The sequence below is a fragment of the Rhodoferax sp. P2_H8_2 genome, from assembly GCF_056403235.1.
In genome coordinates this window covers 1-110,449 of record NZ_JBFUFW010000001.1, presented here as the reverse complement: position 1 = coordinate 110,449, position 110,449 = coordinate 1, and the positions used below count along the sequence as shown (strand labels likewise).

At 60.7% G+C, this 110,449-nt stretch carries 113 protein-coding genes and 1 pseudogene (1 of these 114 cut by a window edge); 42 read left to right on the top strand and 72 right to left on the bottom strand.

Annotation, left to right across the window (positions count from 1 at the left end):
• On the bottom strand, window positions 1-573 hold the 5' portion of the coding sequence (locus tag AC1DV6_RS00570; RefSeq protein WP_477974252.1) for an NADP-dependent oxidoreductase. 468 nt of this gene lie to the left of the window's left edge; the window shows 573 of its 1,041 coding nt (coding positions 1-573); it begins with the start codon at window positions 571-573; its stop codon lies off the left edge, out of view.
• 127 nt (window positions 574-700) lie between these two features.
• Here AC1DV6_RS00570 and AC1DV6_RS00565 point away from each other — a divergent pair, with 127 nt between their 5' ends.
• Entirely contained in the window at window positions 701-1,924 is a 1,224-nt protein-coding gene (locus AC1DV6_RS00565) for a saccharopine dehydrogenase family protein (RefSeq protein ID WP_477974251.1), read from the top strand.
• 9 nt (window positions 1,925-1,933) lie between these two features.
• Here the strand turns inward: AC1DV6_RS00565 and AC1DV6_RS00560 are convergent, their stop codons facing one another.
• From AC1DV6_RS00560 to AC1DV6_RS00550, 3 genes are all read right to left on the bottom strand, one after another.
• On the bottom strand, window positions 1,934-2,482 hold the full coding sequence (locus AC1DV6_RS00560; RefSeq protein WP_477974250.1) for a DUF1003 domain-containing protein: 549 nt from the start codon (window positions 2,480-2,482) through the stop codon (window positions 1,934-1,936).
• 52 nt (window positions 2,483-2,534) lie between these two features.
• A complete protein-coding gene (locus tag AC1DV6_RS00555; protein WP_477974249.1) occupies window positions 2,535-3,818 on the bottom strand; it encodes an NAD(P)/FAD-dependent oxidoreductase in 1,284 nt (427 codons plus the stop codon).
• Between the two features lie 91 nt (window positions 3,819-3,909).
• The gene (locus AC1DV6_RS00550; RefSeq protein WP_477974248.1) at window positions 3,910-4,341 is read right to left on the bottom strand and encodes a hemerythrin domain-containing protein; all 432 of its coding nucleotides are present in this window, start codon (window positions 4,339-4,341) and stop codon (window positions 3,910-3,912) included.
• A 107-nt stretch (window positions 4,342-4,448) separates the two neighbouring features.
• On the opposite strand from AC1DV6_RS00550, the gene AC1DV6_RS00545 reads away from it, so the two are divergent.
• Window positions 4,449-5,186 carry a 2OG-Fe dioxygenase family protein gene (locus AC1DV6_RS00545; RefSeq protein WP_477974247.1) on the top strand — a complete coding sequence of 246 codons (738 nt, stop codon included), beginning with the start codon at window positions 4,449-4,451 and terminating at the stop codon, window positions 5,184-5,186.
• Here the strand turns inward: AC1DV6_RS00545 and AC1DV6_RS00540 are convergent.
• The 5 genes from AC1DV6_RS00540 to AC1DV6_RS00520 form a co-directional block, all read right to left on the bottom strand.
• The gene (locus AC1DV6_RS00540; protein ID WP_477974246.1) at window positions 5,152-6,381 is read right to left on the bottom strand and encodes an NAD(P)H-dependent flavin oxidoreductase; all 1,230 of its coding nucleotides are present in this window, start codon (window positions 6,379-6,381) and stop codon (window positions 5,152-5,154) included. The two genes, AC1DV6_RS00545 and AC1DV6_RS00540, sit on opposite strands and share 35 nt — an antisense overlap.
• Window positions 6,382-6,509: 128 nt before the next feature.
• Entirely contained in the window at window positions 6,510-7,262 is a 753-nt protein-coding gene (locus AC1DV6_RS00535; RefSeq protein ID WP_477974245.1) for an SDR family NAD(P)-dependent oxidoreductase, read from the bottom strand.
• 63 nt (window positions 7,263-7,325) lie between these two features.
• On the bottom strand, window positions 7,326-8,906 hold the full coding sequence (locus AC1DV6_RS00530; RefSeq protein WP_477974244.1) for a gamma-glutamyltransferase family protein: 1,581 nt from the start codon (window positions 8,904-8,906) through the stop codon (window positions 7,326-7,328).
• Complete coding sequence (gene recJ, locus AC1DV6_RS00525) at window positions 8,903-10,612, bottom strand: single-stranded-DNA-specific exonuclease RecJ (protein WP_477974243.1); 1,710 nt, start codon at window positions 10,610-10,612, stop codon at window positions 8,903-8,905. The genes AC1DV6_RS00530 and recJ overlap by 4 nt, the downstream gene beginning before the upstream one ends.
• Window positions 10,600-11,568 carry a hypothetical protein gene (locus AC1DV6_RS00520; RefSeq protein WP_477974242.1) on the bottom strand — a complete coding sequence of 323 codons (969 nt, stop codon included), beginning with the start codon at window positions 11,566-11,568 and terminating at the stop codon, window positions 10,600-10,602. The genes recJ and AC1DV6_RS00520 overlap by 13 nt, the downstream gene beginning before the upstream one ends.
• Window positions 11,569-11,625: 57 nt before the next feature.
• Here AC1DV6_RS00520 and AC1DV6_RS00515 point away from each other — a divergent pair, with 57 nt between their 5' ends.
• From AC1DV6_RS00515 to AC1DV6_RS00435, 17 genes are all read left to right on the top strand, one after another.
• Entirely contained in the window at window positions 11,626-12,885 is a 1,260-nt protein-coding gene (locus AC1DV6_RS00515; RefSeq protein ID WP_477974241.1) for a lipoprotein-releasing ABC transporter permease subunit, read from the top strand.
• Window positions 12,878-13,660, top strand: coding sequence for a lipoprotein-releasing ABC transporter ATP-binding protein LolD (lolD, locus tag AC1DV6_RS00510; protein ID WP_477974240.1), 783 nt, complete (start codon window positions 12,878-12,880; stop codon window positions 13,658-13,660). Before AC1DV6_RS00515 ends, lolD begins: the two co-directional genes overlap by 8 nt.
• 6 nt (window positions 13,661-13,666) lie before the next feature.
• Entirely contained in the window at window positions 13,667-14,515 is an 849-nt protein-coding gene (locus AC1DV6_RS00505; RefSeq protein ID WP_477974239.1) for a TatD family hydrolase, read from the top strand.
• A gap of 55 nt (window positions 14,516-14,570) precedes the next feature.
• Window positions 14,571-15,308, top strand: a complete 738-nt coding sequence (locus AC1DV6_RS00500; RefSeq protein WP_477974238.1) for a substrate-binding periplasmic protein — start codon at window positions 14,571-14,573, stop codon at window positions 15,306-15,308.
• Window positions 15,309-15,344: 36 nt separating this feature from the next.
• A complete protein-coding gene (locus AC1DV6_RS00495) occupies window positions 15,345-16,103 on the top strand; it encodes a class I SAM-dependent methyltransferase (RefSeq protein ID WP_477974237.1) in 759 nt (252 codons plus the stop codon).
• Entirely contained in the window at window positions 16,100-17,881 is a 1,782-nt protein-coding gene (gene tfpB, locus AC1DV6_RS00490; protein WP_477974236.1) for a type IV pilus assembly ATPase TfpB, read from the top strand. The genes AC1DV6_RS00495 and tfpB overlap by 4 nt, the downstream gene beginning before the upstream one ends.
• Before the next feature lie 21 nt (window positions 17,882-17,902).
• Window positions 17,903-18,904, top strand: coding sequence for a Bug family tripartite tricarboxylate transporter substrate binding protein (locus tag AC1DV6_RS00485; protein ID WP_477974235.1), 1,002 nt, complete (start codon window positions 17,903-17,905; stop codon window positions 18,902-18,904).
• A gap of 158 nt (window positions 18,905-19,062) precedes the next feature.
• Window positions 19,063-19,563 carry a tripartite tricarboxylate transporter TctB family protein gene (locus tag AC1DV6_RS00480; RefSeq protein WP_477974234.1) on the top strand — a complete coding sequence of 167 codons (501 nt, stop codon included), beginning with the start codon at window positions 19,063-19,065 and terminating at the stop codon, window positions 19,561-19,563.
• Window positions 19,564-19,573: 10 nt separating this feature from the next.
• On the top strand, window positions 19,574-21,085 hold the full coding sequence (locus AC1DV6_RS00475) for a tripartite tricarboxylate transporter permease (protein WP_477974233.1): 1,512 nt from the start codon (window positions 19,574-19,576) through the stop codon (window positions 21,083-21,085).
• 150 nt (window positions 21,086-21,235) lie between these two features.
• Window positions 21,236-21,799 carry an alkyl hydroperoxide reductase subunit C gene (ahpC, locus tag AC1DV6_RS00470; RefSeq protein WP_477974232.1) on the top strand — a complete coding sequence of 188 codons (564 nt, stop codon included), beginning with the start codon at window positions 21,236-21,238 and terminating at the stop codon, window positions 21,797-21,799.
• A 167-nt stretch (window positions 21,800-21,966) separates the two neighbouring features.
• Window positions 21,967-23,541, top strand: a complete 1,575-nt coding sequence (ahpF, locus tag AC1DV6_RS00465) for an alkyl hydroperoxide reductase subunit F (RefSeq protein ID WP_477974231.1) — start codon at window positions 21,967-21,969, stop codon at window positions 23,539-23,541.
• Window positions 23,542-23,977: 436 nt separating this feature from the next.
• The gene (locus tag AC1DV6_RS00460; RefSeq protein ID WP_477974230.1) at window positions 23,978-24,292 is read left to right on the top strand and encodes a hypothetical protein; all 315 of its coding nucleotides are present in this window, start codon (window positions 23,978-23,980) and stop codon (window positions 24,290-24,292) included.
• Window positions 24,293-24,385: 93 nt separating this feature from the next.
• The gene (locus tag AC1DV6_RS00455; RefSeq protein ID WP_477974229.1) at window positions 24,386-24,775 is read left to right on the top strand and encodes an ankyrin repeat domain-containing protein; all 390 of its coding nucleotides are present in this window, start codon (window positions 24,386-24,388) and stop codon (window positions 24,773-24,775) included.
• A 126-nt stretch (window positions 24,776-24,901) separates the two neighbouring features.
• Window positions 24,902-25,261 (top strand): hypothetical protein, encoded by a 360-nt coding sequence (locus AC1DV6_RS00450; protein WP_477974228.1) that lies wholly within the window; start codon window positions 24,902-24,904, stop codon window positions 25,259-25,261.
• Window positions 25,262-25,401: 140 nt separating this feature from the next.
• On the top strand, window positions 25,402-25,632 hold the full coding sequence (locus tag AC1DV6_RS00445; RefSeq protein WP_477974227.1) for a hypothetical protein: 231 nt from the start codon (window positions 25,402-25,404) through the stop codon (window positions 25,630-25,632).
• Between the two features lie 142 nt (window positions 25,633-25,774).
• A complete protein-coding gene (locus tag AC1DV6_RS00440; RefSeq protein ID WP_477974226.1) occupies window positions 25,775-26,086 on the top strand; it encodes a hypothetical protein in 312 nt (103 codons plus the stop codon).
• 69 nt (window positions 26,087-26,155) lie between these two features.
• The gene (locus AC1DV6_RS00435; RefSeq protein WP_477974225.1) at window positions 26,156-26,539 is read left to right on the top strand and encodes a hypothetical protein; all 384 of its coding nucleotides are present in this window, start codon (window positions 26,156-26,158) and stop codon (window positions 26,537-26,539) included.
• 215 nt (window positions 26,540-26,754) lie between these two features.
• Here the strand turns inward: AC1DV6_RS00435 and AC1DV6_RS00430 are convergent, their stop codons facing one another.
• A complete protein-coding gene (locus AC1DV6_RS00430; RefSeq protein ID WP_477974224.1) occupies window positions 26,755-27,609 on the bottom strand; it encodes an NUDIX hydrolase in 855 nt (284 codons plus the stop codon).
• A 117-nt stretch (window positions 27,610-27,726) separates the two neighbouring features.
• On the opposite strand from AC1DV6_RS00430, the gene AC1DV6_RS00425 reads away from it, so the two are divergent.
• Window positions 27,727-28,644, top strand: a complete 918-nt coding sequence (locus AC1DV6_RS00425; RefSeq protein WP_477974223.1) for an SDR family NAD(P)-dependent oxidoreductase — start codon at window positions 27,727-27,729, stop codon at window positions 28,642-28,644.
• A 15-nt stretch (window positions 28,645-28,659) separates the two neighbouring features.
• Here AC1DV6_RS00425 and AC1DV6_RS00420 read toward each other — a convergent pair whose 3' ends face one another.
• Entirely contained in the window at window positions 28,660-29,880 is a 1,221-nt protein-coding gene (locus tag AC1DV6_RS00420; protein ID WP_477974222.1) for a GGDEF domain-containing protein, read from the bottom strand.
• Between the two features lie 123 nt (window positions 29,881-30,003).
• Between AC1DV6_RS00420 and gshA the strand changes: the two genes are divergently transcribed.
• Entirely contained in the window at window positions 30,004-31,539 is a 1,536-nt protein-coding gene (gene gshA, locus AC1DV6_RS00415) for a glutamate--cysteine ligase (RefSeq protein WP_477974221.1), read from the top strand.
• A gap of 93 nt (window positions 31,540-31,632) precedes the next feature.
• On the opposite strand, the gene AC1DV6_RS00410 is transcribed toward gshA, so the two are convergent.
• The 5 genes from AC1DV6_RS00410 to AC1DV6_RS00390 form a co-directional block, all read right to left on the bottom strand.
• On the bottom strand, window positions 31,633-32,175 hold the full coding sequence (locus AC1DV6_RS00410) for a hypothetical protein (RefSeq protein ID WP_477974220.1): 543 nt from the start codon (window positions 32,173-32,175) through the stop codon (window positions 31,633-31,635).
• 115 nt (window positions 32,176-32,290) lie between these two features.
• On the bottom strand, window positions 32,291-34,018 hold the full coding sequence (locus AC1DV6_RS00405; RefSeq protein ID WP_477974219.1) for a putative bifunctional diguanylate cyclase/phosphodiesterase: 1,728 nt from the start codon (window positions 34,016-34,018) through the stop codon (window positions 32,291-32,293).
• Window positions 34,019-34,405 (bottom strand): response regulator, encoded by a 387-nt coding sequence (locus AC1DV6_RS00400; protein WP_477974218.1) that lies wholly within the window; start codon window positions 34,403-34,405, stop codon window positions 34,019-34,021.
• A 2-nt stretch (window positions 34,406-34,407) separates the two neighbouring features.
• On the bottom strand, window positions 34,408-37,035 hold the full coding sequence (locus tag AC1DV6_RS00395) for a PAS domain S-box protein (RefSeq protein WP_477974217.1): 2,628 nt from the start codon (window positions 37,033-37,035) through the stop codon (window positions 34,408-34,410).
• 12 nt (window positions 37,036-37,047) lie between these two features.
• Window positions 37,048-37,464: a response regulator gene (locus AC1DV6_RS00390; RefSeq protein ID WP_477974216.1), complete on the bottom strand. Its 417-nt coding sequence runs from the start codon at window positions 37,462-37,464 to the stop codon at window positions 37,048-37,050.
• Between the two features lie 110 nt (window positions 37,465-37,574).
• Between AC1DV6_RS00390 and ylqF the strand changes: the two genes are divergently transcribed.
• The 4 genes from ylqF to AC1DV6_RS00370 all read left to right on the top strand — a co-directional run bounded on the left by ylqF (window position 37,575) and on the right by AC1DV6_RS00370 (window position 40,813).
• Entirely contained in the window at window positions 37,575-38,558 is a 984-nt protein-coding gene (gene ylqF / locus AC1DV6_RS00385) for a ribosome biogenesis GTPase YlqF (protein ID WP_477974215.1), read from the top strand.
• Window positions 38,559-38,619: 61 nt separating this feature from the next.
• Window positions 38,620-39,309 (top strand): SOS response-associated peptidase, encoded by a 690-nt coding sequence (locus tag AC1DV6_RS00380; RefSeq protein WP_477974214.1) that lies wholly within the window; start codon window positions 38,620-38,622, stop codon window positions 39,307-39,309.
• A gap of 41 nt (window positions 39,310-39,350) precedes the next feature.
• Window positions 39,351-40,346: a catalase family protein gene (locus AC1DV6_RS00375; RefSeq protein ID WP_477974213.1), complete on the top strand. Its 996-nt coding sequence runs from the start codon at window positions 39,351-39,353 to the stop codon at window positions 40,344-40,346.
• Between the two features lie 26 nt (window positions 40,347-40,372).
• Window positions 40,373-40,813, top strand: coding sequence for a universal stress protein (locus tag AC1DV6_RS00370; RefSeq protein ID WP_477974212.1), 441 nt, complete (start codon window positions 40,373-40,375; stop codon window positions 40,811-40,813).
• Here the strand turns inward: AC1DV6_RS00370 and AC1DV6_RS00365 are convergent.
• From AC1DV6_RS00365 to AC1DV6_RS00350, 4 genes are all read right to left on the bottom strand, one after another.
• The gene (locus AC1DV6_RS00365; RefSeq protein ID WP_477974211.1) at window positions 40,803-41,432 is read right to left on the bottom strand and encodes a DUF2087 domain-containing protein; all 630 of its coding nucleotides are present in this window, start codon (window positions 41,430-41,432) and stop codon (window positions 40,803-40,805) included. The genes AC1DV6_RS00370 and AC1DV6_RS00365 overlap by 11 nt on opposite strands.
• Before the next feature lie 171 nt (window positions 41,433-41,603).
• Window positions 41,604-42,179: a DsbC family protein gene (locus tag AC1DV6_RS00360; protein ID WP_477974210.1), complete on the bottom strand. Its 576-nt coding sequence runs from the start codon at window positions 42,177-42,179 to the stop codon at window positions 41,604-41,606.
• A gap of 9 nt (window positions 42,180-42,188) precedes the next feature.
• Window positions 42,189-44,180, bottom strand: a complete 1,992-nt coding sequence (locus AC1DV6_RS00355; RefSeq protein WP_477974209.1) for a serine/threonine protein kinase — start codon at window positions 44,178-44,180, stop codon at window positions 42,189-42,191.
• Entirely contained in the window at window positions 44,177-45,067 is an 891-nt protein-coding gene (locus AC1DV6_RS00350) for an adenylate/guanylate cyclase domain-containing protein (protein WP_477974208.1), read from the bottom strand. Before AC1DV6_RS00350 ends, AC1DV6_RS00355 begins: the two co-directional genes overlap by 4 nt.
• 168 nt (window positions 45,068-45,235) lie before the next feature.
• Between AC1DV6_RS00350 and AC1DV6_RS00345 the strand changes: the two genes are divergently transcribed.
• The 4 genes from AC1DV6_RS00345 to AC1DV6_RS00330 all read left to right on the top strand — a co-directional run bounded on the left by AC1DV6_RS00345 (window position 45,236) and on the right by AC1DV6_RS00330 (window position 49,013).
• The gene (locus AC1DV6_RS00345; RefSeq protein WP_477974207.1) at window positions 45,236-46,186 is read left to right on the top strand and encodes a bifunctional helix-turn-helix transcriptional regulator/GNAT family N-acetyltransferase; all 951 of its coding nucleotides are present in this window, start codon (window positions 45,236-45,238) and stop codon (window positions 46,184-46,186) included.
• 72 nt (window positions 46,187-46,258) lie between these two features.
• The gene (locus tag AC1DV6_RS00340) at window positions 46,259-46,987 is read left to right on the top strand and encodes a queuosine precursor transporter (RefSeq protein ID WP_477974206.1); all 729 of its coding nucleotides are present in this window, start codon (window positions 46,259-46,261) and stop codon (window positions 46,985-46,987) included.
• 12 nt (window positions 46,988-46,999) lie between these two features.
• On the top strand, window positions 47,000-48,349 hold the full coding sequence (locus AC1DV6_RS00335; protein ID WP_477974205.1) for a sigma-54-dependent transcriptional regulator: 1,350 nt from the start codon (window positions 47,000-47,002) through the stop codon (window positions 48,347-48,349).
• A 208-nt stretch (window positions 48,350-48,557) separates the two neighbouring features.
• Window positions 48,558-49,013: a globin family protein gene (locus tag AC1DV6_RS00330; RefSeq protein ID WP_477974204.1), complete on the top strand. Its 456-nt coding sequence runs from the start codon at window positions 48,558-48,560 to the stop codon at window positions 49,011-49,013.
• A gap of 24 nt (window positions 49,014-49,037) precedes the next feature.
• Here AC1DV6_RS00330 and AC1DV6_RS00325 read toward each other — a convergent pair whose 3' ends face one another.
• Window positions 49,038-49,331 carry a 2Fe-2S iron-sulfur cluster-binding protein gene (locus AC1DV6_RS00325; protein WP_477974203.1) on the bottom strand — a complete coding sequence of 98 codons (294 nt, stop codon included), beginning with the start codon at window positions 49,329-49,331 and terminating at the stop codon, window positions 49,038-49,040.
• 6 nt (window positions 49,332-49,337) lie between these two features.
• On the opposite strand from AC1DV6_RS00325, the gene AC1DV6_RS00320 reads away from it, so the two are divergent.
• Window positions 49,338-50,306, top strand: a complete 969-nt coding sequence (locus AC1DV6_RS00320; protein ID WP_477974202.1) for a DUF6929 family protein — start codon at window positions 49,338-49,340, stop codon at window positions 50,304-50,306.
• Here the strand turns inward: AC1DV6_RS00320 and AC1DV6_RS00315 are convergent.
• Window positions 50,286-51,218 carry a DUF2145 domain-containing protein gene (locus AC1DV6_RS00315; RefSeq protein WP_477974201.1) on the bottom strand — a complete coding sequence of 311 codons (933 nt, stop codon included), beginning with the start codon at window positions 51,216-51,218 and terminating at the stop codon, window positions 50,286-50,288. The two genes, AC1DV6_RS00320 and AC1DV6_RS00315, sit on opposite strands and share 21 nt — an antisense overlap.
• A 1-nt stretch (window position 51,219) precedes the next feature.
• Entirely contained in the window at window positions 51,220-51,705 is a 486-nt protein-coding gene (locus tag AC1DV6_RS00310; RefSeq protein WP_477974200.1) for a hypothetical protein, read from the bottom strand.
• An 83-nt stretch (window positions 51,706-51,788) separates the two neighbouring features.
• On the opposite strand from AC1DV6_RS00310, the gene AC1DV6_RS00305 reads away from it, so the two are divergent.
• Window positions 51,789-53,132 (top strand): dicarboxylate/amino acid:cation symporter, encoded by a 1,344-nt coding sequence (locus AC1DV6_RS00305; protein ID WP_477974199.1) that lies wholly within the window; start codon window positions 51,789-51,791, stop codon window positions 53,130-53,132.
• 9 nt (window positions 53,133-53,141) lie between these two features.
• Here AC1DV6_RS00305 and AC1DV6_RS00300 read toward each other — a convergent pair whose 3' ends face one another.
• Genes AC1DV6_RS00300 through AC1DV6_RS00275 form a run of 6 tightly spaced genes read right to left on the bottom strand, consistent with a single transcriptional unit; the run spans window position 53,142 to window position 60,366 of the window.
• Window positions 53,142-55,007 (bottom strand): M3 family metallopeptidase, encoded by a 1,866-nt coding sequence (locus tag AC1DV6_RS00300; protein ID WP_477974198.1) that lies wholly within the window; start codon window positions 55,005-55,007, stop codon window positions 53,142-53,144.
• Between the two features lie 48 nt (window positions 55,008-55,055).
• On the bottom strand, window positions 55,056-55,772 hold the full coding sequence (gene cuyB / locus AC1DV6_RS00295) for a cysteate racemase (protein WP_477974197.1): 717 nt from the start codon (window positions 55,770-55,772) through the stop codon (window positions 55,056-55,058).
• Window positions 55,772-57,079 (bottom strand): dicarboxylate/amino acid:cation symporter, encoded by a 1,308-nt coding sequence (locus AC1DV6_RS00290; RefSeq protein ID WP_477974196.1) that lies wholly within the window; start codon window positions 57,077-57,079, stop codon window positions 55,772-55,774. Before AC1DV6_RS00290 ends, cuyB begins: the two co-directional genes overlap by 1 nt.
• Before the next feature lie 14 nt (window positions 57,080-57,093).
• On the bottom strand, window positions 57,094-57,912 hold the full coding sequence (locus AC1DV6_RS00285; RefSeq protein WP_477974195.1) for a substrate-binding periplasmic protein: 819 nt from the start codon (window positions 57,910-57,912) through the stop codon (window positions 57,094-57,096).
• A gap of 13 nt (window positions 57,913-57,925) precedes the next feature.
• Entirely contained in the window at window positions 57,926-60,022 is a 2,097-nt protein-coding gene (locus AC1DV6_RS00280) for an adenylate/guanylate cyclase domain-containing protein (protein WP_477974194.1), read from the bottom strand.
• A gap of 38 nt (window positions 60,023-60,060) precedes the next feature.
• Window positions 60,061-60,366: a DUF6172 family protein gene (locus tag AC1DV6_RS00275; protein WP_477974193.1), complete on the bottom strand. Its 306-nt coding sequence runs from the start codon at window positions 60,364-60,366 to the stop codon at window positions 60,061-60,063.
• A 34-nt stretch (window positions 60,367-60,400) separates the two neighbouring features.
• Here AC1DV6_RS00275 and AC1DV6_RS00270 point away from each other — a divergent pair, with 34 nt between their 5' ends.
• Window positions 60,401-61,006 carry a 3'-5' exonuclease gene (locus tag AC1DV6_RS00270; RefSeq protein ID WP_477974192.1) on the top strand — a complete coding sequence of 202 codons (606 nt, stop codon included), beginning with the start codon at window positions 60,401-60,403 and terminating at the stop codon, window positions 61,004-61,006.
• A 237-nt stretch (window positions 61,007-61,243) separates the two neighbouring features.
• Here the strand turns inward: AC1DV6_RS00270 and AC1DV6_RS00265 are convergent, their stop codons facing one another.
• The 17 genes from AC1DV6_RS00265 to AC1DV6_RS00185 form a co-directional block, all read right to left on the bottom strand.
• Window positions 61,244-62,314: an AgmX/PglI C-terminal domain-containing protein gene (locus tag AC1DV6_RS00265; protein WP_477974191.1), complete on the bottom strand. Its 1,071-nt coding sequence runs from the start codon at window positions 62,312-62,314 to the stop codon at window positions 61,244-61,246.
• Complete coding sequence (locus AC1DV6_RS00260) at window positions 62,311-62,808, bottom strand: ExbD/TolR family protein (protein WP_477974190.1); 498 nt, start codon at window positions 62,806-62,808, stop codon at window positions 62,311-62,313. Before AC1DV6_RS00260 ends, AC1DV6_RS00265 begins: the two co-directional genes overlap by 4 nt.
• Before the next feature lie 8 nt (window positions 62,809-62,816).
• On the bottom strand, window positions 62,817-63,311 hold the full coding sequence (locus tag AC1DV6_RS00255; RefSeq protein WP_477974189.1) for an ExbD/TolR family protein: 495 nt from the start codon (window positions 63,309-63,311) through the stop codon (window positions 62,817-62,819).
• Window positions 63,312-63,328: 17 nt separating this feature from the next.
• Window positions 63,329-63,997: a MotA/TolQ/ExbB proton channel family protein gene (locus tag AC1DV6_RS00250; RefSeq protein WP_477974188.1), complete on the bottom strand. Its 669-nt coding sequence runs from the start codon at window positions 63,995-63,997 to the stop codon at window positions 63,329-63,331.
• Between the two features lie 33 nt (window positions 63,998-64,030).
• Window positions 64,031-64,387, bottom strand: coding sequence for a hypothetical protein (locus tag AC1DV6_RS00245; protein WP_477974187.1), 357 nt, complete (start codon window positions 64,385-64,387; stop codon window positions 64,031-64,033).
• The gene (locus AC1DV6_RS00240) at window positions 64,384-67,449 is read right to left on the bottom strand and encodes a tetratricopeptide repeat protein (protein WP_477974186.1); all 3,066 of its coding nucleotides are present in this window, start codon (window positions 67,447-67,449) and stop codon (window positions 64,384-64,386) included. The genes AC1DV6_RS00245 and AC1DV6_RS00240 overlap by 4 nt, the downstream gene beginning before the upstream one ends.
• A complete protein-coding gene (locus AC1DV6_RS00235; RefSeq protein WP_477974185.1) occupies window positions 67,439-69,340 on the bottom strand; it encodes a tetratricopeptide repeat protein in 1,902 nt (633 codons plus the stop codon). Before AC1DV6_RS00235 ends, AC1DV6_RS00240 begins: the two co-directional genes overlap by 11 nt.
• A gap of 5 nt (window positions 69,341-69,345) precedes the next feature.
• The gene (locus AC1DV6_RS00230) at window positions 69,346-69,948 is read right to left on the bottom strand and encodes an AraC family transcriptional regulator (protein ID WP_477974184.1); all 603 of its coding nucleotides are present in this window, start codon (window positions 69,946-69,948) and stop codon (window positions 69,346-69,348) included.
• 11 nt (window positions 69,949-69,959) lie between these two features.
• Window positions 69,960-71,084, bottom strand: a complete 1,125-nt coding sequence (locus tag AC1DV6_RS00225) for a DUF3570 domain-containing protein (RefSeq protein ID WP_477974183.1) — start codon at window positions 71,082-71,084, stop codon at window positions 69,960-69,962.
• Window positions 71,071-71,298, bottom strand: coding sequence for a DUF4266 domain-containing protein (locus tag AC1DV6_RS00220; RefSeq protein WP_477974182.1), 228 nt, complete (start codon window positions 71,296-71,298; stop codon window positions 71,071-71,073). The genes AC1DV6_RS00225 and AC1DV6_RS00220 overlap by 14 nt, the downstream gene beginning before the upstream one ends.
• Window positions 71,295-71,789: a peroxiredoxin family protein gene (locus AC1DV6_RS00215; protein WP_477974181.1), complete on the bottom strand. Its 495-nt coding sequence runs from the start codon at window positions 71,787-71,789 to the stop codon at window positions 71,295-71,297. Before AC1DV6_RS00215 ends, AC1DV6_RS00220 begins: the two co-directional genes overlap by 4 nt.
• Window positions 71,790-71,800: 11 nt before the next feature.
• The gene (locus AC1DV6_RS00210) at window positions 71,801-72,439 is read right to left on the bottom strand and encodes an outer membrane beta-barrel domain-containing protein (protein WP_477974180.1); all 639 of its coding nucleotides are present in this window, start codon (window positions 72,437-72,439) and stop codon (window positions 71,801-71,803) included.
• A gap of 12 nt (window positions 72,440-72,451) precedes the next feature.
• Complete coding sequence (locus tag AC1DV6_RS00205; RefSeq protein ID WP_477974179.1) at window positions 72,452-73,210, bottom strand: SH3 domain-containing protein; 759 nt, start codon at window positions 73,208-73,210, stop codon at window positions 72,452-72,454.
• Window positions 73,207-73,806 carry a hypothetical protein gene (locus tag AC1DV6_RS00200; protein WP_477974178.1) on the bottom strand — a complete coding sequence of 200 codons (600 nt, stop codon included), beginning with the start codon at window positions 73,804-73,806 and terminating at the stop codon, window positions 73,207-73,209. Before AC1DV6_RS00200 ends, AC1DV6_RS00205 begins: the two co-directional genes overlap by 4 nt.
• A gap of 3 nt (window positions 73,807-73,809) precedes the next feature.
• Window positions 73,810-76,824, bottom strand: a complete 3,015-nt coding sequence (locus AC1DV6_RS00195; RefSeq protein ID WP_477974177.1) for an HzsA-related protein — start codon at window positions 76,822-76,824, stop codon at window positions 73,810-73,812.
• Window positions 76,821-77,813 (bottom strand): FAD:protein FMN transferase, encoded by a 993-nt coding sequence (locus AC1DV6_RS00190; protein WP_477974176.1) that lies wholly within the window; start codon window positions 77,811-77,813, stop codon window positions 76,821-76,823. Before AC1DV6_RS00190 ends, AC1DV6_RS00195 begins: the two co-directional genes overlap by 4 nt.
• Window positions 77,814-78,155: 342 nt before the next feature.
• Window positions 78,156-79,403 carry an MFS transporter gene (locus AC1DV6_RS00185; protein ID WP_477974175.1) on the bottom strand — a complete coding sequence of 416 codons (1,248 nt, stop codon included), beginning with the start codon at window positions 79,401-79,403 and terminating at the stop codon, window positions 78,156-78,158.
• Window positions 79,404-79,500: 97 nt separating this feature from the next.
• Here AC1DV6_RS00185 and AC1DV6_RS00180 point away from each other — a divergent pair, with 97 nt between their 5' ends.
• The gene (locus AC1DV6_RS00180) at window positions 79,501-80,322 is read left to right on the top strand and encodes an AraC family transcriptional regulator (RefSeq protein WP_477974174.1); all 822 of its coding nucleotides are present in this window, start codon (window positions 79,501-79,503) and stop codon (window positions 80,320-80,322) included.
• Between the two features lie 40 nt (window positions 80,323-80,362).
• Here the strand turns inward: AC1DV6_RS00180 and AC1DV6_RS00175 are convergent, their stop codons facing one another.
• The 9 genes from AC1DV6_RS00175 to AC1DV6_RS00135 all read right to left on the bottom strand — a co-directional run bounded on the left by AC1DV6_RS00175 (window position 80,363) and on the right by AC1DV6_RS00135 (window position 87,392).
• The gene (locus tag AC1DV6_RS00175; protein WP_477974173.1) at window positions 80,363-80,737 is read right to left on the bottom strand and encodes a DUF1294 domain-containing protein; all 375 of its coding nucleotides are present in this window, start codon (window positions 80,735-80,737) and stop codon (window positions 80,363-80,365) included.
• 29 nt (window positions 80,738-80,766) lie between these two features.
• On the bottom strand, window positions 80,767-81,327 hold the full coding sequence (locus AC1DV6_RS00170) for a dihydrofolate reductase family protein (protein WP_477974172.1): 561 nt from the start codon (window positions 81,325-81,327) through the stop codon (window positions 80,767-80,769).
• A 129-nt stretch (window positions 81,328-81,456) separates the two neighbouring features.
• The gene (gene msrA, locus AC1DV6_RS00165; RefSeq protein ID WP_477974171.1) at window positions 81,457-82,161 is read right to left on the bottom strand and encodes a peptide-methionine (S)-S-oxide reductase MsrA; all 705 of its coding nucleotides are present in this window, start codon (window positions 82,159-82,161) and stop codon (window positions 81,457-81,459) included.
• Window positions 82,162-82,242: 81 nt separating this feature from the next.
• A complete protein-coding gene (locus AC1DV6_RS00160) occupies window positions 82,243-82,491 on the bottom strand; it encodes a hypothetical protein (RefSeq protein WP_477974170.1) in 249 nt (82 codons plus the stop codon).
• Between the two features lie 85 nt (window positions 82,492-82,576).
• Window positions 82,577-83,743, bottom strand: a complete 1,167-nt coding sequence (locus AC1DV6_RS00155) for an OmpA family protein (protein WP_477974169.1) — start codon at window positions 83,741-83,743, stop codon at window positions 82,577-82,579.
• A 10-nt stretch (window positions 83,744-83,753) separates the two neighbouring features.
• Window positions 83,754-85,973 (bottom strand): Ig-like domain-containing protein, encoded by a 2,220-nt coding sequence (locus AC1DV6_RS00150; RefSeq protein WP_477974168.1) that lies wholly within the window; start codon window positions 85,971-85,973, stop codon window positions 83,754-83,756.
• 97 nt (window positions 85,974-86,070) lie between these two features.
• The gene (locus tag AC1DV6_RS00145; protein ID WP_477974167.1) at window positions 86,071-86,298 is read right to left on the bottom strand and encodes a hypothetical protein; all 228 of its coding nucleotides are present in this window, start codon (window positions 86,296-86,298) and stop codon (window positions 86,071-86,073) included.
• The gene (locus AC1DV6_RS00140) at window positions 86,295-86,912 is read right to left on the bottom strand and encodes a DUF938 domain-containing protein (RefSeq protein ID WP_477974166.1); all 618 of its coding nucleotides are present in this window, start codon (window positions 86,910-86,912) and stop codon (window positions 86,295-86,297) included. Before AC1DV6_RS00140 ends, AC1DV6_RS00145 begins: the two co-directional genes overlap by 4 nt.
• A gap of 24 nt (window positions 86,913-86,936) precedes the next feature.
• Window positions 86,937-87,392 (bottom strand): Lrp/AsnC family transcriptional regulator, encoded by a 456-nt coding sequence (locus AC1DV6_RS00135; RefSeq protein WP_477974165.1) that lies wholly within the window; start codon window positions 87,390-87,392, stop codon window positions 86,937-86,939.
• 128 nt (window positions 87,393-87,520) lie between these two features.
• Here AC1DV6_RS00135 and AC1DV6_RS00130 point away from each other — a divergent pair, with 128 nt between their 5' ends.
• A complete protein-coding gene (locus AC1DV6_RS00130; protein WP_477974164.1) occupies window positions 87,521-89,083 on the top strand; it encodes an aminotransferase class V-fold PLP-dependent enzyme in 1,563 nt (520 codons plus the stop codon).
• A gap of 95 nt (window positions 89,084-89,178) precedes the next feature.
• On the opposite strand, the gene pepF is transcribed toward AC1DV6_RS00130, so the two are convergent.
• Complete coding sequence (gene pepF / locus AC1DV6_RS00125; RefSeq protein WP_477974163.1) at window positions 89,179-90,981, bottom strand: oligoendopeptidase F; 1,803 nt, start codon at window positions 90,979-90,981, stop codon at window positions 89,179-89,181.
• A gap of 36 nt (window positions 90,982-91,017) precedes the next feature.
• Window positions 91,018-91,761, bottom strand: a complete 744-nt coding sequence (locus AC1DV6_RS00120; RefSeq protein WP_477974162.1) for a TFIIB-type zinc ribbon-containing protein — start codon at window positions 91,759-91,761, stop codon at window positions 91,018-91,020.
• 145 nt (window positions 91,762-91,906) lie between these two features.
• On the opposite strand from AC1DV6_RS00120, the gene AC1DV6_RS00115 reads away from it, so the two are divergent.
• The 3 genes from AC1DV6_RS00115 to AC1DV6_RS00105 all read left to right on the top strand — a co-directional run bounded on the left by AC1DV6_RS00115 (window position 91,907) and on the right by AC1DV6_RS00105 (window position 93,827).
• Complete coding sequence (locus tag AC1DV6_RS00115) at window positions 91,907-92,329, top strand: hypothetical protein (RefSeq protein ID WP_477974161.1); 423 nt, start codon at window positions 91,907-91,909, stop codon at window positions 92,327-92,329.
• A 1-nt stretch (window position 92,330) separates the two neighbouring features.
• The gene (locus AC1DV6_RS00110) at window positions 92,331-92,561 is read left to right on the top strand and encodes a helix-turn-helix transcriptional regulator (protein ID WP_477974160.1); all 231 of its coding nucleotides are present in this window, start codon (window positions 92,331-92,333) and stop codon (window positions 92,559-92,561) included.
• Window positions 92,562-92,639: 78 nt separating this feature from the next.
• On the top strand, window positions 92,640-93,827 hold the full coding sequence (locus AC1DV6_RS00105; RefSeq protein ID WP_477974159.1) for a formylglycine-generating enzyme family protein: 1,188 nt from the start codon (window positions 92,640-92,642) through the stop codon (window positions 93,825-93,827).
• Window positions 93,828-93,844: 17 nt separating this feature from the next.
• Here AC1DV6_RS00105 and AC1DV6_RS00100 read toward each other — a convergent pair whose 3' ends face one another.
• The 6 genes from AC1DV6_RS00100 to AC1DV6_RS00075 form a co-directional block, all read right to left on the bottom strand.
• A complete protein-coding gene (locus AC1DV6_RS00100; protein ID WP_477974158.1) occupies window positions 93,845-94,060 on the bottom strand; it encodes a hypothetical protein in 216 nt (71 codons plus the stop codon).
• 111 nt (window positions 94,061-94,171) lie between these two features.
• Window positions 94,172-95,227, bottom strand: coding sequence for an alkene reductase (locus tag AC1DV6_RS00095; RefSeq protein WP_477974157.1), 1,056 nt, complete (start codon window positions 95,225-95,227; stop codon window positions 94,172-94,174).
• 122 nt (window positions 95,228-95,349) lie between these two features.
• Window positions 95,350-95,790, bottom strand: coding sequence for a thioredoxin TrxC (gene trxC / locus AC1DV6_RS00090; RefSeq protein ID WP_477974156.1), 441 nt, complete (start codon window positions 95,788-95,790; stop codon window positions 95,350-95,352).
• Window positions 95,791-95,935: 145 nt separating this feature from the next.
• Entirely contained in the window at window positions 95,936-96,688 is a 753-nt protein-coding gene (locus AC1DV6_RS00085) for a substrate-binding periplasmic protein (protein ID WP_477974155.1), read from the bottom strand.
• Between the two features lie 115 nt (window positions 96,689-96,803).
• Entirely contained in the window at window positions 96,804-97,586 is a 783-nt protein-coding gene (locus AC1DV6_RS00080; RefSeq protein WP_477974154.1) for a substrate-binding periplasmic protein, read from the bottom strand.
• A 141-nt stretch (window positions 97,587-97,727) separates the two neighbouring features.
• Window positions 97,728-98,879, bottom strand: a complete 1,152-nt coding sequence (locus AC1DV6_RS00075) for an NAD(P)/FAD-dependent oxidoreductase (RefSeq protein WP_477974153.1) — start codon at window positions 98,877-98,879, stop codon at window positions 97,728-97,730.
• Window positions 98,880-98,907: 28 nt separating this feature from the next.
• Here AC1DV6_RS00075 and AC1DV6_RS00070 point away from each other — a divergent pair, with 28 nt between their 5' ends.
• Window positions 98,908-99,408 (top strand): gluconokinase, encoded by a 501-nt coding sequence (locus AC1DV6_RS00070; protein WP_477974152.1) that lies wholly within the window; start codon window positions 98,908-98,910, stop codon window positions 99,406-99,408.
• A gap of 64 nt (window positions 99,409-99,472) precedes the next feature.
• On the opposite strand, the gene udk is transcribed toward AC1DV6_RS00070, so the two are convergent.
• The 6 genes from udk to AC1DV6_RS00040 all read right to left on the bottom strand — a co-directional run bounded on the left by udk (window position 99,473) and on the right by AC1DV6_RS00040 (window position 104,033).
• Window positions 99,473-100,114 carry a uridine kinase gene (gene udk / locus AC1DV6_RS00065; RefSeq protein WP_477974151.1) on the bottom strand — a complete coding sequence of 214 codons (642 nt, stop codon included), beginning with the start codon at window positions 100,112-100,114 and terminating at the stop codon, window positions 99,473-99,475.
• 72 nt (window positions 100,115-100,186) lie between these two features.
• Window positions 100,187-100,687, bottom strand: a complete 501-nt coding sequence (locus tag AC1DV6_RS00060) for a TPM domain-containing protein (RefSeq protein WP_477974150.1) — start codon at window positions 100,685-100,687, stop codon at window positions 100,187-100,189.
• Between the two features lie 2 nt (window positions 100,688-100,689).
• Window positions 100,690-101,535, bottom strand: coding sequence for a TPM domain-containing protein (locus AC1DV6_RS00055; RefSeq protein ID WP_477974149.1), 846 nt, complete (start codon window positions 101,533-101,535; stop codon window positions 100,690-100,692).
• A 14-nt stretch (window positions 101,536-101,549) separates the two neighbouring features.
• Window positions 101,550-102,182 (bottom strand): LemA family protein, encoded by a 633-nt coding sequence (locus AC1DV6_RS00050; protein WP_477974148.1) that lies wholly within the window; start codon window positions 102,180-102,182, stop codon window positions 101,550-101,552.
• Window positions 102,183-102,363: 181 nt separating this feature from the next.
• Window positions 102,364-103,572 (bottom strand): serine hydrolase domain-containing protein, encoded by a 1,209-nt coding sequence (locus AC1DV6_RS00045; RefSeq protein WP_477974147.1) that lies wholly within the window; start codon window positions 103,570-103,572, stop codon window positions 102,364-102,366.
• A 134-nt stretch (window positions 103,573-103,706) separates the two neighbouring features.
• Complete coding sequence (locus AC1DV6_RS00040) at window positions 103,707-104,033, bottom strand: hypothetical protein (protein WP_477974146.1); 327 nt, start codon at window positions 104,031-104,033, stop codon at window positions 103,707-103,709.
• 307 nt (window positions 104,034-104,340) lie between these two features.
• On the opposite strand from AC1DV6_RS00040, the gene AC1DV6_RS00035 reads away from it, so the two are divergent.
• Genes AC1DV6_RS00035 through AC1DV6_RS00025 form a run of 3 tightly spaced genes read left to right on the top strand, consistent with a single transcriptional unit; the run spans window position 104,341 to window position 108,699 of the window.
• Window positions 104,341-105,939 carry a putative bifunctional diguanylate cyclase/phosphodiesterase gene (locus tag AC1DV6_RS00035; RefSeq protein WP_477974145.1) on the top strand — a complete coding sequence of 533 codons (1,599 nt, stop codon included), beginning with the start codon at window positions 104,341-104,343 and terminating at the stop codon, window positions 105,937-105,939.
• Window positions 105,936-106,778, top strand: coding sequence for a hypothetical protein (locus AC1DV6_RS00030; protein WP_477974144.1), 843 nt, complete (start codon window positions 105,936-105,938; stop codon window positions 106,776-106,778). The genes AC1DV6_RS00035 and AC1DV6_RS00030 overlap by 4 nt, the downstream gene beginning before the upstream one ends.
• 52 nt (window positions 106,779-106,830) lie before the next feature.
• Window positions 106,831-108,699 (top strand): sensor domain-containing diguanylate cyclase, encoded by a 1,869-nt coding sequence (locus AC1DV6_RS00025; protein ID WP_477974143.1) that lies wholly within the window; start codon window positions 106,831-106,833, stop codon window positions 108,697-108,699.
• Here the strand turns inward: AC1DV6_RS00025 and AC1DV6_RS00020 are convergent.
• Window positions 108,696-109,484 (bottom strand): CPBP family glutamic-type intramembrane protease, encoded by a 789-nt coding sequence (locus AC1DV6_RS00020; RefSeq protein WP_477974142.1) that lies wholly within the window; start codon window positions 109,482-109,484, stop codon window positions 108,696-108,698. The two genes, AC1DV6_RS00025 and AC1DV6_RS00020, sit on opposite strands and share 4 nt — an antisense overlap.
• Before the next feature lie 90 nt (window positions 109,485-109,574).
• Window positions 109,575-109,679: pseudogene (locus AC1DV6_RS00015) on the bottom strand (DUF924 family protein); the annotation flags it as partial.
• Window positions 109,680-109,787: 108 nt separating this feature from the next.
• On the opposite strand from AC1DV6_RS00015, the gene AC1DV6_RS00010 reads away from it, so the two are divergent.
• The gene (locus AC1DV6_RS00010) at window positions 109,788-110,189 is read left to right on the top strand and encodes a DUF3597 domain-containing protein (protein ID WP_477974141.1); all 402 of its coding nucleotides are present in this window, start codon (window positions 109,788-109,790) and stop codon (window positions 110,187-110,189) included.
• Window positions 110,190-110,272: 83 nt separating this feature from the next.
• Here the strand turns inward: AC1DV6_RS00010 and AC1DV6_RS00005 are convergent.
• The coding region (locus tag AC1DV6_RS00005; protein WP_477974923.1) for a DUF924 family protein at window positions 110,273-110,449 on the bottom strand (177 nt) is incomplete at its 5' end.

Sequence of the window (110,449 nt, the reverse complement as noted above, 5' to 3'; positions counted from 1 at the left end):
TTTGGCAGCGCCACCGGCGATGCCGACCACGCGGCAGCCCTTGATCTTGGCCATCTGGCCCACGGTTTGGCCCACGGCGCCTGCTGCGCCGGATACGACCACCGTTTCGCCCGCTTTGGGCAAGCCCACGTCCATCAGGCCGAAGTAACCTGTCATGCCCGGCATGCCCAGCACGTTGAGCCACTGCGTCGGTGTGCCCAGGCGCAAATCGATCTTGAACAGACCGTTGCGCTTCATGTCGTCTTTGGCGATGGTGATGTACTCCTGCACGCCGGGCGTGCAGCTGACCACATCGCCGACTGCGTATTTGTCATTTTTAGAGGCGATGACCTTGCCGATACCGCCGGCACGCATCACTTCGCCAATGCCGACCGGTGGGATATAGCTCTTGCCTTCGTTCATCCAGCCGCGCATCGCCGGGTCCAGTGACAGTGCCAGCGTCTTCACGGTGATGCCGCCGTCTGCGGGCTCCGCCACGGCTTCGGTGGTATTGCTCCAGTCGGTAGGTTTGACCATGCCCACGGGGCGGGCGGCGAGACGGATTTGGTGGTTGGTGAGATTGGCGAGGGACATGGTTGGCTCCTTGGGGAAGGCGCGAATACTAGCGCGAAGTGCTGCCGCATGCCGTAGCCTGCGCGACAGGGGCTGGGGCTGCAGCGGGTTTGGGACTATGCTGCGCACTTCCCCGGGAGACACCACCATGCCAGCCAAACATACAGCGCGCACCTACGACGTCGTCCTCTACGGCGCCACAGGCTTTGTCGGCCAGCAAACGGTGGCCTATTTCGCCAGCCATCCACAGGTCAAGGCGCTGGGCTTGAAATGGGCGGTGGCGGGGCGCTCCAAAGACAAGTTGCAGGCCGCGCTCCGCAGACACGCGGCGCAAGCGGGCGTGGTGGTGGCAGACGCCCAGGATGCGGCTGCGCTGGATGCGCTGGCCCGCAGTGCCCGTGTGGTGCTGAGCACGGCCGGTCCGTTTGCGCTTTATGGCAGTGAGTTGGTGGCCGCCTGCGTGCGCCACGGAACGCACTACGTGGACATCACCGGTGAGACGCCCTGGGTGCGCAGCCTGATCGACAAGCACCATGCGCGCGCCGCGTTGGACGGCACCCGCATCATTCCGTGTTGCGGATTCGATTCAGTACCATCCGATTTGGGCGCATGGCTGGCACAACAAGCGTTTGAAAAGCGCTTCGGCACGCCGTGCACAGCGGTCAAAGGCGCGTTCAACCTGCGCGGTGGTTTTAATGGCGGCACGATGGCCTCGATGTTCAATATGTTTGCCAGCGGCCAGTCCGCGACTGTGTCCAATCCCTACTTGCTCAATCCGGCGGACGCACCTGGCCCAGATGCATCCGCCGCGGTCGATCCTGTCGCACCGCGGTTTGACGCGGATTTCAATGCGTGGCTCGCGCCTTTCATGATGGGGCCGATCAACACCCGCGTCGTGCGGCGCAGTGCGGCGCTGCTGGGCTACGCGCCGACATTCCAGTACCAGGAATACATGCGCATGGGCAAAGGTGCGGGCGCTGCAGTCGCCGCGGGCATGCTCAGTGGCGGATCGCTGATCACGCAAAGTGCCATGGCCTGGTCACCGGTGCGCAAACTGGCGCAGCGCATGGCTCCGCAGCCGGGTGAAGGGCCTTCGGAAGAGGCGATGGATGGTGGTTCGTTCCGCTATGAGTGGGTGGCGACGGGCGCAGCCGGGCAACAGGTGCGTGGTCGCGTGGCAGACCGCGGTGACCCGGGCAATCGGGCCACTACCAAGATGCTGTGCGAATCGGCGTTGGCGCTGGCCCTGCAATCGGATGAACTGCCCGGCGCGGGAAAACTCGGTGGTGTGCTGACCCCTGCCAGTGGTTTGGGCGACGTGCTGGTCAAGCGCCTGCAACTGGCGGGCATGACGCTGGAAGTGGATGCCTGAGGCCGGAACTCAGGGCAGCCGCGTATCGAGTCTCTCCAGCCGTTGCGTGAGTTCACGCACGGCCTCTGTCAGCGCCAGCAATTCTTTCTCCTTCAGCAAATCAATCTTCTCGTGCAGCAGCTCAATCTCGAGCTCTGCCTTGACGTTGATTTCGTAATCCGTTTCCGCGTGGCGGCGGTCCAGTTCGGACTGTCGGTTCTGGCTCATCATGATGGCCGGCGCGGTGTATGCGGCCTGGAATGACAGCAGCAGATTCAGCAGGATGAAAGGGTAGGGGTCCCAGGCACCTTTGCCGAACCAGACATTGCCGCCCATCCACAGAACAATCAGGGTGCTCTGGATGATGATGAACCGCCATGAACCGACGGTGCGGGCCACGATGTCGGCCAGCCACTGGCCGCGGGTCGCTGGTGGTGGCTCAAAGTGTTCTGGAGTCGTGCTCGCTGGCGGTTTGAACTTTTGTCGGTGTACGCGCCGGTGCGCGCGCAAGGCCTCAAGTTGCTTCTTGTCTTCGGGCGCATTGGCAGTGGCTGTGGTCGTGCTGGCTGGTGTACTCATGGGAAGACCCTCGTGATGCCACAAGTATGCGCCGCACCTGAGCGCAAACCAATCACACCCCCATGCGATCCCGCATCTCGTACCAGAGTGCGCCCAAGGCCGTGAACGGAACGCGGAAGAAACGACCACCCGGGAACGGGTAGTGCGGCAAGCGCGCGAAGGCGCCAAAGCGCTCCGCGTCGCCGCGAATCGCCTCGCCCAGCACACGGCCTATCAGGTGCGTGAACGTGATGCCGTGGCCCGAGCAGCCTTGTGAGTAATAGATGTTGTCCGACAGCTTGCCCACTTCCGGCAGGCGTGACAGCGTCAGCAGGAAGTTGCCGGTCCAGCCAAAGTCGACCTTGACGCCCTTGAGCTGCGGAAAGGTCTTCAGCATCTTGGGAACGATGATGGATTCGACATGCGCCGGGTCGCGCGCGCCATAGACCACGCCGCCGCCATAAATCAGGCGCTTGTCAGCAGACAGGCGAAAGTAGTCCAGCAGGAAGTTGTTGTCTTCCACGCAGTAGTCCGACGGCAGCAACTCGTCGGCCAGCTTGCCCAAAGGCGCTGTCGCAATCACCTGCGTTCCGCAAGGCATGGACATGCCCGCCAGCTTGGGCTCCAGCTCGCCGATATAGGCGTTGCAGGCAACGATCACAAAGCGGGCTTTCACCTGACCCTGCGTGGTGTGCACGGTAGCCATGGCGCCGCGTTCAATGTGGGTCACGGCGGATTGTTCGTGGATCAATCCGCCCAGGCTTTCCAGTGCCGTGGCTTCGCCCAGCGCCAGGTTCAGCGGATGAAAGTGGCCACCGGTCTTGTCCACCAGAAGGCCCTTGTAGCGGTCCGAGTTGACGACCTTGCGCACTTCGGCCTTGTCGTCGATCAGCGTCAGACCGGTGTGGCCCCATTGTTCCCATAGTGCCTTGTGTTCCTGCAGCTGGTGTACTTTGCGCGCGGTCATCGCGGCATAAACACCACCGTCTTTCAGATCGCACTGGATGTTGTATTTGGCAACCCGGTCGCGGATGATTTGCGCACCTTCGAACATCATTCGGCCCAGTGGCTCTGCGGCGGCGCGCCCGAATTTGGCTTCGATGACATCAATGTCGCGCGAATAGCTGTGCACGATCTGGCCGCCGTTACGCCCCGACGCACCCCAGCCCACCCGGGCCTGTTCCAGCACGACCACCTTGTAGCCCGCTTCGGCCAGCGCAATACCCGCCGACAGGCCGGTATAGCCGGCGCCCACGATGCAGACGTCGGCGTCCACGCTGCCTTGAAGTGCATCACGCGGCGGCGAAGCGTTGGCGGATGCAGCGTAGTAAGACGGGGCGTGTGCGGTGGAGGGCATGGCAGTTCCAGTGTATGCCCCTACGGTAATGCAGCGCGGGGCTCCCACCGAGGGCCAATTGGAAATCGACGGCCAGTGCCACTTCGGGCGGCTATATGTTGCCTGGCGCCGGGTCGTAGCCCGCAGAACGCAGGTGCAATGCGAGCGACGCGTCCATGCTTTGGATGTGTTGCGCAAACCACCGACCCAGTTCGCGCGCCATTGTGCGCACTGCGGCAACACCTTCCTTACCACCAAGAACTTCGCCCTCGCGCATCACTTGCAAAATCACCTTGTGCTGGGTCGCATGGCTGCTGTCCGCGGCATATCCGGTTGCCAGCATCCAGCGGTCTTCGGCATCAAATTGCTGTTGGGTGTGCGCTATCAGCGTGGTCCAGCACGACAGGATGTTCTGGTCCGCCGCGGTCGCCGCTGCTGCCAACAAGTCGACAAACGTGTGGTGTGCCTGGTCCATCAGCGGTATATCCAGCGCCAGTGCATCGCTCCATGAGAGTGTGTCGGCGCGCGTGTCGTATATGTCCAAGGTCGGGTCTCCGGAAGTTGCGTGCTGAGCCTAAGTCTGTGTGGGGAGTCACACTTTGATGCAGGTCACAAGATGGGCATACAGGCCCGTCGATAATGCTGCTCACCATGACGAGTTCTTTTTCTCCTCCCAGCCTGACCCGGTGCGACGCGCTGCAACCTGCCCTGCAACAGCAAGGCTATGCGGTGCTAGCGCCCGCGCTGGTGTGCGAAATGGCGGCCATTGCGGCACCTGCGATGCAGGCATGGCAGGGCCTTTGGAACGACCTGCCACCCGACCACTACTTGCGCGATGGTGGCCGCTATCGGACGCGGCGCCATTCCTGTTTCACGATCAACGGTGACGCGGTGGACCTGGTCGCACACCGGCCGCATTGGCAATCCGTCGACTACAACGCACTGCATGGCGGTATGCAGCGCCACTTTGAGCCCATGGATGTGCAGATGTCGGCGGATGTGCAGTGGCTGCGCCTACTGACCTGGCTGGGGCGGGAATGTTCGGTTTTGAAGGGTGAACAAACCTGGTACACGGAAGCGCACCAATTCCGCATTGACACCACCGATGGCATAGGCCGCCCCACGCCCGAAGGTGCGCACCGCGATGGTGTCGATTTGGTGGCTGTGTTTCTGGTGGATCGCTATGCGGTCAAGGGCGGTGAGACCCGGGTGTTTGAGGCCGACGGCCCGAATGGCCAGCGTTTTACGCTGACAGAACCCTGGTCATTGCTTTTGCTGGACGATGCCCGCGTGATTCATGAGTCCACCCCCATCCAACCCTTGAGCGAAGGGGCTTATCGCGACACACTGGTTGTCACGCTGCGAGCGGGTGGTTTTCAGGGGGCGTGAGCAGGCGCTGCATTAGCTCGCGCACGCTGCGGATCTGGTTGCCAAAGGGCAGCGTGCCTGCGCCTCGGAAGAACAGACCCTTCTTCACATCGCCACGCAATGCAGCGGCCAGCTGGTTGTCGATGCAGAACTGCCCCCAGCCTTGCAAGCCATCGCGCAGGCCGCACTGTGCCAGGCAGTCAAAGCTTTTGGTGCAGCGGGCTTTCACATGCGCCACTGCCTGCAGCTTGGGTTCGATTTTCAGATAGGCGCGTAGCCAGGGCGTGTTCACCGCGCGTGCTGGCAGGCCAGCCACGCTGGTGAATTCCACCAGGTATTCCACGCGCGCTTCTGCCAGCACGCGCTTGAACTCGGCATGTGCATCGCTTTCTTCTGTCACGGCAAAGGCAGTGCCCAATTGCACCGCGGACGCGCCCAGCGATTGCAGACGCGCAATGTCTTCAAAGCAGGATATGCCGCCGGCCGCAATCAACGGGATTTCCTTTTCATAGCCCGCATCCTTGAAAAATTGCCGAACCTGCGGAATGACGTTTTCAAAATCAAAGCGTGTATCACCCAAGTCTGCAATCTTGGCTGCTCCCAGATGACCGCCGGCCAGGCGCGGGTGCTCAATGACGATGGCATCTGGCAGGCGCTTCTTGCGCTCCCATTTCTTGATCAGCAATTGCACGCCACGCGCGTCGGACAGGATGGGAATCAGTGCGACTTTGGGGTGGTCTATGGCGAGATCCGGCAGGTCCAGCGGCAAGCCCGCGCCGACGACGATGGCGTCAATTCCGGCTTCCAGTGCGCGGGTGACGGACGCTGCGTATTCGCTGACGGCTCGCATTACATTGATGGCCAGCATGCCGCGTCCCCGCGATAGTTCCCTCGCAGCTGCTATTTCGCGGTCTATGGCCTGCAGGTTGGCTTGGTTGATACCCGCCTTGGCGGCGTCACCCGGTGCCAGCTCCCGCGTGCTGTCCATCAGGTCCGGGTAACGGCGCCGCAGATCCACGCTGGAGAGCGTACCCATACCACCCAAGGCGGCCACGCTGCCCGCTAGGCGGTGCCCCGAAATGCCGATACCCATGCCGCCCTGCACGATGGGCAGCAGCGTGTGGTCGCCCAGCTGCAGAGCGGTTAGTCCGCTGTGGTGAAGCCAGTCGGCAGACTCCTGGGTGAGTTGCGGATGCGTGTCATGTGTGGTGGTCATGGTTGCTAAGGCTGCTCAAGGTACAAGCAAGCAGCTTAGGTCAGGCTTGCTGCCCGACTATTGAGATGGGTCAAACCCAGTGCTCAAATAGAAACTTGGCCCTTGGTAATGCAAGGGTGATGGGATTTCTATTGACGCACGTCTGCAACGGGCTCACTACCAAAATCTGGCCGATTCAAGAAGGCAATGACCTTTTGCGCAGCATCGGCAGGGCTGCTGAGCTGCTTGCCGCTGTGCATTCCAGCAAACATCGCAACATCCGGAAATTTGGCAGGGTCGCTGGTGCGCAATTGCACCTGCATGTCGGTGTCGATCACGCCGGGTGCCAGCGAGCACACTTTGGCACCGTTCTCCAGCTGCGCTTCGTCCAAAGCGACGCAGCGGGTGAAGTGGTCCATGCCCGCCTTGGCGGCGCAATACGACGCAGACGACGCCATCGCGCGCCGTCCCAGGCCCGAGGAAATATTGAGCACCTTGCGCTGCGTATTCCAGTTGCGGGTCATGCCCAAAAACGCGGCGGTGAGCTGCATAGGCGCTTCCAGACCCACGCGCAATGCAGTCGCAAGCTCTGTGGGGCTCGCATCGCGCAGCGGCACCATCGCCGAAATCAGCGCGGCATTGTTGATCAACGTCACGCTGGCGATTGTCTGGGGGTCGATGTTGGCAAACCAGGCGCTCAGCGCAGTGGCGACCGCCTCGCCGTGTGCCAGATCCCGTGGCCACTGCTCCAACTGTGCGCCTGCGCGTTGCGCTTCTTCCGCCAGTTGCGCGTTGGTGTTTCGGGAGATGCACAACAGGCGCGCCGTGGGTGACAACAGTTGTTGGGCAATGGCCAGACCCATGCCGCGGGAGGCGCCAGTGATGATGGTGAGGTGGTGCATAAATAATTTTAGTCAGTTGGGGTCAGAGCACATCACTTCGTGAGTGGTCTGACCCGCAAGTCTTCAATACGCGACGGCCTGGCCGTCCTTGCGCGGGTCAGAGCCTGCGACATAGCTGCCACCAAGGCGTTGAATTAACTGCGCACCGCCGAACGCGAAAACGCCGTTGCCGGTTTCGATGCTGATCTCGTGCCCCAAATCCCGCAGGCCTTGTACGACGGCCGGATCAAAGCCCGGTTCCAGTGCCACTTTTCGGCCGTTCACTACACGCCAGCGCGGCGCGTTGGCCGCCGCCTGCGGATTCTGGCCATGGCGCAATATGCGCATCGCCATCTGCACATGGCCTTGTGACTGCATGGGCCCGCCCATCACGCCGAAGGCCATTTGCGGCGTGCCGTCGGCGTGCATCGCGAAGCCCGGAATGATGGTGTGCGATGGGCGCTTGCTTCCGCTCACTTGGTTGGCGTGCCCGGGCTGCAGTGTGAAACCCGCAGCACGGTTTTGCAAGCTGATGCCGGTGCCGGGCACCACGACGCCGGAGCCAAAGCCCATATAGTTGCTCTGAATAAATGACACCATCATGCCGCTGGCATCGGCCGTGGTTAGGTACACCGTGCCACCCGGTCGCGGTGCGCCGAAGGTGGGCGCCCCCGCCTTGTTGGGGTCTATCAATCGAGCGCGCTGTTGCAAGTAGCCGGGTTGCAGCAAGTCGTAGGTAGACAGCCGCATATGCGCTGGGTCAGCGTTGAACTGCTGCAGATCCGCCAGCGCCAGCTTCATCGCCTCTATGCACAGGTGCACGGTGCGTAAATCGTCAACGCCGTCGGTGTCCCAGTGCGCCAGCATGCCCAGCGCCATCAGCGTGGCGATGCCCTGGCCGTTCGGTGGAATTTCGTGCACCACGCTGCTGCCAAATTTTTGCGAGATCGTGCCGCACCAATCGACTTGGTGGTTGGCCAGATCGGCCAGTGTCAGCGCACCGCCGTGTAGCTTTGCATGCGCCACCATGGCCTGTGCCAAATCGCCGCGGTAAAAGTCTTCGCCCGCGCTTTGTGCAATGCGCTCCAGCGTCTGCGCGAGCGCCGGGTTTTTGAAAGTCTGTCCTGCCAAGGGAGCAGAACCGTTGGGCGCAAAGCATTCTGCAAAGCCGGGCTGATCGCCCAGTCGTTGCAAGCCGAGTTGCCACAGCGTAGCGATGATGGGGGATACCGGAAAGCCGCTGCGCGCATAGTCCACCGCAGGCGCGGCCAGTTCGGTCAGCGGCTTGCTGCCAAAGCGTTTGTTCAACGCCACCCAGGCCGAGACTGCGCCGGGTACGGTGACCGATTCCCAGCCGCGCTCCGGCATGGTGGTTTGGCCTGCAAAACGTTCGGGTGTCCATGCTGCAGGAGAGCGCCCGCTGGCGTTGAGTCCATGCAGTTCCTTGCCATCCCAAACGATCGCAAACGCATCGCTGCCTGCACCGCAGCCTGTGGGCTCGACGACGGTCAGTGTCATTGCTGCAGCCAGCGCCGCGTCCATCGCGTTGCCACCGCGTTGCAACACCTGTAACCCGGCTTGCGCGGCGAGTGGGTGAGAAGTGCTGACCACATTGCGGCCCAGCACCGGTGAGCGGGCCGAAGCATAAGGTTGCGAAAAATTCACGTTTCGGCCCCTTCCACCAGAAAGCGTACGCGCCGCACGCCGTTCCAGGCGTCGGCATCGAGCCGGAACGCCAGCGTTACCTTCGCCGGCAGCGGCTCGGTGTGGCCAAACCAGATGCCGTCTACGGGTTGGCCCTGGTGCTTGAGTTTCAGCGACAGGTGTTTCTCGCCGACCAGCCGCTGGGAAATGACTTCCACTTCTTCGCTGAAGGTGGGTGGCGCAAAGCCTTGGCCCCATACTTCCTTGTGCAGCGCATCCACCAGCTCCACGCGCATGTACTCGGGTGCCAGCGCGCCATCGGTTTCCAGTTTGCGCGTCAGCGTCGCCGCATCCAGCCACTCTTGTGCGACTTCCATCAGGCCTTGCTCGAAGTCGTCAAAGTGTTCCTCGTTGATCGTACAACCCGCCGCCATCGCGTGGCCGCCAAAGCGCAGCAACACGCCGGGGTAGCGTTTGGCCACCAGGTCCAGCGCGTCGCGCAGATGAAAGCCGGGGATGGAACGACCCGAGCCTTTGAGTTCGTGTTCCTTGCCCGGCGCCTGGCTGGCAGCGAACACAAAACTGGGGCGATGCAACTTGTCCTTGATGCGCGAGGCGACGATGCCCACAACGCCTTCGTGGAAATCCGGATCGAACACGCAGATCGCCGGCGGCGGCTCATCGCCTTCGTCGAACAACGACTCGACGATGTCCATCGCCTGGTCGCGCATATCGCCCTCGATCACGCGGCGCTCGCGGTTGATGCCGTCCAGCATTTTGGCCAGTTCGTCGGCGCGCGCAGCGTCGTCGGTCAGCAGGCATTCAATGCCCAGCGTCATGTCCGACAAACGGCCTGCCGCATTGATGCGCGGGCCCAAAGCGAAGCCGAAGTCAAACGTGGTGGCGGTCGCCGCATTGCGCCCCGATGCTACAAAAAGGCTAGCTAGTCCCGCAGGCAGGGCGAGCGCTCTGACCCGCTTCAATCCTTGGGCTACGAGGCGGCGGTTATTCGCATCCAGCTTCACGACGTCGGCCACAGTGCCGAGTGCAACCAGCGGCAGCAGCACGTCCAATTTCGGTTGCGTGTTCGCGTCGAACACGCCACGGGTACGCAACTCGGAGCGCAATGCCATCAGCACATAAAACATCACACCGACACCAGCGATGGACTTGCTGGCAAAGGTGCAACCCGGCTGGTTGGGGTTGACGATTACATCCGCATCCGGGAGCGTCTGCCCCGGCAAGTGGTGGTCGGTCACCAACACTTGCAAGCCCAGTTCTTTCGCGGTGGCCACGCCTTCGACGCTGGCAATGCCGTTGTCCACAGTGATCAGCACATCAGCGCCTTGCGCCTTGACCCGCTTCGAGATCGGCGACGTCAGCCCGTAGCCGTCGATCACGCGATCTGGCACCAGGTAATCCACATGCTTGGCGCCCAACAGGCGCAGGCCGCGCACGGCGACCGCGCAGGCAGTGGCACCGTCGCAGTCGTAGTCAGCGACGATGCACAGGTGCTTGTCGGCGGCAATCGCATCGGCCAGCAAGACGGCGGCGTGGTCCAGGCCCAGCATGGTTGAGGGAGGCAACAGTTTCGCCAGTGCATCGTCCAGCTCGTCGGTGCTGGTGACGCCGCGCGCGGCGTACAGGCGGGCCAGCAGCGGATGGATACCGGCCTGCTCCAGGGTCCACACGCTGCGCGGTGGGATGTCTCGGGTCACGATGTGCATAGGGATGTCAAAAATTCTTGGGGTGATAGGGGGGTGATGCGGCGTTGCAGCCGCTGCCATAACGTGAGCGGCTGGCGCGTGAAAGTGATGGCTTGGGTATCGCTGCATAGCGTCACTTGCAAGGCCTCGCCTTGCTGCAAGCGTTGCACATCGTGCGCCAGCGTGCTGCTGTCCAGCGCGTGCCAGGCCATCACCCAGGCAGCGGCATCGTCTTGCAGTGCGGGGGAGCGCAAAGCATCGCGCAGGCTGAGTGGCGCAGCGGCCTTGGCGTGCCAGGCTTCGTCCGGCGTCCCGGTGCCGCTGACCCAGAAGGCATTGACGGCGGGCAGCTTGAAGTGCGCGCGCTGGTCGTTGACCGCGTGGGTGTACAGCAGCATCTGCATTTCGTTTTGCAGGCGGCGCAGCATCTTGGCCTGTTCCTGGCGTGGCATCCAGGCGTCCACGCTTTGGCCGCTGACCCGGTCTAACGAAGCCGTGGGCAGATCCACAAACACCGTGCCATGGGCCAACCAACGGGAATGGGTTTGCTCCGGGGCGGGCGAAAACAGCGTGATGCCGTCTTCGGCGAAGAACGGTTGCATGGCTTGCAACAACTGGTCGGCATCGTGCGGCGTCAGCGCCAGGTGCACCGGGTCGGTCATCTCCACGTGGTCGGAATGGATGGTCCAGTGGCAAGGTGTGACCCAGGCCCAGCCGCGCGGGCCATGCAAGCCTGTCAGGCCGCGCTGGCGCGCTTCATCGGCGGCCCAGGGGATCAGGCCGTCGGCGCCATTCAAGCCTGCGGCTTGGGCTTGCAGGCGCTCAGCCAGCGGCGTCAGGTCGGTGGCGGCACCATGCAAATGGCTGGTCTGGCTTAACATCTGTAACAGCTGCGCAAGATACGGCAGCTCCAGCCGTTTCAGGGCATCCCGGCAGTGGGGCCCCGGCGGCGCGGCAAAGGTGATCAGCGTGTGCATGGCGACATTGTCCGGTATCGAACGGATTGTGGGCTGTGCTAATGCCACAATCCCCCCGTGAAACATCTTCCCTACGAACTTCGCATCGGCTGGCGCTACACGCGCGCAGGCCGGGCCACCCGCAAAAACGGCTTCATTTCCTTTATCTCTGGCGTCTCCATGCTGGGCATTGCGCTGGGCGTCGCGGCCCTGATCATTGTGCTCAGTGTGATGAACGGCTTTCAGAAGGAAGTGCGCGACCGCATGCTGGCCGTGGTCTCCCACATCGAAATCTATGCCGCAGGCGGCCAGGCGCTGCCCGATGTGCAGCAGACGCTGACGCAGTCCAAGGCCAACCCCGCTGTCATCGGTGCTGCCCCTTTCATCGCAGCCCAGGCACTGCTGGCGCGCGGTGAGGACATGAAAGGCATCATGGTCCGGGGTATTGATCCGGCGCTGGAGTCGCAGGTGACCGATCTGGCGACCGGCGAACAGGCTGCAGTGTTGCAAGGTCTGCGCAGTGGTGAATTTGGCGTGGTGCTAGGCGCCGAGCTGGCGCGCTCGTTGGGCGTGCATGCGGGTGACAAGGTGACGCTGGTTGCACCCAGTGGTCAGGTGACGCCCGCTGGCGTGGTGCCGCGCCTCAAGCAATTGACCGTGATGGGAACTTTTGATTCCGGCCACTTTGAATACGATTCGGCGCTGGCGATGGTGCATGTGGATGATGCGGCGAAGATTTTCCGGCTCGAGGGCCCGTCGGGCGTACGCCTGAAACTGAAGGATCTGCACCAGGCGCGCGAAGTTGCAGACGAACTGACCAAAACGCTGGGCGGTGACGTGTTTGTGCGCGACTGGACGCGCCAGAACCGCACCTGGTTTGCCGCCGTGCAGGTCGAGAAACGCATGATGTTCATCATCCTGACGCTGATCGTCGCCGTCGCCGCGTTCAATCTGGTCAGCACGCTGGTGATGACCGTGACAGACAAGCGCGCCGATATTGCGATCTTGCGTACGCTGGGCGCCAGCCCGGCCAGCATCATGGGCATCTTCGTAGTGCAAGGTGCGATGGTGGGCGTGATCGGTACGCTGGCCGGTCTGCTGCTCGGCTTGGGCGTCGCGTTCAATATCGATGTGATCGTGCCCGCCCTGGAGCGCTTGCTGCACGCGAACTTTTTGCCGCAAGACATTTACCTGATCAGCCGCATGCCCAGCGATCCACAGCAATCTGACATTCTTCCGGTGGCCGTGATTTCGCTGCTCATGGCGTTTGTCGCCACGCTATATCCCAGCTGGCGTGCTTCCCAAGTGAACCCTGCAGAGGCGTTGCGTTATGAGTGATATGACCCCCACGCTCCACCGCTCAAGCGGGTCGCTGCCCCCCGAGGGGGCCCTCGCGGCTCGGGGCGGCCCAGCGCCGCTCGACCAAGTTTTATTGCAATGCCGCGGCTTGACCAAGCACTTTCACGAGGGCCGTCTGGACGTCACGGTGTTGCACGGCGTCGACCTCGATGTGCGGCGCGGCGAAACGCTGGCCATCGTCGGAACCTCCGGCTCTGGCAAAAGCACGTTGCTGCACTTGCTGGGAGGGCTGGACGCTCCGACCAGCGGCACGGTGACCTTGCATGGCCAGGCATTGGCGGGACTGTCAGCCGCCGAGCAAGGCCATTTGCGCAACCGGCATCTGGGTTTTGTTTACCAGTTTCACCACCTGCTGCCCGAGTTCAGTGCATTGGACAATGTTGCCATGCCATTGACAATTCGGCGTGTAGCGCCCGCAGAATGTGCGCAAGCAGCTATGAAAATGCTAGCAAGCGTGGGCTTGGCCGATCGGGCTCACCACCGTCCGGCCGAGCTGTCGGGGGGCGAACGCCAGCGCGTGGCGATTGCGCGCGCGCTGGTGACGCAGCCCGATTGCGTGCTGGCCGATGAGCCCACAGGCAACCTGGACCGCACCACCGCTGACAGTGTGTTTTCGCTGATGATGGATTTGGCGAAGCAGCAGGGCACGGCCTTTGTGGTGGTTACGCACGACACGACCATTGCAGAGCGCTGCCAGCGGCGCCTGAGCCTGGTGCAAGGGCGGTTAGCCGAAGCGGAAACGCGCAGCGCGTAATTTCGCATGTGGATTGACACCCACTGCCATCTGGATGCACCGGAGTTTGGGGCGGAGATGCCCGCCATCCGTGCGCAAGCAGCTATCAAAGGTGTAGCGCACTGTGTGATTCCGGCAGTGGAGGTCAGCAACTTCGAGACCGTGCGGGCGCTGGCCCATACGCATGGCGACAGCTACTGCCTGGGAATTCACCCGCTGTATGTAGCGCAAGCGTCCGATGCCGATTTGCAGACCCTGGATGCGACCTTGCAAAAACTGATCGACGATCCGCGCCTGGTGGCGGTCGGTGAAATTGGGCTGGACTTCTTTGTGCCTGAACTCCAGCTCAGCCCCCTGCGTGAAAAGCAGGAACACTTCTACCGCGAGCAACTCAAGCTGGCGCGTCGCTATGGGTTACCCGTGGTGTTGCACGTTCGGCGCTCGGCAGACCGCCTGCTCAAACACCTGAGAGAAGTCGGGCAGGGTGACTACACATGGTCGGGCATTGCCCATGCCTTCAACGGCAGCGCGCAGCAGGCGCAGGCGTTTATCGATCTGGGCTTCAAGCTGGGCTTTGGCGGCGCAGTGACGTTTGAGCGCGCGCTGCAGTTGCGCCATCTGGCAGAGAACCTGCCGCTGGAGAGCATCGTGATGGAAACTGACGCACCCGACATTCCGCCGCATTGGCTTTACACGACTGCCGGGCAGCGCGCAGAAGGACAGGCGCAGGGGCGCAACACGCCGGGAGAGCTGCCGCGCATTGCCGAAGTAATTGCCAGCCTGCGCGGCATTTCCATGGCAGCCCTGGCCAAAGCCACTACGCGCAATGCCTGCCAAGCGTTGCCGCGATTGACGGCCTTGTATTTACCCGCTTGACGGGTCTACTGCCGTTGTCCATACTGGCTTTGTGAACGCGTTGGAACGATTCATCATGGCCACAGTGCTGGTGCTTGCGCACGCGCTGGGGCAAGCGCAGCCCATTGTTTTGCGCACCGCAGCCCAAGAAGGTTCTGCGCCCAAGTTCATTGAATGGGAAGGCAGCGTGCAAGGCCATTGCCCTGACATCTTGCGTGCACTGGAGAAAGTCGATCCCCAGCTCCGATTTGAGCTCGCAACCATACCTACTTCTATCAAGCGCCTGGAGAGCCATCTGAAAGAGGGCCGCCTGGACATTGCGTGTGCGCTGCTCGATACGCCGCTGCGCAACGAGATCGCTTACCGTATTTCCACACCGCTGTTTCTGCTGCGCGAACGTCTGGTTGGCCGCATCGACGAAACGCTGCAGATACACAGCTTGAAGGAGCTCGCCGATACCGGCGATATGGTGGCTACGCAGACCGGGGCGAGTTACGCTGAAAGTTTGCGCGGCCAGGGCGCCAAGGTGGACGAAAGCACTGGCGACAGTGCGGTGGCGCTGCGCAAACTGGTGGGCGGAAGGGTGCGCTTTTATTACACCAATGAGCTGACTGGTGCGTATTACATCCGTACCGGCAAGCTGGAGACGCAGCTGCGCCTGATGCCCGGCATCTTGCAAGAGACACCCAGTTATCTGTGGGTCAGCCGCAAAGTGGACGAAGCCACCGTGCAGCGGCTGGAGCGCGCCGTGGCCCGGCTCCAGAAAGATGGCGTGCTCGACAAAATCTACCGTAGCTATCTCAACAAGCAGTAAACCGTGCTCCCCGGGGCCTTGCTGGTATAAATCCCCATGGCAAAACCCCAGGCATTTGAATTTCCCGAAGTCAATTTCTCCGAAGAGGGGCCGATCCGCCATCTGCATCTGGGCAGTGAATGGATTCAGGGTTCGATGCTGGTGGACGCGCCGACGGTACTGGTGCATGAATATATTCAGCGCATGATGGCCTGGTTGCTGTTTGTGGAACCCGACAGCGTGGCCAAGCGCCAGGCGCTGCAGCTGGGGTTGGGTGCGGGGTCGCTGACCAAGTTTTGCCACAAGGAATTGAAGATGAAGACCACGGCGATTGAACTGAACCCCCAGGTGCTGCACGCCTGCCGGGGCTGGTTCAAGTTGCCGGCCGACAATGCGCGGATGCGCGTAGTGCTGGCCGATGCGGCGCTGGAGATCCAGCAACCCCAATGGCTTGGCGCGGTGGATGCATTGCAGGTTGATCTGTATGACGAGGAGGCTGCCGCGCCCGTGCTGGATAGCGTGGACTTCTACCGCAATTGCCGAGCGACATTGACGGAAGAGGGCTGCATGACCGTCAACCTGTTTGGGCGCCACTCCAGCTATGGCAAGAGCGTGGAGAAGATGAAAGAGGCCTTTGGTGACGATGCGCTGTGGGCCTTCAAGCCCACGCGTGAAGGCAATACGGTGGTGCTGGCCCAGCGCACACCGTCACGTCCCAAGCGCAACGTACTGATGGAACGGGCTGAGAAAATCAAAGCGCAATGGGCGCTGCCCGCGGACAAATGGGTTCGTGTTTTTAAACCAGAAGCATCATGAACACACACACTAAAACGCCGCCTCCGGCGGTAGCGCATCGCGGTCCGCTGGACTGGCACACGCTGGTGCAATGGCTGCGCACCGACGGTGTTATCTCTGTGGAAGAAGCCGAGCGCACCATCAAACGCTGCTCGCAGGCTGAAAGCGCGCAGCACCCACTGGTGCGCCTTGCCAGTGTGTCCATGCGGCGCGAAGCCGATGGCAAACCGTTGGACGTGGAGACACTGACCCAGTGGCTGGCCGCCCGCTCCGGCATGGCCTACTTGCGCATCGACCCGTTGAAGGTCGAAGTGGGCAAGGTGTCCGACGCAATGAGCGCCGCTTATGCCGAGCGACACAAGATTTTGCCGGTGATCACCACGCCCAGCGAAGTGACGATAGCCACTGCCGAGCCCTATGTGACGGACTGGGTCGGCGAAGTGGAACGCCAGTCGCGCCGCAGCGTGCGCCGCGTACTGGCCAGCCCGCAGGAAATTCATCGCTATACGGCTGAGTTCTATGCGCTGGCCAAGTCGATTCGCAATGCCAGCAAATCCGGCGTCAACAATGGGGCAAGCTTTGAGCAGCTGGTAGAGCTGGGCAAAACCAACAAACAGCTCGATGCCAACGACCAGGGCGTGGTGCAGGTGGTGGACTGGCTCTGGCAATACGCGTTTGACCAGCGTGCCAGTGACATCCATCTGGAACCACGGCGCGAGCAGGGCGTGATCCGTTTCCGTATCGACGGTGTGCTGCACCCGGTCTACCAGATGCCCATGGGCGTGCACAACGCGATGACCGCGCGCATCAAGCTGCTGGGGCGTATGGATGTGATCGAAAAGCGGCGTCCGCTGGACGGCCGTATCAAAACCCGCAATCCGCGCGGCGACGAAGTGGAAATGCGTATTTCCACTTTGCCCACCGCCTTCGGCGAGAAGATGGTGATGCGGATTTTTGATCCGGACAACACCGTCAAGGATCTGGATGCACTGGGTTTTGCGAGCCACGATGCAGAACGCTGGGAGGCGCTGGTCAAACGCCCGCACGGCATCATCCTGGTGACCGGCCCTACCGGTTCCGGCAAGACCACCACGCTGTATTCCACGCTCAAGCGTGTGGCAACGGAAGAGGTCAATGTGTCCACGGTGGAAGACCCGATCGAAATGATTGAGCCTTCGTTCAACCAGACCCAGGTGCAACCGCAACTGGATTTTGGTTTTCCGCAGGGTCTGCGCGCGTTGATGCGGCAAGACCCGGACATCATCATGGTCGGCGAAATTCGCGATCTGGAAACTGCTGAGATGGCGGTTCAGGCGGCGCTGACCGGGCACTTGGTTTTCTCGACGCTGCACACGAATGACGCGCCTTCTGCGATCACGCGTTTGATGGAGTTGGGTATTCCTGCGTACCTGATCAATGCGACCTTGTTGGGTGTATTGGCGCAGCGACTTGTGCGCACTTTCTGCAAAGCCTGCCGTACGCGCGATGAAACGATGACACGCGAAGCCTTGCAAGAGATGGTCAAGCCATGGCAGATCAACGGTGGCTTCAAGCCCTACAAGCCGGTAGGTTGCGTGGAATGCCGCATGACCGGCTTCTCGGGCCGTATGGGCTTGTATGAGTTGTTGACGGTCACGGAGGCGTTCAAGGACCGCGTGACCACCGCGCCGGGCATCGATGCCCTGCGTCGGCAAGCAGTGACGGATGGCATGCGCCCCTTGCGCCTTGCCGGCGCACTGCGTGTGGCGGAGGGGCAGACCACGATAGAGGAGGTTTTGTCCTCCACGCCACCGCTTTGACTTGGAGCCAAAGGAGACCGTATGCGTGATATCGACATTGCCTGGAGCCGGCGTGCGGTGCTGCAAAGTGGTGCATTGGCGGTTGGCAGCAGTCTTGCCGGTGGTGCTTGGGCGCAGACCCCGTGGCCCGCAAAACCCATCCGCTTGGTGGTTCCGTTTGCGCCCGGCGGCAGCTCCGAAATCGTTGCCCGCGCCGTGGCAGGGGAAATGGCCAAGACGATAGGACAGAACGTCTTTGTCGAAAACAAGCCGGGCGCTGCGGGCAATATTGCGATGCAGGAAGTGGCCAACTCCACCGATGAGCACACCATCATCCTGGGCCACATTGGAACGCTGGCGGTCAACCCCTTCATCTTTGCCAAGCTGCCTTACGACCCGCTGAAGGACTTTGCACCGATCACGCTGGTCTCTAAAGTGCCCAGCCTGTACGTGGTGCATCCGGACTTGCCGGTGAAAAACCTCAAGGAGTTTGTTGCCTACATGAAGGCGCGTCCGGGCCAGCTTAACTATGGTTCTGCAGGGAACGGCAGCGCGGGGCATCTCGCCTTTGAATACCTGAAGATGGTGAGTGAAACCTTCATTCTGCATGTGCCCTACCGTGGCACCGGGCCCATGCTGACAGATCTGATGGCCGGGCGTTTGCAGGCGGCTTCGGTGGGGGCACCTGCCTTGCTGCCGTTTATCAAGGCGGGCAAGCTGCGTTGTATTGCCACTGGCACTACCAGCCGCTTGTCGCAATTGCCCGATGTGCCAACGGTGGCCGAGCAGGGCTACAAAGGCTTTGAGATGACGCAGTGGTACGGGCTCCTGACACCTGCGCGCTGGCAAAAGTCGAATCTGGCAAAGCTGGAGGCGCAAGCCATTGCGGCCACGCAGAGTACCGTGGTCAGCGACAAACTGGGCCAGGAAACAGCGCTGGCGGTGGGCAACAGCGCTACCGCTTTTGGTGCATTCATCCGCGCGGAGCAGGCACGCTGGAAACCGGTGATTGCGCGCGCGGCAATCAAGCCCGAAGGAATTTAAGACGGCGCTGTTTTTGCCACAGGTGCGGATTTTCGCGCATGCCAATATGGGGAAACCCGTAGTGCATGACGACAACTACACATTGCCTTCGCAGTAAGCCTTGCCTCAGGGTTTTCCGGGCAGAATGTGCCACCGGGTATTACTCGAGGAGACATTGGATGAATATTAAAAGTCAAAAAGACTTCTTCTCCGGCGTGATGTTCATGGGCGTGGGCGTGGCCTTCGCTTGGGGCGCTGCTGGTTACACCATCGGCAACGGCGCACGCATGGGTCCGGGCTACTTTCCGCTGGTGCTGGGCATCTTGCTGGCTATTTTGGGCGGCATCATCACCTTCACTGCGTTGGTGGTTGAAACCGTGGACGGAGACAAGATCGGCTCCTTCGCTTGGAAGCCCCTGTTCTTCATCATCATGGCCAATGTGGTGTTTGGCGCCTGCATTGGCGGTCTGCCCAGCATTGGGTTGCCACCCATGGGGCTGGTGATTGGCATCTTTGCATTGACCTTTATTGCCAGCAATGCGGGTGACGAATTCAATCTCAAGGAAGTGATTATTCTGGCCGTTCTGCTGAATGTGCTGAGTTACTTCGCGTTCATCGTCCTGCTCAAGCTGCAGTTCCCGGTTTTGCCCGGTTTCGTCACCGCGCTGTTTGCGGCCTAAGGGGAACACCATGGATCTGTTTAACAATCTCGCGCTCGGTTTTGGTGTTGCGTTCACTGCGCAAAACCTGATGTACGCATTCATTGGCTGCCTGTTGGGCACGTTGATCGGTGTGCTCCCGGGCATTGGCCCGTTGGCAACCATCGCGATGCTGCTGCCAGCAACTTATGCGCTGCCACCGGTTGCGGCGCTGATCATGCTGGCGGGCATTTACTACGGCGCGCAGTACGGTGGCTCCACCACTGCGATCCTGGTCAATCTGCCGGGTGAGTCTTCCTCAGTCGTGACGACGATTGACGGCTACCAGATGGCCCGGCAAGGGCGAGCGGGTCCGGCCCTGGCAGCTGCGGGACTGGGTTCCTTTTTTGCGGGTTGCGTGGGCACATTGATATTGGCAGCCTTTGCTGCACCGCTGACGGAGCTGGCTTTCAAGTTCGGCCCGGCGGAATATTTCTCGCTAATGATTTTGGGACTGATCGGCGCCGTGGTGCTGGCCTCGGGCTCATTGGTCAAAGCGGTGGCCATGATCGTGCTGGGTCTGCTGCTGGGCATGGTTGGCACGGACGTGAACTCTGGCGTCGCGCGCTTCAGCTTTGACATCGCGGAGCTGACCGACGGCATTGGCTTCATCGTGATCGCGATGGGCGTGTTCGGTTATGGTGAAATCATCAGCAATCTTTCCAAGCACGAAAGCGAGCGCGAAATCTTCACGGCCAAGGTGACCGGCCTGATGCCGACCAAGGAAGATTTCAAGAACATGTTCCCGGCGGTTTTGCGCGGTACGGCTCTAGGTTCGCTGTTGGGAATTCTGCCCGGTGGTGGCGCCGTGATGGCCGCGTTTGCCGCATACACCCTCGAAAAGAAGACCAAGCTTCGTCCGGGTGAGGTTCCATTCGGTAAAGGCAATATCCGGGGTGTAGCCGCACCGGAGTCGGCGAACAACGCGGGCTCGCAGACATCGTTTATTCCGCTGCTGACGCTGGGCATTCCCCCCAACGCCGTGATGGCTCTGATGGTCGGAGCGATGACCATTCACAACATCCAGCCCGGCCCGCAGGTGATGACCAACAACCCTGAGCTGTTCTGGGGCCTGATTGCGTCGATGTGGATTGGCAATCTGATGCTGATCGTTTTGAACCTGCCGTTGATCGGCATCTGGATCAAGCTGTTGAGCGTTCCCTACCGCTGGTTGTTTCCATCCATCGTGCTGTTCTGTGCGATTGGCGTCTATTCGACCAACAACAACACCTTCGACATCTGGATGGTGGCGATATTCGGCATCATTGGCTATCTGTTCATCAAGCTGGGGGCAGAGCCCGCGCCGCTGTTGCTGGGCTTCATCCTGGGGCCGATGATGGAAGAGTATCTGCGTCGTGCACTGCTGCTGTCGCGCGGCGACTGGAGCGTGTTCGTCACGCGTCCGCTATCGGCCAGCTTGCTGGCAGCCGCTGCGCTGCTCCTGATCGTAGTGCTGATGCCATCGGTCAAGGCCAAGCGCGAAGAAGCGTTCGTCGAGGATTGAGCCTTTCAGGCGACCTGCCCGCCGTGCGGGCAGGTTCTAAATAGCCTTTGACAATTGGGTTGATTAAATCAATTAACCCACTAAATGGCCGGCAAGCCCTAAGATTCAGCCTGTTCATGTTCAGAACAGCAACTTTTAGAGGAATCCACCATGTCTTTGATCAACACACAAGTACAACCCTTCAAGACCGAAGCCTTCCATAACGGCAAGTTCGTTCCCGTGACCAACGAGACCCTGAAGGGCAAGTGGTCTGTGCTGATTTTCATGCCGGCTGCCTTCACGTTCAACTGCCCCACCGAAGTGGAAGACGCAGCTGACAACTACGCTGAATTCCAGAAGGCCGGTGCCGAGGTTTACATCGTTACCACCGACACGCACTTCGCGCACAAGGTGTGGCATGAGACTTCTCCTGCTGTGGGCAAGGCCAAGTTCCCGCTGGTCGGCGACCCAACCCACGCGCTGACACGTGCGTTTGACGTGCATATCGACGAAGAAGGCTTGGCACTGCGCGGCACCTTCATCATCGACCCTACAGGCACGATCAAGACGCTGGAAATCCATTCCAACGAAATCGCCCGTGACGTCAAGGAAACCCTGCGCAAGCTGAAGGCTGCCCAGTACACCGCCGCTCACCCCGGCCAAGTGTGCCCAGCCAAGTGGAACGAAGGCGCCAAGACCATCACTCCTTCGCTGGATCTGGTCGGCAAGATCTAAGCTGGATCAAGTCACGGCAGAGCGCCTAGAAGCGCTCAGAAGCCGGACAGCGTCCTGGCGCGCGCGCGCCAGGCCGTCCGGCTTTTTTACGTCGAAAAATGGCTGCAGAGCGCATGGAATGTGCGTAAGCAGCTATCAATTTAATAGTATTCAAAAGGAAAGCCACCATGCTCGACGACACCCTCAAAGCCCAACTCGCCGCCTATCTGGAACGCGTGACGCTGCCGATCGAGATCGTGGCGTCTCTGGGCGACGATGACAACTCCGTGCAGATGCGCGAGTTGCTGCAAACCATTCAGACCGCCCGCAGCGACAAGATCACTGTCTCCTATGACGGCCAAGACGCACGCAAGCCTTCCTTCTCGCTGAAGCGCGCTGGCACTGCCACCAGTCTGCGCTTTGCGGGTCTGCCGCTGGGCCACGAATTCACATCGCTGGTATTGGCGCTGTTGTGGACTGGCGGTCACCCGCCCAAGGTGGAGCAGGATGTCATTGACCAGATCAAGGGTCTAGATGGTGATTTCAACTTTGAGGTCTACATGAGCCTCACCTGCCACAACTGCCCGGATGTCGTGCAGGCGCTGAGCCTGATGGCGATTCAGAATCCCAAGATCAAGACCACAGTGATCGAAGGCGGCGCGTTCCAGGATGAAGTCAACGCTCGCGAAATCATGGCTGTGCCCAGCGTCTACCTCAATGGCGCGCTGTTCGGCAATGGCCGCATGCTGGTCGAAGAGATTGTTGCCAAGCTCGACACTGGCGCTGCCGACAAAGACGCCGCCAAGCTCAATGCCAAAGACCCGTTCGACGTGCTGATCGTTGGCGGCGGCCCTGCCGGTGCAGCTGCAGCGGTGTACGCCGCACGCAAGGGCATTCGCGTGGGCGTGGCGGCAGAGCGCTTTGGCGGCCAGACCAACGACACGCTGGGCATTGAGAATTTCCCGTCCGTGCAGGAAACCGACGGCCCAAAGTTTGCCGCCGCACTGGAAGCGCAAACCCGCTCCTACGGCGTGGACATCATGAACCTGCAGCGCGCCGACAAGATCATCCCGGCCGCAGCGCCCGGTGGCTTTGCCGAAGTGGTGTTGGCCAATGGTGGCAGCCTGAAAGCCAAGACCGTCATCCTCTCGACCGGCGCGCGCTGGCGCAATGTCAATGTGCCCGGCGAAGCCGAGTACAAAAACAAGGGCGTGGCCTACTGCCCGCACTGCGACGGCCCGCTGTTCAAGGGCAAGCGCACGGCGGTCATCGGCGGTGGCAACTCCGGCGTCGAAGCCGCGATTGATCTGGCCGGTATCGTGGCCCATGTCACGCTGGTCGAGTTCGCCGATCAGTTGAAGGCCGATGCCGTGCTGGTCAACAAACTAAAGAGCCTGCCCAACGTGACCATCCACACCAATGCGCAAACGACGGAAATCACCGGTGCCGACGGCAAGGTCAACGGCTTGAAATTCAAGGATCGCGCGACAGGCGTGGAGCATCTGGTGGAGCTGGAAGGCGTGTTCGTGCAGATCGGTCTGATCCCCAACACCGAGTGGCTCAAGGGCACGGTGGCGCTGAGCAAGTTTGGCGAGATCGAAGTCGACGCCAAGGGCCACACCAATGTGCCAGGCGTGTTCGCGGCGGGCGATTGCACGACCGTGCCGTTCAAGCAGATCGTGATTGCGGCGGGGGATGGGTCGAAGGCGGCGCTCAGTGCGTTTGATCATTTGATCCGCTCTCCGCTAGTTGCTACTGCCTAGCAGCCCAGTTTCCGTTCGGGCTGAGCCTGTCGAAGCCGTTGGGTTCATTTGGACTCAGCGGCTTTTTCTATTGCGCCCGCAGCAGGCACGGCGTAAGCCCCTCCGCGAATGTCCTTCGCCCTGCGGGCTCCCCCTTGATTTGGCAAAACCCCAAGTCCACGCTGCGGGGCTCACCTGCTGCTGGAGACCTGCGCGGCTGTCAGTGGGGACTCTTTTCTTTTCACAAATCACCCAAATGGGGGATGCCCAAAGCACAGAAATCGGGTCAGAATCGCCTCGTGGCTAAGCCAAGCTGCATCTGACGCAGTGCAGGGTTTGTCGCTATTTTTAATAAAGCAAACTATTCAATGTCGGTAAGGGAAAGGGTCACTTTTTATGGTTAGTCTTGCCACGTTATCCCGCAATACCGTGCGGTATAAATTACGTTAAATTTCAAATGAAACGCAACAAAAATGCGGTGGTGTTGAATCCGCTTACGGGCACTTGGAAATGCGGTGACGGATTTTCTGATGTAGAGATCAGTGTCGAATTCAAAGGCGACACGCCAAGCGTTTCAGTGATAGACAAGTACGATGGCGACGTTCCGCAAATTTTTGAAGTACTGTGGGACGCGGAAAGAACTATCTTGAGCTTTGGCACCCTGTGGTCTACCGGTCGTTTCGTAAAGTATTCCTTCATCTCGTCGCCCATTGAGGGACGTGCCGGTGTCACGTTCTCTTATACAGATCAAGAGTTGTGGATACGTCAATGAAATTTAGCCGGTTGCTCGGCACGGACATGCAACTTAAGTTTGCCGCTTCGCGGCGTAGGTTGCCCGCCGGGCAGCGCCAACGTTAGACGGCTTATGGCATCCGTACGTTCCTGGTCAGGCGCCTCCGAGGTCCTGCGATACCTGGCGGAGAACTGGCCATTCGAGCCTGATTGGCCTGACGGAACACATGAGATCGATGTGAACGACACCATGGGGGATGGAGATACGCCATTGCACTTTGCCTGCAGGTGGGGCGACTCGCTCGCGGTTGAGCTTCTGATACGTGCTGGCGCGACGATCGATCGCGCTGGGGACATCGGGGTCACCCCGTTGGGCGTCGCGGTTGGGGCGGGTCACGCCGAAATTGCCGCACTCCTGTTGAAAAACGGCGCGTCACCGCACGTTCGATCCGAGTTCGGTACTACGCCGTTCGAGGAAGCAATGAATGCAACACCAGATCTCAGTGCTGTATTCGCCGCCTAACCTGTCGCTCGAGCGGACCTCCACCAGCTGGCCGCGCTACGCTCGGCAGCTGATCTTCGCTTCGCGCGGCCAGCTGGTTCCGGCCCCTCAGCTCCAACGTTGTACATCATAGGAGTAGACCGATCTATGCCAGCTTGTTCTATCAGTCCAGCAGATCGCCGCCAACAAACACGAGCTGTTGGGTCCGATCTTCTTAAGAGCTACGGACGAAAGAAGTACTACAGCGTTGAGGAAGTGAAGAGCGCAAATCAGCGGCAAAACATCGGCCCAGACTTTGGATGCTGGTCTCATGCAACCTTTAACTCGCACAAAGACTTTGATGCGTACCATCAATCAATAGGCGAGAGCTGCGACTACATCTCAATGAAAGGCGAAATGTTGTCATCGGTGAGCACAAGTGCCGATTCTTCTTGGTTCGATCTCGATTTGTCTTGGATTGAGTTCCCAGATCTCGATTTATCGCTGTTTGATTTCTTGGATTTCTAGGCCATGCATCTCCATATACAAACTGCAGACCACTTGGCGCGCGTGAAGTACAACAGGTTGCTCGTCACGGACCCGCATCAGCAGGAGGCCGCTTCGCGGCACTTGCTACGTGCCGGACAGCGCCAACGTTAGACAGCACTATGGCGCAGCATCTCGATCAGCACTCCAAGCCACAAGAAGAACCGATGGTGAGTCGTCTTGGGAAGGGGTTTGTCGCTGACTTGGCGTTCGGCGTCGTCCTTGTTGTGGCATCGGCATTCATTCAAGATTTCAATCTCGCCTTCCTCGTCACCATGGGGGTGATCATCGTCGCGTACTTGCTATGGCGTTTTGTCATTCGCAAAGACCCTGGTGCGTCGCAGAAAGAATGAACGACTATGTTTTCTGAAGTGCTGTCTAACGGGTTCGTGGAGTGGACCCGCAACGGCGGCCAGCGTGGTCGCCATTCTTCAATTCTGAGTGCGCCGTTGTGGTCCCTTCACGGCCGACGTTATACCGTTTAGGAAATCAGAAGTGCCTTGGTATGCAATCAGGACCATCTATCATTTCGGCGACAAAGCTGATGGGACGAATGTGTTCGAGGAGCGAGTTGTTTGCTTTGAAGCATCAGATTGGCCGGAGGCACATGCCAAAGCAAAAGCCGAAGCGGCGGCGTACTGTGAAGGTGGCGGTTTTGTTGCCCATCCAGTTACTGTTGGCTATGAGCAGGACGGAGAAAAGCTCATTGACGGATATGAAATCTGGTCGGAGCTTTTTGAAGCAAAGATGTCCTTGCAAGATTTCTTCACTGAACGCTATGCAAAGTATGAGCATCACCCCGAGTAGCAGCCGGTTTAACTGGTCGGCCCAGCCGCGACAGCCTACGGCTGCCGCTGGCCTCCAACGTTAAGCATCATGAACCGGCGCACAACCATCCTACTCCAGTTTGCAGTTCCGGTACTGCTCGCGGTGGGTGCATTCGTTCACGCGCTTCTTCGGGAGGGTTTCGGTTTCGAGGTCCTGGCGACACAACTGCTCGGCACCGCCTTGTTCTTTGCCGCGCCGCATTTGCTTTGGCTTGCTTCGGCTTCAGCGCTCCGCCTCACTGGCGCCGCGTGGCATATAGGCTTTGTTGCAGCATCATTCGTTCTCGTGTTCGTCGCGCTCTACCCTATGTTCTACGATGGTGATCCATCAGGCCTTCCCTATCACTGGGTGATCTACTGGCCACTGGCCTTCGCCATTCAGTTCGCCGTTGCGGTAGTTGCGCTGCTCCGGAGGCGCTTTCATCATGCTTAACATGCCAATCGACTCGGACCCACAACAGCAGAAGGCGGCTTCGCCGCGACGTGTTTTGGTCCGGTCATCTTCACGTTAAAGCATTCCAATCTGCAAACGGGCCCAGATCAAGAACTGCTTGACGTTCTGCGATGTGGCGAATTTCAGATAAAAAGTGCCTGTAGAGCGCGTAGATATTGCGTAAGAAGCTATAAATTAAATAGCAATAGAAGTCGCTAAGTCCACAAACTCTCCAACCCGCTCTCCGGCAAAAAACGCTTATTGCGAATCGTGAGCCGTGTCGGGCCGGGTAACGCGCGCTCGGGAACAGAATGCATCGGATCGCCGGGATAACAGAGGATGACCTCACCGTTCTCCGAAAAATTCTCTGGGCAAATACAGGGCGGCAGCTGTTGCCGCGCAGCGTGCAACACGTCTGCGGCGCTTGCGTATTGCGCGAGATGGGCCAGGCTCATGATTTGTGGCGGGGCCATTTCGATCTCGCCGCGGTCGTAGCGCCTCAAAGCCTCTTTGGGCGTGAGCCACACGCTGGCGGTGGTTTCGAAGTTGTCGTGGCTGGCGATCTGGTCTGCAGGCGCCAGGGCCAGGAAGAAGCGGGTGTCGAAGCGCTTCTTGCTGAGGGCTGCCATACGTGGTGTGATCCAGCGGCTCCAGGGCACGAGTTGGCTTGCTTGCAGTTGGGTCCCCGCGGTGCCCAGCCAGGTTTGCCAGTCGCCGGGTGTTGGCCCCGCTGGGCGGCTATGGCCTTGGGCCAGCAGCACGCCAGCCTCTTCAAACATTTCGCGCAGTGCGGCTACAAACAGACCGGCGGTGACCGTGCCATCCAATTCCGGCTCACCCAATTGATGCGCCAGTTTGTCCATAGGTGTATCCAGTGCCGCCAACGCAGCAGGCGACTGGTCGTGCGCGTCCAGCTTGCCTCCGGGGAACACATATGCCTCGCCAAAGGTGTCCGACAGGCCGCTGCGTTTCATCAAGAAAACTTCGAGGCCGCCATCACCATCGCGTAGCAATACGACTGTGGCGGCATCGCGGGGGGCGCCGCTGGCGGGTTCTAGCGTGGCTTGCATGAAGGGTCTTTTCTGTTTTGTTTTTTGGTGAGCGCTTGCTTGAATTAAAGTACGGCCAGCAGGCGAGGGCTATACGCACAAGCCCTTAGCCATGCATCAAAACCCCTAGGAGTAGCAATGAATCTGGATTTCAAAGGCCGTGTGGCCATTGTGACGGGCGCCGGTGGCGGCCTGGGTCGCCAACATGCCTTGGCACTGGCGGCGCGTGGCGCCAAAGTGGTGGTCAACGATTTGGGTGGCGCGCGCGATGGCTCGGGTGGTTCGCTGAGCGCTGCGGAGTCTGTAGTGGCAGAGATTCGTGCTGCGGGCGGTGAAGCGATTGCGAATGGCGCATCGGTGACTGACTTCGACGCGGTGCAAGCCATGGTCAAACAGGCGGTGGACACTTGGGGCCGCGTAGACATTCTGGTCAACAACGCGGGCATTCTGCGTGACAAGTCGTTTGCCAAGATGGAGTTGGCCGATTTCCGGCTGGTGGTCGATGTGCACCTGATGGGCGCCGTGCATTGCTGCAAGGCGGTCTGGCCCTATATGAACGAACAAAAATACGGCCGCATCCTGATGACCACGTCGTCGTCTGGCCTGTATGGCAACTTCGGCCAGTCCAACTACGGCGCGGCCAAGCTGGCGCTGGTGGGATTGATGCAGACCCTGTCGATCGAAGGCGCGAAAAACAATATCCGCGTCAACAGCCTGGCACCGACAGCGGCGACGCGCATGACCGAAGACTTGATGCCTGAGGCGGTATTGGCTGCGCTCAAGCCCGAGGCGGTCGTACCCGCGATGCTGGTGTTGGTGGGTGAGGATGCGCCCACGCGCACTACGCTGTGCGCGGGCGCTGGCAGCGTAGAGGCTGCGCACATTACATTGACCGATGGCGCCTGGGTGGGGCTGGGCAGCGATGCACCGGAAACACTGGCGGCGCAGTTGGCCAAGGTGCTGGACCGGACTTCTGGTGAGACAGTGCCGCAAAGCGGCGCCGCACAAGGCACCCTGGAGATTGGGCGCGCTACCGCGATGCTGAGTGGTGCCTGAGTTGGGTGACGTGACCTAGAGCGGAGCCGACGCGGTCGGAGCATCGGTCTGCGCATCGGCATGGGTTTCGCCCTGCTCGGATACCAGCGCCAGGCGCTCGGCCTGGTCGATGATGGTGACCGGGTCGGCGCTGACCGCAGGTACTGTCACGATACCCAGGCCGTAGCGGGGCGTGAAGCTGTAGTGACCACCTTCCGTACCGACGATGGTGAGTGGAGCATCCAAAACATAGCGCAACCGTACGACCAGGCGATCCACCATTTCGGCCTGCTTGACCGCCGAGATCACAATAACAAAGCAGCGCGGGTGGTACAGGCCCACTACATTGCGAAAGCCGACTGCGCGGCGCATGCGGGCCGCCAATGTGCTCAGGATCTGTTGGTCGGTCGTATGGCCCGCAATCTCTGCCAGTTCATACAGATTGCGCAGGTGCAGGCAGATGACAGAGCATTCGCGGTGCAGGCGCGCGCTGCGCCAAAAGGCGTCGTCCACCTTGGTCAGCAACACGGAGCCCTTGGGCAGGCCCGTCGCCGCGTCAATGCCGGTGGACAAGCCAGCCAGCCGCTGCAACTGGCGCGTAACGCGGTTGCGGCGGATGCTGACTGCGGTCACCACCAGGAAGCAGGCCACGGTGCTGAAGGCAATAAAAATAAGTGCACCTAGGCCGAAATGGGCCAGCATCAACTCGCGCGTGTACAGCCCACCCACCATCACTGCCAGAAAGCAGCAGGCCACCACCATCCAGCGTGCCAAATCATCGCCCAGCCAGGTTGCGCGTACGGAAGCGATCATGGCCAGGACCACGCTCATGCCGCTGATCGGGGCGGAGAGGGCGACCATCTGTATCAGGTCGGGGTTGGGCTGACTCAAGCAGAGCAGCATCAGCGACAGCGTCGCGGCGATTAGCGCCGGGGGGCCCCAGCGCACAGACGCCCGTACCACCCAATCGTCAATGGCCTCTCCCAACCACAGGCCCAAATAAAACAGGGCCAGCGCACCGCTCAGCGGCCCCAAACCGGCCTTCAGAATTTGCATCGTCAATTTGGGAATTTCGGGAAACAGCAGTTCGGGCAAGCCGGTCATCAGCAGGCAACTGGAGCCGCTCAACATGACAAAGGTCAAGCCGCGCCAGGCCGCGATGTTGCGGTTCATTACGACATCGGCCGTGAAGGCCGTGACCAAAGTCAGTAGCCCCCCCAACATTGCCGACCAAACGACTATTTCTGAGGTATCCATGCGGAATTATCACGTTGCAAGCAGATGTAACAGGTCTTGCAAATGTGACAAAAGTCACGTCCTGCAAGTTTATTGCGCCTGTGTTACCTTTGCGGCCCACAGAAACCTAGAGGGCCAGACGGCATGGACGGATTAGATAAGGCTCTTGAAAGGCTGACTCCCGAGCGCATCGGCGCGATGCGGCGTGGCATAGAAAAGGAAAGTTTGCGCACGCTCAGTGGCGGCGCCCTGGCAATGACGCCACACCCTGCGGCGCTGGGTTCGGCGCTGACGCATCCGAATATCACGACAGATTTCAGCGAATCGCAGGTCGAACTGATCACTGGTGTTCACAAGGACATTGACGCTTGCCTCAACGAACTGCATGAAGTGCAGCAGTTCACGATGCGCTCCATGGGCGACGAAATGCTGTGGGTTTCCAGCATGCCCTGCGGCCTGCCGGCAGACGATGCGATTCCAATTGGGCAGTACGGCACATCAAACGTCGGCCGCGCCAAGAGCGTGTACCGCACTGGCCTCGGCCACCGCTACGGCCGGCGCATGCAAACCATCTCTGGCATTCACTACAACTGGTCTTTGCCCGGCGTGAGCAGCGAGGAATATTTCGGCCTGATCCGCAACTTCCGCCGCCATGCTTTTCTGCTGCTGTACCTGTTTGGCGCATCGCCCGCCGTGTGCTCCACCTTTGTGGCCGGACGCACGCACCAATTGAAGGCCCTGAGCCCGCACACGATGTATCTGCCGTATGCCACTTCGCTGCGCATGGGGCGTCTGGGGTACCAGAGCGACGCGCAGGCCAGCCTGGCGGTCAGCTACAACAGCCTGGAAGGCTATGGCAAGTCGTTGCAGGACGCGCTGACCCGGCCGTACCCGCCTTATGAGGCGATTGGTGTGCGCGCGCCGGATGGCACCTACAACCAGTTGGCAACCAGCCTGCTGCAGATTGAAAACGAGTTTTACGGAACCATCCGCCCCAAGCGCGTCATTTTCCCGGGTGAGCGGCCGCTGCATGCGCTGCGCGAGCGCGGGGTGGAGTACGTCGAAGTGCGGCTGATGGATTTGGACCCGTTTGAGACCGTTGGTATTACGGCGCCAACCTTGCGCTTTCTGGACATGTTCCTGCTGCATTGCCTGTTGACCCCAAGCCCTTCGGATTCACCGCAAGAGATTGTGGCCTTGGCGCATAACCAGCAGAAGGTGGCCGAGCGCGGACGTGAGCCCGGCTTGCAGCTGGAGCGGGGTGACGCGACGGTGACGTTGACGGACTGGGGCTTGTCGCTGGTGGCCGAGTTGCTGCCGATTGCCCGCCGTCTGGACGCTGCACACGGTGGCACCGCGTACATGCAGGCCGTGGAGGATGCGCAAGCTTCTCTGCACGAGCCACAGCGCCTGCCGTCCGCCCGCGTATTGCAGGCTGTTGAAAAAGAGCACGGTGGCTCCTTTGTTGCGTTTGCGCGTGCGCAGTCGCAGGCAACGCGCCAAGTAGCGCTGAACACACCCATGGACGCAAAAACGCTGGCCCGGTTCGACATGCTGGCAGCGCATTCGCGCGCCGAGCAGCAGGCCATCGAGGCCGCAGACACCATGCCATTCGACGTCTATTTGCAGGAGTATCTGTCGTCCAGACGTTTGCTGGCTCCCAGAGCGCTTGCGGCTTAGAGGTCCGCTGCACCCAAGAAAAAAGGCCAACCGGTTGCCCGGTTGGCCTTTTTCATGTGCAGGGTCTGATGACAGACCCAAGCACTCAATGCATTACGCAGCCTTGACTTTGCGAACAGCCTTCTTGGCAGTTGCCACGGTACGCTTCACTGCCTTTTTGGCAGCGGTCTTGACCTTGTTGCCGGCAATTTTGCTGACCAAAACACCGGATTGGGCTTCCAGCTTTGCAGCGACTTCGCTTACGGCTTGCGCAGCGGGCACAGCAGCAACTGCCAGTGTGGTCATCGCGGGCTTGCCCAGGGCCTTGTCAAAACGGCTCGCGTTGGCGGCCACTTGGTCGATGCCCTTGCCAGCGAATTCGACAGCCTTGGCGACAGCCACATCGGCGCTGTCGGATGTCAGTGTCACGCCCTTGGCGTAATAGCCAGACAGCTTGCGCTGGGCTGCCACGGCGTTGGAGCGCACTTCAGTGCTCAGACGGGTACCGGCCTTGGCCACGGCGGTGGTCCAGCTTTGGTCAACGAAGCTGACAGCGCGTTCGTTGCCAACGCGGTAGGCGTTGATCACGTTCTTGGCGGTGTTGCCGTAGGACACAACGAGTTCGTTGGTCACGGTAGCGAGATTCTTGTTGGACATGGAAAGCTCCTGAAAGTTAAGGTGGAAAGACTGGGGTAAATGCAAAGTGCTGCGTCGCATTCTGCGGATTCACCCTAGTGGGAGCACCTTAAAACCTGCAGTTTCCCTAGAGTGTTCAGCCTAGGTTGTGTTTCTGTAGCCAAGAGGCAACCTGGTCCACCGGCATCGGCCTGCCATGCAGATAGCCCTGAATCTCCTCACAACCCATGTCCAGCAGCAGGTCATGTTGCTCCTGTGTTTCCACCCCTTCAGCGATCACGGAGAGGCCCATGCTGTGGGCCAGCGCCACGATGGCGCGGGCAATCGCCTGGTCGTCGGCATCGGTGCACAGCTGGCGCACAAAAGACTGGTCGATCTTCAGCACATCCAGCGGGAAGCGCTTGAGGTAGGCCAGGCTGGAGTAGCCGGTGCCGAAATCGTCGATGGCCAGATGCAAGCCCATGGCTTTGAAACGTTTGAGGATGCCCAACGTATGCTGCAGGTCCAGCATGGCCGTGCCCTCTGTGATCTCCAGCTCCAGGTTCTCCGGCGCGAGCCCCGAAACTTCCAGGGCCCTGGCCACATGCCGCTCCAGATGCGGGTCGCCAAATTGGCGCAGCGAGACGTTGACGGCAACGCGAATCGGCGTGCCGTTCTTCTGCCAGCGGGCGGCCTGCGTACACGCCTCGGTCAGCATCCATGCGCCCATGGGAACAATCTGGCCGTTGTCTTCGGCCAGCGGGATAAAGCGGGCGGGAGACACCAGGCCCAGGCTCGAATGGTTCCAGCGCATCAGGCTCTCAAAGCCCTGGATGCGCCCATTGCTGGCCAGCACCTGGGGCTGGAAATAAGCCACGATCTCGTTGCGCTCGACCGCGCGGTGCAAGTCGTTGTGCATCCGGAAGGTGGTCGACAGATCCGGCAAAGAGCTGGCGTCGTGGATCGCAATGCGCTGGGCCACTTGCGTGCGCGCGGCTTCCAGTGCCAGTTCCAGCCGGGCCAATGCCGATTGGGAGGTGTCGGATATCGAGAATTGGCTGCAAATGCCGACCGAGATCACCGGGAAGTGCTCGGTGTCCATGCTCTGCAGCGGCTTGGACAAATGCGACAGCAGTTGCAGGGCCAATGCCTGCAAAGACTGGGTCTCGGGCCACTGCGGAATGATGATGGCGAAGCGGTCATCGCCCAGGCGGGCCACGGTGCACATGCCACCGCGTGACAAAGGCTCCTGCGCAGCTTCTGCGCAAATCCGCTGTGCCAGTGTGGAGATGAAACCGTCCGTCTCGGCGGCACCCAGCGCATGGGTCAGGGTCGAGAGGTTGTCCAGTCCGACGATGGCGAGATTGAACCCGCATCCTTCAATGCGTTCACTTCGCAAGGCTTGCAACAGTAAATCCTGGCAATGCGTGCGGTTGGGCAGGTCGGTCACGCGGTCAAACAGCGCCATGTGCTGTGCCTGCGCCACCGCCCGTTTGGCGGCCAGTTGCTGCGAGGCGGCTTTCACCATTTGCGCGCGGATGCAGGTCAGCAGCTCTTCGCGCTGGAAAGGTTTGGTGAGGTAGTCGTCTGCACCAAGATTCATGCCGTCGCGCACATCGCTGCGGTCAGCGCGCGCGGTGAGCAAAACGACCGGGATCGGCGCCAGCGCCGGGTCTTCGCGTATGGCCTGTAAGAGCGCATGGCCCGTCATCTGCGGCATCATCACGTCGCTCAGGACCATGTCGGGCTGGTGCTGGCGTACCAGCTCCAGTGCCTCCTTGCCGTTGGGTGCGGCAAACACCGTAAACCCTTCCATGCCCAGGAGCATGCGCAGGTTGTTGCGGATGTCGGTTTCGTCTTCGGCAATAACGATCTTCACGCCCATTCAAAGACCTCCCTCGGGTGCATCGCCCACGAGATGGGTTTGCAGTATCTGACGCAACTGCTCGAAGCTGAAGGGCTTGGTCAGGTAGCCATTCGCTCCCAGACCCAGTGCCTCTTGCAGACGCTCCGGCTCGGCACTGGCCGAAACAAAGATAAACGGGATGGCCCGCAACGCGATATCGCCTTGCAGGGCGGCCAGTACTTGCATGCCGGTCATGCGCGGCATCATCACGTCGCAAAAAATCAGATCGGGGCGCTGCGTTTGGGCAGTCTCAAACCCGTCCTGTCCATCACATGCCTCAGCCACCAAGTGACCTTCCATGCGCAGAAAGCGCGCGAGATTTTGCCGTAGCGGGGCTTCGTCGTCGATGACCAGTATGTGTGCCATGTTCAGAGTTCCACGACAAAGCGCGTACCTTCGCCCGCCGCGCTGTAGACGTCTATGGTGCCGCCATGCAGCTCCACCGAATTCTTGACAATCGCCAGGCCCAGGCCTGTGCCCTGGATATCGCCAACGTTGCTGGCGCGGTGGAAGGACTCAAACAGGTGTGGGATTTCTTCTGCGGGTATGCCAATACCCTCGTCGGAGACCGTGAACCGCACGCGACCGTCAATGGGCGCTACGGTGAATCGCACGGCGCCGCCGTTGGGGGAGTACTTCACGGCGTTGGATACCAGGTTGGCAAAAATGTGGCGCAGCAACTTCTCGTCATAGCGACCTGTGCGGCAGGTCTCGTCAAACACAAAAGCAATGTCGCAGCTGGAGTTGGGGTGCTGGTTGCGCACTTCTTCCACCACGCTGTTGCACAGGGCCAGCAAGTCCAGCTCGGTGGGGCGGAATTCCAGCATTTGCGCATCGGCCTTGCCCAACAGCAGCACGCGGTCCAGCATGCGCGTCATACGGTGCACGCTGTTTTCAATGGTCTGAATGACCTCGACCTTCTCGGCCGCGGGCATTCTCTCGCTGTAGTACTTGAGAAGTTCTGCCGACGACAGGATGGTGGCCAGTGGCGTGCGGAATTCGTGGCTGGTCATCGCGACGAATCGGCTGCGCAGCTCGTTCAATTCCTTTTGCTGCTCCAGCGCTTCCAGCGTTTTTTGTTCGGCTTGAATCCGGTCGGTGATGTCCAGAAAGGTCCAGATGACGCCAGAGTCCGGATCACGATCACGCACGCAGCGACCCGCCATTTGCACCCAGAACAGTTCACCGTTGCCGCGCTTGAGCTGGCGCTGGTGGGAGAAGGTTCCATGCTCCGACAACGCAGCGCGCTGCACGATGCCGTAGGCCTCCCACTGGGCTGGATCAGGGTGCATGTGGACCGACGACTGGCCGATCAGCGATTCGCGTGTTACGCCCAGCATCTCGGCGAACTTGTCGTTGCACCACTGGGTGTGCCTCTGGATCGACAACACAATGCCGACCAGTGCGCTTTGCAGAATCGCTTCGCGCTCTGAGGACGTGCGTTGCAGTTCGTCTTCCGATGCCTTGCGTTCAGTGACGTCAGAAAAGAATGTCAGTGACGCCGGCTTGCCGTCCCAGGGGACGACGGTAACGCCAATGTCAAACCAGCGCACGACATTACCCGGCAGCAGCATGCGGATCTCGTAGCGGCTTGGGACCTCTTCACCGGCCAGCCGCTTGCGGCGCCGCTCATCCACAAGGCCTTTGTCATCTGGATGGATGCGGTGCAGATAGCCCTCGCGCAGCATGTCTTCCACCGACATCTGCACCAGTTCGGCGGCGCGCCGGTTGACGAACACGAAGCTGCTGTCCTGCACTACGACCATGCCTTCGCCCGAATGTTCTACCACCGCGCGGTAGCGTTCTTCGGACAAATGCAGTGCGTGCGTCATCTTCCTGCGTTCGGTGACGTCAGAGAAGAAGGTAATGGTGGCAGGCATGCCATCCCACGGGATGACGGATACACCGATCTCGATCCAGGTCAATGAGCCATCCGGGAATTGCAGGCGGACTTCATAGCTTCTGGGGACATCCTCGCCCTTTAGGCGTCTCGCACGGCGGTCCAGAATGATGGCGTGGTCATCGGGGTGCACATAGTGCAGGAACCCGACTTTCAGCAACTCATCCGAGTCCATGCGCGCAATTTCTGCTGCGCGGCGATTGGCGTACACCAGACGATCGCCCTGCAATACCACCATGCCGGAATCCACGTTCTCGATAACCGCGCGGTAGCGTTCTTCAGACCGTTTGAGAGCCTCCAGAATGGCCTTGCGCTCGGTGACATCGGAGAAGAACGTCAGCGTAGCCATGCCACCATCCCAGGCTACTGGTTTGGGACGGATATTGAGCCAGCGCAAGACGCCAGGCTCTGCGGCGTGGCGCACTTCATAGTGGTCTTGCGTAGGCAAGCCTTTTTGCAGTCGCTCGCGCAAGTCCAGCAAGACATGCCGGTCTTCGGTGTGTATCCATTCCACGGGGTCGGAGTCAAACAACTGTTCGTTGGGTACCCGCAGGATCTGGCTGGCTTGTTCATTGGAGAACACCACGCGGTTGTTCTGCGCGACAAACATGCCTTCACCCAAGTGCTCGACCACCGAGCGGTAACGCTCCTCGGAGTTGCGCAGTGATTCCTGGCTGCGGCGACGTTCAGACATGTCGCGCACGAAGGCGCCAAAGCCCTGGCCCTTGTCATCCGAGATTGGCCAGATGGACAGCTCGACCGGCATGATGTGCCCGTCCTTGTGTTGGGCTTCAATCTCGACCACCCGGTTCAGTACGCGGGCCTCGCCCGTTTTCAGGTAGCGGCGCATACCGTTTTCGTGTGCTTCCCGGTACTTGGGTGGAATGATGAGCTCGGACATGCGCCGACCCATCGCCTCGTCTTTGCTCCATCCCAGAATGCGCTCTGCCCCGGGGTTCCAGGCGGTCACCATGCCTTCGGTATCCATTCCCAACACCGAATCGGGCGTGGACCCCAGCAGGCCGAGCAACTGCTTCTGGCGAATCTCCAGACTACGGATCTTTTCCTGGAGTTCGCTGATCTGGTCTTGGGACATAGGTGTTGGCGTTCAGGCTTGGGTAGGTGGGTCCGACAGCAGCGGCGCGCTTTCCAGCACCTGCAACAGCCGCTGCTCCAGCAAAGCGGCGGTAAACGGCTTGACGATGAAATCAGTCACACCGCCAGACACCGCGCTCTTCACTTGGGTCGCCGCATTCTCACCGGTAATCATCACAAAGGGAATCAGGGAAAGCTGGGGGTCGGCGCGCACGGCGTTGAGCAGTTGGCGGCCCGACATCTTGGGCATGTTCCAGTCACAAAGGACCAGATCCGGCCGTTGGGTTTGCATCAGGGCCCAGGCTTCTTCGCCATTGTTTGCAACGGTGATCTTTGTGAACCCCATGGCAATCAGCAGGCGCCGCAAGATATTGCGCATGTCTTCCATGTCTTCCACCAACAGCAGTTTGACATCGGCAGGTTTTGCCACGCTCATCCCCCTGGGGACGAGCCCCGCAATGTGAAGTCGCACAAAGTGTATCTGTTCAAAGCCCGGGTGCGCAGGCTTTTGCAGTGAGGCCGACTTATATACTTCCCGCCATGGCTATCCAATGGTTCCCCGGACACATGCACCTGACGCGCAAGGCAATCGCCGAGCGCATACGCGAGATCGACGTGGTGATCGAGCTGCTGGATGCACGCCTGCCTGGCTCCAGCGCCAACCCCATGCTGGCTGAAATGACGGCGGGCAAACCGGCGCTCAAGGTGCTGAACAAGCAGGACCTGGCCGACCCCGAACGCACTGCACTGTGGCTGGCCCATTACAACGCCATGCAAGGCGTGCGCGCGCTGCCATTGGATGCCAGCATGACCACGCCCGCGCGGGCGCTGGTGGCGGCCTGCCATGAACTCGCACCCAAGCGCGGTGGCATGACCAAGCCCATGCGGGTGCTGATTTGCGGCATTCCCAACGTCGGCAAGTCCACGTTGATTAATACCTTGAAAGGCAAGCGCGCTGCCAAGACCGGCGATGAAGCGGGTGTGACCAAGCTGGAGCAGCGCATCACGATTGCCGACGACTTCTACCTCTATGACACGCCAGGCGTGCTGTGGCCACGCATCATCGTGGCCAAGAGTGGCTACAACCTGGCTGCCAGCGGTGCCATTGGCAAGAATGCGTTTGACGAGGAAGAAGTGGGCCTGGAGCTTCTGGACTACCTGCGCCAGCACTACCCTGCATTGGTGGACGCGCGCTACAAACTCAGCGGCGCAGCGGACATGACCGATGAGGAGTTGCTGGACGCGATTGGCCGCAAGCGCGGTGCGCTGCAAAGCGGTGGCAAGATCAATTTGCAGAAGGCCGCCGAGATTGCCATCCACGATTTTCGTTCCGCGGTTATGGGGCGCATCACGCTGGAAACTCCTGAGGAGTTTGCCCAATGGCTGGCTGTTGGCCAGAAGATTGACGCCGAGCGCCAGGTCAAGAAAGATGCGATTGAACTGGCGCGGCTGGTGCGACTGAAGAAAGTACCGCGTCCCGCGCGCGCGCCGCAAGCACCAGAAGATGATGAGAATTCAGATTAAAAAGTGCCTGAAACGCCCGCGGAATGTGCGTAAGAAGCTACTAAATTGATAGTAACCCTCCGTGTGCATCAACTTCGTTCCGGCAACTCCGGCGCAGATTGCCAAGGCCTGGCTGGGCGTATTGGAACCCCCAGCGCCGACCTGGCCTGAAGAAACCTATCCCGGCTACGACGCGCCTATCGTGGTGCGATCAGAGCGCGGCGGTGGTGTGCAGTGCCTGACAGCGCGGTTTGGGTTGACGCCCCGCTGGGCACTGGATGCAGCGCACGCCACCACCCTGTCGCGTGGCACTTACAACGCGCGTAGCGAGACGGCCTTTGACAAACCCAGTTTCAGCAGTCCCTGGCGCGAGCGCCGCTGGGCGCTGGCGCCCATGCAGGCTTTCTTCGAACCCTGTTGGGAACAAGGCAACCGCTCCGTGCGCTGGCGCATCGCCTGTGCCGATGAACAGCCTTTTGCAGTGGCCGGACTTTGGGAGCGCTGGACCAACCCGCAAGGCGGTGAGACCACCACCAGTTTCACGCTGCTAACAGTCAATGCGGATGGGCACGCGTTGATGGGGCGCATGCACCGGCCCGATGAAGAAAAGCGCATGCCGGTGATCGTGCCGGCGGACCGCTATGGCGACTGGTTACACGCAGACCTTGGACAGGCTGGCGCCATGATGGTACAAACGCCTGCAGGGGAACTTGTCGGCAGGCCCGACCCCAAGCCCGGGGCGGAACCACCACACAATCTTTCGCTTTTTTAGCTGGTGCGTCTGGCACCTTCTTCAACGCAATGAGGTAGTCCATGGCCGATTCGATGACACCCAGCACAAGTTGGCAAGAGCACATTGCGCCAGACGAAGCCCAGCGCTTTGAAGGCTATGGCCGGATCTTCACGGCCATCCAGGAGCGCAAATCCAAACGCTTTGGCGCAGGACGTACGCTGCACCGCAAACAGATCACCGGTGCGCAGGGTAACTTGCAGGTATTGGACAACTTGCCCGAATTCGCCCGGCAGGGCATCTTTGCCTCACCCGGTACCTTCCAGACCTGGGTGCGCCTCTCCAACGGCGGCATGGACCATGCGCCTGACAACAAGCCCGACATCCGCGGTTTTGCGATCAAGGTGCTGGGTGTGCAAGGTGATTCGGCGCTCGGCAACGGGCCGGCCAAGAGCCAGGATTTTCTGCTGATCAACCAGGAGCAGTTCGCGTTTCCGAAGAGCGATGAGTTCGTTGCATTTGTCGACGCAGCATCGATGGGCGAGGGCGCCCTGTTGAAGTTCGTGTTCAAGCGCTATGGCCTGTTCAAGGCGCCCGGGCTGCTATTGCGCCTGCTCAAGTCAGCGGGCAAGTCGTTCAGTGGCTTTGCGACGGAAAACCTGTTCAGCGCAGTGCCTATCGCCAACGGTGCATTTGCCGTGCGGGTGCGATTGGTGCCCGCAGGAAGCAATGGTGCATCGAATCCAGCGGCCAAGGCCGATTGGAGCGCAGATTTTTCGGAGCGATTGGCCAAGGGAGCGTTGCAATGGGATTTGCAATTGCAGCCTTTTGTCAGTGAAGCGCTGACGCCGATTGAAGACGCATCCATCAACTGGCCCAGCCCGTACACCACGGTCGCGCGGCTGACCTTGCCCAAGCAGGATTGCCAATCTGCTGCGGGGCAAGCGCTGGCGGAGCAGATCGAAGCGGGGGTGTTTGACCCCTGGCAAGCCCTTGCTACGCACCGCCCGTTGGGCGACGTGCAGCGCGCTCGCAAGGTGGTTTATTTCGTCAGCCAGAAAGGGCGCGGCGCGGTCTGAGTTTTTTCATCCATTAGGAGTACACCATGTTCAAGCACATACTCATTGCCACCGATGGCTCGGCAGCGTCCGAACACGCAGCCAAACTGGCGGTCAGTCTGGCGCGCGTGCATGGCGCCAAACTCACCGCCGTCTATGTGGCCGATCCTTACCCCTATGTCGGCATCGGTGAGATCAACCCGATGGGCTTTCAGGCCTACATGGATGTAGCCCATGATCAGGCGTCACGTGCGCACTCCGTGGTGGATGCCCTGTGCAAACAAGAGAGCCCCGCCATCGCGCTGCAGGTGCGCTTGGTGGAGGAGGTAGCACCCGCCGCAGGCATTGTGCAAAGCGCCAAGGAAGTGGGTGCAGACCTGATCGTCCTTGGGTCGCACGGCCGCTCTGGCATCGCGCGGCTGATGCTGGGCAGTGTGGCTGACCGGGTAGTGCACGAGTCCACTATCCCGGTACTGATTACGCGCTAGATTTTTCCCTGGCCTTCGGCTCGGGCCGGGGTGTCTGCCTGGGCCTGGCGCGGGGTGACGCGTTGTTGCTCTGCCGCAGTGCCTTCAGGAAACTTTGTACCTCGACGCCGGGGCGTTGCGCCTCCTTCCAGTACTGGCTGCAGTCACTCTTTCGGCTCAGCAGTTTCATGTTCACCAGCTCGCGCCTTAACGTCGCCGGGTCGCCAAACGTGTGGTGCGCATTCAGGATCAGGTTGACCTCTTTCTCGGTGTATTTACGCCGCACGACAAAGCAGGTCCACATCGCCCACATCGCCATCTGCTGCACGGAGAGCTTGTTCGGCAGGCGCACCAGGCGGCCGGCCGCGTCGAACTGCTTCAGCGTCTTGCGAACGGTTTGCGAAAGCGTGGACACATCTGCAGGTGCGGGTACAGGCGCTGGGGTTGTCTCGGGTAGTGGGGGCGTCGCTTTGAACGCCTGGAAATTGCGGTGTCCGGCCGCGCGGGCCAGCATGTTCAGCCATTCCAGATGGCTGGGCCCAGACTTGGCGTCGGCCGGCCTGGCGTCCAGTTGGGTTTTCAGAGATTTGGCAAGCGCCGAGATATCGGGCGCGTGCAAGGGCACAAGTTGTCGTGTCATCAACATTCCTCGTGTGCCGTGAACTCAAAGTCGAGTGCTGGGGTTGCCGCTTGCAGCGTGGGCACACAAAAATGGATGGTGCTTGGCGTGAATGAGCAGGTTTAGCGTGAGCAAATCGCTCCGGCAACGCCTGGGTGAACTGTTGACCCTGGGCGAATTGTAGCCCCGCTTTTAGTTGGCGCTCAGGCCCAGCAGCTTGGTCAGTGCCGCGGTGTCCATCGCACCGCTGTGGGACACCAACTGCCCGGTTTGCTGATTGCGCGCCACCAGAAAGGGCACGGAGTCCAGTTGCAAGCTACTAAACAATTCGGTGTTCTTCTTGATAACGGCCTCCAGGTCTGGAGGCGTGCCACCACGTGCGGGTGTGCCGCCGGTGCCCGCCAGTATCGAGGCTTCATGCAGGTTCATGGCCTCTGCGGGGTTGGGCGCGCTCAGCAAGGCGGCGCCTTGCGGTGCACTGTTGCCGTTGATGATGGCGACCGGAACCCAGACGAACTTCACTTTCGCTAACAAGGGTTGGCTTGCATTCCACAGGTGGCCGCAATGCGGGCATTGCGGATCAAACAACACGTACACCGTGTTGGCACTCATCATCGCGCCGACGGTGAAGCCCTTGGCGTTGGCAGCTACGAGATCGTAGGTCTGCGGCGCCGGGGCTGTGCTTGCAGCAGGTGGAGTCTCGGTTTTGGAACATGCGGTCAAGGCAGTGGTCGCAACAATGGCAAGGGCGAGGAATAGCGATTTCATAGCGAGGTCTTATCGGGGTTTGGCTTGTTCAAGATTGCGTTGTTCCATCGCGTGGCGATCTACGCAAATCTTGGTATTTTTAAAGGCATCTTTACTGCACTGTTCGGTCATGCAGATTTGGTAGGCGATGAACCAGCGGCCTTCGCAAATTTTGTTGGGGTCGGTGCCTGGGGTATCGGCGCCTTTGGCGGGTTCGTTCGCATGGGCGGACGAGGAACCGCCAGCCGTTGCCTTGCCGGTGTTTGTCGCGGGAGAACTGGCGCCCTGCGGTGTGGCGGTTGTGGAGGACTTGCCAGGCGTCAGAGCTTCCTTGTCCGGTTTCTTGGGAGTGATCACAGGCACGGCAACTGGCTTGGACGCCGTCTTGGCAGGTGATGATGCGGCGCTGGCCTGCGGATTGCTCGCCAACGACGCAGGTGCGCTTGCGGCAGCACTGGCGGGCAGTGCGCTCGCAGAGGTGGCATCTTGCGGTGGACTGACGGCCGTGTCTGCGGTTACGGGTGTTGGCGTATCCGTGCGCGACAGCAGTGCGTATCCAATGCCAACGCCGACCAACAGCAGCAAACCCAAAATCACATTGCGCGACCGATTCCCCGGGGCGGCATCATCCGGCTCCAGTGCGGCGGATACAGTCGGCGGGAATGTTTCAGCTTGGACCGCAGGTGTTGGCGCCACCGCAATCGGTGCATCCGCAGACTTTGCAGCTGGGGCTGGCGGGCTGCTCGTTGCAGCGGGTTCGGCCGCAACCGTTTTCCTGGGCAAGGCCCGCGTAGCTTCGTCATCGGTTGCATTGGGCGGCTGGGGTGCGGGCGGCACAGGCGAAGTACGCTCGGTTGGAGTCGGCGCTTTAGCGCGCGTCACCAGAATAGTGCCGGAGCCGCCGCTGGATCCATCACCCGCCATCGCATGCAGCTTCTTGAGGCGCCGCCGCGCCAGGTCGGCGTAAATGCCGGTGGGGAAGCGCAGGAGGAAGCCTTCGAAGTCCTCCATGTCTTCCGAGTCTTTGATGTCCTTCCAGTAAACCAACTCCACTTCCTGCGTCACCGTGGACCCCGACAAACCGGCGGTGCTGCCAGGCTTGGTGCCCGTGGCGCTTACGCCATGGGTACCCGAAGTCCAGGTCGATCCGCTGCCGCTGCGTTTGCCCGCTGGCGGCACAACGGTCGGGTCCGAGGCGTCTCGGGCCGCGGCCTGTAGTGCGGAGTTGAATTCCTGTGCCGTGGCATAGCGTTGTTCCCGTGTCTTGGCCAAGGCGCGGGCCACGACAGCGTCTATGGCCGTAGGCAATTGGATGTTGATCGTGGAGGGGTCTGCGTGTGGCTTGCCGACGATCTGCTGAATGATGTCAAAGTCACTGCTGCCGTCAAAGGGACGCTTGCTGGTGAGCAATTGGTACAGCACGATGCCGGCTGCGAACAGATCCGCGCGGGAGTCAATGGACTGACCCTGCACCTGCTCTGGGGACATGTATTTGAGCGTGCCGACCATGGAACCTTGCGTGCGCGTAATGTCACCGGAGTCCTGGATGCGCGCCACGCCAAAGTCGGTGAGTTTGACGCGACCACTGGGTTCTATCAACAGGTTGGCAGGCTTGATGTCTCGGTGAACAATGTTCTGGCGGTGCGCATAGTCCAGCGCAGACAGCAGATCACCCATGATGCCCAACGTCTGCTCCAGCGTATAAACATCGCCCTTGTCCAGGTGGTGTTTCAGGTCTTCGCCCTGAATGAACTCCATCACCAGAAATGCAATGTCTCCATCGCGGTCGGAGTCGTAGACGCTGACGATGTTGGGGTGTTGCAGGCGGGCCGCCGAACGTGCCTCGGTGCGAAAGCGCACCTCGTACTCGGTCGCTTCTTCCACCGAGAGGTTTTCTACCTTGATGGTCTTGATCGCAACGCGGCGCTCCAGATTTGGATCGCGGCCTTCATAGACCATGCCCATGGCACCCTTGCCCAGTACCCGCTGCAAATCATAACGACCGAGTTTTTTGAGGCTCATGTGCGGATAGAGAAATTGATCACAGGGGCATTTTCATCAGTGCGGTCACAGCCCGGCACGATCTGGCCGCTGCCCACCAGATAGCACTCGGTGCGGCGCAAAACCACCGCTTCGGTCTGGTTGCCCAGATACACCCAGGTTCCAAAGCTGGACGTGTCCGTCAGCAGGAAGTGGCCGCCGCGCCATTCCAGTGTGGCATGCACGCGGGAGACGCGGGGGTCGTTGATGGTGAGGGCGGCCTCCGACAGACGACCCAGGGAAATCTTGGGGCTCTTGGAGTCAAAGTGCAATGTGGTTGCGCCAAACACCATTTCCAGGGATTCGGTTTTCTGGGGCGAAAACATCGAGCGCCCGGCCATAGTGGAATCTTCGTCACGCCCAGGCTGCCATTCCACGCGGTACACATGGCTGGCTTCTGCACGGCCGCGCAGGTACATCGGCCCCATGCTGCGCAGCGATGCGCGCTGAACCGGGAGCAGGGCCTTCCAGACGTTTTCGGTAGTGAGAATTTGTGCCGCGCCGGCCAGATCGGCCAGACGGGCGGCTGAATTGACGGTATCGCCAAAGCAGTCACCGTCGATCTCGACCACTTCGCCCGATTCAATGCCCATTTGCATTTGCACCGGGGCGCCGGTGCCGCCTGGCTGGATGCGCTTTTCCAGCAGGTAATTCTGAATGTTGATGCAGGCGGCAACCGCGTTGCCTTCGTCTTCAAACACCACAAATAGGCCATCGCCCAGCAGCTTGACCACACGGCCCTGGTGCTGGGCAAACAACTGGCTCAAGTTGCCGGCTAGCTGGGTGACAAAGCGCGAGGCTGTCTCATCCCCCAGCCGTTCGAACATGCTGGTGCTGCCAACGAGATCAGCAAAGACTACAGTGGTCATGGAAGGCAGAGGTTCTGCGTTATTTGATTGGCTAGTTTAGGGTAAGTCCGCAGTGACAACAATCAGGGCTGGCAATTTAGCCCGCCCTGGCTGACTTGCCTCTGAGTATGAGGCCCGTTTTCCCCGAAATACTTGACTAAGTCAAGTATTTCGGGGAAAGTGCTGACCATGCACAACAAGGCCATCAGTGTCAGCAACGAACATGTCAAAGCGCTGCGCCATTTCAACCGCTTTTATACACAGCGCATTGGCGTGCTGTCCCCTTACCTGGGGGGGGATCTATCGTTGACGGACGTGCGCGTGCTCTATGAGTTGGCACACCATCCACAGACTGCGCAGGCGCTGACGGCATCGGCGCTTGCCCAGACGCTGGGCCTGGACATGGGATACCTCAGCCGTATCCTGAAACGTTTCGAGTTGCGCAAGTGGCTTGAGCGCACCCCTTCACCACAGGACAAGCGGCAGGGCTGGATCGTCCTCACGCCCGCTGGACACAAAGCCTTTGCACCTCTGCAGCAAAAATCGCGGGAAGAAGCGGCGGCGCTGCTGGCCACCGTCCCTCCCGTGCAGCAAGAGCAACTGGTGCATGCCATGCGCACGATTGAAAAGGCGCTGGTGCCACCAGAGCTTTCTGCAAAGCCGACCGCCATTCTGCGCGAGCCTTTGCCGGGTGATATGGGTTGGGTAGTGCAGCAGCATGGGGAAATCTATGCCCGCGAATACGGTTTGAACGGCGAGTTTGAGGGGCTGGTTGCAGGCTTGGTCGCTGATTACATGCGTCGCGGCGACCGGGAGTTCGAGCGCTGCTGGATTGCTGAGCTGGATGGACAGCGGGTGGGTGCTGTCTTTGTCGTGCGCAAGACCAAGCAGGTCGCACAGTTGCGCATGCTGATCCTCACGCAAAAAGCTCGCGGCTTGGGGCTGGGAGGTCGGCTGACCGATGCCTGCATTGAGTTTGCCAAAGCCAAGGGCTATAAAAAGATGGTGCTGTGGACCAATAGTTTTCTGAGCTCTGCACGTTCCATATACGCCCGGCGCGGCTTTGTACTGACCCGCAGCGAGCCTTATCAGGGCTTTGGCAAGGAACTGGTCGGCGAAACCTGGGAACGCAAGCTTTAAGTGGGACGGCGTTGGGCACGAGATTTGCTGCAGAATGTGCCCACCCATCCCAGCCCGTCAGGAGAGCCTTGCATGACCACTGCGACCTCTGTGAATCCCGTCCAGCGCAATTACCGCTATTACGACTTCGTGATGGCTGCCTTTGTGTGCGTTCTGTTGTGCTCCAATTTCATTGGCGCAGCCAAACAAGCCGTTGTAGACCTACCGCTGTTGGGACCAACACCGTTCGGCGCAGGCATTCTGTTTTTCCCCATCAGCTACATCTTTGGCGACATCCTGACCGAGGTCTATGGCTACGGGCGTGACCGTCGTGTCGTATGGGCAGGCTTTGGTGCACTGGCCTTTGCGTCCTTTATGGCGTGGGTAGTGGTGAGCCTGCCACCCGGCCCCAGCGAATATATGAAGGTCTACCAACCAGCTCTGGACACTGTGTTTGGCAACGCATGGCGTATCGCGGCGGGTTCGATGATTGCTTTCTGGTGCGGCAGCTTTGCCAATAGCTATGTGCTGGCGAAGATGAAGATCGCCACCAAGGGCAAGTGGCTGTGGAGCCGCACCATTGGCTCTACACTGGTAGGTGAACTGGTGGACTCGTCGCTGTTCTATTTCATCGCCTTCTACGGCATCTGGCAAACCGAAGACGTCATCAAAGTGGCAGTTGCACAGTACTTTCTGAAGACGGGCTGGGAAATTGTGATGACCCCCGTGACCTACAAAGTAGTGGCATTCCTGAAGCGGCGCGAGAACGAAGACTATTACGACCGGGGCACGGATTTCAATCCGTTCAAGCTCTCGGCCTGAAGCGAACAACCTATGGCCCGTATTCTGGTGGTCGACGACGATGCCGACTTGCTCAAAACCATTGCGATGCAATTGCGCTATGAAGGGCACGATGTCAGCGTTGCCGATGGCGGCGCTGCAGCACTGGCGCAACTGGACCATAGCGTGCCGCATCTGGTGGTCACGGACCTGCGCATGCCAGGCATGGACGGGCTGCAACTGTTCACAGCCATACACCGGCGCTACCCGCTGTTACCCGTTGTCATTCTGACTGCCAACGGAACGATTGCAGATGCCGTGCAGGCGATGCAAAAAGGCGTGTTCGGCTACATCACAAAGCCGTTTGAACGCAACGCTTTGCTGCAGGAAGTCAACCGTGCGATCACGGTGTCCAGCGCGCTGGGCGCCGAGATGCCGGGTGACGTCCCCGGTGAGTCGTGGCGCGAAGGCATCATCACCCGAAGCCCGCGGATGGAAAAGCTGTTGGCCGAAGCACGGCGCATGGCGCAAAGCGATGCGTCCATCCTGATCCATGGCGAAAGCGGTACCGGCAAGGAGCTGCTGGCCCGTGCCGTGCATGCATCAAGCTTGCGCGCGGGAGGTGAATTTGTGGCCGTCAATTGCGGTGCGATTCCAGAGAATCTGGTGGAGTCGGAGCTGTTTGGGCACGTGAAGGGCGCATTTACTGGTGCGGTGCGCGACAACCCCGGCATGTTTACCAGCGCGCAGGGCGGCACCATTTTTCTGGATGAGGTCGCCGATTTGCCGCTGGCGATGCAAGTCAAATTGCTGCGCGTATTGCAGGAGCGCGAAGTGCGCCCGGTGGGTGCCAGCAAGTCGCACCGGGTCGATGTGCGGGTGATTTCCGCCTGCAATCGCGTGCTGGAGGGGGAGGTCGCTGCAGGCCGCTTTCGCGAAGACCTGTTCTACCGCCTCAACGTCGTGAGTCTCACGCTTCCACCGTTGGCGCAGCGGCGCGAGGACATTGCATTGCTGGCCAACTATTTTGTGCAAAGTCTTTCCCTGCGCTATGGACGCCCGGTAAACACCTTTGCGCCGGGGGGCCTGGAGGCACTGAGCGCCGCCCCCTGGCCCGGGAATGTGCGGCAACTGCAAAACGTCGTCGAAAAGTGCGTGGTGATGAGCAACGGACCGGTGATTCCGCTGACGCTGGTGCAAGGCGCATTGAGCAATGCTGGGCCTGAATTGCAGTCACTGGATGAAGCGCGCCGCACTTTTGAGCGCGACTATCTGAGCAGCCTGCTCAAGATAACCAACGGCAACGTGGCCGCTGCTGCAAAGCTGGCAGAGCGGAATCGGACGGACTTCTATGCGCTGATGGCGCGCCACCAACTGGAGCCAGCGCAATTCAAGACGGCTTAGTCGGGCCTGCAAATCTGTCTGTTGGCGCCGACAACGCAAGTTGTTGATTTATATGGGGTTTTTGAATCCGAATGTTTGTTTGTCGGGAAACGCAGACAGACTTTGCCGTGCGGGTTTCTGTAAGTTGTTGATTCCATTGGGTTTTGTAGTTGGCACAGATCTTGGGATATGTGCAACGTCTAAAACAAAATCCTGAGGAACTGCAACCATGAACCAAAATCAAGTCGCTCTCGTGCAATCGTCTTTCGAGCACGTACGCCCGATCGCAGAAACAGCCGCTGAAATCTTCTACAACCAGCTCTTCACACTGGACCCGGCGCTGCGCCCCATGTTCAAGGGCGATATGGCAACACAAGGCCGCATGCTGATGTCGGTGCTGAACTCTGCCGTGGCCGGTCTCAGTGATCTGGATGCCTTGGCTCCGGTACTGCGCAATCTGGGCGCCCGTCACGTGAACTATGGCGTGCAGGACGAGCACTACGTCACCGTGGGCACTGCATTGCTGACCACGCTGAGCGCGGGTCTGGGTGACAAGTTCACCGACGAAGTACGTGAAGCGTGGACGGCGGCGTATGGTCTGCTGGCAGATGTCATGCAGTTCGGCGCTATGGAGGCCTTACGCTCCAAGCGCCACCAGTTTGAAACTGCCTTTGCCGAGATTTAAGGGCCACAGAACGGCCCCGAAATATCAGTAGCCTTGCCGCAGCACCACGTTGCTGCAAGGGTGCGCGATACAGGGCAACACATAGCCCTCCGCCTGTTCCTCGGTGGTGATACCCGGCCATTCCACCTCATAGCGCACGGTGCCGCTGACCAACTGCCCAATGCAGGTTCGGCAGGTGCCGTTGCGGCAGGAACTGGGCCAGTTGCTTCCGCCCATTTCCAGCGAAAGCAGCAGTGGCTCATTCGACCAGGCATCCACTTGCAAGCCATCGGGTTCGGTGTGGGCGGTAAAGAGGATGGGGGTTTCTATCGGTACCATGCCGGAATGATGCCAGATACTCCCGCTAGCGAAGGCTTGCAGCCACTGCTCGTTCAATCCCTTTGGGTGGACCCTCTGCAGCACCCGCGCGGGCAACCGTTTCTGAGCGCAGCCAGCGGTTTGGTACATCTGCACGGACGGTTCTTTGTGGTGGCAGACGATGAACTGCACCTCGGGGTGTTTGCTGACAGCGCAGAACCGGGCGCGGCATCTACAACCGGCGCCTTGTTGCGACTGCTGGACGGCAGTTTGCCAAACGACAAACGCGAGCGCAAGAAGGCCAAACCTGATTTGGAAGCCTTGGCATTGCTGCCCGCTTTACCTGGGTGTCCGGCCGGTGCTTTACTAGCTCTGGGTTCGGGGTCCAAACAGAATCGCGAAACCGCGGTGCTGATGGCGCTGGATGCGCACGGTGTTCCCAATGGCCGGATGGCTACGCTGAACCTGGCTGCGCTGTATGCGCCTTTGCACAAACGCTTTGCAGATTTGAATATTGAAGGCGTGTTGGTGGTCAGCGGCGAGCTGATGCTGCTGCAGCGTGGCAACAAAGGCGATGCGCGCAGTGCCTGTATTCGCTATGACTGGAATCAGATAGCACCCTGGCTGGCAGGTCTTACAGCCCAACCACCGCAACCCAAGAGCGTGCAGGTGTTGCAACTGGGCAGCATCAATGGCGTGCCGTTCAGCTTGACGGATGGCACTGTACTGAGTGGCGGAGAGTGGATGTTTTGCGCTGTAGCAGAGGACACGGCAGACAGTGTGCAGGACGGCGCCTGCGTCGGGTCTGTGATTGGCATCGTAGGGGCCGATGGCGAAGTGAGGCGTATTTTTCCACTGATAGGCAGCCCCAAAGTAGAAGGAATTTCAGCGAAAGCGGACGAGGGTTTCTGGATAGTGACCTTGGTGACCGACCCGGATGACCCAGCGCAGGCTTCGCAAGTCCTGCGCGTTCGTCTACCGATGCTCCGCGCTTAAAAGAGAACGTACTTCGTCGCCCTCGGCGGGGGTGCACTTATCAGCGATGGGTTCCCAGCCGCGGTGCAATACCACGTGGCTCGCGGTGTAGCACACCTCCATGCGCTCTGCACCCGGCCAGCGCGCCCGCACAAACGATTCAATCGATTGCGGCATGCTGACGCGAAATTGCGCCGCAGCCAGGTCTTCCTGCGGATGGTCGTCGCTGTGCAGCCAAGGCAACTGGCGCGCCAGCCACATGAGAGGTTGCCAACCCACGCGCAACACGGTGGGCATGTAGCCTTCGGCCTGCAACCATTGTTGGGCTTGGCTGCGTGAGCCAACTTCTGCAATGGTCAATTCATGGGGTGTTAAGGCTCCCCATGCGGCGGCCATTAACTCGGCCAGCCACTGATTGCAGTTCTGGTAGTGCAGGCTGAATGCGTAGGCATTGGCGCTGTAATTGGGGCTCAGCAATTGCAGCGCCAGATGCTCGTCCAAAGCGGCTCTCTCAAGTGCCGCAGCAGCTTCTGGCGGCAGCAGCACGATAGAGAGATAACCTTCACCAGGGTCTTCTGCACCCAACACAAAACCGCTCATGCCCTGGTCAAATATCTTCGGCCGCTGCGCGTCACATGCGTAATACAGTTGGCGCACTGACCACGGTGTATTGGGGCTGGCTTTCAGGCTGATGCCGGCGTGCGAGTACCTTTGCCCAAGCCGTTGCAAGGCCAGGCCGGAACGTGAGATCAGCGCCAAGTTTTGGCCGGAATCGTCGAGTGTTTGTTTGACGATGGCTGCGACCTGGATCAGCCGGTCCTGCACTGCCGCAGTGGGCTCGGCGGTTTGCTGGCAGTAGTTCAGTGAACTGGCGTGGGCGGCAGCTGACACCAACCAGGCACAGCCCAGCGCTGCGCCGCGAAGGGCAATCAAGTTAGCCAGAGACGGGGCGGCTGTCCAGCTCGCGGTACCAGGCATCGTCCAGCACCAGGAAGAAGGGCTCTGATTTTGCGATGTGCGCGCCTGCTACTGTAAACGCGATGCCATAAGGGCGTTGCTCTGCAGCGATTACCTGGCCCACTGCCACTGCACCGCGCTCTGCAGCCTGGCGCGGCAATAGCAAATAGAAATCTTCAGTGCCAGCAACGGCCTGTAGATGCACGCGCAGCATCCCTGGCCGTTGCTCCAGCGCAGCGACCTCGACCACGGTGTAATCGCCCTGCGCGACATGGCGATCCCCGCCAGAGATGCTGTTGCTGGACTTTTCAATCGAAGCAGAGGAGCTACCAATCGATTCAGACCCGGTGCTGACCACCGACGATGTGCCAGCCATTGCAAACATGGTGCTACCGGCAAGCGCAATTGCAACGATGGAGCGGATAACCCAAAGAATGGGGGAATGAAGGACTTGCTGCTGCATGGTGGGTGCCTGTGTGTAAAGCGGTGGTGCAAGGATAGCGGAATTCGGTTCCAATCTGGCGTATAAAACTTCCAGGAGACCCCATGCAGACATCCGCATCCCCGACCAAGCGCCCGTTGTACCGCTCTCTGTATTTTCAGGTCATTGTGGCGGTGTTGCTGGGTGTTTTCCTTGGCCATTTCTATCCGCAGACCGGCGCTGACATGAAGCCACTGGGTGATGGCTTTATCAAGCTGATCAAGATGATCATCGCGCCCATCATCTTCTGCACCGTGGTGATCGGTATCGCGGGCATGGAAGACATGAAGAAGGTTGGCAAAACGGGCGGCCTGGCGCTGTTGTACTTTGAAGTGGTCAGTACGCTGGCTTTGATCGTCGGTCTGGTCACCGTCAACCTGCTGGCACCTGGCACGGGCATGAATGTGGACGCCTCCACGCTAGATACCAAAGGCATTGCCGCCTACACCGGACCGGGCAAGATGGTTGGCACGGTGGATTTCCTTCTGAACGTGATTCCCACCTCGGTGGTCGATGCCTTCGCCAAAGGTGAAATCCTGCAGGTGCTCCTGTTCTCTGTGCTGTTTGGCTTTGCGCTGCACAAATTTGGTGGACGCGGCACGATGGTGTTTGATCTGATTGAAAAACTGTCCCATGTGCTGTTCGACATCGTCGGCATCATCATGAAATTGGCACCGATTGGTGCATTTGGTGCAATGGCCTTCACGATCGGCAAATACGGCGTCGATTCGCTGTTCTCGCTGGGTAAGCTGATGGGTACGTTCTACCTGACCTGTCTGATCTTCATCTTCGTTGTGCTGGGCACCATCACCCGGCTGCACGGTTTTTCCGTGTGGAAGTTTGTCAAATACATCAAGGAAGAGCTGCTGATCGTGCTGGGCACGTCGTCTTCGGAGTCGGTGCTGCCGCGCATGATGGAAAAGATGGAGAACCTGGGTGCTCGCAAATCGGTTGTCGGGCTGGTCATTCCCACTGGCTATTCGTTCAATCTGGATGGCACGTCCATTTACCTGACGATGGCGGCAGTGTTCATCGCCCAGGCTACCAACACGCCGATGACGCTGACGCAGGAGCTGACCTTGTTGGCGGTGCTGCTGCTTACATCCAAAGGTGCAGCGGGTATTACTGGCAGTGGTTTCATTGTGCTGGCTGCGACGCTCTCTGCAGTCGGTACGGTGCCAGTCGCAGGCTTGGCCTTGATCCTGGGTATCGACCGCTTCATGTCAGAGGCGCGTGCACTGACCAATCTGGTCGGCAATGGTGTGGCTACCATCGTAGTGGCCAAGTGGACAGGCGATTTGGACACCCAACGCCTGCATGCCGGATTGAACAATGAAAGCTGGATCGAAGCGGAAGCGCCAGAAGTGCTACTCGACCAAAAAGTAGAACATATGGCCGTTGATAAGTAGCTTCGGAAATCAGGCCGTGGCCGGGTAGCGCTGTTCGACCCAGCGCTCGAATTGCTGGCACATGGCGCCTTCCGATTCGCTGTTGTCCGCAATCAGTTCCGCGCCGTGCACGATGCGGATCGTGGCGTCCAGGTCAGGAATGGGCGCCGGTGGGTATTCGCGTTTTTCTGCGGCGGTCATCTTGGCCTGGGCCTCAGCCCATGCCTCTTCCACCGTCTGATTGCAACTGTCCGCCAGGTACTTGGCATTGAACGATTCGCCAGTCAAACTGACCAGCGTCGCGTTGTGGTTGATGCTGTTGCCGCGCGCCCAGTAGTGTTCTGCCAACGCGGGGCCGATGGCGGGGTTGTCAGTCAGATAGCCATACGTGCGCTCAAAGTAGGCGCGTGTCTGGTACACGGCCATATTGGCCAGCAAATAACCGTGGTAGGCCGCGGCGGATTCCTGGTTCAACAAGTGGGGAATGGCAAGCAGAGGTCGAGGTCCGGTGGCGACACCCAGAATGCGCAGCTCCGTCGCACGCGCCAGCGCGATGACGCGCTCGGGTGTTAATGCATCTTCCGTCAACTGGTACAGCGCACGTTCGAAATAGGGCACTACCAGAATCCCACGTTCGGCAAATGCGGCAAAGGGTTGCGCGCTCTGGATACGGGCATGGATCAGGGCATCCGGAATGGCTTGGCCCTCGGAATTGCGCGCATAGCGCTTGAGCCAGTCGGCATCGTCCAGCAGGCTGTCGCAAAACATGGATTGTGTTTCTGCGTAGGCCATGGAGGTGGGCGCAAACTCCTGCGAGAAGCAGGGGGCGTTTTGTGTCACATTGGCGAAGTGCGCAGCGTGCCCACCCTCATGGAACAGGGTATTGATGGAGCGTGCACCACTGCCAATCTGGTTGGGCTGGGCATTCGCCGTAAAGTTGATCTGGCCTTGAATCCATTGGCCCTTCGCATTGAAGTAAGGAGGTATCGGGCCATGACAAAAACCGTTTTGGTATTTGCCCTTGCGCTCCAGTAAATCCAGTTGCATAGTGGCACCGCGGTAGGAGATGCCCAAATGTCGGAAGCTGCGAATCCAGCGATCCAGCCCTTTGGAAAAAGACAAATACGGATCGAGCTGGCGCGTGACATCCCCACCGATATGGAAGCGCAGATTCCAGGGCTCTGTGGCGTCCGCGCCATGGAGACGAACAAGGTCGCCCAAGGCGCGCGTGTTGGCATCGCGCGTGCGGACTTCAAAGTCGTCCAGGATGGTGAACAGTTGCTCCGCGCTCATCTGTTCGTTCTTTTGCACTTTGAAGTCAAAATAGTTGGCAAAGCCTTGTGCGCGGGCAAAGGCGTTGCGCTTCTTCACAATATCAAGAAAGCCGTTGTCCAGCACCCAGCGCTCCAGCATCAGCATCGCATCGACAGAGCTTTTGCGCGCAGTCTCGCTGCGGTTGGTTGACAGATTGGTGGCCAGTCCGCTGAGTGTGGTTTCCTCTACCTCGCCCGCTTCGTTGGTATGTTGCAGTACCAGCTCGCGGCGTTTTGCAAACAACCCGGACTCCAGTGCAATCAGTTCACGCATCAGCTGGCGTGCCGCATCGTTGTCGATGATGTTGCTTTCGAACAGCGCTTGCCAGCCTTGGAGGCCGTGGCGCAGTGCCTCTGTTTCAGGATCGGCATCTGTCGTGGGCAGGCTGACGAGTGCATTGCGAACTTCGGCCAGTCGCTGCGGGTCAGAGATGAAATTCTTGTAACTTTCTTCCGCGCGGGCGAAACCGGCGTCATCGCTGGAGACCGCCATATAGGTGTCCCAGAACAGATCTTCTTTCGCTTTGTGGATGGCGAGGTACTGGGTGTTGAGTTGGTCAAACAATGCGCGGGCGTTTGTCATGGTGTCTTGTCTCTTTTGTCATCGGGGTAGGTGCAATTTTCCCATCATTTACAAATAGCCTAGCCGGCGCAGGCAGACGGCGGCCAGTGCCAGCGACGTGTCGATGGCGTGCACGCCGCTGGGCGCATCACCTGCGCGTACCATGTGGGCGATGGGCAACTCCGTGCAACCCAGAATCGCGGTTTGCACGCCGCGCCCGGCCAGCGATAGCAGCAGGGCGCGCATCGCATCCCGCGCGGCCCCTACTTCGCCCGCTTTGACGTCCTTGATGATCTGGTCGACCGATACCTGGTCCTCTTCATGGATGTTTGCGACGTCAAAGCCCCGCTCTCGCAGGCGAATGCTGTAGATGCCAGCCTGCATGGTGCCGCGGGTTGCGAGTACTGCCACCAACCCGGCGGGCTCGGTGCGCAACTGCATTTCTTCTATCGTGGCGTCTGCAATATGCAAAATCGGCGTAGTGGAGGCCGCCTGCATCTGCTCGTACCAGTAGTGGCTGGTATTGCAGGGAATGGCGATCAGCTGTGCACCTTGCGCCGCCAGCCAGGCAACGCCTTTGGTCAGAAAGGGCGCCGGAGCATTGCCGCCAGACTGTATGGCCGTGCTTCGATCTGGGATCCCGGGTTGGCTGAACGTGACCCAGGGCAAATGTTCCTGATCACGTTTTGCCGGCGTCAATCGGGTCAATTTACCCAGGAAATCGACCGTAGCCAAAGGCCCCATGCCGCCCAAAATGCCCAGCAGAGCCTGCTGCTGGGTGTCCATCAGGCTGCACTCACCAGTGGCGTTGCGGGATCTGCGCTATCCGTCTCTTCACCCAGCGGTGTGATCAGCGCGACCAAGGCGTTGATGGAAATGACAAGCAAGGTCGTGCGCAAGGTATCGCAAATGGGTTCCACGGCAACAAACAACACGAACGCTGCTTCAAAAGGCAGGCCCAGTAGCGAACAGACGATGGTGGTTTGGGAAATCGTGACGATGCCGTTCATGCCGGTCGAAGAAAAGCCAGCGATTAGGGAGGCGACAAGGATCAACAAGAAGTCAGCGGCAGCCAGATCGCGGCCATACAACTGCGCGATGAACACCGTCGCCATGCAGTAGTACAGCACGGGCCCAACCCGAAACAACGCGGTACCCAATGGCACCAGCAGCTCGGTGATGGCCTTGTTGAAGCCCAGCTTGTCCACCATCGCAATCAGCATCGCCGGCATGCAGGCTGCACTGTTGCGCGTGGCCACGGCCAGAAAGAACGGACCTTCTTGCGACGCCACGCTGTAGGCCAGGCCGCGCCCAGATTTGGCCGCGATGATGGCGATGCACACCGCCAGCAAAATCAAGGTGACCGCACCAAAGGCAATGATGAAGTGCAACATCACCTTGAACGGCTCAAAACCGGTATTGGCAATCTGGTCGGCGGCCAGTGAGAACGACGCCAACGGCAGTAGCACCATTAGCCAGGTAGTGAGCTTCTGGCAGGCCTTGAACACCACATCACATACGGCAATGAACCCCGCTGTGGAACTGGGCGGCGACTTGGTCACCGCAAACCCGAACAACAGCGCGAAAAACAGCGTCTTGAGCGTGTCGCCCACGGACAGTGCGCCAAAGATGTTGTTGGGAATCATGCGCGACACCAGCTTGATCAGCATGCCATCCTGTTTGTCGGCAACGGTTGGTGACAGTAGGTGGATGCTGGTTTCGACCCCACTGATATCAGCTTGCACCAGTCGGCCAAACGATTGCATAGTCGCCTGGTCCATATTGCCACCGGGTTGCACGATCTTCATGTACACCAAGCCCACGGCCCCCGCCAGTGCCATGCCAGCCAACAGGCTGACGACGATGCGCGCAACGTAGCGCGATGCCTGTGGGTTGTGTGCCAGGCGGTTGATGCTGATGATCACTGCCGATACCAGGAAGGGCAGTATCACCATCTTCAGTAAGTCGATGTAAATGTCGCCGATGAACTTCAGGCTGCGCGCCAACTCCGGCGCATAAAGGCCGCAGGCAACGCCCAACGCGATCGAACCGATGATGGTGACCGGGTGTGTCGGCAACTTTTTCAGATCCATGGTGACTCCGCAGATCAGTTCAAAAATTTCTCGTACTTGCTCAGAATTTGTTCGGACGTGAACTTGATGTTCTTTTGTTCCAGAAACAAATTCAGGAAGTTCAGCAGCAGGTAATTTTTGCTGTTGACCGCGATGCCAATCGTGTCCTTGATGTCCTCAATCATCACGGAGCGCACCGTCAGCACCAGATCGGGCTTAACCTTGATGATGCGTTTGACTTCAAACGCGTCGCGGTACGCGGTGCTCACATCGCCCTTGGCAACAGCATCCACTACCTGGTCCCAGGTAGCGAACTCCACTACCTTGGCCTTGGGGAAGTAGGTCTTGGCGTAGCCCACGAAGGACGAGTTCGCGATCACGCCCACCGTGTCGCTGTAATCCTGCATAACCTCCGCCATGCCCTTGCCTTTGGCGATTTGCGCAAATCGCAGGCGATTGACCAGCATCGCATGTGGCAGCGTGATGTAGGGGTTGCTGAACAGCACGATCTGCGAGCGCGCCAAAGTGCGGCTGATCTTCGCGGCCGACATGTCGGCTTTGTCCTCGGCGACCAGTTTGACCGCGTCGTTAAAGCTTTTGCCATCCCGATTGAATACGGCCTGAACACCCAGGGCCTCTGCCACGGACTTGGCCAGGTCAATGTCCAGACCCTTGAGTTCGCCCTGGTCTTCAAAGAAGAAGGGCGGATTGCGTTGGTCGGGAATCGCGACGATCAACTTGCCGCTGGCCTTGATCTCGGCCATGTCGCGCGCCTGTGCAACAGCTGCGCCCAGGCCCAATATCGCCAGGAGCAACGCAGGTCCCCAGCGTACTGACCGTGTGTGATTGCGCATGGGAGATGCTTTCCTATACAAGTGCTTGGCGACTTTTCTCGGCCATCCGCAACGCAACGCCATCGCCCGGAAACCGCTGCAGAATGGCTTCGTATGCGGCTTGCGATCTTGCATAGTCGCGCTGCATGTACAAGGCATAGGCCGAGGTGGTCATGTTGCACAGTGCCATCTCGTCTTCGGTGGCGGCCACTTCGGCATCGCCGTCGCGGATCGCCAGCACTTCATAGACCGGCAGTTCGCCCTTGCGGCCCTTGACGGTCACCATGTCGATAGGGCGCAGCCATAGCTGGCCACCGGCATCGCGGTACACCGAATGGCTCACGCAGACCTTGGTGCCCATTTCCTTGTTCAGGCCCTCAAGGCGGGAGGCTACGTTCACGCCGTCACCCATCACGGTGTAGCTGACCCGTTCACGCGACCCTACATTGCCGACCAGCACCGAATCGCTGTGGATGCCGATGCGAACGTTGAGCGGTGGCAGCCCTTGCGCGGCCCAATCCCGGTTGCGAATTGCCATGCGGCGTTGCGAACGCACTGCCGCCACACAGGCCAGGTAGCCATGGTTGGCAATGCGGTTGGGCGCTCCCCAGAACGCCATCACTGCGTCGCCAATGTATTTGTCTACCGTACCGTGCTCGCTCTCCACCGCGCTGGTGACGCTGGAGAAGTAATCGGATACCCGTGCCAGCAACTGCTGCGATGGCTCGGTTTCGGACAGGGAGGAAAAGCCTTCCAGATCGGTGAAGAACAACGACAGGTAACGGCTTTCCACCCCCAGCTTTGCGCCCTGACCGGAATCCACCAACTGGCGCACCAGACCGCGCGGCACATAGGAGGTAAAGGACTCCAAGGCGCTTGTCAGCAGAAACACCGCCTTTGCCAGATGGTCTACTTCGGTCACCCGCGACTGCACCATCGGCCGGTTGTCAAAGCGGAACTCGCGAATGACGGAGACATCCTTGGCCAGTTGCTCCATGGGTCTGGAAACGGCCTTGGACAGCCAATGGATCAAAAGCAGTTGCAGCAACACCGCCAAAGCGCCAAAGACCAGCAGCTTGCGGTTGGTGTCCTTGATCACGCCGACAAAATCATCAGTGGGCGTGATGGTCAGCAACTCCCAGGGCTTGTTGAAGTCCTTGGGGAAGGGCGAGAAGATGCCTATGTACTCGGTGTCTGCTGGGCCTGCTGTAAACAGGAAACGGTCCTGCCCGCTGGACAAGCGTTTGCCCAAAGCGGCCATCACCCGGAAATCTCCGAGTTTGTCGAGCCGGTTTTGCACCATGTCGTTGCCCTGCAGGGTCAGGCCGCGCTCGAGATCCGGATGGGCGATCACGCCGCCGCGCTCGTCTGCCATGATGGTGATGCTATTGGGTGACACCCGGTTGTCCGCCAGGTAGCGCGACAGAGTCTTGAGTGTCAGGTCCACTGCGAACACGCCAATCGTGCTTTCCTTGCGAATCACCGGAATCGTCACCGTAATGCCCAGCTCGCCAGAACTGGCAAACGGATAGACGTCTGACACGATCAGTGCCTTTTGTTTCAATGCGTCCTTGTAATAGCCCCGGGTACGCGGGTCGTAGGCGGCGGGGCCGGAATCGGCGGCCAGCACCTTGTTCCAGTCAGAGTGAAAGCGATAGACGTCCGTCGCTGTTCCGCTGCCGCCACGTTTGCGGGCATCGATGTACCGGTCTATGAACTGGGTATCGTCAGCGACCGGTTTGTCCAGCACCGTCTTGCCGCGCACAGCCCGCCGTACCTGGCGAAATGATCCGTCTTCAAAGCCCGCGTAGGCGGCGTAGACCGCTTCGTTGGACTCGACAACCTCGTGCAGGTAATCGGTGGAGGATTCCTCGCGGAAATATTCAGGTTTGTCGCGCATCAGCGCGCCGGTGGAGCGCACCGTGCTGATGATGGGATTGAGCAGCCGGGCCGCGTTGTGGATGTTGTCGTTGACCGACTTTTCAATGAACCGGTTCGAGTAGTCCTCGATCAGCAGCGTATTGGCGCGGTAGCTGACAAGCACAAAAGTAAGCATGACCGGAAAGGTCAGCAGCACGAACAAGCCGATGATGGTGACATGCAGCTTGACATTGCGCTTGAACAGAAACATGCAACACCTCGTGAATGGTGGCCGCCACTATAAGAGATTTATTCGGCGTCAGTGCTTGGGGGCCGTGGTGCGCGCTGTGCGGGGCGAGCCAGAATTTCAATGTAAAACTGCTTGTCGCCATTCTTCGCCGCTGCGTCAATCAGATCAATCAATTCGGCCACATGGGCCAGCACCGAAGTCTCGGGCGTTGCACCAAAGCGGCAGTCAAAATCCCAAAAATCCGCCCCTTCAGGCAGATCGCGGCGGCGCTCGCGCTTGAGGTATTTGCGGATGTCATGCTTGGTCGCATCGAGCAGGCGGTCTGGGTTCTTGCCTTCAACGGTCAGGGGGAATGTTTTTTTCATATCAGAGGTCCTTAAGCGGCGATGATACGACCCCATGCATACACCGCACCATCCCACCCCCGACAAAGACGCCATTGCCCTACTGCCACCTTTTGAGCGCCTGGGACTGGATCGCATCACTCTGGTCAACACCGGAGAGCAGGCCGTTCGAGCCAAATCCGAGCTCATCAAGACCAAAGCTTGGGGGTTTGATACCGAGTCCAAACCCACTTTCAAGGTAGGAGAGGAGTCCGATGGCCCTCACATACTGCAGCTCTCCACCTCTGAGCGCGCCTGGGTATTTCAACTGCACGAATCCGATTGCCGCGCCGTTGCCGCCGAACTATTGGCATTGGGGGGTATCGCGAAGGCCGGCTTTGGCCTCGGCGACGACAAAAAACGCATCATTCACAAGCTGGGCATTGAGCCCCAGGGCATCCTGGAGCTGAACACCATTTTTCGGGAGCGCGGCTACCGCAAGGACATGGGCGTCAAGGGGGCGGTCGCGGTTCTGTTCAACCAGCGCTTCATCAAATCAAAAAAGGCCGCAACCAGCAATTGGGCGAATGCCCGGCTGACGGAAGCGCAGCTTATTTATGCGGCGAACGATGCGTATGCGGCAGTTCGTGTGTTCCATGCGTTGGAGCTTGGGCATTCGTAAAGTGGCTTGGTGTCCTGCCGGAGTGTGGAGTGTTGGGGGTCTCATGGTGTGCCTAAGGCCACACAAATCGGCTCCCGACACTCCCCACTCCAGCGAGAAAAAATGTAGTGAAGCGGGCAGTTGATAACTACATCTCGAACGGGGAAGGGAAACTGTGCGGAGCCGATTTGTGTGGCCTTAGGCACACCATGAGGCCCCGCACAGTTTCCCTTCCCCGGTAGCGCCAACCAATGTTATTCAGGACGGTAAAAAGTCCACCGGCCAAGTCACCACCATCTGGTCTACATCCTTGGCGCCAAAATCAAACTGGCGTATGCGTACCAGCAGCTTGGCTTCCAGTTCAGAGGCTTTCAACTCGGTAGACACAATGCGGCACTCCAGCACCTGGCCAGAGGGCGCAATCTTCAGTTCCAACACCACCTTGCCTTGCAGACCGGGCTCTTCCCGCAGCGCGCGGTTGTAGATCGCGTAAATCGCGCCCTTGTTGCGCTCGAATACGAGTTTGATTTCCTCGATCGAGCGCGAAGCCTTGCCACTGCCACCGCGTTGCACGTTGCCCCCGGCGGATGCCAGGCCGCTGCCGGTGCCGTCACCGCGCCCTCGTGCGCCACCACCGCCTGCACCCCCTCCACCTCCGCCGCCCGCAGCGCCTTCCACCAGCGTGGTGGAGCGGCCGGCCAAACCGCCACCGCCGGTGTTGCGGCTGAAGCCTGCGGTGTTGATGCCGCCGCTGCCGCCAGTGGCGTTGGAGGTGATCAGCGCCCGGGTGGGCAGCCCGGCTTCCGTGCCCGCGCCTACACCAACGCCGGTTCCCGTGCCGACCCCAGGACCCTGCTTAACGGGGGCGAGTTGGACTGCCAGCGGTGCGCCGTGCATCTCGGCCAGATCTTTGGACATTGCCAGCAAGCCTACACCCGCTGCCTTGCGCCGCGCCGCGTCCACTTCGCCTGGCGGCTTGTTCGGCTGTGGCACACGTGCCTCGGGAACCGGAGCTTCCTTGCTTGGTGCCGTCTTGCGCGGTGCTTCCGCGGTGGTCTGCTCTGTTCGGGTCGCAGCCTCTACTATGGGTTTGGGCGGAGGAGGCGGTGGCTTGGCGTTTTCCAATATCAGCGTGGCCAGCCGTGGCGGCAATTCCTGGACCTGGCTGCGGTCCGGCTGCACGATAGGCATCAGCAGAACGACCAGGCACAGCAGCGTTGTGAGTACCAGCACGGCGCGCTGAATCCGTGCAAAACGCAATTCATCCTGGGCCGACCCGGCCCAAGGCAGTACCGCTTGCTGGAAGGAAACTGTCGTTGCCGCGCTCATGATTCCAGCCTCTGCCGTACGGCGAAAGACACGTCCTGGAAATTGGCCCGCGCGCTGGTGACCATGATCTTGCGCAGCAGGCGGTACGGAATTTCCTTGTCGCCCATGATGGTCAGGCGCTTGCTCAAGTCTTCATTCTCCTTGCGGACCACTTGACGGCTTGCTTGCAGCAAATCGAGTTCGGCTTTCAGCGGATCAATCATGTCGCCTTCCATCGCCAGAACATCCGCGACCGAAGCAACCTTGCGGCCATCGACCAGGATTTCATTGGCGCTGACGATGACCACAATCGTCTCGCGAGGGCTCTGCTCGGCCACCGACTCCGGCAGTAGCACGGCCTTGGGGCTGGGCAGCGTCTCCACGCCGCTGGCGTTGGACAGCAGGAAGAAGATCAGGATGGTGAACACGTCGATCAGCGACACCAGATTCATGTCCACCATGGTCTGGTTGCGGTTGCGCCGTGCTGCACGCTTTTGCAAGGGGGTGAGTTTCATGCGCGACCCTAGGGTTTGCGTATCGGTGCGTCACCGATGGAAATATTCGGGAACAGCTCGGAGCGCACCACCTTGCCATCCTGTGCCATATGCCCGGCGCGCACCGCATCCATCACCTGCACCAGCGTGTCATACGACGTGTTGGGTTCGGCCAGCACGGTCGCGTCCAGCTTGGCTGGAAAGCGTGTCTTGATTTGCTGTACCAACTGGGACAGTGCGCGCAGGTCGGGGCCGGTGGCCGTGGCGGGAATGCGCTCTATCAGTCCGCCAATGCGGTCGCCGACTTCGAGCGCATCGGCGCGCACAACGATCTCGAGCTGCAGGTTGTCGGCCTTCACCTGTTCCAGTGCGCTCGCGCTCTGTGCGGGCAGTGTCAGATCGATGATGGCCAGACGGGTGAACACCGCCGTGGACAGCAAAAACGGTACCAGCACCACGATCAGGTTGATGAAAGCGGTGATCTCCAGATGCGCCACATCTTTGCGTAGGCGTCTAACTTTCATGACGTTACTTTCCTGGCTCAGCGGCTTTGTTCAGAAGCGTGGGCTGTCTGTTCAGCGCGTATGCGCTGCACCAGATTCAGAAAACTCATCTTGGCCGCCTCCAGTCCGTCGACGATCTCCATCGTCTGCGCTTGCAGGAAGGCATGCACCAGCAGGAACGGAATCGCCACCATCAGCGCAAACGCCGTGTTGTTCATCGCGATGGAAATACTGGCCGACAACAGCTCGGCCTTTTCGGCCGGGTTCACTTGGGCCACCGCTGTGAAGCCCTTGATCAGCCCAATGATGGTGCCCAGCAGGCCCACCAGTGTAATCACGTTGGCAAAAGTGGCGATGTAGTGCGTACGTTTTTCAAGACGCGGCACGATTTCCATCATGCCTTCCTCCATTGCGGCGTCGTAGTCTTCGCGTCGTCCCGGGCTTTGCATGCGCGTCAGACCGTAGTTCACGATCTTGCCGACCGCGGCGTCCGAGTGCGATGTGATGCCGCGCACTTCCTTGAACTGCCCCTTTTGCAGCATGGGTTGCACCTGGGCCCAAACTTCGCGGTTCTGGCTGCGCGTCTTGCGCAGGAAGATGAAGCGCTCGATCGCAATCGCCAGACCCAGCGACATGATCAGCACGCTGGGGTAAATAAATAGGCCGCAGTCCTGAAAAAACTTGATGGCGGTGTTGAGGGCGTTCATGGCTTTGCTCCGTTGAAAAATGGCGTGAAATGGTTATTGCGCAGGCTTGTTTGGCGTTGCAGCAGATGCAGTTGGGGGTGTGGCCGGTGTTGCCGTTGGATTGCTCGGTGGTGCAGGGCTCTTTTCGCGTGTCTGGGTGTCGTAGGTCACCTGGCGGCGAAACACATCGCGGTCCAGCGGCGCCATCGCTTCGTCCAGCACGCTGACTGGGGGGCGCCCCACCAGATCGCCAGGCAGTGGCTTCTTCCACGGCACGATGTAAAGCACTTTGGGCAACTCGCGGTTGCCGATGATTTGCGTGCGGTCCATGTCTGCGCGGTCTTGTGCGCCACTGCTCTGGGCGATGCACAGGAGGCAGGCTACAACTGCAAGATTCGTATTCAACGTCATGCTTTCTCCCGGGATGCAGCAGCGGCCAGTGCGGGTTTGCGGTTCTTCAGCTCTGCCACCCATTTGGTGACTGTGGAATCGCCCTGCGGTGTCAGCGCCAGGTAGCGGTCGTACAGCGCCAGCGCGCGGGCGTTGTCGCCCAGGTACAGGTCAAACAGAATGCCCAGATTCAGCGCGGCAGGCGCGTAGCTCGCGTCTTTGGCGATGGCCTGTTCATAGGCTTCCCTAGCCTTGGCAAACTGGCCAGCCTTGCGCAAGTCAATCCCCTGCTGGTTCAGAACAGCCGCTTCGGTTGCAGCGGTGTCGCTGCGCTCCGTTTTTCCGTAGCGCACCGGGCGCAGCACCCGCAGTGCGTCGAAGCTGCTCTGCACCCAGCTGTCGTAAATGCCGCTGGCAGCGCGGCGGGCGTTGGCTTCGTGGATTTCTGTCGCCTTCTCCTCAAACGGAAAGGCCTGTTCTTCCAGCAACACGTTGTACTGTTCGCGCTCCAGCTTGTTGAGCTTCTTGGGCCGCTCCGATGCCATCAGTGCCTTGCTGAAGTCGTGGTACACGGTGGCGATGCGGTAGGTGGTGGCGGTTGTGACATCCGCCACGCCGTAGTCGGTGGCAACCGCGTAGGCCTTCAAGGCTTCCTCCATGCGGGCCTTCTTGAGCTTCAACTGCTTTTGCAGCGGCTCGGTCAGTGCAACCTGGGTGTACGCCTTGGCAACGGGTTCGGCCAGCGCCAGCGCGGCGGTTGCGCCAAGGAAGCGCGTGCGCGCGGTGCGCGCCGTACCGCCGTTCTGATCTGCCTGCAAGATGTCTTTCATCAAAGCCAGCGTGCGGTTGGTGTTGCCGTCTTCCCTGGCCATTTCGGCGAGGCGATAGCGCGCTTCGAGTGCGGGCTCCAGTGGCTGCGGGTTGCGCGACAGGTAGCGCTCATAGGTTTTGAGCGCCGCAGCGCGGTTGCCAGCCTTTTGGTATAGCTCGGCAGACTGCCATAGCGCATCGCGCGCCACTACCGGGTCTGTGTTGGATGCCGACAGGCGCTCCAGTTCCGTCGCGGCGCTGCCCCATTGTTTTTGTTCCAGATAGACCAGTGCCAACTTGCCGCCCACTTCTGCCTGCAACGCATGGCCGGGATAACGCTGGCGGAAATCTTCCAGACTGCGCGCTGCGGCGCTCCAGTCCTTCAAGGCGATCAGCAGCGCCGCTGCATCGTATTGCGCCGCCGCGTTGGCGCTGGACTGCGGAGCAACCTGGCCCACGCGTTCAAAGTGCGCCACCGCTTCGCGCATGGCTCCGGCGGTACGGGCCTGTTCACCCTGTTTGTAGATGGCTGCGGCCTGACGTTCCACCAATTCGCTGCGGTTCGCTGCATTGGGGGCGGTCAGTTTCAATATCTCGCCAAATGCTGCCTCGGACGGGCCGAAGTTTCCGGCGTCAAAGCTGGTGTAGGCAACGATGGTCCACGCAACGCGGCGCTGTGGCTCGGCGGCGGGGGGCTGCAACGCCAGGATGGATTGCGCGACGGTGGCTGCGCGTTCCGAGTCTTTGAGCGCATACAGCTTTTCCGCGGCATCGGCCAGCACAGGCGCTGCGCGCGCATCGCCAGGGAATACCTTGGCAAAACGCAGGGAGCTGGACACACCGGTTTGGGCAAGGGCCTGTGTCTGGGCGGCGGGCGCCGTCTTTTGCTGCTGCGCGTAGCCCAAGAGCGCGGCGTAGCCCGCATCTGCGCTGCGTGCGTGTGCCGGGTAGGTATAGGCCGTCTTTTCGTATTCGACCGTCGCTTCCGGAATGCGGCCATCTTCCTGTAGCAGCTCCGCGAGCAGGAAGTTGGTTTGGGCGTTATCGGGATCCTCCGGAAAGCTGGCCAATGATTCGCGGTACCAGTGCGCGGCTTCCTGGTAATCGGTCGTGCTCTTGTTCTTCTGCGCACTGGCATGGTAATACTGCGCCAGCTCGGCCAGGTGGGCCTTGACCGGTGCCTGCGCTTGCTCCCAGCCCTTGGGGTTGGTCGTGCGGAACTCGCTGGTGCGCCCGTAGCGCAGCACATAGTCTTTCTTGGCTGCCAGCGCCAGCGTTGCAAAGCCGTTGCGTGCGTAAACGTCGATCACGCGCGCTTGCAACAGCGGCGCTTTGGCATTGAGAGGCTTGCGTTGGCCAAACAGGGCAAACGTATCGGCAGCGTCCTTCACGCGCTCCTGCTTCAGGTACAGCTCGCCCAATTCTTCGTAGACGCGTGGCTCGTAGCGTAGGCGCTCTTCGGACGTGATGTAGGTCGGAATGGACTGCGCGCCCTGCAGGCTGCTGAGGCTCAGGCTAGTGACACGGAACGTGTCCTCCACCAATTCACGGTCCGCCCGAGTGAGCTCGGCGGACTCGGCTTCCGGTTGCCCCAGCTTCTGGTCCAACACACCAAAGAAGGAGAGCAGTGCCGGCTCCAGCTTGCCCTGTTTGTACTGCGACCAGCCTTGCATGTAGAGCGCACGGTCCTGGTAGCGGCTGGGCGGACTGACCGCCAACACCGTGGCGTAGGCCGTTTCGGCCTCGGTGTACTTGCGCGCTGTGAACAGCAGCTCGCCCCTGCGGAACTGGGCTTCATCGCCGTGTGACGTGGTGGGGTGTTCCTTGACCAGACGATCCAGCGTTTGGAGTGCGGCACCCAGATCGCCGCCCTGTTCCTGTGCGCGGGCCAACTGGTACAGCACACGGTCGTTCGTAGGGTCGTTGGGGTAGGTCTTCAGGAACTCCTGGTAGCGCGCAATCGCTGCGCGGTAGTCCGGGTCCGCAGTTGCGCCAGCTTCCGGAAAGTCAGCGCGATCCATCTCCAGATCGCCCATGCGGCGCATGGCTTCGACCCGTTGCGAGGCTTTAGGCGCCACCGCCAGAAACTGTCGATACGCTTCAATGGCTTGCGCAGGATTGCTCGCCATCGGGCTCTGGTCCGGCTGAACGGTCACGGTGCGGTTGGCCAGTGTCTTCAGCGTGGGCTCGTTGTCTGCGACCCGGTCGCGCTTGCCCGCGCAGGCGGCCAACAATCCAATCGCCAGTAATGTGAGTCCTTGCCTAGCGCGCACGATTCGCCTCCCCAGTCGTCGCGGCGTCTTGCCGTTGCGCCGTGCCGCGGTCGTACAACTGCGCTACCGCAAAGCGGGCCTGGGTCGTGTACTGCGCCAGTTGCTCCTGCTGCTGGCGCAGGGCTGTGATGGCAATGTCTTGCAAGGCCAGTGCCTGTTCCTGTGTGAGTTTGTCGACGCGGGCGATCTCTGTTTGCAATACCGGGCTGATGGCTTTGATGCGGGCGCCAAAGGCGTCAAAGCGCACAGGCTCGTCGCGTTGTGCCTGCTTGAGTGCTGCGTCCAGCTTCTGGGCCTGGTCCAGCGCGTCCTGCGTGGCCTTCAAGTCCCTTTGCGTTTCCCAACTGCGCTGTGGGTAGGCTTGCGCCAGTTCCCACGCCAACACGCCTTCCGACAACCGAACACGCTGCTGCGCAGATGTCAGGTCGATATCGGCTGGCGGATTCTGCAATGCAGATTTCACGCTGGCTATGCGTTGCAGTAGACCGGCTTGGCGCGCATCGGCAAACGCCACGCCATCTGCCGCACCTTCTGCTTGTTGCACTTGCAGAGCCAGGGCTGCATGCCGCGCACGCAAAGGTTCGGTCTGCAAACTGTTGGCGCTGGTCTGTACATCCGGAAGTTTTTCCGCAAAAGCCTTGCGGCGTGCTGCCAGCATGTCGTCAAACGTACCCAGTTTGTCGCGCCAGGTGTGCAGATTGCCGGTCAGGAACTGCAGATCGCGGTAGTTCTTCAGCGCCTCCTGAAATTCGTGTTGCGCCAGCACGTGGGCCAGATGCCGGGCATGTGGCATCACCGGCAGATCGCGCACGCTCCAGAACCAGCCCATTTCCTCACCGGGGTTGCTGGTGACGAGCGCGTTTTGCAGTTTGCCCGCGCGGATCTCGGCAATCGATTCGTTCAGTGCCTTGTCTTCGCGCTCGAAGGTTGCTATGGCCTGCTGGTAGCGTTCTGCTGACTGGTTATAGGCGCCGAGTTCGGCATAGGCGTAGGGAATGGCGATATAGGCCTCCAGCACGGCGGTGTCATCCAGCTCACGGTCCGCCAGTTCCAGCCAGGGTGTCAGCGCAAGGGTGTAGTTCTTCTGCGTTGTAGCGGCCCAGCCCAGACCCAGCAGTGCCTTGTTGGCCTGCATGCTTTTGAGCCGAACGCGCTCCAGGTAGTTGCGTGCGGCTGGAGCCTGTTGGTCGGCGAGAGCGGCGAAGCCCAGTGCCACATTGGCCCTGTCGCGCATGCTGCGGAACTCTTCGTTCTCGGCGTATGCAACACCCAGCGCATTCAGCAGCGCATTGCCCTTGGCTGCGTCGCCCGACTTGATCAGCGCGACGCCCAGGTTGTAGCGCACATAGCGCGATTCGGGCGCAGTCTTCTCCAGCGCAGTGAGTACGGTGGCCGCGCCTGCATAGTCGCCGCGCGCCATTTGCAGTTGCGCCTGCAACAGGCCGCGCTCTTCCTGCAACTCAGGTGCGAGCGACGTGCCAATGCGGGCAAGCGCATTCTCTGCTTCAGGCAAGTAGCCACGCTGGTAACGGATCTTGGCCAGGTAGAACCAGGCCCTGTCCCGCGTGGGTGGTGTTGCGCCCATCTCGATCAGCCGCTCAAAGATGTCGCCCGCTTCGCGGTGCAGACCGTAGGACAGCAAAATGCCACCGCGCAGCACCTCGGCTTCCTCGGAATGCTTGGACACGCGGCCAAAATGCTGCGAGACCATCAGCGTGGTGGCTGCGGTGAAGTAGCGGTCCTGAAAATACTGGAACAGCGTGTCGCCGTAATGTGGGTCCTGGATTTCGCCATTGGGTGCGGCCTGCGCGCTGGATGCACAGGCCAATGCCAACAGCGCACCGCCCGCGATGCGCCGCGCAAATTGGGGAGCGTGAAGTGCCAAACGCATACCGCTTACTGCCAAAGCTTGATCTCAAACTCGGGCTGCAATTTGGCTGACGAATCGCGGATGCGCAGTTCCACATACTTGGCTTGCGTGTCCTTGGTGAACTTCACCGTAGCACCGCGTTTGTAGTCGCGCGCATGCGGTCCGCCGCCGGTGAAGAATGCCACCAGTTCGTGCTCGCCGGTGCGCAAATTTCCAAGGTACAGACGCTGCACACCTCCGCGGTGCAGGGCTTGCACCTCGCGCGGCGTATAGAGGTAGCTGGCGACTTGCTTGTCGTCGATTTTCAGCTGCACCGAGTCCAGCTCAAACATCTTGCCCACATCCATCGACAGAAACACCGCCAACTGCGTGTTGGCGGGGAACAGCAGTTCTTCCTCCAGCACCAGCAGGTCGCGGTTGAGTTTGATCACGTCGCTTTTGACGTCTTGCACGCGGCTGTCCAGCGGCGCCTCCGGAGCAGGAGCCACCGCCGGGGCGGAGGCAACCGCCGCGGGCATGGTTGCGGCTGGAGTAGGTACAGCAGTGGCAGGCTGCTCGTCAGCCGCCCAGCAGCTTGCGCCCAGCAGGAAAAGGAAGCTGACAAGCAGGCGGCGGCAGATGGATGGCATGGGCGTGTTCATCAAAAGTTGGCAGACAGGTAGAACTGCAGCACGTTGGCGTTGTAGGCGTACAGCTCGCCGGTGCGGATGTCGGTGAAATCGCTGAACTGGAAGCGCGTGGTCTCCAGTGCGGCGTTGAGCTTGATGTCGAACTTGCCCGATGCGCGGCGCCAGGTGTAGGCCACTTTTGCACCCAGGCCCACGCTGTTGAAGGTGCTCAACTGGCGGTTGCGTGAGATGTAAGTCGTCTCGGTGCTCGCGTTGTCGCTGTAAAACAGGGCCTTGCTTTGCGCGTAGTAGCGCAAAGACGCATCGGCCAGCCACTGCTCGCCAAAATGGCGCGAATACCCCGCCTCGGCGGTATTGGCCTTGATGTCCCAGGTGTCCCAGTAGTAGCGGTAATCGAGGTGCAACGCATCGCGGGCATTCAGGTCACCGATCACGCGGAATTTCACCGCGCGCCCAGAGCGGGTGCGCGGGGTTTTTTCCGGCACCGCCGCGCCAAACACGCGCGCAATGCGGTACGGGCTGCCCAGAAAACCGTCGTCAGACATGACTTCGGCGTTGGCACTCATGATCCATCGTGGCGACAGGATCTGGGTCGCACCCAGCCGGTATTGCCAGTGCGTTGCGGTGTCCGCAAATTCGGGTGAATTGCTCTTGCCAATCTGGTCATCACCGCGCGTGAAACCCATGCTGATCGACGTCATGCCACCAAAGGTTTCCTGTGCAATGTCCATGCCGAAACGGTTGGCGGTGTAGTCGCTCTCGCGGCTGGTAGAGGCCGCCAGCGAAATTTTTGAGTCGCGGTAGACATAGTCCATCCCCAGTCCATATTCGTTGCGCTGTTCGCGGTAGGGGCTGGCCGTGGTGACCACATCGATAGACGCATTGCTGACGGCGTCCAGGTAATAGCTGGCAGACAAAGACACCTTGTCGGCCAGCCGCTTGCGCACTAGCAGCGCCGGGCCATTCGCCGACACGCCGCCGCCGTTGTACGAGTGGAACAGCGCCTCGGCGCTGTCCTCGGGCAGATCGGCAGCGCGGGCGCCTGAAGCGGCCAGCACGCCACCCAGAAGCGTGGCCAAGTGGCGTAGCAGGTTCCAGCGCCATGCGGAGTTATTCGCGGAATCAGTTGCAGCCACAGCCACCTCCTTGCACGCCGGTCGCGCCACGCGCACCTTCGCGCACATCGCGCACATGCTCGATGTGCTTTTCGGCCATCGCATCGCGTGAGAACTTCATCATCGGGTCAGCCAGGCGTTCGCGCTCGTAGGGCTTGACCCATGGCTGCATCGCGCAACCGGTAAGCAAAAGCGTTCCCGTCATCAAGGCACAGGTGATCAGAGCCGACTTCATTTCAGCAACTCCCGTATCTGCTTCTCGTACAGGTCTTCAAAACCTGCCTGGTAGCCTGCATGCACATAGCGCACACGTCCGTCGCGGTCTATCAGTACCGAGCTCGGCATCGTGCCCAGGTCGTACAAGCGGCTCACGGATTTTTCGGTATCGAACAGCACCGGGAAGGGCAGGGCCAGTCGCTGGGCCATCTCGCCCGCACGCTTTGAATCGTCGTCGACGTTGACACCCAGCAGCACAAAGCCCGCCGCGCGGTACTTGTCGTACAGGCGGCTCAAGTGAGGCATTTCCTGGCGGCAGGGGCCGCACCAAGTGGCCCAGAAGTTGATCATCACGACCTTGCCGCGCTGCTCTTGCAGGCGCAAGTTGGGGCCGGCCAATGTACGCAGCGCAAAGTCTGGCGCGGCAGAAGCGGGCTTGATATTGGCCTGCGCCTGCAGGGCCGTGCCCGCCAAAGCCAACGTGAGGGAAAGCGTAATGACGCGTCGCATGTGTCGTGCCATCAGAACGAAGCAGTAATGCCAACCGTCAGTTCCAGGTTCTGCGTGCTCTGGTTTTTGCCCAGCAGGTCCAGCGAGAAGATGTGGTCGCGCGCGTCGATTTGAAGTGCCCAGCGGTCGCTCAGGTAGACCCGCATGCCGGAGCCGAAGTTGAACGTGGCCTTGCGCTGGTCGTTGAACGAGGTGCTGCCAACTCCACCAATGACATACAGCGAAAACGGCTTTGCATGCTTGCTGCCGATGAACACTTCGCCTGGCAGAATGTTGTAGCCCACGGACAGGTTGTAGTAACTCAAGTTCTCGGTTTCGGACGGGAACACACCGCCCGGCAGCACCTGGCGGAATGATGCATCGCTGACCTTTGTCTGTGCGATCACGCCTTCGACGAAGAAGTCTTCGGTCACGTGGTAGCCCAGCCGCAAACCAGCGACGGCACTGGCGCCGAAGTTTTGTGTGGAGTAGGTGCCGACAAAGGTGCCAACCTCAAAATCGCTGGACGGAAAGCGTGGCATCTTGATATCGCGCCGCGCCACTTCGGGGACCACGACCTGTTCAGAAGGTTGCGTCGGTTCCGCCGCAAATGCGCAAATGCCCACGCAGGCAAGCAGGGTGCTGAGGGTGAAGGTACGAAGCTGGTGCATGGTGGTGCTTGGTTAGAAGAAAAAGGAAAGGCCCGCGGTCATCGCGCGGTATTCGAGGCTGCGCTGGTCGCTGACAAAGGCGGTGTAGATGGTGTAGTCGCCGCGCAGCACAAATCGGTCGCTCAGGTGGTAGCGCACGCCTACAGTGGCGTTGGCCAGTTGTGCATCGGTGCCGGTTGCACCCACCAGGCTCTGGTTGGGGAAGTTGTTGAACTTGCCCAGGCCCACGCCAAAGAAAGGCGAGATGCGCTGGTCTGACCAGGGCTCGGTCACCACATTGACGTGCCAGAAATCGGTGCCAGAAAACACGCCCTGCACCTGGCCCAACGTGCCTTCGACGCTGAGCGTCTCGGACAGCCGGTAGCTGGTCCAGAATTTCAGCATGGGCTCGGACTTGAACTGCCCCCACGCCGCGCCCAGTTGCACGCGGCGGCTCAGGTAGTCGTCCAGCAATACGTCGCGGAAGGTCTTCACGTCGCCGGCCGCAGTCAGCGTGGTCTGCAGTTGTTTGCGTTGCACCCAGCCGACCTTGCCGCCTTCGGTGCGCACCTTGAACCAGTCGGTATGGCGCATCTCAATCGCGATCCATTCTTTGCGGGGTACGACGTGGAATACGGGGAAGCCGCGGCCCGGTCCGGTGTGCAGTTCCACATAAGGGTCGGTCACTTGCAACTGCTCACTGGTGTCCTGTGCGCTGGCCATTGCGGCGCAGCCCAGTGCAGCGCAAACCAGGGCGGCACGGAGACTTGCAGAAATCGAGTGGCGGTTCATTGGATGTTGCAGGTTCCGGTGGCCGCGTCAGGCGGGGTGAACAGCGCATTGCCTGCAGTGCTGAATTCATCCTGCCCGGCTGGCATGGGGTGGCTGATCCAGTACTTGATCAACTGGGCATTGGGGTCTTGTTCGCTGGTGAAAATCAGGCCGCCACCGTGCAGCACGCCCATTAACAAAGGCTTGGTCAGCAGGCGGCTTTGCGTAGTGGAGCCAATCACGGTAGCGCCTTGGGCGGAGTAGAAGTTTTTGTACATGTCGCTCAGGCGAACTGCTGCCGCCGTGTTGGTTGCAGCAGCCAGGTCTACGGCCTGCGCAGTGGGCACCAGACGCAATGCGCCGCCGGTGCCAGTGGTGGTGTCGTGGCAACCCGAGCCAGCACAGGTGTTGATGGCCGTACTGCCGCCCCCATGTGCCGGCAATTGCGCCAGAAAGATCGGGTTGATGCACTTCTGAAAGTAGGCGAACGAGAGGTACTGTCCCTCCACCACCTCAGGGTTCTTGATCGAGGGCGGATTGCCCACCACATCGGACGCACCGCCGCCGCATGAGGCAAGCACGGCAGAAAGCAATACAGACAAACAGACAGAACGCATGCGCTAGCAACCTCCGGCAATCCAGGCCGCAATCCGGTTGTAAGCGGCGCTGCCCACCGGAAGTACCGGCTGTGTTCCACCGACCGCACCCTGCGGATGTGGCGCGGTAGAAGGCTTGCTCAGCAACGCATTGGTAGCGGGCTTGCAAGTGTCGGAAATCATCGTCAGCGTGACGTTGTAATCACCTTCGGCATCGCCGGTCAGCACAAAGCGGTTGTTGCGGAACGAGGTGCCGGGTGGTGTGGCCGATGCGCTACTGCCAACCGCCTGGTGGCAAGCCGCTGCGCAGGTCGTGCGCAATGTCGGGAAGACTTCGGTCTCAAAAGTAGCCTGGCTCAAGCCATTGACCTGGCGCACGCCGCTATTGGCGTCAAACGGGTCGTTGTAATACTTGCTGCCCAGATCCATCCACTCAGCGATCAGGCGCTTCTCGGCGCGGTTCAGCATGGCCGCGTGGTTGGGTGCCGTGGCAGGTGGGCTGGGGTGCGCGGTGCGTGTTGCGGCGCCTGCCATCAGGCTCTGGCCGGACAGGATTTCCATCAGGCGGCTCTTGCGGGCCAGTCCCAACGCTTCGCCCTCGCTGGCCGCAGTGTCCACCAGGGCCGGGCCGCGTTCAATGACCGGCACGCCTTCTTCAATGCGCGTCCTGGGCAGGCCGGTCACCGGATCCAGCACCGGGTCACCCAGCATCAATTCGTCGTACGACACCAGACGCCCGGTGCCGCCCTTGGTTCCGCTCAGGTCCAGCTTGGCCGGGTCGTTGTGGCAGGTGGTGCAGGTGTTTGTGCCGCGGTTGCGGCTCCACAGCGGCTGGATATGGTCGGGGTAATTGATGATGCCGTTGGTCGGCACGGTGGTGGCCAGATCATCGGCCGCCAGCGCGTTGCCGGTATAGCGGATCGCAATACTGCTGCGTGCGGTGACGCCTGGCTTGCTGGTATCGGCCCAGACATCGGTAGACAGCATGTCGGCCACCAGCTTGAGCGCAGTGGGGTCCAGCCGCGTGCGGGTCGCTGCCATGGTTTCGCCCGACAGGTGCGCGCCGCCCATCGCCGGCAGCAAAGAGGCCGATACGCTGTTGACCACGGCGCCGGAGTTCAGCGCGCCACCGCGGCGCGGGCTGTGGCAGCCATCGCAAGTGCGGCGCTCGCCGGGGCGCACCTGGATCCAGTTGGTGTGCGTCTGGAAGGCGCGGCCTTGCGTATCGACCACGGCCAGCGCAATCGGTGTGTCGGCAGGAACTTGTAGCTTGAACGAACCATCGGGCTCAATCGGCGCATAGCCCAGGATCTGCTGCATTTCGAATTCGGTTTCGCCAATCGCGCCGCGCGTGCCGGTCATGCCTTGCGGTGGCGCAATCGCACGCACCGCACGGATGAAGCGCGCCGGGCCGCAAACGTAGGCTGGGTTGGCTGGGTCTTTCATGCGCACGAGGTCGGCCACTTGCGCACGGGTGTCCAGCGGGTCCGTTGGTGTGGTCTTGGCAATCGCCGTGGTGCAGCCTGCGGGAAGGTCGGCGGCAGTCAGCACGGCATCGCCCATGCGGCCCAGGCCATCGGTGTCGTAGACGCTGCGCACTTCCAGCAGGCCCAAGTTTTGCGATGCCAGTGTGGCGTCGAGTTGTGTGGGTTGTGCAGCGCTGGGCTCTGCGCGCACCTGTATCGCCACCGGGTGCGTGTACATGAAGCCTGTGGGCGGCGCGGCCACGATCAAAAGGGTTTGTTTGGCCGGATCAAACATGTAGATCGCGTAGGTCGGACGTACGTTGTTCTGCAGTTCATCGGCCTGCTCGTCGGCCACGGCCCGGTTGTCATCGGCCAGCCGGGTCTTTTCTTCTGCGGTCAGCGTGGCGCAGGAAACGGTGACGCCTTTGCGCGTGACTTCGCAGGGCGTGTACCCCACCAGCACGCGGTCCGTTCCGTCCCACAGCGGGTAAGGTGTGGTGACGCGGCCGTACTGCGAAATGCCGCCGTCGATGCTGAGCGCCTGCAGCGTCATCTGCTTCTGCCCGCCCTGGGTTGGCACGCCAGAATTCGCAGGCGTGTTGTTCTCAGAGTAGTTGGCCGCATCAATCATCACCAGACCGCCGCCCTCATGGGTGCGTGACAGCGGCATCAGGTCCGACGTCAAAAAGCCCTTGTACTTGCCGTTGGGGTCCATGTCGCGTGGGTGCAGGAAACTGTTGCCCGGGCTGTGCGCGCCGTACAGCACGAACAGGTCGGTGCCATCGGGACGAATCTTGAAGATCTTGAAATGGTTGCGCCCGCCCACGTGGTCCCAGCGCGAGAACATGATGTCGCCATTGGGGCGCACCACCGGGCTGCGGTCGTGGCTCTGGTTCACCGAAATCTGCGTGATGCTCTGGCCCTTGGCATCCATCGTGTGCAGATTGAAGACGCGTTCACGCTCATATTCATCCAGCGCGAAATAGGTCTTGCCCAGCGCCTGGTTGACGCTGGAGGTGGTTTGCCGATTTGACGTGAATACAAAGCCCTTGCCAGCAGGCAGGTAGGTGGGGTCCACATCGTCCGCATCGGCAGAGCTGGTCAGGCGGCGCAATGTGCCGCCGGCCAGGCCGCCCACCGTCATGTCGTATTCCCAGATGTTCCAGCGCCCGGTGCAGGCGGCCACGCCGTCAATCTTGCCGGTGTTGCTGGTCGGGCAGCGCATCGAGAAGATGATTTTCTTGCCGTCGTATGAGACGTCGGGGTTGGACGCGTCGCCCGTGCCTTGTGTGAAGCTGGCCGTAATGTTGTGTTCGATCGCGCTGACCGAAGATTTCTCGCGGATCATCAGATCGCCGCCCGGTGCGCTGGGGGCGCCGTTGGTGGGGTTGGCGCTGATGGTGTTGCTGCGTTTGGCGTAGGCGATGGGCACATCGCCGGTCACGGTGACGGTGGAAGAGCCGCTGGCGCCGTCATCGCTGCCGCATGCGACCATGCCCGTAGCAACTACGGCGATGGCTGCTGCCATGTAGGCGCTGGTCTTGCCTGCAATGTTTTTGCCTGCTCTTGTCATTGTGGTCTCCCGGCCAGCAGGCCCCGTGAATAGTGCAATACGCCCGTGGCATCCACCACCAGCGCGTCCAGATCGTCTTGCGCCTCTATCAACCGCATGCCTTTTTCAAGCCCGAGTACAAAGACCATCTTGGAAAAGGCTTCGGTGGAGAGGCCGTCATCGCCCAGCACGGTCACGCTGTGTATTTGTTGTGGCGAAGCGCCGGTGGACGGGTCAATCAGGTGGTGAAAGCGCACACCGTCTTCGTCAAAGTAGCGCTCGTAGTCGCCCGATGTGGAAATGGATGTATCTTCCAGCGGCAGCACGGCGACCACTTCGCCCGGGCGGCGCGGATCGCGCACACCGATGGACCAGGGCCGTCCCATGCGGTCGCCCATCACGCGGCTGTCACCGCCCGCACTGACGTTGGCATGCGTGATGCCGCGGGCACGCAACAGCGCGCACGCGCGGTCCACCGCATAGCCTTTGGCGAAACCGCCCAGGTCAATGCACATGCCCGGCATCGCAAAGCGGATGGTTTGATCCTGGACGTTGAGCAGCAGCTTGCGGTAGCCCACGGCTTCACGTGCTTTCGCTAACTCCAGGGTGCCGGGGCGCTTGCCGCTGCGGTAGTCAAACAACCGGCCCACTGCGGCAAAACTCAGATCAAATGCGCCATCTGACAGTTCAGAAAACTGGAGCGAGCGGCGCAACAGGCCAAACATCTCGCTGCTCAGCGGCACTGCGCGCTCGGCGGCATCGCGGTTGATGATGGACAACTCGGAAGTGGGCTTGTGCGGGCTCATGGCCCGGTCAATGCGGTGCATCTCCGCCATCACGGCGTCTATGGCCGCTTCGCCTGCCGACCTGAAGTCACACCACAGCTCCACGCTGATTGCGGTGCCCATGATGGCTTCTTCCCGGTGCAACCAGCAGCCCACAGGCGCACGCGCTACCGCATTGGTGCGGAGGCTGGGAGCATTGCGCTGCTGCTGGGGGAGGCCGTACATGGGGGAGGGTGTGAACGTGAAGTGCGAGCAAGTTTTGCACGCAGCCCCCAACCAACATGTACGAAAAATTGCAGCAGGTGTAACAGTCTGCAAGTGTTTGATACCGCACAGACTGAAGCGCGAGGATTAACAATAAGCCCGCAGAGCTTATGGAATAAGCGTGAGAAGCTACTAAAAATATAGCGGGTGCGAGATACAAAAAAGCCGGGGCAGCGCGCAGATTCACCACAGTCCTGGCTCAGCCGAGAGGCCACCAGGCGTTACAAGGCCGATACATGCGCCTTTGCACAGCAGCGCCGCAGCGCGGCAGCGCAAGAAGTTGACCGACCCCGTGCAGTTGGTCTAGACAGCGAGTCTTGTCGGTGCCGTACGTTGACCTACGCCCAAGGCGGCCACCACGCTGAGCAACAACACCAGCGCCGCGCCCAATAGCGTGGCGCCATACCAGCCGTGGTCCATGAACACACCAAACACCACGGGCGAGATCGCAAAGCCCGTGTCCAGCCCGGAGTAGACCAAGCCGTAAACACGGCCTGTGGCGCCCTTGGGCGTGGCCTTTTTGATCATCATGTCGCGCGATGGCCCACCAATGCCCACCGCAAAGCCGGTGATCGCCAGCACCACCATCGTCGCCGTTGCGCCCAGCACGCCGATGCCGCACAAGGCCAGCAGCAGCGCTCCCGCCGCCATGGCCATCGCCACCACGCGGTCGCTGTTGGCAACTTTCGATGCAATGAAGCCACCAATGAACATGCCGACCGCGCCGCACAGCATGTAGGCGGTCAGTGTCAAGGTTGCCGCTTCAAAGCTGATGCCATGCATGGCCTTGAGGATGGACACCGAGAAACTTTGTACGACGGCCAACGTCATCGTCGACAGCAGGAAGAAACCAAAACACCACCACACCACCGGCAGCTTCATGAATGCCATGTCGTGTTCCGCGTGCACGTCGCTCTTTGCGGGGCGGGGCACCACTTCAGTTGACAGCTTGTCCCGCTGCGCCACCAGCAGCAACAGAATGGCGACATACATCAGAGCCGCCGCCACATACGCCTGGCGCCAGCCAATGGCGACACCCAGGCTCGCAAAGAACACCGGCGCTGCGGCCCAACCCAGATTGCCGGTCAGGCCGTGCGCGCTGAAGGCGTAACCCAGGCGTGGCGCGGAGACGCGCTGGTTCAGAATCGTGAAGTCCACCGGATGGAAGGTTGCATTGCCAAGGCCAGCCAGCGCGGCCACCAGCATCAGTCCAATGTAGCCCGTCACCATCGACGCCGCTACGCAGGCCACGGCGAAGATGCCCATCGCGACAAAGAGCAAAGGCCGCGCGCCCATGCGGTCGACGACGAATCCGGCGCACGCCTGGCCGACGCCGGAGATCACAAAGAAGACCGTCATCAGCAACCCCAGTTCCGAGAAGCTCAAACCAAACTCGGTCATAAACACCGGGAACAGCAGGGGCAACAGCAAGTGCCCGAAATGCGAGCTGGCATGTGCCAGGCCCACGAGGCCAATGATGGTGGCGTCCTGTTTCAAAGGCACCAGGGAGTCAGAAGGAGTGGGGATAGAGGAAAGGGTCGTGCTGCTCATGCAGCAATGGTAGGAGGAAGGCCGTGCGCAGGAATACGACAAAAAGACAATAATTGTCGAAATCCAGCCAAACACGGTCTTTCCCAGGATCTACCCAATGCCCCGCTCCAGCCGTTTGCGCCCCATGCGCTTTGACGACACTGCCAACCGCTCGCCCTCAGTCGCGCGCCCGGTGCGCAGCCGTGCCCGTTCGCTGGCGATGGACACCCACATCGAGCCGCACCAGCATCCCTGGTCGCAATTCACCTACTGCGCCAGCGGCCTGATGCAGGTCACCGTGCTGCAAGGCGGCATGCAGACCACCTTCATCATCCCGTCCACGCGCGCTGTCTGGATACCGCCCGAGGTGCAGCACACGGTGGTTGTGCTGGAGGCGGCCGAGCTGCGCACCGTGGACATTGACCCCAGTGTGTTGCCACGTGACTGGACCGAGTGCCGTGTGTTGGTCGTCAGCAAGTTGCTGCGCGAACTGATCCACGCGCTGGAGGGGTCGGAGGTAAGCCCGCGTGAAGATGCGTTGATGGCATTGACGGTGGACGAAGTGATCCGCTCCGATACGCAAGCCTTGGGTGTGCCGATGCCGCACCCCGAGCACGGCGACAAGCGCCTGCGCGCGCTGTGCGAAGCCGTGCTGCGCGACCCGGCAGAGAAAGCGCAATTGAAGGAATGGGTGGCCGAAGTGGGAGCCAGCGAGCGCACTGTCGCGCGCCTGTTCCGAGATGAGCTGGGCACCAGCTACCAGCAGTGGCGCCTGCAGGCGGTGCTGGCCCATGCGCTGCCGCAACTTGCACGCGGCGTGCCGATAGCCCAGGTCGCCGCCGCCAGCGGCTACGCCAGCGACAGCGCGTTTTCCGCGATGTTCAAGCAAGCGACGGGCCGGGCGCCGAGTCACTTCCAGCGCAGCATGCTATTGAAATAGGAGCTGCTTACGCACGTTCTATGAGCCTTGCAGGCACTTTTTATGGGTAATTGCGGGACAAAAGACCTGCATGCCATGCGACGAAGGCCACTATGTTCAGCGCAACCGTAAACCAAAAAACGGCAACAAAGCCCGGTTTTGAGGACTTGTGGCGCAGCAGTTGCTGCGCGAGAAGCGCGCCAGGCCATCCGCCGACAAGACCCAGAAGATGCAAAGTGCTCTCCTGCGTTCTCCAGCCGCCGCGCACTGCGGCGGCCTTATCGAAGGCGTACGCGAAGAAGGTAACGACACTGGCGATGACGTAGCCGAGCAAGACGACCGGTTTGACGCCCCAGGTCTGCGATACGTAATAGCAAATGCCGATGAAAGCCGGGATTGCCACTATCCGAAGCCCGGTCCACGGCGCAGATCGCATAGGCTGTTGTTGCGTCGGCAAACGTTCGGTCAGCCGCGCGTGCACCGGTAGTGCATGGCGACCACACCGTTGCGCAGCGGCGTCGACGAAACCAATTCAAGTCGTCGCGTGCTGACCAACCCGCTCTCGTACAGGGTCGGGCCGTGGCCGGCGATTCTGGGGTGAACGAGGAACTTGTACTCGTCGATCAGATCCAGCCGGTCCAGCGCGGTCGCGAGCTTGCCACTACCGAGGAGCACGCCGGCCGGGGTCGTGTCCTTCAGCTTCTGCACGCTTGTGCGCAAGTCGCCGGCGATGTGGTGGCTGTTGGTCCACGGAAAGTCGGTTCGCGTCGATGACACCACGTACTTCGGCTTGGCCTCCAGCTTCACCGCCCACTCGCGTATCGCCGGCGGTGCCTCTGCGTCGCCGCGGGCGACCGCTGGCCAGTAGCCCTCCATCATCTCGTAGGTAACGCGGCCCCACAGCATCGCCCCGCTCTCGTCCATCATTCGAGTGAAGAACGCGTGTGTCTCGTCGTCAGCGATGCCTTCCTGGTGGTCGACGCAGCCGTCCAGGGTCACATTGAGGCTGAAGGTCAAGAGTCCCATGGCGGTTAGCTTGATATGTGAATGGAATCTGTCTTGTGAACCAAATCGGCTTGAACCATGATGTCGCTCCCGGATTTTTTAGTCCTTGATTTATAGCTGACTTTGCAATCCCGCAACCCGAGGGACGAACTACTGCGCCACCAGCACCGGCGCCTCGCGGTACACCGCAGGCATCAGCTTTTGCAGGTTCGCAATCTTGGGCAGATCGAAGCGCGCGATGTAGCCGTCGTTGGGGTGCAGCGTCGCGTAGTTTTGGTGGTACTGCTCGGCGGGGTAGAAGGCTTGCAGTGCGTTTAACTGCGTGACGATCTTGTCGGGGAATGCGTGGGCTGCATTGAGCTGGGCGATGTAGCGGTCGGTTGCCAGCTTCTGTTCAGGCGACGCGTAGAAGATAGCCGAGCGGTATTGGGTGCCGGAGTCGGGGCCCTGGCGATTCAGTTGCGTGGGGTCGTGGGCGACCGAGAAGAAGATTTGCAGCAACTGCGCGTAGCTGATCTGCTTGGGGTCGAAGGTGACCTGCACTGCTTCTGCGTGGCCCGTGTTGCCGCCGCTGACGCTGCCGTAATCGGCTTTTGAGGATGGTCCGCCTGCATAGCCAGACACCGCGTTCAGCACGCCCTTGGTGTGCTGAAACACCGCTTGCACGCCCCAAAAGCAACCGCCCGCAAAGACCACGGTTTCGCGGTCCTTGGCGGGCGTTGTTAACGCTGCGATGACTTCGGAGGAGGGTGCCGGTAATGGCACAGCCCGTTCGGCAGCGGCGTGGGGGCCAAAAAACACGCCCGCCAGCACCAGCGCGCCAGCGATCAGCAATACGTTTGTTTTGTCCAGCATGGCAGGTCCTTGTTCTGTAAAGCTATTGGTCGCACAGAGACCAATGTTCTTACAGGCGGGGATTCTGCGCGTTCTGCTGTTTTAGTGCGTTACGAATTCGTAAGCCACTGCTTCGCTCTCGACCATATCGAGGATGTCGTTCAGCGTGTCTTCGCTTTCGGTGCTGCTCCAGGTGTCTTCGGGGTCGACGGCGAACAGGGGTTCGATGGCGATGTCCATGTACTGGCCGTTGGGCAGCTTCAGCACCGGCGTGCCCTCGGATGTCTGGGCAATTTCCCAGTCGTCGGGAACCGACATTTCGAGCTGGATGGAGACGTTGAGTTTTTTCATGGGGGTTCCTTTAATGGTGCCCGGATGGGCGTAACCCGGAGGTTACCCCATGCCCATGTCGACGGTATGTCCAGGACTCCCCGGATTACTTGGTTCCAGTGACTTCCAGGTCTACGCGACGGTCCGGCTGCAGGCACTGGATCAGCGCCTTGGTCTTGGCGTTGCCCTTGCAATCTTCGGTTTTCGTAACGGGCGCGGTTTCACCCACGCCCTGCGCCGAGACCTTGCCGGTAGGAATGCCTGACTTGTCGATCAGGTAGTTGCGCACTGCATTGGCCCGGCGTTCCGACAATTTTTGGTTGTACGCGCTGGAGCCGATGCGGTCACTGTGTCCCGTCACGACGATCATGTCGTAGCTGACGCCGTTGAGGTCACGCGCAAACTTATCGATCGCTTCTGCGCCGGTGGGTTTGACATCGGACTTGTCGAAGTCAAACAGCGAATCCGAGGCAAAACTCACCTTGCGGGGAACAGGCGCGACATAAACAGGCTTGGGCGGTGGCGGCGGAGGGGCGACCACCACGGGTGGCGGAGGTGGCGGTGGTGCCACATAGGCGGGAGCAGGTGCGGCAGCAACTTGCACGCGCGCGGGCTTGCCGAAGCGGTAGACCAGGCCAATCGAGGCCATGTCGATATCGCCACGGCTGCCTATCGCGTCATTGATGCGGTAGCGCTCCAGTTCGCCGCGCACGCCCCATTGGGGCGTGAAGTCCCACTGCGCGCCCAGGCCCAGCTTGAGATTTGCTTCGCTCTTGCTTGTACCGGTCATCGGCACGTTGACTGCGCCAGTGCCAGAGAATGAATCGGTCGCCTCGGCGTAGTTGGTGCCAACCCGTGCGCTGAGCGAGAAGCTGTCCGAGATCGGCAGGATGCCGACCAGGTCCAGATTCAGGCCGCGCAGCTTGATCGTGCCGTTCATGGTGCCTGCTGGCACCGTGGTAGCAGAGTAGCCAAATTTGCCCAGATCAAAGTAGCCGCCTTCTATGGCGAAGTGTCTGCCGAACTGGTAGCCACCAAAGATCTTGTAGCCGCTGTCCTTGTCGCTGTTGGAAATCCCTGTGGTGGTAAAGCCCTGGCCTGCCAGGCCTGCGGAAATGTTCTTGTTGTCGATGGTGGCACGGGTCTCGCCACCACTCACGCCGATGTACGGGCCGGGTATCTGCGCGAAGGCCAGCGGTGCTGCCATTACGGCCAGCGCCACCAGGGTCAGCTTGCTGGAAATGCCAGCCCAATGGGTATTGTTTTTGTTCATGGTGTTCTCCTTATGGGGCTGGGACTTGAATGACCGTGTTGACCAGGGTCACAGAGGCGCCTAGCGATATCGCGCGTCCCTGCAGGGTCACGAGCGTTGTGTTGCCGGCTGTCGAGAACGACGCGCCTGCTTGCGAAATGATGGTGCCGACCATGGTTCCGCCACCGCCCGCATTGATGGTGGCAAAGCTGCCTACTTGCCAGTAGACATTCTTCGCTTGCGCACCACCAGCCAGGATGATGCTTTGCGGGAACGCAGCGCCCGGTCCACCCACGGTCAATGTGCTGGCCATCTGGAAGACCCACACTGCGTTTGCATCACCCTGGGCGTCCAGGGTCAGGTTGCCACCCTGGATCAGGAAGGAGCCGCCAGGTGCGGTATAGACACCGGGAAGCAAAGTGACACCTGCCATGTTCGCGCCAGGCGCCGGGCTGGAGCCCAGTGGAGGCATCGCTGCCAGAGCCAGATAAGCCGCTTGTGCGTCCAGGCGGGCCTGGGTTGCAATGGCGCAGGCAGGTGCGTTCGGGCCCGCCGATGTGGGGCCCGTTGTCGAGTTGGTGCAGCTGTAAATCTTGCCGTTGACCGCGCCGATATTGGAAGGGGTCTGTGTGTAAATGTCGCCCGACGTGTCGTGGAAACCGGTGATGGTGGCTGTCGCGGTGGCAATGGTGCCAATGTCACCGTTGATGATGGTCAGCGTGCCCATATTGGTCATGCCGGCTGTGCCCCCAAAGGTACCGTAGGCCGCTGCAGCCGCCAGATTCACTCCGGCTTGCACGACTGGTGCCGCCGCTGTTGTGAAGCTCCAGACCTTGGGCAATGCCAGCGCGTTGCCGGCAATGTCTTTGGGCTGTGTGTTGATGGTGGCGGTGTAGCTGGTGTTCGCAGCCAGATTTGCGGACGGTGTGAAGGTCGCGACCTGGGTCTGCGCATTGAAACTCACCAACCCGGAAACACCGGCCACCGTGAAGCTGGCGGAGTTGATCGTCAACGGGTCCATCGCTTCGCTGAATGTGGCATGCACTGCGCTGTTCAGCGCGACATTGGTTGCCAGATTGGCAGGAGTTATGGTGGTCACCGTTGGCGCCAGCGTGTCGGCGGTGCTGGATGTCGTCCAGCTCCACACAAAGTCGCTCGCCATCAGATTGCCTGCCAGATCCTTGACACCGCCGGTGCCGCCCTTGACCGTGACGGTGTAGTTTGTGGCCAGTGCCAGGCTGCTGGTGGGTGTGAACACCGCATTGACTCCGGAGTAAGCCAGCGTGCCGGGCACCGCTGTGCCGCTCAAGGTTTGCTTCACCTGAAAGTTGGCGGCGGTGACACTCAGCGGATCCAGACTCTCGCTGAAGGTAGCGCTAATCTTGGCGTTGATGGGTACGTTGGTCGCACCGTTGGCGTTCAGGGTGCCCACGACGACAGGCGCTGTGCTGTCATTGATGCCGCCGGTGGTCCAGCTGGTCGTGAAGTCACTCGCCAGGCGGTTGCCTGCCAGATCGCTTGCTCCTGTGGCACCGCCCTTCACCGTCAGGGTGTATCGCGTGCCCGCAGCGAGAGGGGTGGTAGGCATGAAGATCGCGCTGACACCGGAGTAACTAAGCGTGCCCGCAACGGCGTTGCCGCTGACGGTTTCCTTCAACGAAACGTTGGCTGCATTAAGGGTCAGCGGGTCCATGGCTTCACTGAAGGTGACGCCGGCACTCGCGTTTCTTGCGACATTGGTCGCGTTGCTTGCCGGAATGGCGGTGGAGACTGTGGGAGCCGTCACATCTGCCGTCACCGTGAAACTCCAGCTGTAATTGCTGGCCAAGGCGATTCCGTAGGTGTCTTTTGCGGTGTTCGCGAGCGTTGCAGTGCATACCGTCCCGCTGGGCAGCGTGGTCGCTGCCGGAAGGGTCAGTGTCGCTACGTTGCCTGTGGCCGTGTAGGAAACCACGCCGCCGGTGACAGCGCTACCTGTTGGGCAGGCCAGCGTAAAGCTGTTTGCTGTCAGCGTGGTGGCATCCATGGCCTTGCTGAAACTGGCTGTCAGTACTTTGGTATTGAATGCCACGTTGGTGGCGTTGGCTGCAGGTACCACTGCCGTGACAGTAGGTGCGGTCTGTGCCAAGCCGCCGCTGCCGCCAAGAATCGGCTCTTTGCCGTCTCCGCCGCCGCATCCCGCCAGGACAGCAAGCGCGACGCTTGCGAAAACCCAAGGCCGCAGGCCCTGGAGGTTGCTGGGTGTATTCATGATGGTTCCTCAATGTGTGAACGCAGTGTTCACAAAGAGGTTGCCGCGAACCGTTCGCCAGCACACGCCGGCGCGATATTTGCGCGCTTGTGCCGATTTACGCCAGCCTGGCGTTCACTTCGTCTGCATCAGGCGCGGTGAATTCGGTATTGTGTTTATCGGTCAGTGGCCCGCCGCCCGGGATGACACTGCCATCGGTGTCGTAGCCAATCGCCTTGAACTTCCAGATCGCGCCAATGCGCTTGAGATTGCCAACGTGCAAGCCATCGGCAAGATGCACGCTTTGCACATCCGCGTTTAATTCGCGCAGTGTGAGTTGCGTCATTGCATGCGTTCCCACACCAGCAGCAGGTTGTTCGCTGGCATCGCATGGCGTGCGCGCAGATGCATGCCAGCAGCCGTTGCTTCGCGCTCGACATCCACGCGCTGGCGAATGCCCCAGCTTGTGTCGTGTGCGCGCAGGCTCACATCGAACTCCAGGTTGCTTTGCGCAGGCGTCACGTCGTCTTCAAAGTAGGGCCCATAGGTCACCAGCACGCCGCCCGGCGCCAGATGGTGCGCCGCACCGCGCATCAGCGCACCACAGGCTTCCCAGGGCGCGATGTGCAGCATGTTGGCGCAGAAGATCAGATCAAACGCTGGCGGTTCGGTGGCATCCGCAAACCATGACTCGGTGCGCACATCCAGCTGAATCGCTTCGAGCACGTTATCCAGACCGGCTTCCGCCGCGCGCACCTCGATGTTGTAGAGCGCACCGCGATGCACTTCGGTCGGTTGCCAGGCCCACAACGGCAACTGCTCTGCAAACCACACCACGTGCTGGCCTGTGCCGGATGCAATCTCCAGCGCGCGCCCTGTAGCGGGCAGAAAGCCTTGCAGTACTTCCAGAATCGGCTGCTTGTTGCGCTCGGCGGCGGGGCTGAAATCAGGTTTAGTCATGGCGTGATTCTTCCAGAACAGGTTTCAGACCAAGGGCAGGGCCGTGGTGCTCTTGATCTGTTCCATCGAAAACGCCGATGAAACGCCGGCCATATCGGCCAGGCGGATCAGCTTTTTGTAAAAGCGGTCATAGCCGTCGATGCTGGAGGCAACGACCTTCAGCAGGTAGTCGACATCGCCGCTCATCCGGTGAAACTCCTGCACCTCGGGCAACGCGCTGACCACCGCCGCAAACCGCTTGAGCCACTTCTCGTCGTGCTGCCCGGCGCGGATGCTGACGAACACGGTCACCGGCAGGTCTACCTTGTAGCGGTTGACGATGGCGACGCGCCGTTCGATCAGGCCCTCATCTTCGAGCCGCTTGACGCGCTTCCAGCACGGTGAGCTGGACAGGCCCACCTGCGCGCCCAGCTCGGCCATCGACAGCGTGGCATCGCGCTGCAGGGTGTCCAGTATTTGCAAATCCAGTCGGTTGAGCATTTTGTTCTACTAAATCAATGTTATTGGATATTTCATGCTCTATTGTCGGCGAAATGGATGAAATTTGGAATGGGTTTGCCGGGCGAGCTTTCTACACTTGTACGCAATCCAGTCTGTCACGCCCCACCATGCCGCAAGCCATCTACCTCGATTCCAACGCCACCACCCACGTCCTGCCCGCCGCCATTGCGGCGGCCACGCGCGCAATGGCCGAGCAGTTTGGCAATCCCAGCAGCAGCCACTCCACCGGCATCGTCGCCAAGGCGCTGCTGGAGCAGACGCGCGCCACTGCCGCAAAGGTGATTGGCGCAGGAAGTGGGGCGGAGGGTGGCCACGTCGTGTTCACTAGCGGCGCCACCGAAGGCATCCAAACCGCGGTGCTTTCGGCGCTGCGTGCCATCGCCCAGCGCAATGCAAAGGGATTGCGCGTGGGCAAGGTGCTGGTCTATGGCGCAACAGAACACAAAGCCGTGCCGCAAGCGCTGGCACACTGGAACGACGTATTGGGTTTGGGGCTGGAGTTGCGCGCGCTGCCGGTCAATGCCGATGGCCAGCACGATCTCTATACGCTGGCTGCATGGCTGCCCGACACTGCATTACTGTGCACCATGGCGGCCAACAACGAAACCGGCGTAGTTACCGACCTGACCGCGATCGAGCAGCTTCTGAAAGGCATCAACAGCCGCACACTGTGGCTGGTGGACTGTGTGCAGGCGCTCGGCAAGCTGGCGCTGGACCTGCACACCACGCGCATTGATTACGCGACCTTCTCCGGCCACAAGTTGTATGCGCCCAAGGGCATCGGCCTGCTCTACGTGCGCCGCGGCGCGCCGTTCACGCCGTTGATGGCCGGTGGTGGGCAGGAAGATGGCCTGCGCAGTGGCACCGAAAACATGCCCGGCATTGCCGCGCTGGGTGCGGTGCTGAACGCGCTGCAGGCTGGCGATACGTTCGCATCCGTCGCCACATTGCGTGACTACCGCGACCAATTGGAGCGCAGCCTGCGCAGTGCGTTCCCGACGATAGAGTTCAACGCACCTTTGGCACACAGCCTGCCCACTACGCTCAACTTCTCTGTGCCTGGCCTGCCGGGCAAGACCTTGCTCGATGTGTTTGACGCCGCGGGCCTGCGCGTCAGCGCGGGCAGTGCCTGCAGCGCTGCCAAGGCAGCAACCAGCTATGTGCTCGAAGCCATGGGCTTGCCCGAAAGCCGCAGTGGCGCGGCCGTGCGCTTGTCCATTGGCCCTTTGGTGGACGCGCGGGTGATTGAGAACGCATGCCAGGCCATCGCCCAATGCGGCGCCGCGCTACAGACCCTGCAGCCCGATGCCAACCCAGATCTCAGCGTCGCCCCTTGCAGCGCGCAGGACGCCACTGCCTTCACACTGCAGTGGTCCGAGCTGGACGCCTTTCTTTGCGCGCACCCCGACGCCCGTCTGGTCGATGTGCGCGAGGCCACTGAGCATTGGGTCAGCCAGGGCATTCGCCACGGCGCATGGGCTGCAGTCAGCGCGCCTTTGAATACGGTGGATGCACTGGCTTCACAATGGGCAAAGCAGGGCAGCGCGCCTATCGTGCTGGTCTGCCGCAGTGGCAACCGCAGCCTCAAGGCAGCGCATTGGCTGCGCGCGCAAGGTCACACGAACGTGCGCCATCTGCATGGCGGGCTGGCGCTGCGGCCTGTTATTTGAGTAATTTTCTCTGGAGAATTCCAAAGAAAAGTGCCTTAAATGCCCGCAGAACGTGCGTAAGCAGCTACTAAAAAAGTAGCAGCCTGCCAGGCCGCTCAGTCGAAAGAACGTTCCAGCTCGTCAATCAGGCGGCCCACATAGGCCACCGCGTCATGGATAGGTTGGGGCGACGCCATATCGATTCCCGCCATCTGCATCAGCTCCAGCGGCTTGCGCGTGCCGCCGGCTTTGAGCACTTCGATCCAGCGCTGCACGGCGGGCTGTCCTTCCTTCTGAATCAGCAAAGACATCGCTGTGGACGCCACCAGACCGACCGAGTAGGTGTAGGGGTACAGGCCCATGTAGTAGTGCGGCTGGCGCATCCAGGTCATGCGCGCGCCGTCGTCAATCTCCACCGTGTCACCCCAGAACTTCGCCAGGATGTTGCCCTTGCGTTCGTTCAGCACGGCAGCCGTGATCGACTGGCCGCTTTCGGCCAGCGCATAGACTTGCCGCTGCAGCTCTGCCTCCAGCAGGTGGGTGACAAAGTTGTGGTGGTAGGTGCCCAGCACCTGCATGATCACCGAGCGACGCATGCGTACATCCTGGTTCTTGCCCAGGATGTGCTGCGCCAGCAGCATCTCGTTCATGATGGACGGCGCTTCGACAAACGGCATGGCGGGCCGGGTGTTCACAAAGCGCTGGTGTTTCATCGCCAGCCCGAAGTGCCCGCCGTGGCCCAGCTCGTGCGCCAGCGTGAAGACGTTGCGCATGGTGTCCGACCAGGTGATCAGGATGTAGGGGTGAACGCCGTAGGGCGATGCGCAAAATGCACCCGACGATTTGCCGACATTGTCGGCGCGGTCGACCCAGCGCTGGGTCATCGCAGTGCGGGCAAAGTCGCAATACGCAGGCCCCATGACGGCGAGCGAATCCAGAATCAGATCGCAGCCTTCGGCGTACGTGATGCGCGGGTTGAACTCGGCGTCCAGCGGCGCCTTGATGTCGCAGTACAGCAGCTTGTCCAGGCCCAGCACGCGCTGCCTCAAGCGCGCGTAGCGCTGCATGTGGGGCGCCAGCTCCGCCTGGATGATGTCCAGGATATTGCTGTACACCGCATGCGGAATCTTGTGCGGCTGCAGCAGATAGGCTTCGGTGCTGGGGTAATTGCGCAAGCGCGCCATCACCACGTTCTTGTTGACCTCGGTGGCAAAGTTGGCGGACCAGGTCTGGTTGTAGGCCTTCAGCCCGGCGCTGAATGAGGCCCAGGCGCCGCGGCGCACGCTGGTGTCGTTGTGTGTTTCATAGTTGGACTCAAAGCCGTTGACCGAGTTGGCGTGGGTGTTGCCCGCGCCATCGGTGAACGGCGCAAACTGCAGGTCGCTGGACTTGGAGCGGTTGTAAACCATGTACGGCGCTTCCAGCACTTCACCCAGCGACGCCAGCACCCGCTCCGTGTCCGCGCTCAGGCGGTGCGGGCGCACCTCCAGCAGCCGCTGCAAAGGCATCTGGTGCACAGAGAGTCCCGGCTCGGCCGCCATGAACGTCTCCAGCAGGCCGTCTGGCATTGCCAGAATTTCCGAATCGACAAAGGCCACACTGGCGCTGATGCGCGCGCCCAATGCCGCCACGCGCGCCATCACGGCTTGCGATTGCGGGTTGCTGCCGTCCTGTGCGTTGCGCAGGTAGGCGAAGGTGCTCAAGCGTGCCATGCGCGCCTGCACGGCCTCCACCGCATCCAGACAGGCCAGCAACTGCGCTGCGCTGTTGGCCAGTTGTCCTTGAAACGCAGCCAGCGCCAGGCGGGCTTGGTCCAGCGCGAGGTACTCCGCCTCCCATGCGCTGTCCGAGGGGAACAAGTCGTCCAGGCTCCAGGTGGCGTCGACGGGAACTTCTGCGCGGGTGAGTCGTTTTTGCATGCGAATGGTGGTTTCGGTGAATGGATGTGTGTCTGCTTAGTTGCTCAGCAGGGCCGCCACCAGCGTGACGCCAATGCTCCACAGATCGACGCCGTGGTTGTTGCTGGTGACGGGAAGGTTGTTGCGCTGCGTGCGTTGGCGGTCTTTCTCCAGCATGATCAACGCGTCGCCCAGATCGGTCGGGGGCGCCTTGGGGCCAGCGGCGGGTACCGTGGTGCCTTTGGCATAGCCCTGCAGGGCGCGCTCCACGGCGGTGGGGTCCAGTAATGAGAAGGCCGAGCGGCAGTGCGGGCAGGCGTGGTCTTTGCGCAAGTCCACCGGCGCGCCACAGCCCGTGCAGTGGATGACCTGGATGCGTTGCGCCAGATCGTTGATTTCGGAGCCGGTGAGCTGGCGCACAAAGCCCTTTTCAATCATGAACGACGAAAACGCGCTGAAGCGGCCATGCCCAATGCCGCAGCGGTAGGTGATGTAGCGCCCACTGCGCACCACATCAAAACCTTGCGCCAGGCCTTTGCTGCAATGCGGGCATTGCAGCGTCTCGGCCATGGGCTGGCGCGTGTCGTCGCGGTGTTCGTGCAGCCGCTTGAACAGCTCCGCCACGGCAGCGGGCGAGAGCTTCAGGTTTTCCTGCGGGTCAAACCAGATGCCCTGGCAGGCAAAGCATATGTCCAGTTCGACGGTGCCGCCATTCACCGCATTCACACCGGGCAGTATTTGTTGGTCCATGGCTGACCGGCAGGAGGGGCAGCGGGCGCGCTTTGCGTGGGATGGGGCCATGGACAAAAAGAAAGTGAGCTTCGATGGCGCAATCCTAATGGGTGTCGGATCTCGGTTTTTCCGCTCTTAATGTCAAATATATTTGACAGTAGGTAAATAAAACAATACATTGAGTCCGTATTGTTTGACTCCAAAGGTTCGCACCATGTCTTTCCGTGAAAAAAGCGACTGGCTCAGTTTCATCTCGCTGTGCCTGTTGGGCATCTACTTTGCCGAGATCGCGCGCGGCCTGATGGGCGGCTCGCACCCCGGTGGCCCGTATTACTTCACGCTGTTTTGGGTCTTGGTTTTGGTGCTGATCGTGATTCAGGTCGTGACGCACATTGTTCTGGCCATCCGCTCCCCCAAAGACGCGCAAACACCGGTAGACGAACGCGAGCGCCTGATCCACCTGCGTGCCACGCGACCTGCGTATTACGTGCTGCTGGTCGGCACGTTCCTGACGATAGGCACGATGCACATGGGGTTCACCGTCTGGCAGTTTGCGCACTGCATCCTGTTCTTCATCTGGATCGCCGAGCTGGCGCGCTACGGCATGCGCCTGTACTTCTACCGCCGTGAAGCCTGATATGAGTGACGCCCCCCTCGCCATTACCAACACCATCCGCAAGCTGCGCTTTGAGCACGCCGAGATGACGCAGCAAGCGCTGGCCGAGCGCATTGGCGTCACGCGCCAGACCGTCAATGCGATTGAGCTGGGCAAGTACTCGCCGTCTCTGGAGGTCGCCTTTCGCATCGCGGCGGTGTTTGGCCAGCCGCTGGATGCCGTATTCCAGTACCAAGCTGCACCACAAGCGTAGGCCTCCCACTAGAATCGTATCCAGACGTTCGATGAAGTGCCCTCGGCATTGGTTCGACAAGTCGAGGAGACTTTTCAGATGAATCGTGTGAATTTGGTCGTTGCTGCCCTCGGGTCGCTGGCGGGTGCTTACATGGGCTACAAGCTCACCGGCGGATGGATAGGCGTGCCTGTCGGCGCCATCGTGGTGGGCTACGCGGGATACAAGCTGCTGGTGGGAGAGTTTGTCGCCGCAGTCATCGCGCTTTCTATCGGTGCGCTCGCGCTGTTCTATTTCATGGTCGTCGGCGTTCCGCAAATCTCCAAGGAAACACTGCCGCAATCGGGTGAAGGCTTTACCAAGCCCGCCATCGAATTCGATGCCAATGCGCCGGCAGTGGCCGCCAGTGGAGCGGCGTCATCCAGCGCCGCAGAGGTGAGGGTGGTGGCAGAGACGCGCAATGGCAATGTGCTGAAAGACTGCACCGACTGCCCTGAGCTGGTGACCATTCCCGCAGGCAATTTTTCGATGGGCAGCGGTGCAGGGACTCCGGGCGCGGATGCTTCCGAAAGCCCGTCGCATGACGTCAACATCAGCAGCTTTCTGATCGGGCAAGACGCGATCACGCGCGGCCAGTTCTCGGCGTTTGTGACCGCGGCCAATTACCAGTCGGACGCAGAGCGCCTGGGCGGTTGCATTGGCTTGGCGGGTGATACCTGGGAGTTCAAGCCCAAAGTCACCTGGCGCAGGCCTGGCTTTCCCCAGGACGACGACCACCCCGTGGTCTGCGTCACCTGGAATGACGCCAATGCCTATGTCAAATGGCTGTCGGCGACGACGCGACAGTCCTACCGTTTGCCATCTGAAGCGGAGCGCGAATACGTCACACGCGCCGGCTCTATGGATGCGTATTGGTGGGGCAAGGGTGCGACGCTGGAGCAAGCCAATTTCCGCGATGATGCCTCGCGTGTGACCGACGGCAACAAACGGCCCTCACGCATGACCACCGTACCGATCAAGCAATTCGCCGCCAACCCCATGGGTTTGTACAACGTGCACGGCAATGTGTGGGAATGGGTACAGGACTGCCAGCACAACAACTACAACGCAGCCCCCGTGGATGGCGCGGCATGGGCCAGTAGCTGTGTAGGCAAACGGCGCGGCGCCCGCGGCGGCGGCTGGGCTGGCCCCGCAGCAGGCATGCGCTCGGCACAGCGCACGTGGTTCGAACCCGATCTGCCGTCGTACGCAGGCGGGTTCCGCGTGGCGCGCGATCTGCCGAAGTAAGTGGCAGCTACGCTGGCTTATTTGTCCAGCGTGATTTGCTTTTCCTTCAGATAGGTTTTGTATTCCTTCAGCGGAATGGCAGTCGCGCCAGTGGCGCCGTTGTCATCTACCCAGCTGAGGGTGGCCGCATCCGGCGACAGTTCGACTTCAATCGGACCTGGCGGAACTTCCAGCGGTGCACCGTCACCGGGGCGGTAGGTCACGTGGTCATGTGCGGTTGCGTGTTGGGACATGGCGGGCTCCTGTCATGAAAACGCACTGTGGCGCGAAGAGTTCATTACAAACCCCTATCGCGCCACTGGCTGTCAGACAACATCCCGTCTGTTTGCCAGACGCTGCCGTTGTTACAAAGTCGGGTAGTCCGTGTAACCCTTCGCGCCCGGCGTGTAGAAGGTGCTGGCGTCAGGCGCGTTCAATGTCGCCTTGGTCTTGATGCGAGCCGGCAGATCCGGGTTGGCCAGGAAGGCGGTGCCGAAGGCAACAGCGTCCAGCTTGCCTGCCGCAATCGCAGCTTCTGCTTCGTCAGGTGTGTAGCCCATGTTGCCGACCAGAACGCCCTTGTACTTGTCGCGCGCAATGGTCATCACGTCGCCCTTTTGCAGCTGGGAGAAATCGGCGCGCATCACGTGCAGATAGGCCAGCTTGTAGGCATTGAGCTTGTCGGCCAGGAATGTGATCCACGCAATCGGGTCGCTGTCCTTCATACCGTTGTAGCTGTTTAGCGGCGACAGGCGCAGGCCCACCTTGTCCGCGCCAACTGCGGCGATCACCGCGGTCAGCACTTCGAACAGGAAGCGTGCGCGGTTCTCCAGTGAACCGCCGTAGCCATCGGTGCGCTGGTTCGGTGTGTCGCGCAGGAACTGGTCAATCAGGTAGCCATTGGCGCCGTGCACTTCCACACCGTCAAAGCCTGCGGCAATCGCGTTCTTCGCGCCCTGCGCGTAAGCCGCCACGATGGCTGGGATTTCTTCTGCGGTCAGTGCACGCGGCACAGCGTGTGCCACCTTGCCGCCCGGCGTGTAGATCTCGCCATCGATCGCTGTGGCGCTGGAAGACACGGTGGCCACGCCGCCGTTGATGTCCGGATGCGCAGCGCGCCCGGCGTGCCAGATCTGCATGAAGATGCGCCCGCCCTTGGCGTGCACTGCGTCGGTTACTTTCTTCCACGCGGTGATCTGCGCTTCGTTGTAAATGCCGGGCTCGTTGATGAAGGCCGAGGTGTTGGGCGCCACCATCGTGCACTCCGTAATCAGCAGGCCGCCGGTCGCGCGCTGGCTGTAGTAATCGACCATCAGGTCATTGGGCATATGGCCTGCATCGGCGCGCGTACGGGTCAGCGGCGCCAGCAGAATGCGGTTGGGGAGGGTGGTTGCGCCGGCTTGGAGGGGAGTGAAAAGCATGGTGTTGAAAACTCAGGTTAAAGAAAAGAAGGGCCAATGGAAATAGGGGTGGAAGTTAACCGCCAGTGAATACAAGTTCTCTGGCAGGGTTACTGCAAAGTACGGTATAGAGGTTGTGTGTTTCAGCGCGTTGCGTACTGGTGCACCCAGCGCACGATGTCGCTCGCGCCCATGGCGCCTGCTTGTCGGGCCACTTCGCGGCCCCGCATGAAAAGCGCCAGTGTAGGAATGCTGCGGATCTGGTACCGCGCGCCCAACGCCTGGTGCGCCTCGGTGTCCAGCTTGGCGACACGGATGCGCGGCTCCAGCTGGCCCGCGGCCTGCACATAGGCAGGCGCCATCTGGCGACACGGGCCGCACCATGGCGCCCAGAAGTCCACCAGCAACGGAATATGGTTGCGGTGCAGATGCTTGTCAAATGAAATGCCCTCCAGGTCCACCGGCTTGCCGGTAAACAGTTGCTTCTTGCAGCCGCCGCAATCCGGCGCACTGCCGAGATGTTCGGTACGCACGCGGTTGGTCGTGTGGCAATGGGGACAGACGATATGCAGTGGCTCACTCATTGCACACAGGTGGTGCCTCCAACCCGGGATTGCAAGTGCATCGCTGAATTTACAAATGAAAAAGGCCTGCAGGCCGCCAAATAAAGGCGTGAGCAGCTACTAAAAATATAGCGTCATTTGGGTCGCTATGGCGGAAAGTCCAGCTTCAAGGAACGTCCGGCGGGAACTGCAGCAGTCTTTCTGCGGTTTCCTTGTTGGTGTACTTGGCAAATATTTTCTTGAGTGTGCCGTCGTCCTTCAACTGCTGGACCAGCACGCGCCATTCCTGCACCTGCGCTTTGGAGAAATATTTCTTGGAGAACATCAACGTAAGGGGCAAGGCCTTGTCGGTAGGAAACCAATCGGTCGCAATGGTGAACTGAGACGCATCGTGATTCTCCATGTAGACCGTGTCTATCGGATAGAAGGGCATGGCAGCAATGCGATCGCGAAGAAACATCTCATACCGCGTGCCCGTCGGCACATCGGTCACCCGATTGCGCAGTCGCAGCTCGTCGATGAATTTGTCCATGGCTTCGCCGTGCTTGAGAGTTCGGGCTGTGCCCAGCTTCAGCGACTCATCTTTCAGAAATTCTTCCTTTGACCTGGGTGCCTTGCCGTTCACTTTGCGAAGGATGAGGTCGACCTTCATGGAATAGTAGGTAACGGCCCAGGTATAGACGTCGCGCTCTTCCGTGCGCAGTGCACTGGTGGTCATCATCAGATCGCCACGCTCCAGCTCTTGCCAGATGCGGGGCCTGGGCTTCAATGAGAACTCAAACTGGCACTTGCTTCTGCGCGCCAGTTCATCCATCAAGTCCTTGTCGATACCGCCGCCGGTTTTCTCGCTATACAGCAGGCCACTCTCAAAGAAAGCAGCGGAAATGGGTGTGGTGGGGCATGCCGGGGCAGCTAACACATACCCGCCTGCGCACACAAGCGTCGCAGCAATCAGTCGTTTCGAAAATCTTGAGAAATGGGGCATCGGGTTCCGAAGCACAAGGCCATGTCCATTCTGTGATCGATAGCGCCCTTCAGGGCGGGTCTGGCGGAAACTGCATCAGCTTGTCTGCGGTGTCCTTGTCTGTGTATTTGGTAAAGATTTTTTTGAGCGTGCCGTCGTCGCGCATCTGCTGCACCAGCACGCGCCACTCCTGTACCTGCGCTTTGGTGAAATACTTTTTGGAGAACAGCAAAGCGCGCGGCAGGCTCTTGTCGGTCGGGAACCAGTCGCTCGCAATCGTGTACTGCGACAAATCGTGCTTGTTGCGGTAGTTGGTGTCCAGCGGGTAGATCGGTATCGCGGAAAAGCGTTCGCGTACGAACATCTCGTACCCGGAGCCGGTAGGAACATCGACCACGCGGTTGCGCTGCTGCAGCTCGTCGATGAAACGGTCCATCGCCTCGCCATGCTTGAGCGTGCGGCCCACACCCATCTTCAGCGAGTCATCTTTCAGGAACTCTTCTTTCGACTTGATCACCTTGCCGTTCACGCCGCGGACCATCAGCTCGGCCTTCATGCCGAAATAGTTGACGGCCCAGGCGTAGGTTTCGCGCTCGTCGGTGCGCAGCGCGCTGCCCGTCATCATCAGCTCGCCACGCTCCAGCTCCAGCCAGATCCGCGCACGCGGTTTCAGTGAAAAATCAAACTGGCATTTGCTTCTGCGTGCCAGTTCTTCCATGACAGCCTTGTCGATGCCGTCATTGGTTTTCTCGCTGTACAGCAGGCCGCTTTCAAAAAAGGAAAACGTGATCGGCGTGGGGCAGGCGGGTGCCGCCTGGGCAGTGCCCTGAATGCTCACTAGCGCGGCGGCCATGAGCCATGTCGCAATTCTTGGGGTGGATTGCATCTAGATTGGGGAACAAAAGGTCCATTCCATTATGCGACCCGAAAACCTTGCAAGGCCTTACATCCACCCTCTGTGGCCTAGGGCTTCCCCCTATACAGACACGTTGGCCTAGCTGGTCTTGAACAGCGCCGCCAGCCGTTGCACCGCCGCTTCAGATTGCGCCCGGTCGATGGCCGTATCGGTGTTGCCGTAGTCATGGTCGCCCTGCGCCTGCACCAGGAGGCCGTCGCGCCGCGGCACCATCACCAGGTTGTGGCCGCGGTAGATCAGTGCGTAGTCAATCTCGGGTTGCGGAATCAGCCGCGCGGTCTGCCCGCGCACCGGCACGATGCTGTCGTCCTTCATCAGCGCACGCGCGCCGTACCCCGTGCAGTTGACGATGGTGTGTTCGGCAAGGCCGGCAAACTGGCGCGGGTTGTCAAACACGCGGTGGTGGATGCTGCCGCCATGGCTAAGGAAGTCGTCCATCAGCAGGCGCTGGTAGCTCGCGATGTTGAATACCATCTGCGTGAAGCGCCGCGCGTGGGCCACGCGAAACGGATGCTCCGAAGGCGAGAGGGCTACCCCGCGGGGCCGCAGGTCGGCCACGCGTGATTCCAGGTCCGGGTAATCCGGCTCGCCCACGGCCGCGTGCCCGGGCTGGTCAAACGGAATGTCGGACAGCACATAGCCGTCGCGCCACTGCACCGGATCGCCCGCCACGCCCAGCAGGCTTTGGTAGGTCTTGAATGAACTGCGCGCCATCGTCTCCCAGCGCTGTTGGAAAGCGTCGGTTGCGTGCTCCTCGGTGCAGATGCGCGAATCTGGCGTCCACAGGCCGGTGGCGGCAGAGGATGACACTTGCGGCGGCTCTTCCTTGCAATAAATGCGCACCTGCAGCCCCGCCTGCTGCAACACGCGCGCCGTCGTCAGGCCAATCGCGCCGCAGCCAATCACCGCAATGCGTTTGGACCGCGTGGCCAATACCAGCGGCAGCGCCTGCCGTGCCGACCCCCATGACAGCGACCAGCCGCTGCCGCCATGGCCGTAGTGATGGACCACGGTCTTGCCATGCAGACGCTGCGCTTCAATGCGCGGGCCTTGCGGGCGGAAGGGCCGGGTGCAGACGCTGATGTCGATCAAGCGGTCTGGGTTTGCGCGCACGGGGGCGAGCGTCGGGGCGGTGGTGCGCTCTTGCGCGCTCAGGTTGGTGTTCAAGCCCAGCGCCAGTGCGGCGGAGCTGGCGCCCAGAAAGTGGCGGCGTTGTAGTGTGGATGTCATTGCCTGCGAGTTTAGTAGAGTGCGTCCTATGAAAGATTCAATCGTGTTTATGGGCGTGGCCGGCTGTGGCAAGTCCAGCATTGCCCGCCTGGTGGCACAGACCGGGGGCTACGTGTTCATCGAGGGCGATGATTTCCACAGTGCGGCCAACCGCGAAAAGATGGCGCAAGGCACTGCGCTGACCGACGAAGACCGCGCGCAGTGGTTGTCGTTGTTGGGCGAAGAGATACGTAAACACCCACAAGGTATGGTGCTGACCTGCTCGGCATTGAAGAAGACCTATCGCGACCAACTGCGCCAGAGCGCAGCCAGCCTGAAGTTCGTATTTCTTGATCTGGACAAGGCCGAGGCGCTGCGCCGTGTCAGCGCCCGAGGCCATGGGCATTTCTTCCCGGCAGCCTTGGTAGACAACCAGTTCGCCACGCTGGAGTCACCGGTGGGGGAGGAGGGCGTGCTGAAGGTGGATGCGACGCAGCCTTTAGAGGTGTTGCAACGGCAGGTCACCGATTGGCTGTGCGCTGCAAATTAGGTGATAAATCGGCCTGATAGGCGCGCAGAATTTGCGTAAGCAGCTACTAAAAACGTAGCAATCGTCAGGCTCGCTCGATATCCTGGATCAAGCTCTTGACCTTGGTTGTGATGATGTCCACCGCAGGCCCGTTGGCGCCGTGGGGCAGGATGACGTCGGCGTTGCGCTTGGTGGGTTCGATGAACTGCTTGTGCATCGGGCGCACGGTTTCCAGGTATTGGTTGATCACGCTTTCGGTGCTGCGGCCGCGTTCTGTGATGTCGCGCTGCAGGCGGCGGATAAAGCGCACGTCGGAGGCGGTGTCCACATAGATTTTGAGCGACATCATGTTGCGCAGCTTGGCGTCGTACAGCGCAAACAGGCCTTCGACCACGATCACCGGCGCGGGGTTCACGGTGATGGTTTTGGTGGAGCGGTTGTCTGCCGCAAAGTCGTACACCGGCATCTCAATTGCTTCGCCATTGCGCAGCGCCCGCACATGCTGCGCCATCAGCGGCCAGTCAAAGGCATCGGGGTGGTCGTAATTCGTCTTGCGCCGGTCTTCCGGCGTCATGTGGGTCTGGTCGAGGTAGTAATCGTCCTGCATCACCACCGCCGCCATGTCCGGCCCGATGGAGGCCAGTACCTCGCGCGTCACCGTTGATTTGCCGCTGCCGCTGCCGCCTGCGACACCGATCACGAAAGGTTTGTTTTTGGTTTTGGACATGGGGTTCTCGTATCGGGCTGGCAAAGGCCGCGATTTTACAAGGCGGGCATCCTGGCCCCATGCGCGGCGCCGTCAGGTCAGCAACACCGGCGCGTTAGGCAGTTCGTTGACATCCGCGTCATCCGGCGGGAAGTGCGTCGCGATTACGCGTGTCACCGCTGCAATACCGTTCAATGCCCCGGTCTGAAACGCAGACCTGGAAAACTCTGTCTGCATGTCCTTGCAGATCGGGTCCCAGCTGGCCGTGCCTGCCCTGGCATGGATGCCGCGGTCGGCAACGATCTCTACCGCATGGTCGGCCAACAGCACGTAAATCAACACGCCGCTGTTGCGCTCGGTGTCCCACACCCGCAATTGCGAGAACACTTCAATGGCTCGCTCGCGGGCAGACTGTCCCGCAGCGATACGCGCGCTGTCCAGTGCGCCCTCTACGGCAAAGCGGACCTCTCCGCTGTGCAGCTTTTCGCTGGCATGGATGGCTTGCTCAATGGCCTGCAAGGTTGCAGGCGCAAAGGCACGGCGTACTTGCGCGTCGGTAAAAAAGAGATGTTTGAAGAAACGTCGGATGTCCATGATTACCACCTTCCCGACGCGCCACCGCCGCCGAACCCGCCACCACCGCCGCGAAAGCCCCCGCCACCCGATCCACCACCGCCGCCAAAGCCGCCGATGCCACCCACGCCACGCAGCACGGTGCCCGGACCTATCAGCGTGACAAACATCGAAGCCACCCCGGCCAGCACGGCATACAGCATCGTGCCCACGAACAGCCAGGCCAGGCCGGTCACGACCGCACCGGTGACCAGCGATCCACCAAACCGGCCAAAAATTCTGCGCAATGCGCCACCCACCGCCAGGGCCGCAATAAACAGCACAGGCAACATGTCCTTGATGCCCTGAGGCGCGTTAGCTTGCATTCCCTGTGGCTCTGGCAGCGGTTCGCCGTCCACCACGCGGATGATCTGCTCCGTGCCCGCCTGCACACCGCCGTAGAAATCTCCGGCCTTGAAGCGCGGCAGGATGGCTTCGCTGATGATGCGCTTGCTGACGATGTCTGAGAGCGCGCCCTCCAGGCCGTAGCCCACTTCAATGCGCATGGCGCGGTCGTCCTTGGCCACCACCAGAATGGCGCCATCGTCCACCTTTTTTCGCCCCAGCTTCCATTGCTCGGCAACGCGCAAGGCGTATTGCTCCACGGTTTCGGGCGCCGTGGTCGGCACCATCAACACCGCCAGCTGCGTACCCTTGCGCGCTTCGAAAGCGACCAGGGATTGTTCGAGCGTGGCCTTCTGCTCTGGCGTCAGCGTGCCGGTTTGGTCGGTGACATGCCCCGTCAGCGGGGGCACGGCAACCTCTGCATGGGCGACGCCCGTAGCGAGCAATGCAAGCGCTACGAAGCCAGCGGTACACCAGCGGTGCATCGCCCCAGTCAAATTCACTTAGCGGCTCCCGACGCGGCTGTTGCTGGAGCTGCGGCTGGGGCGTCAAAACTGACCGATGGCGGCTTGGAGATTTCTTTCTCGTTCTCAACCGTGAAGTTGGCTTTCTCTTTGTAGCCAAAAATCATCGCCGTCAGGTTGGACGGGAAGGAGCGCACTGCCACGTTGTATTCCTGTACCGACTTGATATACCGGTTGCGTGCAACGGTGATGCGGTTCTCCGTGCCTTCCAGCTGCGCCTGCAAATCGCGGAACGCCTGGTTGGCTTTGAGGTTGGGGTAGTTCTCTGTCACCACCAGCAAGCGCGACAGCGCGCCGCTCAGTTCGCCCTGGGCCTGCTGGAACTTCTGGAAGGCGGCCGGGTCATTGACGAGTTCCGGCGTGGCCTGGACAGAAGTGGCCTTGGCACGCGCCTCCACCACCTTGGTCAGCGTGCTCTGCTCAAAATTGGCCTCGCCCTTGACGGTACTGACCAGGTTGGGAATCAGATCCGCGCGGCGCTGGTATTGGTTCAGTACCTCTGACCAACTGGCCTTGACCTGTTCGTCCGTGCTCTGGAAGGTGTTGTAGCCGCAGCCTGTCAACGCGAGCGTTGCGAATGACAGCAGGGTGATAAGGAGTTTGCGCATGGTGGGCCCCCGAGTTGAGTGGAAGAGCAGCCCCAAGCTGGGGCAGCCGCTTTGAAGCTGCACATACTACGTGAAGCCACCCCATCGCGGTAATTCCCGTGCAGACTGTATGCGTTATGTCAAACCATGTGCGCCGCGCAACAGACGGGCCTGCGCCCGGTCTGCATGTCACCTCTGCCGCTTATTTAGGCTGCGTCACACCTTCGTCATCAATGGCTTTTTGTACTTCGCGATAGAACGCTTCGCGGGCGGGCGAGGCCACCTTGTCACGCGCGCCACCGGCCCAGTTGGCGAGAGACACGATCACCAGCTTGCGCTTGGAGTCGATAAAAATCCCCTGGCCAAAAATACCGCGGGCTGCATAGCTGCCATCGTCATAGGTCCACCACTGGTAGCCATAGCCGCGCCCGGGTGCACCAATCTCGGTGCGCTTGGTGGTTGCCTCTGCCCACCAGCCCTCAGGAACAATGCTCTGGCCGTTCACCATCGCGCCATTCAGGATGAACTGGCCCATGCGCGCGTAGTCGCGCGCCGAGGCCTGCACGCAGCAGCCGCCAATCTCCTTGCCCGTCTTGCTCAAGAGCCAGGTCGCCTGTTGCTCCATGCCTGCGGGGCCCCACACCTTCTCCGCCAGGTAGGTTGCCAGTGGCTTCTTGGTCGCCTGTTGCACCAGCGTGCCCACCAGGTTGGTCTCGCCGGTGCTGTACAGCCAGCGCGTGCCAGCAGGGGCTTCACGTGGCAGCGTGCGCATATAGCTCACCAGCGCTTCCTTGCCCTCTTCGGGCTTGTGGTTGTTGAACTTCGCCACGTCGGAGTTCGGGTCCGAGTAGTCTTCATTCCACTTGACGCCGGAGGTCATGGTCAGCAACTGGCGCACGCTGACTTCGTCGTAGGCCGAGCCCTTGAGGTCCGGAATGTAGACGCTCACCTTGTCGTCCAGGCTCTTAATGAAGCCGTCTTTCACCGCCGCACCCACCAGCGTGGAGGTGAACGACTTGGCTACGGAAAAACTCGTCCAGCGCCCAGCGCCATCAAAGCCCAAGCCATAGCGCTCCATGCGCAGCTTGCCGTCCTGTACCACCAGCAGCGCCGCACTGCGCTGGCCCGCCATGTAGGCGTCGATATCGGTGGTCAGCTTCAGTGGTGCGCCGGTGGGCAGAGGCGAGGGCGTGCCACTGGCGGGCACCACATTGGCCTTGGCCAGTATCGGCAAACGATCCAGCGCACGGAACGCGGCATCGCGCTGCGGCTCTGTCCAGAACAGCAAATCGCGATTGGTTGGCACGGTCGCTAGCAACCCGCGCGTCTCCTTGTCCAGGCTGAACCAGCCGGCTACTGCGGCAACACCCAAGACCACCACGGTGCCAAGCACCACTTTTTTGAAAGCCAAAACACGTCTCCTCGTTCTTTATAGAAATGGGTCGCTCGCAACACAGGTGCGCAAGCGCTTGGTTCAGTGTAGTTTGGCCCTCGGTGCAGGGCATCAGGCAAAACGCTAGGTGACGTGGCTTTCTGTCACGTGGGTCACGCCTGCCAGACTCCAAACCCCGCAGAGCGCAGATCGATACCGACCTCGATCTCCTTGTCCACCGCGTCTTCGTAGCCCATGGGGTTGAAAGCCTCGTACAGATCAGGCAGCAGACGCAGGCCGTACTGCTGCGCAAAACGGTTGGCCTGAATACCGGCCTTGTGCTTGTCAAAGCGCACATCCGGGTCCAGCCCTGTCATGCCCACATACACGCAAGGCTTGCCCTCGACATAACCCGGGTTGCCCTTGCGAAAGCGCGGCTCCAGCAGCACATCTTTGGACAGTTCGATCACATAGACGTGGTGGTGTTTACGGCGTGGCATGCGCAGATTATCAAAGAAATCGGCCTCCAGAGCCCGCAGAACGTGCGTAAGCAGCTACCAAATACGTAGCAGTTCCGATGCAGCATCCGTGACAAAAGTCCGGATTTCGAAGAGAAATGCCCCTCTGAAACAGCGGGGGCAGCGCCTGATTGCCGGGAGCGCTGAGCGGTGTTAGAGTGAATTCAAAGGCAGGCAGGGCAACGCTAAGGAGAAGGGTGCTCGAATGACTATTGCAGCGCAACCAGACAATGCGACGCCCCCAGCTTCTGGCGGCGCCCCCAGCGGGGCCGCGCTTCCAAACCGGCGGATGAATGTCCGGCACACCGACCGGTTGCTCGCCACCGCAGAAATGCTGCTCTCCAATCGCGACGACGATGCCGCCGCGCAGCAAGACATCCTCGCCGTCATCGGCGATCTGATCCATGCGGCCACCCATGACGTGCTGACCGGATTGCCCACCCGCAGCCTGCTGCTCAATCGGCTGGAACACGAACTCACACAGCCCGCTGCGCTTGATGGACCCATGGACGAAGAAGGTGACGCAGAGGCTGAAGAACAAGTGCCCGAGCATGTCGCCGTGTTCTTCCTCGATCTGGACAACTTCAAGCTGGTCAACGACTCGCTCGGCCATGACAGCGGCGACATGCTGCTGTGCGAGGTCGCCAGGCGCATCAGCGATTGCGTGGGTGATGTCAAAGGCGGCATCGTGAGCCGCATTGGCGGCGACGAATTTGTCGTCCTGTTTCCCCACGCCGTCAGCGGGGCAGAAGACGCGCTGGCCGCCCGCATGCTGGCTGCGGTGATTGAGCCCGTGCATATCTCCGGCCGCGAGGTCGTCACCTCCGTCAGCATCGGCGTGGCCAGTTGCGCCATGGGTACGCAGTCGGCCGAACAGTTGCTGCGCGATGCCGACACCGCGCTCTACGCCGCTAAAGCACGCGGCCGCAATTGCACGGTGCGCTTCAACCAGGAGCTGCACGCGCGCGTTATCCGCCGGGTGCAGATCGAGTCAGACCTTCGCGTCGCCCTGCGCGAGAAGCAGGTGTATGTGCATTACCAGCCGCAGGTGAGCCTGGTGACCGGGCAGCTCGTGGGCGTGGAGGCGCTGGCGCGCTGGACGCACCCCGAGTACGGAATGATGTCGCCCGCCGAGTTCATCCCCATTGCCGAAGACAGCCGCCTGATCGGCGAGCTGGGCCGCCAGGTGTTGCGGTCTGCCTGCCTGCAGCTCGCCGCGTGGTCTGTGGCCATGCCCGAGCGCCCGCTTTCGATGACCGTCAATGTCTCGCCGCGCCAACTGGGCGACCCTGACTTCATCGCCGAAGTCCAGGCCATCGTTTCAGAGACCGGCGTCAACCTGTCTTCGCTGTGCCTGGAGCTGACCGAGAGCGCGCTGACAAATTCAGAATCGGAAATCATCCGGACGCTCAACCAGTTGCACCAGATGGGCATCTATGTAGCCATCGACGACTTTGGCACCGAGTATTCCTCGCTGGCCCGCCTGCGTGATCTGCCGATTGAGGTGCTGAAGATAGACCGCTCTTTCATCGACGGTCTGGGCACCGAGACCGGCGACACCGCCATCGTCTCTTCCATCCTCAGCCTGGCCTTTGCCACCGGCAAGCATGTGATCGCCGAGGGCATAGAGCGCGTTGAGCAGGCCCGCGCGCTGCGCAGCATGGGATGCGGCGTGGCCCAGGGCTATCTGTTCTCCAGGCCGGTAGACGCGGCACTGATACCGCCCATGATGGACAAGCCGCTGTGGCAGCCGCCCAGCAACTGGGGCATGCAGTCCGCCGCTGTGGCGCCCGACAGCCTGACACGCCGCGCGCACCGCACCTTCATTGAAGAATTCCTCGACCACATTGGCGTGCCCATGGGCGCGAAAGCGGGGGCTGCGCCATGATGATGTTGATCATAGGTATCGGCAATCTGCTGGTCGGCATGGCCTACGTGAGTCTGGGCCTGCTCAGCGCATGGGAAGTTGCCAGCCAATACCGCTACCGCGGCGTGTCGCGCTTTGGCCTGGGCTTCTCGCTGATGGCGGCAAGCTGCGGCCCGCACCACCTGGTACACGGCTGGTGCGTACTGCAGGGCGGCACCGTCACGGCCCCCATGCTGGCCGTCACGCTGACCGGGTTGCCCGCCGGCATTACGTTCTGCTGGCTGCGCGCAGAAGCCATGCTCCATGGCCGCGGCGACCGCACGGTGGCGGTGAACGGCTCCACCATGGCAGGCGCAGCCGTCACATCGTTGATTGCCGTCAGCGCACTCGCCGGTTGGGCGCTTGCTTCGCCACCCGTCCCGTCTGTCGTCGTCTGCACCGCAAATGGCATCCAATCGCTGGAGGCCATATCCGGCACTGGCCTGAGCGGCCCTTCGCTGGTCATGCTCAGCAACCTCTTCGTGACGTTCACTTACGCAATGGTGGGCTGGTACCTCATTGACACGCAGATACGCCGCTATATCTCGACCCATTCGTGGTCGCTCTCAGGTTTGGCGCTCTCTGGCGTGTTCCCCACCTGCGCCGCGATGCACCTGATCCTGGCGCTCACCAGCACGGCAGAAACCAGCACCCTGGTGTTCGACCTGATCGGTGTTCCTGCGTCGGTGTATTTTCTGTGGGTGGTCAAACAGCTGCACGCAGATTCCGCCATCGACTGGAACCGCCGCCCACTGGCAGGCCTCGCCGCTTCGCCGCACCGCTCTTCGCCCTGGAGCGAAGCGACAGCCGCTGAACGGTGATTCCGCTGTAATTGTGGGAATTGGCCCCAGCGGTCGATGCTATTCTTGCGCAATGCCCTTTAGAAACTTGCTGCGCGGCTGCTGCGGCGTGCTTATTGCCTTAGCCAGTCTGGGCGCCGTGGTGCCAAGCTTTGCGGCAACCACCCAGCAGCCACTGGACCTCACCCGAGTACAAGCAGCACCGGTTTCACTGACGGCTTACTTCGAGTATCTGGAAGACCCCGGCGCTGCCTTGACCTTGAACGATGTCATGGAGCCAGCCCGCGCCAGCACGTTCCGCCCGCCGAGCAATCCTTCCAGTGCCGCCATCGGTTTTTCGTACACGCGCTCCGCGGTGTGGTTGCGCCTGCCGCTGTCGAACTCTGGCAACCAGCCGCTGCAGCGCATGCTGGAAATCAACTATGCGCTGCTGGCACATATCGACTTCTACACACCGGATTCGCAGGGCACCTACCAGATGTTGCAAACGGGCTTCGCACGCCCGTATGCAAACCGCCCCTACCCAGGGCGCTTCACCGTCCTGCCCGTCACGCTGCCGCCCCATTCGCAGCAGGTGGTCTATTTGCGCGTGGAAACGCCGAACTCGCTGAACATTCCCGCGCGCATGTGGGAGCCACTGGCACTGCAAACCCATCAGCACGCCGACTACGCCCTGCAAGCCCTGTACTTCGGTGTCGTGCTGGCCATCTCCCTCTACAACCTGATGCTGTTTGTGGTCCTGCGCGACAAAAACTACCTGCTGTATGTCATCTTCTCCGGCTCCGTCGCCATTGCGCTGGCTACCTTCAGCGGGCTGGGCACGGAGTTTGTGTGGGGCGATGCCCCTGTGTGGACCAGCATGGGCGTCAACGTCCCCTCGGCAGTCGCAGCCATGGCCATGACGGAGTTTGCCCGGCGCATTCTCAACACCGCTGCATTGTCCAAGCCGCTAGACCGAGTGCTGCAGGGGCTCATCGTGCTGCATGGCATTTCCTTCTTCGCGCTGATTTTCTGGTTTCGCACCTTCACCCCCTGGTTTGTCGTGCTCAGTCTGATCACGCCGCTGGTTCTGCTGGCCACCGGCGGCTGGAGCGCGCTGCGCGGGCAGCGCAGCGCCTTCTTCTTTGTTGCGGCATTCGCGGCCATCTTGCTGGCCGTCGTGCTCACCCACCTGCGCAATCTGGGTTTGCTGCCCACCCATTTTTTGACGACCGATGGCACGCAGATCGGCTCTGCGATGGAAATGCTGCTGCTGTCGTTTGCGCTGGCAGACCGCTACAACGCGATGCGCCGCGACCAGGTGCTTGCGCAGGAACAGACATTGAAGGCCCAGGAAGAACTGGTCTCCACGCTGAGAGAAGCGGAGCATGTTCTGGAGGCCAAGGTCGCCGAGCGCACCACCGAACTGCGCCTTCTCAACCGCAAACTCGAAGCCCTCAGCGCCACCGATGGCCTCACCGGCATCGCCAACCGCAGGCACTTCGACGCCACGCTGGCCGCCGAATGGACCCGCGCTGCGCGCCAGGGCCATTCTTTGGCGCTGGGGTTGTTGGATGTGGACTGGTTCAAGAAATACAACGACCACTACGGCCACCAGGCGGGCGATGACTGCTTGCGCAATGTAGCCGACACGCTTGCCATCACCATTGCCCGCACCGGTGATCTGGTGGCACGGTACGGCGGAGAGGAGTTCGTCTTCATTGCGCCTGCGACCAGTGCTGAAGACGCACTGGGAATGGCCCGCAAAGTGTGCGAGGCCCTGCAAGCGCTGGCACTGCCGCATGCCCTGTCAGACTTTGGCCGCGTGACAGCCAGCGTGGGCGTCGCCAGCATCGTTCCTGATGACACCAAATCACCCCAGACATTGATTCAGGCCGCAGACGAGGCCCTGTACGCGGCCAAGGCTGCAGGCCGCAACCGTGCGGTACTGGCTGGCGGTTAGACCAGAAAAGCCGCCCCGCCGCCCAGCAGGCCCAGCCCGAACAGCGTGCCGTCATTGATGATGTGCGCGCCGGTAGACACCCACAGGTTCTTGGTCATGATCCAGGGCAGCGTTAACACCAGCCGGGCGGTGCCGATGATGGCCAAGCACTGCACCACGTTCCACCCATACGTGGGCAAGTGAATCAGCCCGAACAACACGGCCGATACCAGCCACGCGCCCACAATGGCCGTCTTGCGGCTGGCGCCAAAGCGCTTGGTGAACAGCGCCATCAGCGCCAGAAAGGGCAGGATGGTGATCAGCTCTTCGCCCAGCAGCTGCGGCACCATATTCACAAAGAAAAAGATGCGCTCCAACGTACCGCTCGATTTCAGCCCCGCAGCCGCAGGGTTGGGCGCTTCGTCCATCACCGTCCTGAGCAACAAGCCCACGCACACTGTCACCACGATGTTGAGCAGGGCAAACAAAAACATCCACAACACGTCGCGCCCCGAGACCCTGGCAAACAAACTCTTCCAATGCCCTGGCGCAACCAGATGCAAACCCCACAGAGGAATCACAACAATCAACAGCGCCGGCACCAGCCTGCCAAAAGGCGCAAACGGCCAGGCAACGGGCAGCGCCACCGCCAACAGCCCGGCAGCCGCCATCGCCATTACCAGCAGCCACTGCGGCCCGGTGATGTGGGCGGGCTGGTCGTTGAAAAACGGGAACTCGCGGCCCGGCCGCTCGATCCAGTTGAAACGGTCCGTGGGCAACGCTGGCTGCTCAATACGTGTTTGCATGACAACAATTCTAGGTGATAAAAACGGCCACAACGCCCGCAGAACGTGCGTAAGCAGCTACCAAAAAAGTAGCAACCGCTAGGCGGAAACCTAGAACGAAGCCCCCGGCTCGCTCAGAAACGCCAGCTCCTCCGCGCTAGAGCTGCGCCCCAGAATCGCGTTGCGGTGAGGGAAGCGGCCGCAGCGGTCGATGATGACGTCACATGCTTGCCATTTTTTTGCGTACTATGGGGGCGCGCACTGAGCACGAGGCCTTGCCATCTCGGCGGCCCGCAACGGACGCATCACAGCAGGAGAAGCAGCATGGGATTTTTCAGCACGATTTTGGACAAGCTCGGTTTTGACGCAGGTAACAGCAAAGTCGAGGAGATGCTACGCACGCCCGCAACCAGTGCTACAGCGAGCACCGCGCCACCGCAAGCTTCCACAGTGGCGCCCATGCCTGTGGTGGACGTGGTCGCACAGCTTGAGCAAAAGGCGGCCGCAAACCCGACCAAATTGAACTGGCGTACGTCCATCGTGGACTTGCTCAAACTGTTGGACATCGACAGCAGTCTGACCACGCGCAAGGCGATGGCGACCGAACTCGGATGCCCGGAGAACCTGATGGGTGATTCCGCGCAGATGAACATGTGGCTGCACAAGACGGTCCTGTCCAAACTGGCCGCCAATGGCGGCAATGTGCCTAAAGAATTGCTAGACTGAGCAACAGGGCACCAAATCGGCCTGCGAGGCGCATGGAATGTGCGTAAGCAGCTACCAAAAAAGTAGCAACTGCAAGACGAAATTTAGAACGAAGATCCCGGCTCGGCGAGGAAAGCCAGCTCCTCCGCGCTGGAGCTGCGGCCCAGGATCGCGTTGCGGTGGGGGAAGCGGCCGAAGCGGTCGATGATGGCTTTGTGGCGCAGCTCGAAGTTCAGGTTGTCTGCAATGCCCAGCTGCGTAAACAGCGCCACGGCTTGCGT

What these genes read in the sequence shown, in the direction of transcription:
- AC1DV6_RS00495 (WP_477974237.1), top strand. Translation starts at nt 15,345, where the DNA reads ATGGCAAAACCCCAGGCATTTGAATTTCCCGAAGTCAATTTCTCCGAA.
- AC1DV6_RS00360 (WP_477974210.1), bottom strand. Translation starts at nt 42,179, where the DNA reads ATGAAATCGCTATTCCTCGCCCTTGCCATTGTTGCGACCACTGCCTTG.
- gshA (WP_477974221.1), top strand. Translation starts at nt 30,004, where the DNA reads ATGGACGGATTAGATAAGGCTCTTGAAAGGCTGACTCCCGAGCGCATC.
- AC1DV6_RS00250 (WP_477974188.1), bottom strand. Translation starts at nt 63,997, where the DNA reads ATGAACGCCCTCAACACCGCCATCAAGTTTTTTCAGGACTGCGGCCTA.
- trxC (WP_477974156.1), bottom strand. Translation starts at nt 95,790, where the DNA reads ATGAGTGAGCCACTGCATATCGTCTGTCCCCATTGCCACACGACCAAC.
- AC1DV6_RS00235 (WP_477974185.1), bottom strand. Translation starts at nt 69,340, where the DNA reads ATGCGTTTGGCACTTCACGCTCCCCAATTTGCGCGGCGCATCGCGGGC.
- AC1DV6_RS00520 (WP_477974242.1), bottom strand. Translation starts at nt 11,568, where the DNA reads ATGCACACGCTGATCACCTTTGCCGCGCCGCCGGGGCCCCACTGCCGG.
- AC1DV6_RS00345 (WP_477974207.1), top strand. Translation starts at nt 45,236, where the DNA reads ATGCACAACAAGGCCATCAGTGTCAGCAACGAACATGTCAAAGCGCTG.
- AC1DV6_RS00210 (WP_477974180.1), bottom strand. Translation starts at nt 72,439, where the DNA reads ATGCACCAGCTTCGTACCTTCACCCTCAGCACCCTGCTTGCCTGCGTG.
- AC1DV6_RS00185 (WP_477974175.1), bottom strand. Translation starts at nt 79,403, where the DNA reads ATGAGCAGCACGACCCTTTCCTCTATCCCCACTCCTTCTGACTCCCTG.
- AC1DV6_RS00135 (WP_477974165.1), bottom strand. Translation starts at nt 87,392, where the DNA reads ATGCTCAACCGACTGGATTTGCAAATACTGGACACCCTGCAGCGCGAT.
- AC1DV6_RS00500 (WP_477974238.1), top strand. Translation starts at nt 14,571, where the DNA reads ATGGCCACAGTGCTGGTGCTTGCGCACGCGCTGGGGCAAGCGCAGCCC.
- AC1DV6_RS00355 (WP_477974209.1), bottom strand. Translation starts at nt 44,180, where the DNA reads ATGAGCCTCAAAAAACTCGGTCGTTATGATTTGCAGCGGGTACTGGGC.
- AC1DV6_RS00320 (WP_477974202.1), top strand. Translation starts at nt 49,338, where the DNA reads ATGATGCCAGATACTCCCGCTAGCGAAGGCTTGCAGCCACTGCTCGTT.
- ahpC (WP_477974232.1), top strand. Translation starts at nt 21,236, where the DNA reads ATGTCTTTGATCAACACACAAGTACAACCCTTCAAGACCGAAGCCTTC.
- udk (WP_477974151.1), bottom strand. Translation starts at nt 100,114, where the DNA reads ATGTCCAAAACCAAAAACAAACCTTTCGTGATCGGTGTCGCAGGCGGC.
- AC1DV6_RS00485 (WP_477974235.1), top strand. Translation starts at nt 17,903, where the DNA reads ATGCGTGATATCGACATTGCCTGGAGCCGGCGTGCGGTGCTGCAAAGT.
- AC1DV6_RS00410 (WP_477974220.1), bottom strand. Translation starts at nt 32,175, where the DNA reads ATGTCCAACAAGAATCTCGCTACCGTGACCAACGAACTCGTTGTGTCC.
- AC1DV6_RS00070 (WP_477974152.1), top strand. Translation starts at nt 98,908, where the DNA reads ATGAAAGATTCAATCGTGTTTATGGGCGTGGCCGGCTGTGGCAAGTCC.
- AC1DV6_RS00480 (WP_477974234.1), top strand. Translation starts at nt 19,063, where the DNA reads ATGAATATTAAAAGTCAAAAAGACTTCTTCTCCGGCGTGATGTTCATG.
- AC1DV6_RS00030 (WP_477974144.1), top strand. Translation starts at nt 105,936, where the DNA reads ATGATGATGTTGATCATAGGTATCGGCAATCTGCTGGTCGGCATGGCC.
- AC1DV6_RS00215 (WP_477974181.1), bottom strand. Translation starts at nt 71,789, where the DNA reads ATGCGACGCGTCATTACGCTTTCCCTCACGTTGGCTTTGGCGGGCACG.
- AC1DV6_RS00325 (WP_477974203.1), bottom strand. Translation starts at nt 49,331, where the DNA reads ATGGTACCGATAGAAACCCCCATCCTCTTTACCGCCCACACCGAACCC.
- AC1DV6_RS00175 (WP_477974173.1), bottom strand. Translation starts at nt 80,737, where the DNA reads ATGCGATCTGCGCCGTGGACCGGGCTTCGGATAGTGGCAATCCCGGCT.
- AC1DV6_RS00100 (WP_477974158.1), bottom strand. Translation starts at nt 94,060, where the DNA reads ATGTCCCAACACGCAACCGCACATGACCACGTGACCTACCGCCCCGGT.
- AC1DV6_RS00305 (WP_477974199.1), top strand. Translation starts at nt 51,789, where the DNA reads ATGCAGACATCCGCATCCCCGACCAAGCGCCCGTTGTACCGCTCTCTG.
- recJ (WP_477974243.1), bottom strand. Translation starts at nt 10,612, where the DNA reads ATGCACATCGTGACCCGAGACATCCCACCGCGCAGCGTGTGGACCCTG.
- ahpF (WP_477974231.1), top strand. Translation starts at nt 21,967, where the DNA reads ATGCTCGACGACACCCTCAAAGCCCAACTCGCCGCCTATCTGGAACGC.
- AC1DV6_RS00140 (WP_477974166.1), bottom strand. Translation starts at nt 86,912, where the DNA reads ATGACTAAACCTGATTTCAGCCCCGCCGCCGAGCGCAACAAGCAGCCG.
- AC1DV6_RS00275 (WP_477974193.1), bottom strand. Translation starts at nt 60,366, where the DNA reads ATGAAAAAAACATTCCCCCTGACCGTTGAAGGCAAGAACCCAGACCGC.
- ylqF (WP_477974215.1), top strand. Translation starts at nt 37,575, where the DNA reads ATGGCTATCCAATGGTTCCCCGGACACATGCACCTGACGCGCAAGGCA.
- AC1DV6_RS00020 (WP_477974142.1), bottom strand. Translation starts at nt 109,484, where the DNA reads ATGCAAACACGTATTGAGCAGCCAGCGTTGCCCACGGACCGTTTCAAC.
- AC1DV6_RS00110 (WP_477974160.1), top strand. Translation starts at nt 92,331, where the DNA reads ATGAGTGACGCCCCCCTCGCCATTACCAACACCATCCGCAAGCTGCGC.
- AC1DV6_RS00310 (WP_477974200.1), bottom strand. Translation starts at nt 51,705, where the DNA reads ATGCAGCAGCAAGTCCTTCATTCCCCCATTCTTTGGGTTATCCGCTCC.
- AC1DV6_RS00155 (WP_477974169.1), bottom strand. Translation starts at nt 83,743, where the DNA reads ATGAACAAAAACAATACCCATTGGGCTGGCATTTCCAGCAAGCTGACC.
- pepF (WP_477974163.1), bottom strand. Translation starts at nt 90,981, where the DNA reads ATGCAAAAACGACTCACCCGCGCAGAAGTTCCCGTCGACGCCACCTGG.
- AC1DV6_RS00075 (WP_477974153.1), bottom strand. Translation starts at nt 98,879, where the DNA reads ATGACATCCACACTACAACGCCGCCACTTTCTGGGCGCCAGCTCCGCC.
- AC1DV6_RS00400 (WP_477974218.1), bottom strand. Translation starts at nt 34,405, where the DNA reads ATGGCACACATACTGGTCATCGACGACGAAGCCCCGCTACGGCAAAAT.
- AC1DV6_RS00335 (WP_477974205.1), top strand. Translation starts at nt 47,000, where the DNA reads ATGGCCCGTATTCTGGTGGTCGACGACGATGCCGACTTGCTCAAAACC.
- AC1DV6_RS00035 (WP_477974145.1), top strand. Translation starts at nt 104,341, where the DNA reads ATGAATGTCCGGCACACCGACCGGTTGCTCGCCACCGCAGAAATGCTG.
- AC1DV6_RS00145 (WP_477974167.1), bottom strand. Translation starts at nt 86,298, where the DNA reads ATGACGCAACTCACACTGCGCGAATTAAACGCGGATGTGCAAAGCGTG.
- AC1DV6_RS00285 (WP_477974195.1), bottom strand. Translation starts at nt 57,912, where the DNA reads ATGCGCAATCACACACGGTCAGTACGCTGGGGACCTGCGTTGCTCCTG.
- AC1DV6_RS00475 (WP_477974233.1), top strand. Translation starts at nt 19,574, where the DNA reads ATGGATCTGTTTAACAATCTCGCGCTCGGTTTTGGTGTTGCGTTCACT.
- AC1DV6_RS00040 (WP_477974146.1), bottom strand. Translation starts at nt 104,033, where the DNA reads ATGCCACGCCGTAAACACCACCACGTCTATGTGATCGAACTGTCCAAA.
- msrA (WP_477974171.1), bottom strand. Translation starts at nt 82,161, where the DNA reads ATGCTGGACAAAACAAACGTATTGCTGATCGCTGGCGCGCTGGTGCTG.
- AC1DV6_RS00245 (WP_477974187.1), bottom strand. Translation starts at nt 64,387, where the DNA reads ATGACGTTGAATACGAATCTTGCAGTTGTAGCCTGCCTCCTGTGCATC.
- AC1DV6_RS00545 (WP_477974247.1), top strand. Translation starts at nt 4,449, where the DNA reads ATGACGAGTTCTTTTTCTCCTCCCAGCCTGACCCGGTGCGACGCGCTG.
- lolD (WP_477974240.1), top strand. Translation starts at nt 12,878, where the DNA reads ATGAGTGATATGACCCCCACGCTCCACCGCTCAAGCGGGTCGCTGCCC.
- AC1DV6_RS00130 (WP_477974164.1), top strand. Translation starts at nt 87,521, where the DNA reads ATGCCGCAAGCCATCTACCTCGATTCCAACGCCACCACCCACGTCCTG.
- AC1DV6_RS00010 (WP_477974141.1), top strand. Translation starts at nt 109,788, where the DNA reads ATGGGATTTTTCAGCACGATTTTGGACAAGCTCGGTTTTGACGCAGGT.
- AC1DV6_RS00150 (WP_477974168.1), bottom strand. Translation starts at nt 85,973, where the DNA reads ATGAATACACCCAGCAACCTCCAGGGCCTGCGGCCTTGGGTTTTCGCA.
- AC1DV6_RS00540 (WP_477974246.1), bottom strand. Translation starts at nt 6,381, where the DNA reads ATGACCACCACACATGACACGCATCCGCAACTCACCCAGGAGTCTGCC.
- AC1DV6_RS00055 (WP_477974149.1), bottom strand. Translation starts at nt 101,535, where the DNA reads ATGCACCGCTGGTGTACCGCTGGCTTCGTAGCGCTTGCATTGCTCGCT.
- AC1DV6_RS00425 (WP_477974223.1), top strand. Translation starts at nt 27,727, where the DNA reads ATGAATCTGGATTTCAAAGGCCGTGTGGCCATTGTGACGGGCGCCGGT.
- AC1DV6_RS00420 (WP_477974222.1), bottom strand. Translation starts at nt 29,880, where the DNA reads ATGGATACCTCAGAAATAGTCGTTTGGTCGGCAATGTTGGGGGGGCTA.
- cuyB (WP_477974197.1), bottom strand. Translation starts at nt 55,772, where the DNA reads ATGGACACCCAGCAGCAGGCTCTGCTGGGCATTTTGGGCGGCATGGGG.
- AC1DV6_RS00120 (WP_477974162.1), bottom strand. Translation starts at nt 91,761, where the DNA reads ATGGCCCCATCCCACGCAAAGCGCGCCCGCTGCCCCTCCTGCCGGTCA.
- AC1DV6_RS00180 (WP_477974174.1), top strand. Translation starts at nt 79,501, where the DNA reads ATGCCCCGCTCCAGCCGTTTGCGCCCCATGCGCTTTGACGACACTGCC.
- AC1DV6_RS00105 (WP_477974159.1), top strand. Translation starts at nt 92,640, where the DNA reads ATGAATCGTGTGAATTTGGTCGTTGCTGCCCTCGGGTCGCTGGCGGGT.
- AC1DV6_RS00560 (WP_477974250.1), bottom strand. Translation starts at nt 2,482, where the DNA reads ATGAGTACACCAGCCAGCACGACCACAGCCACTGCCAATGCGCCCGAA.
- AC1DV6_RS00455 (WP_477974229.1), top strand. Translation starts at nt 24,386, where the DNA reads ATGGCATCCGTACGTTCCTGGTCAGGCGCCTCCGAGGTCCTGCGATAC.
- AC1DV6_RS00350 (WP_477974208.1), bottom strand. Translation starts at nt 45,067, where the DNA reads ATGACCACTGTAGTCTTTGCTGATCTCGTTGGCAGCACCAGCATGTTC.
- AC1DV6_RS00340 (WP_477974206.1), top strand. Translation starts at nt 46,259, where the DNA reads ATGACCACTGCGACCTCTGTGAATCCCGTCCAGCGCAATTACCGCTAT.
- AC1DV6_RS00430 (WP_477974224.1), bottom strand. Translation starts at nt 27,609, where the DNA reads ATGCAAGCCACGCTAGAACCCGCCAGCGGCGCCCCCCGCGATGCCGCC.
- AC1DV6_RS00095 (WP_477974157.1), bottom strand. Translation starts at nt 95,227, where the DNA reads ATGCTTTTCACTCCCCTCCAAGCCGGCGCAACCACCCTCCCCAACCGC.
- AC1DV6_RS00505 (WP_477974239.1), top strand. Translation starts at nt 13,667, where the DNA reads ATGTGGATTGACACCCACTGCCATCTGGATGCACCGGAGTTTGGGGCG.
- AC1DV6_RS00445 (WP_477974227.1), top strand. Translation starts at nt 25,402, where the DNA reads ATGGCGCAGCATCTCGATCAGCACTCCAAGCCACAAGAAGAACCGATG.
- AC1DV6_RS00080 (WP_477974154.1), bottom strand. Translation starts at nt 97,586, where the DNA reads ATGGCCGCCGCGCTAGTGAGCATTCAGGGCACTGCCCAGGCGGCACCC.
- AC1DV6_RS00230 (WP_477974184.1), bottom strand. Translation starts at nt 69,948, where the DNA reads ATGCCATCCATCTGCCGCCGCCTGCTTGTCAGCTTCCTTTTCCTGCTG.
- AC1DV6_RS00025 (WP_477974143.1), top strand. Translation starts at nt 106,831, where the DNA reads ATGCCCTTTAGAAACTTGCTGCGCGGCTGCTGCGGCGTGCTTATTGCC.
- AC1DV6_RS00365 (WP_477974211.1), bottom strand. Translation starts at nt 41,432, where the DNA reads ATGACACGACAACTTGTGCCCTTGCACGCGCCCGATATCTCGGCGCTT.
- AC1DV6_RS00450 (WP_477974228.1), top strand. Translation starts at nt 24,902, where the DNA reads ATGCCAGCTTGTTCTATCAGTCCAGCAGATCGCCGCCAACAAACACGA.
- AC1DV6_RS00460 (WP_477974230.1), top strand. Translation starts at nt 23,978, where the DNA reads ATGAAACGCAACAAAAATGCGGTGGTGTTGAATCCGCTTACGGGCACT.
- AC1DV6_RS00370 (WP_477974212.1), top strand. Translation starts at nt 40,373, where the DNA reads ATGTTCAAGCACATACTCATTGCCACCGATGGCTCGGCAGCGTCCGAA.
- AC1DV6_RS00205 (WP_477974179.1), bottom strand. Translation starts at nt 73,210, where the DNA reads ATGAACCGCCACTCGATTTCTGCAAGTCTCCGTGCCGCCCTGGTTTGC.
- AC1DV6_RS00255 (WP_477974189.1), bottom strand. Translation starts at nt 63,311, where the DNA reads ATGAAAGTTAGACGCCTACGCAAAGATGTGGCGCATCTGGAGATCACC.
- AC1DV6_RS00375 (WP_477974213.1), top strand. Translation starts at nt 39,351, where the DNA reads ATGGCCGATTCGATGACACCCAGCACAAGTTGGCAAGAGCACATTGCG.
- AC1DV6_RS00115 (WP_477974161.1), top strand. Translation starts at nt 91,907, where the DNA reads ATGTCTTTCCGTGAAAAAAGCGACTGGCTCAGTTTCATCTCGCTGTGC.
- AC1DV6_RS00290 (WP_477974196.1), bottom strand. Translation starts at nt 57,079, where the DNA reads ATGGATCTGAAAAAGTTGCCGACACACCCGGTCACCATCATCGGTTCG.
- AC1DV6_RS00280 (WP_477974194.1), bottom strand. Translation starts at nt 60,022, where the DNA reads ATGTTTCTGTTCAAGCGCAATGTCAAGCTGCATGTCACCATCATCGGC.
- AC1DV6_RS00160 (WP_477974170.1), bottom strand. Translation starts at nt 82,491, where the DNA reads ATGAAAAAACTCAACGTCTCCATCCAGCTCGAAATGTCGGTTCCCGAC.
- AC1DV6_RS00050 (WP_477974148.1), bottom strand. Translation starts at nt 102,182, where the DNA reads ATGCGCAAACTCCTTATCACCCTGCTGTCATTCGCAACGCTCGCGTTG.
- AC1DV6_RS00270 (WP_477974192.1), top strand. Translation starts at nt 60,401, where the DNA reads ATGCATACACCGCACCATCCCACCCCCGACAAAGACGCCATTGCCCTA.
- AC1DV6_RS00565 (WP_477974251.1), top strand. Translation starts at nt 701, where the DNA reads ATGCCAGCCAAACATACAGCGCGCACCTACGACGTCGTCCTCTACGGC.
- AC1DV6_RS00195 (WP_477974177.1), bottom strand. Translation starts at nt 76,824, where the DNA reads ATGACAAGAGCAGGCAAAAACATTGCAGGCAAGACCAGCGCCTACATG.
- AC1DV6_RS00170 (WP_477974172.1), bottom strand. Translation starts at nt 81,327, where the DNA reads ATGGGACTCTTGACCTTCAGCCTCAATGTGACCCTGGACGGCTGCGTC.
- tfpB (WP_477974236.1), top strand. Translation starts at nt 16,100, where the DNA reads ATGAACACACACACTAAAACGCCGCCTCCGGCGGTAGCGCATCGCGGT.
- AC1DV6_RS00435 (WP_477974225.1), top strand. Translation starts at nt 26,156, where the DNA reads ATGAACCGGCGCACAACCATCCTACTCCAGTTTGCAGTTCCGGTACTG.
- AC1DV6_RS00535 (WP_477974245.1), bottom strand. Translation starts at nt 7,262, where the DNA reads ATGCACCACCTCACCATCATCACTGGCGCCTCCCGCGGCATGGGTCTG.
- AC1DV6_RS00200 (WP_477974178.1), bottom strand. Translation starts at nt 73,806, where the DNA reads ATGCGTTCTGTCTGTTTGTCTGTATTGCTTTCTGCCGTGCTTGCCTCA.
- AC1DV6_RS00405 (WP_477974219.1), bottom strand. Translation starts at nt 34,018, where the DNA reads ATGGGCGTGAAGATCGTTATTGCCGAAGACGAAACCGACATCCGCAAC.
- AC1DV6_RS00265 (WP_477974191.1), bottom strand. Translation starts at nt 62,314, where the DNA reads ATGAGCGCGGCAACGACAGTTTCCTTCCAGCAAGCGGTACTGCCTTGG.
- AC1DV6_RS00260 (WP_477974190.1), bottom strand. Translation starts at nt 62,808, where the DNA reads ATGAAACTCACCCCCTTGCAAAAGCGTGCAGCACGGCGCAACCGCAAC.
- AC1DV6_RS00190 (WP_477974176.1), bottom strand. Translation starts at nt 77,813, where the DNA reads ATGTACGGCCTCCCCCAGCAGCAGCGCAATGCTCCCAGCCTCCGCACC.
- AC1DV6_RS00395 (WP_477974217.1), bottom strand. Translation starts at nt 37,035, where the DNA reads ATGTCCCAAGACCAGATCAGCGAACTCCAGGAAAAGATCCGTAGTCTG.
- AC1DV6_RS00555 (WP_477974249.1), bottom strand. Translation starts at nt 3,818, where the DNA reads ATGCCCTCCACCGCACACGCCCCGTCTTACTACGCTGCATCCGCCAAC.
- AC1DV6_RS00300 (WP_477974198.1), bottom strand. Translation starts at nt 55,007, where the DNA reads ATGACAAACGCCCGCGCATTGTTTGACCAACTCAACACCCAGTACCTC.
- AC1DV6_RS00220 (WP_477974182.1), bottom strand. Translation starts at nt 71,298, where the DNA reads ATGAAGTCGGCTCTGATCACCTGTGCCTTGATGACGGGAACGCTTTTG.
- AC1DV6_RS00060 (WP_477974150.1), bottom strand. Translation starts at nt 100,687, where the DNA reads ATGGACATCCGACGTTTCTTCAAACATCTCTTTTTTACCGACGCGCAA.
- AC1DV6_RS00330 (WP_477974204.1), top strand. Translation starts at nt 48,558, where the DNA reads ATGAACCAAAATCAAGTCGCTCTCGTGCAATCGTCTTTCGAGCACGTA.